This window comes from Pantoea sp. C8B4, assembly GCF_051336905.1.
GTDB classification, from domain to species: domain Bacteria; phylum Pseudomonadota; class Gammaproteobacteria; order Enterobacterales; family Enterobacteriaceae; genus Pantoea; species Pantoea rwandensis_B.
Window position 1 is genome coordinate 114565 of the sequence record NZ_JBGMNK010000009.1, and the last position, 96565, is coordinate 211129.

Genomic DNA, 96565 nt, shown 5'->3' on the forward strand with positions numbered 1-96565 from the left:
AGAAGAGATGGCGGTTTGCGCAAGGTTCTGTACTTCGATCGAGCGATAACGACGGAACCATTGCAGAGGAATGCGCGCCAGCAGCATGGCAAACAGCGCACCGATAATAGAGGTATTGGGTGTTACCCCAATGGTGGTAATAAGCTGAACCCCGATGATGGCACCTGCTACAGACAGCAGAACCAGCATTAAGCCCACGCCGATACTTTTTATTGGATTATGTTGACGCATATTATCCCCGTATTTTCACCCTGTAGAAAACGCGTAATACGTTTTATGCCCGACACGCGGGACATCAACGCTTTTAATAAATCGTTCCCTGATTTTTGAAATAGGCAGGTCCGAAGACCTGCTATTTCCCTGGTGTGGCGCGAATAAACGCCTTTAAATCGAAAATAAGGTTATGCGCCGTATTTCTCGGCCATCAATGCAGCCGTTGCGCGCAGTTCGCTGAGCAGCGCGTCCGGATAACCCGGGGCCGCTTCTTGCGAGAGAAACGAGAGACACAGTGCGGCACTTTCGCCGCGATGTTTATTGGTGACCGCCACCGCCAGTGAGCTGATGCCTGGCAACGTCTCATTGCGTGCCAGTGCCCAGCCCTGCTGGCGAATCACCGCTAATTCTTTACAGAGTGCATCAATGTTCAGCGGCGAGTTTGCGGATGCGGCTTGCCAGTCATCGGCAAAACGCGCACGCACTTCGTCATCACTCAACTGCGCCAGCAGCACGCGCCCGGTTGAAGTACCGGAAAGAGAAACGCGCGAACCTGGTGGCGTCACCAACTGGGTGAAAAAACGACCGTGATACATCCGCATCACCAGAACGTCCTGACCATCCAGTACTGAGATGTAGCCCATACAACCACTGCTGGCCGCCAACTGCGCCATGGGCGCGGAAGCGCTATCCACCAACGGCGTAGATAAGTAATGTCCGGCCACCGACAGCAGCACACGACCAATCTGGAAACAGCGACTATCGGGATCACGCTCAAGCAATCCTTCACTTTCCATGGTCGCCAGCAGGCGAGAAACGGTACTTTTCGGCAATCCCAACGCCTCAACCACCTCGGTGAATGTCAGGCCCGGATGGCCCTGCGTCACGCCAAAGCGCTGGAAAAGCTTAAGTACGGCAGCGGCGTTTTCGAGTGTGGTCATGGTGTTGGTTTCACTATGTGGAACTGAGTTCCTATATCAATACAGTGAAAGTAATTCGCTCTGCTGATCGGGTCAAGCGCAAATTTTGAACCGGCTATATTTGCGTCGATTTAACGCAGCATAAAATACGGCGCAAACTGAAAATAAAATGACGTTATCAGGCAAGATGGAATAAGAGCAGAAAAGGATGGCGGTTCTGGCGGGCATATTGGCCATTTTATGGCAGTTGAAAATATCTGGTTAACCACGGAAGGTAATGAATGAATTACAGGCGTCCCTGCCCGCGAGCATTACTCTTTATCCGCGTCTTCGTAGCGGGCTTTGGCATCCTGCGCTTCGGCTTCCGTTTTATGCTCGCTGATCAGTGAGTTGGGCTTCGGATGGTCAGCGCGTAACTCATACCATGTCACGGTATTACCTGCCGCGCCTTTCTCAACGGCAACGATGCGCGCTTCTCGCGGGTACGGTGGTTTAGTTGGCATAGATTTCCCTCTTATGTCTGGTTTCCACACAGACAGCGGCGATCCCCCTGTCTTAACCTGAGTATAGACAATGGCGGATCGCGAGAAAAAAGAGGGATAAATCTGAAGAGGTTAGCTGGCGCGGGCGAGCGAAAGGGATTGAAGAATTTGATCAACCACCTGTTCAGGCGCCTGCATGGCATTCACTTCGTGGTGTGCTGTCTGACGGTAAAGATGCGCGCGTTCACGCAGAATATCGCTCATCTCCTCGGCAATCGGACGACCGGTTAGCGTCGGGCGCTGTGCAGCTTCGGGCTGACGTTCAAGACGATCGGCCAGTACCGTTGACGGGGCATTCAACCAAATCACCTGCCCATGTTCGCGCATAAAGCGACGATTCACTTCAGCCAACACCATACCGCCGCCGGTGGCAATCACCGTTGCCGGCGCCGTGACCGCCCGCAGCGACTCGGTTTCGCGCGCACGGAAGCTGTCCCAGCCTTCAGCCGCGACGATTTCCGCCACGGTGCGTTGCGTCATGAGCTGCAGGTTATGATCGGTATCGCTAAAGGCATAACCAAGCGCCTGAGATAGGGCCTGGCCGATAGTGGTTTTACCGCAACCGCGTGCGCCGATCAGATAGATGGGTAATGACATCCGGGCTCATCCTCCGCCGTATTTATGCCGCACGGGCAAGGTCATCAGGTCAATATTGCGTCGCATGATACCTGGATTTTATTTTATCAGCCACCCGCGAAGCACGATTTACGCGTATTTACGACCCTAAATTCACTATCAACATGATTAATAACGATAAAATGATGCGCATTTCGTGCATCAACCTATTTGTAAGCACGGGCAACATTTCCTTACCAGGCCATTGATTTACTTTCTGTCACGTTGACCACATATAAGGAGGTACGAATCATTGGAGGTTCACACCATGCAGAATGAAGAACAACAGTTAATCGACAATCTCTTTAGCCGGCTGAAACAGGCTGAAACCCAGAGCGGCCCGCGTGATGCCGGTGCCGAACAGCTGATTAAACAGCACTTGCAGAACCAGCCTGGTGCGCCTTACTACATGTCACAGGCAATCCTGATTCAGGAAGCAGCGCTGAAAAAACTCAACGCTCAGGTGGCCGATCTGGAGAATCGCCTGGCACAGGCTCAGCAACAACAGCAAGCACCGCAGCAGAGCAGCGGCGGTTTCCTGTCGAGTCTGTTTGGCGGCGGTTCTCGCCAGTCTGCGCCGCAGCAGCAACAGCCAGTGTGGAGCAACGCGCCACAGCAGCCTCAGCAGCAATACGCGCAGCCTCAACAGCAATATGCGGCTCCGCCTGCGCGCGGCACGGGTTTCCTCGGTGGTGCATTACAGACAGCCGTAGGTGTGGCCGGGGGTGTGGTGATGGCCGATATGCTCACCAGCATGTTCCATCATTCTCAGCCGGAAGAGATTGTGAATATCATCAACGAACCGGCGCTGCCGCAGGTGGATAACAGCCTCGATACCTTTAACGGTAATGACAGCAACAATGCCTTCCTGAACGACAACGCCAGCTGGGATAACAACAGCTTTGCGGATAACAACGATTTCAGCGACTTTGGTGGCGGCGACTACGACGACGATGACAGCTTCGTCTGATTAGCGCTGGCGTAACCACTTATCCAATTCGTTAGCAAACAGCTGGCGGTCACGTTGGTTTAGCGCCGACGGGCCGCCACTTTGCACGCCACTCGCTCGCAGGGTTTCCATAAAGTCACGCATGGTCAGACGCTGACGAATGGTATCCGGCGAGTAGCGCTCGCCACGCGGATTCAACGCCGCAGCGCCCTTCTCCAGCACTTCTGCCGCTAAAGGAATATCCCCGGTGATCACCAGCTCGCCCGGCTGCACACGCTTCACGATCTCGTTGTCAGCGACATCAAACCCCGCCGCGACCTGCAGCGTTTTCAGCCACGGTGATGGCGGTACGCGCAGCGGCTGATTCGCCACGAAAGTCACGGTGATTTTGGCGCGTTCGGCGGCACGATACAGCACTTCTTTGATGACATTGGGGCAGGCATCGGCATCAACCCAAATCGACATGTGTTTTCCTTTTTCCTACAGAACTGCAGGCGATCTTGCCCGCTTGCGGCAGAATGGCAAATATTTTTACGCGGCTTGTTATTCAGCACAGCTGTCGTAAGCTAACTCGCACGAGAAAATGAACACTTAAAGGATAGAGCGATGCTGGAGAAGAAAATCGGGTTTATCGGCTGCGGCAATATGGCGAAAGCCATTATCAGCGGACTGGTCAACAGCGGGCTGATCGCCCCGGCCAACATCTGGGTCTGCGACCGCAAACCGGCCACCAATCAGGCGATGGCAGAGCAATATGGCGTGACGGCGGCAGAGAGCCCGGAAAGTCTGGCACGTGAAGTCGATATCCTGTTTGGTGCCGTGAAACCGAATGTGATTCTCAAGGTGCTGAAAGATCTCGCGGGCCAATTGAAGAAAGATTCGCTGGTGGTGTCGATTGCTGCAGGCGTTACCCTCGATTCGCTGGCCGCCGTGCTGGGGCACGACCGCAAAATCATCCGCGTCATGCCGAATACGCCGTCTCTGGTGAACGAAGGTATGACTTCAATCACGCCTAACGTGCTGGTGGAACCGCATGAAGTCGATGAAGTGGTCGGCATTTTCGAGAGCTTCGGCAAAGCCGCGGTGGTGAATGAATATCTGATTCATGCCGTGGTCGGCGTGAGCGGATCAGCACCAGCCTATGTGTTTATGTTTATCGAAGCGATGGCAGATGCTGCCGTGCTCGGCGGCATGCCACGTGCGCAGGCTTATCAATTTGCCGCACAGGCGGTCAAAGGCTCGGCGCAGATGGTGCTGGAAACCGGCAAACACCCAGGCGAATTAAAAGATATGGTGTGCTCACCGGGCGGCACCACCATCGAAGCGGTGAAAGTGCTGGAGGAGAAAGGCTTCCGCGCGGCGGTGATCAACGCGATGCAGCAGTGCATGGCCAAGTCCGAAGCATTAAGTAAACAGTAACCGTTGCGAATTAATCAGGTGCGCAGCCTGCGCACCTGATGCCAGCCAATGTGGCGCCCTGCTCGAACATGCGGGCACTTTGCCTGCAGCACCTGGACTCGCTCACCTTCGCGAATCCGCACCCTATCGATATCACCCACGGTGAATGTGGTCGGCTTACGCTACGCCAGTGATTTGATTTCCACGACAGATTGATAGCCCACGATCAGCTCCCTGCATTTTTATTGGATTCACGACATAAAATCCCTACAAACAGCAAACCTGGCAAAGCGAAGGAATTCGCTGGAGAAACAAAGCGTAACGGCGGATAAGCCATGACTTATCGCGCCGTTAGCGAGGAAATTAACATTGCGCTTCAGGCTGAAGCGGCTTGCCACACCTTTTTGCCCTGTTTGATGCACGCCACTAACGCCACGCTGTTATCTGGCTGAGGTTTCAGCACCAGCACATCCGCTGGCGCGCCGGGTGACAATCCATGCTGCTGAGGCAAAGCTAACTGCTGCGCCGGTCGAATCGATGCCATCTCAATCGCCTGCTGCAAAGAGGCTAATTTTTGCCGCAGCAGAAAATTGACGCCATCCAGCAGACCACGCGCCGACCCGGCCAGCAGCTGTGGTGCATCGGCCATACTTAGCCGCCCTTCTGCACTCAACTGTACGCGTCCGCCTATCGCCGAATCGTAGATGCCCGGCGGCTGCCCAGCGAAACAGGTCACATCACTGACCAGTAAAGCCTGCTCGCCTTTCGCCCGTAAAAAGACTTTCAACACCTCGGCGGGTAAATGGTCACCATCGGCAATCAGCGTGGCCGCCAGCGCATCTTCTGCGAGCTGCTGCCAGATGTAATTGGGATGGCGCGGCAGTTGCAGATGCGCGCCATTGCCCAGATGGGTAGAGAGCGAGGCACCTGCCAGCACCGCATCATGAATCTGCGCGGCAGAGGCTGAAGTGTGCCCTATCGCGACCCGCACCTGCTGTGTCACGCAATGCTGAATGAGCTCGCGGCTTTGCGGCCATTCCGGCGAGAGCGTCAGTAAACGAATGCCCTGCTGAGCGGCTCGTTGCCAGCAATCAAACAAGGCGATATCCGGCGCACAGATCGCCTCGCGTGGATGCGCACCACGCGGCCCATCTTCCGGTGACAAAAACGGCCCTTCCAGATGAAATCCTGGTACCGCCAGCGCAACGTCAGAATAGTGCTCACTGGCGCTAGCCAATCGCTGTAGCGCTTGCGTGATCTCATCTGCTTGTGCGGTGATCACCGTTGGCATAAAGCTGGTGACGCCTTGCTGCCACAAGGCGCGCGTGGCATGCAGCACATCCTGTTCGCTAAAAGGAAAGTGATTAAAATCTACCCCCTGATAGCCATTCACTTGCAGATCCACCAGACCCGGCGCCAGAATCAGATCGTTGTCGGGCTCTGACAGCGATCGCACCTCTGCCAACGTGCCTTCACGCAGATAAAGCTCTATCGGCTCCAGCGTGCGGTAATCAAGACCGCGTAACAGGGTTTCAGTCAAAGACCACCTCCGCGCAGGCATCCGCGTCGATATACAATGTGCAATTGGGATGCTGGCGCAATTGCGTTGCCGGGCAAGCCGTGGAAATCGCATCCTGCAGTGTGGCCTGCACTGCTGCGCGTTTGGTCGCGCCCGGCACCATGCAGAAAAGCCGGGTGCCACGCATCAATGCGGGAATCGTCAGGGTCACCGCGTGCGTTGGCACCTGCTCGAGTGTGGTGAAACAGCCGTCGTTGACCTGCTGCTGACGGCAGGCGAGATCCAGTTGCACTGTCTTGACGCTAAGCGGATCGCTGAAATCCGCCACCGGCGGATCGTTAAAGGCCAGATGGCCATTTTCACCAATGCCCAGACAGACCACATCGATCGCCGCCGCCTCCAGTTTGTGCGCATAGGCGCGACAAATTTCCGCCGGATCGCCACTCGAAGGGATGAGATGCACTTCGCCGGGTTGAACCTGGTCAAACAGATGCTCACGCAGAAAATGACTGAATCGCTGCGGCGCCCCCTCATTCAGCCCAATGTATTCATCCATGTGAAACGCGTGAATGCGCTGCCAGTCGAGATGGGGTGCGGCCGCCAGTGCAGCGAGAAACTCACGTTGTGAAGGCGCGGCAGCAAATACCATCCGCACCACCGCCTGCTGTTGCAGTAATTGCTGCAGATGTGCGATGCAATCCTGTGCCGCCGCGGCGCCTAATGCATCACGATGGGCGAAGCGTTTGACCCATAAGCGGTCGCGCTTTCCCTGTTGTAAAAGCGTCATTCCAATCCCTCCTGAGAAGCGTTGTGACTCTGCGGCCAGCGCGAACTGGCAGTCGTATTCTGATCCTGATTGAGTGCTGTGAGCAGCGCGTCAACTTCCGGACGGACCGGCGCACGACGCAGCCATCCCATCACCACAAACAGCACCAGTGATGACATGACGGGTGCGGCCACCTGAGTGGCGGTGCTGACATCGGTGAAGATAAACTTCACGCAGAAAAAGGTGCCCACGCCTACCGCCCAACTCACCAGCGCGGCGGCACTGCCGCTACGGCGAAATGCGGGCAGTAAGCCTAAAAGCATCGGAATCGAAATGGGCCCCACCAATCCGCCGAACCAGATAATCAGCAGAGACAGCACACCGCCGAAACGGCTGGCATTCATGGCGATAATCAACGTGGTGATGATGAAGAGAAAAGCCGTCAGACGCGCCACTAACAGCGAGCTTTTACCACGCTGAAAACGGCGCGGCAGCATGCCGGGAAGAATGTCACGCGTCACCACTGCCGTGATGGCATTGGCATCTGATGAGGTCATCGATAACGTGTGAGTGAACATTGCCACCAGCACTAATCCGATTAACCCATTCGGCAGCAGTTCCATGGCCATCACAGAGTAAGAACGTGAGGGATCGCTGAGATGAGGAAACAGCAGCGGTGCAGCCCACATCGGCCAGAACAGAATCAGCGGCCAGATCAGGTAGAGTGCGGCTGAGAGCAACGCGGCTTTACGTGCATCGCGGCCCGCCGGTGCGGCGATAAAGCGCTGTGCCAGATTCCAGGTACCACCGTTGTAGCTCAGGGTGTAAATCACAAAGTAAGCCAGAATAAAGCCGAGTGTGTACGGCTCCTGGACGATGTCGGTGTGCGTCGCGGGCAAGTGCTGCCAGATGGTAAACAGCTCGCCGAAACCACCAAGATGCATCGCCACAGCCACCACCATGACAATCGCGGCGACAAACTGCACCACAAACTGGCCGAAGTCATTACAGGCATCGGCCCATAAACCGCCCATCACCGTATAGAACAGGCTCAGCGCACCGGAGATGCAAATGCCTATCAACGGATCTAATCCGGTAAAGACGTTGATGATCACGGCGATGGCGGCCCATTTAGCGCCGACGTCGAAGGTTTTCAGCAGCACCCCACTCCACGCCAGCACCATCTGCGTTGGCAGGTTGTAACGCGTAGCGAGGTACTCCATCGGCGATTCGATATTCATATGAATCCGCAGCCGGGCCCAGCGTGGCGCAAAGAGGCGCGATCCGATTAATACCGCAATCGAGATGGGAAACGCCCACCAGAAATAGATGGTGATGCCCATGTTGTAAGCCACTGCGGCATAGGCCACGAACACGGCCGCACTGTAGCCGGACATATGATGCGAGACGCCGGATAGCCACCAGGGCATTTTTCCACCTGCCGCGAAGAAATCACGCGTGCTGCCTACTTTACGCATCGCCCAGAGCGTAATGGCCACTATCATCAACGCATAGAGCGCCATTACCGCATAATCAAGCACATTCATAAGAGTCTCCACAGGTCAAAGCTGCCCGACGAAGGAACCGGCCTCGAGGGGAAGAATAGGTTATTTTTTAATTAGTCCTTATTTAGGATTAATAAATCCTGCCACCTTTGCCGCACTTAAAATGTGATGACGCTCCGGCTATTACTTTTTCTTCTGATCAGAAAGAGAGGTGCAATAAAAAGGGCCCATACCAAGTATGAACCCTTAAATCAGGGGGTCATTCGATTAGGCTTTTTTCAGGCAGGAACTCATAAAGGTCTTACGCGCATCGCCGCTGAGTTTTTTATCAGCCGCGTCGGTATTACAGGTTTTCATCTTCATTTGCTGCGGCGTCATGCTGCCCATCTTGCTGTCTTTTTTTAGACAGTCGCTCATGAAGGATTTACGCGCGTCCCCTTTTAAATCCTGTGAGGAAGCGTGTTGGTTACACATGGTCATTTTATTTTGTTGGGCGGTTTTCTCTGCTGCCCCCGCACTGCCCGCCAACAGCAGGCCTGCTGCTATCATTGCCAAAAGACACGATTTCATTGCCGGAATCTCCATAGAATTATTGCCTCTTAATCATGGCAGGAAATAAGCAATGCAGAAAAAAATATATTCTCTCGTCCAGAGCTTGCTGCGAGCACGCTAACAGCAAAATCGGTTCTTCAGCGTGACGTGACGCTTACACGCGGGGATGATTCAGCAGCTTTTCAACGTAGTTACGCAGCAGAGTGGTATCAGGGGTTTCTGCCGCAGGGGCAAGTGGAGGCATCGCGGTGGCGATACCGGCCGCAATCTCGTTGAATTGTTCAGGTTCCAGTTTACGCAGCATGGCCGTCAGCACAATTTCTAATGCCTCAACCTGGACCACTAATTCTTTGGACTCTTCTTCTTTCTCAGCCAGTTTTAGCAGGAGTTCCGCAATCAGGTTTTTCATGCGACGGGCTCAATAAGAGATGGAAAACAGACGTTAGCACTGAGGGAGCGAAAACAACAGGGGTTTCTGGCAGTTTGCCCAAAATTTAGAATAAGCGCAGCGTTAAAAAAGAAACGGAATTTCAATATGTAACGGCGAAACGTTTCACTTCATAGATAGGGCTTTTTCGAAACGTTTCGCGCGTCGTCATGCATTACCGTCTGGCGCTAATTAATGGGGTCCCATAAAGCCACGACCTGGACCGCCACCGCCGCCAGGACCACCCCAACCGCCTCCGCCACCCGGCGGTGGGAAGATACAACCGCTCAACGCGGTCACCAATGCCACAACGGCAGCGAGTTTAATAATACGGACCATAATTACCTCAGAATGGTGAAATCGGGCTGAGTGTATGAGGCGGCAACGGGCGCGACAATACAGAATTCTCTGCAACCCGGCGCTATTCATCTCTGCTCACCATGCTTAACAAATTACTGGCACTACGCCCGCGAAAAAACCACAGAGGCATCATCATATTGACGAAAATTTCAACCATTGCGGGCGGTCGATCACTTTACACGCCGCGCGAAATGACGCAATGTGAGCGCATTACAATCAATGAGATCTTACCATGACCCTGCCCACTCATTCTCTCAGTGATATCCTGGCGCGTCGCGACTGGGAAAATCCGGTGATCACCAGCCTGAATCGTCTGGATGCTCATCCGCCGTTTTCCAGCTGGCGCGATGAAGTCAGTGCACGTGATGACGCCCCCTCGCCTTCGCGCCAGTTATTAAACGGTCAGTGGACTTTCAGCTATTTCCCTCAACCCGAAGCGGTGCCGCAAAGTTGGTTACTGCAGGATCTGCCTGGCGCGCACGCACTTCCCGTACCCGCTAACTGGCAACTGCATGGCTTCGATGCGCCAATCTACACCAATGTGCAGTATCCCATCCCCGTCAATCCGCCTTGGGTACCTAAAGAGAACCCCACCGGATGTTATTCGCTCACATTCAATGTTAATGACAGTTGGCTGACGCAAGGACAAACGCGCATTGTGTTTGATGGTGTCAACTCCGCCTTCTTCTTGTGGTGCAACGGGCAGTGGATAGGCTATTCCCAGGACAGCCGCCTGCCGGCCGAGTTTGATCTGAGTCAGTCATTGCAGCGCGGCCAGAACCGACTGGCAGTGATGGTGTTGCGCTGGAGCGATGGCAGCTATTTAGAAGATCAGGATATGTGGCGCATGAGCGGGATTTTCCGCGACGTCACCCTGCTCCATAAGCCATCAACTCAACTGGCTGACGTGCAAATCGAAACGGCGCTGAGCCCGGAATATATCCGTGGCGATCTGCGCGTGAGTGTCAAAATTAACGCTGGTGAACGGCCGCTAAATCAGTGCCGTCTGCGTGTGAGCCTGTGGCAAGACGAAACCTGCATCGGTAGCGAAGAACAAGCACCGGGCAGTGCGGTCATTGACGAGCGTGGACATTACCCAGAGCGTGCGCTGCTGGTGCTGCCGATAAAAAATCCGCTGCTGTGGAGCGCGGAAACGCCCCACCTTTATCGTGCCGTGGTGACACTGCTGGATGACAACGGCCAGGTGATTGAAGCGGAAGCGTACGATGTGGGCTTCCGGCGCGTCAGCATTGAAAACGGCCAGCTGTGCGTTAACGGTAAAGCGCTGCTGATTCGCGGTGTGAATCGTCATGAACACCATCCGGAAAATGGCCAGGTGGTGGATGAAGCCAGCATGCGGCGCGATATTGAATTGATGAAGCGTCACAACTTCAACGCCGTTCGCTGTGCGCATTATCCCAACCATCCGCTGTGGTATCGCCTGTGCGATGAATATGGCTTATATGTCGTCGATGAGGCCAATATTGAAACCCACGGCATGCAGCCAATGAACCGTTTATCGGCCGATCCACGCTGGTTCGCCGCTTACAGCGAACGTGTGACACGCATGGTACAGCGCGATCGCAACCACGCCTGCATCATCATCTGGTCACTGGGCAATGAGTCCGGCCACGGCAGTACGCACGATGCACTCTATCAGTGGGTGAAAAGCAGCGACCCGACGCGTCCGGTGCAATACGAAGGCGGAGGTGCCAATACCGCCGCCACCGACATTGTCTGCCCAATGTATGCGCGCGTCGATCAGGATCAGCCCTTCCCAGCCGTGCCGAAATGGTCGCTGAAAAAATGGATTGGCCTGCCGGGTGAAACGCGTCCGTTAATCTTGTGCGAGTATGCGCATGCCATGGGCAATAGCTTCGGAGGCTTCGCCAAATACTGGCAGGCTTTCCGCCAGTTCCCGCGCCTGCAGGGCGGCTTTGTCTGGGATTGGGTCGATCAAAGCCTGACGCGTTATGACGAGCAAGACCAGCCATGGCAAGCCTACGGCGGCGATTTTGGTGATACTCCTAACGACCGCCAGTTTTGCATGAACGGCCTGGTGTTTGCCGATCGCACGCCGCATCCTGCTCTGTTTGAAGCACAGCGTGCACAGCAGTTCTTCCAGTTCCAGCGCGATGCCAATAACGCCTGGCGTTTCACCCTCTCCAGCGAGTATCTGTTCCGCAGCAGCGATAATGAAGTGCTGCGCTGGTCGATCGAACAGGATGGCGTATCACTCGCGCGGGGCGAACTGCCGCTGCATCTTGCCGCGCAGGGCAGCCAGGTGATTGATATCCCTGCTGCTGAACATTTACAGGGTAATGCGTGGCTGAATCTGGCGGTGCATCAGATCGCGGCCACCGCATGGTCGGAAGCCGATGCCTGTGTGGCCTGGGATCAATGGCCGCTGCCCGCTGCGTTAATGCCACGGGTGATTGATGCCATGCCAACCGCGCCTGAACTGATTGCCAATCACGATCTGGTTGCTGTGCAATTGCCGCAACAGCGCTGGCACTTCTCGCGCCGCAGTGGGGAATTGGTGCAGTGGTTTGTTAACGATGAAGAGACGATGCTGACGCCATTGCAGGAGTGCTTCGTACGCGCGCCGATTGATAACGATATCGGCACCAGTGAAGCCGCCAATGTCGATCCCAATGCCTGGGTGGAACGCTGGAAACACGCGGGCTATAACCAGCTGGAAGCGGTGCTGCTGGATATGCAGGTCGATAGTCTGAAACACAGCGTGCTGATTGAAACCTGGCATCAGTGGCAGGCCAATGGGCAGGTGATCTTTACCAGCCACAAGCGTTATCAGATCGGTGGCAACGGTGAGTTGGGCATCAGTGTCGAGGTGCAACAGGCGCCGGGCTTGCCTGCTCCCGCGCGCATCGGGTTGCGTTGTCAGTTGAGGAACGCACCGCAGAACGTGTGCTGGCTCGGCCTGGGGCCGCACGAAAACTATCCGGATCGTCAACTGGCGGCGCAGTTTTCGCACTGGCAGCAGCCGCTGGCTGCGCTGAGTACCGCCTATGTGTTCCCGGGTGAGAACGGATTGCGCTGCGGCACGCGCCAGCTTGATACCGGCAGCTGGCAGGCGAGCGGCGATTTTGCTTTCTCGCTCAGCCGCTACAGCCTGGAACAGTTGCGGGATACTTCGCATCGCCATCTGTTACGGGAAGAGGAAGGCTGTTGGCTGCACCTTGATGGCTTCCATATGGGCGTGGGCGGTGACGACTCATGGAGCCCCAGCGTCAGCCCGGAGTTTTTGCTTTCTCAGCAGCAGTGGCACTACGCGCTGACGCTGCGCCAGTAGCATTCTTCGCCGCCTCACCTTGCTGGCTCAGCGGTGGAGTCAGCTCGGTTTTCGGGCGGCGATAGAAGCGGCGCAGAAGCAGGACATTCAACAGCACCACCACGGCGGTCGCGAAGAAGACCCAGCGATAGCCGGTCGCAGCAGACACCGCCGCACCCAATAGCGGGCCGGCCACATTGCCGAGATACATAAAGGATTGGTTGTAACCAAAGATGCGTCCGGTGACATTATCGCGCGAGTGGCGTACCAGCAGCGTTTGTACTGCGGGCATCATCGCGCCATCGGCAAAGCCCAGCAGGAAACGCAGCACGCCTAACTGGGTGGCGCTGGTAACGAATGACATCGCCATCAGCAACACCAGAGAAAACAACATGGTGCCCATCAGAATGCGCTGCGTGCCGATGCGATCGCCCAGCTTACCCAAACGAGGGGCGGAGATCAGCGCCGAAACGCCCGGCAGTGCAGCAATCACACCACTGAGGAAGGCCAGATTCTGCGCATCGGGTGCCAGCTCGCGCACGAACAGCGTCAGGATCGGGTTTACCGAGCCGTTACACATCTGGATCACCATGGTGGTGACGAACAGACACATCATCAGACGAGGATTGTCGAGGCTGCGGAACACGTCACGTCCGCTCATTTTGTCCTGCTTGCTCACTGGCGTGTAGCCGGTCTCTTTGATCAGGAACAACGTGACAAGGAAGCTCACCATCAACAGCACCGCCGTGACAATAAACACCATGCGCAGTCCCAGCCAGTCAGCCAGCAGCCCGCCGATCATCGGCCCCAGAATCACGCCGCCAATTTGCCCGGTGGAGACACAGCTCAATGCCCAGCCGCTGCGCTCACGCGGAACCTGAGCGGCCACCAGCGCCATCGCATTAGGAATATAACCGGATGTCAGGCCCATGAGCGCACGCAGCAGCAGCAGCTGCCATGCTTCGGTCACAAAAGCCTGCAGCAGAATCACCGCACCCATACCAAAAGATGCGCGTAACAGCATCAGCTTGCGCCCTTTACGGTCAGCCAGACTGCCCCACAGCGGCGCCACCGCAGCAGAGACGATGAAGGTGATACTGAAGGTGAGACCCGACCAGACGCTCAGTGCATTGGCGCCATGGATACCGAGTTCCTCAACGTAAAGCGGCAGGAAGGGAATAATCTGGCTGATGGCTAATCCAGTGAAAAAGCAGCCAAACCAGACCGATATCAGATTGACCTTCCAGGACTCGATGGAGCGTAGCATGGGCGTGTACATCAGAAAAAATGAAATGAGGGTTCAGTCTAACAACCTCATAACATCGCTGGACGGCAAAACATGGCATCGGGTTAAAAACGCAGTTTTCCGCTGCCGTGCGTGATTCTGCTCACAGCAAATAGTGTAAGGGGCACGATTTGTAGTGTCTTTATGTGCTGAAACAAACAACTCAGCAAGATAAGCGCATCGCGACAGAGAGCAAACGTGAAAAAATATGTCTATCCATTACTGACAATATTCGACGCCGCATCTATGTTTAAAAAATCACCGGCCATCGCTGGCGAGGCGCTGCCCGTTCTGGACAGTTCCCATGCTTAACCCATATTTCCCAATGCTGCCAATAAACGGCGGTGAGCATCGTTGTCTCTGCGGAGGTCAGCCATGAGAACACATCCTAACAGCGCCAGTCGGGCGATTACCGACTACTTCAACAGTCCTGCCTGGCATGCGCCGCACGAGAGCGATCTGCTGGCAGCGATCATGCGCGAATTGATGGATGATGGTCAGCCCGCGACCAGCAAAGCGATCATTGCGCGGGTGATTGCCAAACTGGAATTTGAAGGAGATGAGCAGCAGCTACAAAGCTACCGTAATTTGCTGGCGCAGCTGCTGGAAGACAGACAACAAAAGCCGTAATGTGCCGTCATTCAGCCACCTGCCAAATCACCTTATGTGCAGGCGGATCCTAAGACATCAGCGTTCAGTGACTTTCAGACGCACCGTTTGCGGTGGATCTTAAAGACATCTGTAGCGTTCAGCGGCTTCCAGACCCGCCGTTTGCAGGCGGGCTCTAAAGACATCTACAGCGCTCAACGACTTCCAGACGCGCCGTTTGCAGGCGGGCTCTAAAGACATCTACAGCGTTCAACGGCTTCCAGACCCGCCGTTTACAGGCGCGCCTCATCGCGTTTTACTTCACGACACGCAGATGATCGGCTTCGCTGACCACCGCCTTACCGCTCGCACGATGATACAGACACAGCTCATGCCCGAGCTGGTTTTTCATGTGCTTCTGTGGATAACGCCCTTCCAGCAGTACCGCATCGTAACCGACGCTATCGTCATACTGAATCGGTTTACCCACCACTTTCACCGCCTTCAGGCCGCTGGCTTTCAGACAAGCTTGCTGCCGGCTTTGCGTGTTTTGCTGCCAAGCGGCTTCGCTCGAGGCGTGCGCCAGTGGGCTTAATAACAGGGTGATTAGCAGGATTTTACCGGTGTGTCTCATCGTCGCTCCTCAATTAATCCAGTACGGATTAATAGATAAAAAAATTCCCGCCGAGGCGGGAAGAAACAAGACGAGCATTGCATATTCGAGAGTGACGAGGAAATCTCCGTAATGCGCAGCTATCCTCGCCCGGCGCCATGACAGCCCGATGACAATGCGATGTCCGTTTGAATTTACCCGCAGTAAACCCGCGAAATTTTACCGCTTTGGTCGGCGGTAAAGTTCAGGCGGCGCAGATTGAAGTCCATGGTGACGGCACCGTTCCACGGAATGGCGCGCACTGGCACCGCAAAGCGTTGGGTATCAAGGCTACTCAGTGGCTGGCCGATATAATTCTGATATTGCGATGCGCCACACTGATCGGCTTCGGGATCGTGGCTGACGGCAGCGGTGCTGTCCGGTTTGCTGGCGGACTGACAGGCGGTTAAGGCAAAAAAGGCCGTAGCCAGTAACGCTTTTCCATAATGGGTCACAAGTTTCTCCTCCTGGATAGTAAACGAACCGTTCCCGAGAGTAACAAAGCAAGCCCTTATTGTGAAAACAATGACAGAGGATTAGTCGAATAATTGTGTTCTAACGCGCGATCTTCCTCTCAATTTCCAGGATTAACCGCACGCACGGTCTAAAATTCACGCGCTGAGTCACTACAATTATCTAAGAATTATCTGAGGTGACGATGATGGAACTTGCCATTTTTATCGGCTTTGCCATCCTGATGACCGTGGTTGCGGTTCGGGTGCGTTAAGCCCTGATGAGACGGGCGGCTAAACCGCCGCCATAACCGAGAAGCCGCACTTACTGAGCGGCTTCTTTTTCATCCTGCAAGCGCACTTTAAACGCCGCAAGTGGCATTGGCTTGCCGAGAAAATAGCCCTGTCCCTCTTCACAAGAAAGCGCCTTAAGCTCATTGAGCTGCGCTTCGGTTTCAATCCCTTCTGCCGTGATGGTGAGTGCAAATGCCCGCGCCAATCCGACAATCCCTGCCACCACTGATTGTGCCTGCCTGGATTCCGGGAACTCTTTCATCCACGATCGATCGATTTTCAAACCATTGAACGGGAAGGTTTTGAGATAGCCTAAAGCAGCATAGCCAGTACCAAAATCATCCACCGTCAGCCGCACACCCAGCGCACGCAACCCCTGCATGATTTCCAGTGCACGATCGGGATGCTCGAAGGTCACGTTTTCAGTGATCTCCAGTTCCAGCCGTGTGGCCGGTAAACCGCTAACCGCCAGCGCGTGTGCGACACGATCCACCAGATCGCTATTACGGAATTCCACCGGAGAGATGTTCACGGATACGTAGCGCTGGTCGCCCCAATCGCTGGCATCATGGCAGGCGCGCATGAGCACCCAGTCACTGATGGCAGCGATCAGCCCATTCTCTTCCGCCAGCGGAATAAAGCGGTCAGGGGTAATCCATTGATCCTCAGCCACTTGCCAGCGAATCAGCGCTTCCGCGCCAGCCAGCTGTCCACTTTGCAGCTGGTAACGCGGCTGATAGTGCAGTGAAAACGTGTTGTTGCGCAGCGCCTCTTCAATCGCCTGCACCATATCGCGTTTCGATTGAATATGGTTGGCCATATCGTTGGAGTACCACACCCAGCGATCGCGTCCAGCCGTGCGTGCCTGACCGAGTGCAATGTCCGCCAGTCGCAGCAAGGCTTCCGGCTGGCTGGCATCCTGCGGTGCGCTGACAATACCCATGCTGGCGGTCAGGCTCAGTTGGTGCGAGCCGGTGATAATGGGCTGATGGACGGCGCGCTGCAGCGCACGGCAACGATACTCCAGACCGGCACGCGAGCTTTCGCGCAGCAGCAGAATAAACTCATCCCCGCCCAGCCGTGCCGCCAGCTCATCGGGACCGATCAGATTTTTCAGCCGCTGAGAGATCTCATTCAGCACCACATCGCCCACCGCGTGCCCCCAGGAATCGTTGATCGGTTTGAACTGATCCAGATCGAAGCTGATGACAAACAGCGGTGACGCTTGCGTGGCGTGTTCCAGATGCGTGGTCAGAAATTCCTGCAGTTGCATGCGGTTGGCGAGACCAGTGAGGAGATCGTGGCGCGACAGGAACTGGATGCGTGCTTCCGCATCTACTTCATGAGTGATATCAGACACTGCACCGCGAAAGCCGGTACGCAAGCCGTTGCGGCGAATGGTTTTCGCCATCAGTTCACCGATACGACGCTCACCATTGGCGGCCATAAACTGGCAGCGCAGCGGTACATGCTGCATTTCATCGCCCTGACGCAGCAGCCAGGCCACCAGCGAATGGCTAGGATGGCTAAGGAGCTGATCCAGCGGGCGTCCAATCCAGCTTTTGATATCGTGTCCGGTGACTGCCGCAAAGCGCGAGGAGAGATAGCAAAGACGGCCCTGATCGTCGACTTCCCAAATCCAGTCCGAGGCCGCTTCTGCCAGATCGCGAAAACGCTCTTCACTGTTGGCCAGCTCACGCTGGCTGATGGCCAGCATTTCAAAGCGACGATCAGAGATCACCGCATTGTGCAATGCATGGCGAACCACCCGGCGTGTGACGAGCGCGACCGCCAGCACCGTGAAGAAGAGCAGTGGCATCATCAGCCAGATCACGCCGAACCCGGGATTTTTAGCCTGCCAGCGCAACACCATCGGCTCGCCCTGAATCACCGGTTCGACCAGCCGCGGCTCATACAATGCATCGTTTAGGCCATTGGCAATGCGCGGAGCAACCACATTGAGCGACTTGCCAAGCGCCTGCAGTTTTTCCGGCGTCATGATGTTGATGAACACCATCACCGAAGCGGGGCCTGGGATAGTAGGGAGATCGGGCACTTTGCCTGGCGTGATCGGCGCAGCCACCACCAATGCCGGTTGTTGGTTGATTATCGCATTGCGCGTGATGCCATCATCAGGCTGGTGACGTGCGGCAGCCAGCAACAGTGCACTTTGCCCGCCTAACCAACTCTCCAGCGAAGCTTCTGACAATTTGCCATTCACCACCGCATAGCGCGTTTTGCCCGCACCATCGATCACAAACACGCCATCGTAGTGATACTCTTTGTACAGGCTTGGGCCAAAGTTCTCTTCGTCCCACGCCCAGACTTTGTTCACCGTCAGGTGCAAATTTTTCCAGCCTTCACCCCAGTTGGCATAATCACGCACATCAATGATCATCTTCTCCTGCTGCTGTAGCCAGGCCTGGCGCATCAGGTTGACATCCTGCTGGATGGAATCACTGTTTTGTCGGTGGGCTATCACCAGCACCATCACGACTGAAAGCAGCAGCACGCCAAACAGCAGCGACGTCAAGGTGCGCAAACTGCGTCGCGTCACCCGAACGGTGTGCGCTTCCATATTAGCCCTGGCAGGCAAGGTCGCGTGCCGGTGATACTCAGAATTCATGCAATATGCTCGCAAAACAGAGGCAGCAAAAGAGAAGACAGGGTGCGCGTTCAAGACGCCTCTGTCCTGTAATGGTTTTTTCGGTTATCGGCGCAGGCCGCCGCAGATTTAGTCCTCGCGGCGGAATTTTTGAGCAGTGCGATTCTGTGTGGGGCCATCTCGACAGCAATGATCGCCATTGCTACTATGCGTTTTCCTCTGCCCATTGAGCTGATTATGGACACCCAATCCGACAAAGTGACGCTGACGCTGTTCTATGCCGCGAGCTTTGTGGTGTATTACGTCGTGACCATGCTGATTACGCTGTTTCCCAACTACGGGGCGCTGCGTAATAACGGTTTACTGGTGCCTGTGCTCTGCTTGTTCGAATTCGCGGTCATTTATCCGCTGTATCGTTTTTACTGCCAACGCCGCACTGACATTCCGCTGGGATATCTCCGCCCTGGCCAGGCGTTGCTGTTTGTGGGTGCGCTGGTGGCACTGATGGTGGCGCAAACGCAATTCCTGCAACCGGAAGGCTGGTTGATTGCCCAGAGCCAACAGGGTCGCAGTTCGATGTTGATCCTGCTGCTGACCGCCGTGCTGCTGGCGCCAGTGTTTGAAGAGGTGTTGTTCCGCGGTTTTCTGTTACAGGGGTTTCTGTTGTGGGCGCCGAAGAGTCGCTTCGCCTGCATGCTGCTCACCTCGCTGCTGTTCGCCGCGATGCACACGCAGTACGTGCACTGGGAAACCATCGTGGCCCTGACGCTGTTTTCACTGTTGCTGTGTTACGCCCGTCTGCGCAGCAATAGCCTCGCGCTTCCCATCTTCCTGCATACGCTGAATAACCTGATCGCGATTCTGCCCGCCTGGTTCTACGCATAAAAAAAACAGCGCAATCTCTTGCGCTGTTTTCAGGATAAAAGCATCAGGAAATGGCCGAGTCTTTGTGTTTGTCCGCCTCAAAATGGGCTTTGAACTGCTCGTAGATAGAAATCATGTTTGAAGCATCGCCTTGCATTGGGCTGAGTTTGCCTGCACGCACCAGTTCAATCACCAGTTGCAGCGCGGCTTGTTTTGGGCTGCTGGCCGGATGGGCAATTTCGTTCAACATTGGTCACTCACTCATCATTCTTGTCAGGGCCGCACAGTTTAGCCCAGATTGTACTGCGGATGTGTGTCCGGCTGGTTATAATCTCACCGTTCGCACCACAAGGCCGCTCAAGGTGATCATTGACTCTGCTGCCGTTTGGCTATACTGGATTAAAAAAAGGAACGAACAGCCACTGCTTCCGTATCATCAGGAACGTGTTAAAGGAGTCCAATCATGCTGATTGGTTTTGTGTTGTTAGTGAGCGCGTGTGGACATGATGCCTGTGACGCCTTACCCGTGTCAGAACGTATCTACCCGACCAAAGTGGCCTGTGAGCAAATGGCCGACCGCATCCATAAAGTCCGTCCGAATGTGGTCCTGCTGTGCGGGGAAGTGCACCGTTAATTCGGTGCCATTTTATATTCATTGTACAAAAAATAAGCCAGACGGCATTGCAAGATCGGCGCGCAGCGTCCAAAATATAAGCTGCTTTACACTATTACCGTTGTGAATCCCATGAAGAATCATCGCCCCCGTCGTCCAAACGGACGCTGGGTTTATTACATTTTGTATGATGGCATTCTCTGGCCCTGCCCGGTACGCTGGGAGTGGGAGAGCAGCTTTGAAGGCTGGTTGCCATTCTACTACTCACCCACCTTTGAGTTTGTGGCGGGTGACCCACGCAAGGCCTATCGCATTGCGCGCAGCAGTGTGCGTAACGTTCGCCAGCCAGACAGCGAATACGCCTGAATCAACCGAGTTGCCACGGTAACCAGGAGGCGGTCAGCAGATAGTGCACCCCTTCCAGCACCAGAATCACCATCACTAGCACGCCGAGCTTATGGCGGCAGATCCAATCTTTCAGCCCCATATCATGGCAGCCCAACGAATCAGCATCAGCGCGCCGCAAATGCACAGCAGCACCACAATCATTTTCCAGTGTTTAGTTGCAGCCAGTTTTTTCCCCACGCATCCTCCAGACGGCAGAAAGCAACGATGCGCCCAAAGGCGCATCGCTATTCTACCGCTGGTAAACCGTAAGGGCGATTAATTATTCAGCGTATAGTCCAGGCTGATCTCGGCATTCAGCACCTGAGAGACCGGGCAGCCCGCTTTGGCTTTCTGAATAATCTCATCAAATTTGGCACTGTCGATGCCAGGTAACGCAATGGTGCTGGTCAGTGCGATTTTAGTAATGGCAAAACCTTCACCTTTTTTGTCCAGTGACACATCCGCTGTGGTGTCGATGCTTTTTGGCGGATGGCCAGCCTGACCCAGCATCAGCGACAACGCCATGGAGAAGCACGCCGCATGTGCAGCACCGATCAACTCTTCCGGATTGGTGCCCTTCTCACCCTCAAAACGGGTATTAAAACCGTAAGGCTGGTTGCTCAGCACGCCACTTTCGGTGCTCACGGTACCTTTGCCTTTGATGTCGCCTTCCCAATGGGCCGATCCTTTCTTATGAATGGTCATGTCATTCCTCCTGTTAGTCAGACAGGAGATCAGTATAGACAACCCCTCCCATTTTGCTTTTCGCGCTTCAGCTCACGGCACGCGGTCGAGCCGGATGTAAACCCGCTTCGCTCAGCAGCGCATTTGCCTGCACCAGCGAATCCTGGGTGATCTCAGCAATGCTTTTTGCCCCGGTCAGCGTCATCGCCACTTTCATCTCTTTCTCAATCAAATTCAGCAAATTCTCAACGCCACGCTGGCCATGGGTCGCCAGCGCATAGATAAAGGCACGGCCCAGCAGCACCGTATCTGCACCGAGCGCGATCATACGCACCACATCCAACCCGTTGCGGATACCACTGTCGGCCAGAATGGCAATATCGCCTTTCACGGCGTCTGCGATCGCGGGCAGTGCACGTGCCGATGACAGCACACCATCCAGCTGACGTCCGCCATGGTTAGAGACCACTATGCCGTCCGCGCCGAAGCGCACCGCATCACGCGCATCTTCAGGATCCAGAATGCCTTTGATCACCATAGGGCCATCCCAGAACTCACGAATCCACTCCAGGTCTTTCCATGAGATCGACGGGTCAAAGTTATTGGCCAGCCAGCCAATGTAATCTTCCAGACCGGTAGGTTTACCGAGATAAGCAGAGATATTACCGAGATCGTGCGGACGGCCATTCAGCCCCACATCCCACGCCCACTGCGGATGCGTCACCGCCTGCCAGTAGCGACGCATCGCCGCGTTTGGCCCGCTCATGCCCGAATGCGCATCGCGGTAGCGCGCGCCCGGCGTCGGCATATCCACGGTGAAGACCAGCGTCGAACAGCCCGCCGCTTTCGCGCGTTCCAGTGCGTTACGCATAAAGCCACGATCGCGCAGCACATACAGCTGGAACCACATCGGACGATTAATGGCAGGCGCCACCTCTTCAATCGGACACAACGATACGGTGGAGAGCGTGAACGGAATGCCTTTCAGTGCCGCTGCACGCGCGGCCTGCACTTCCCCGCGTCGCGCGTACATGCCGCACAAACCCACAGGCGCTAACGCGACCGGCATCGACAGCGTTTCGTTGAACAGTTTGGTTTCCAGACTGAGATCGGACATGTTCTTCAACACACGCTGACGCAGTGCCACGTCCGACAGATCGGACACATTGCGCTTCAGGGTGTGTTCGGCATACGCGCCGCCGTCAAGGTAGTGGAACAGGAACGGGGGCAGGATGCGTTGCGCCGCGGCGCGATAGTCACTGGCTGCAGAGATGATCATCAGTTTTTTTCCTTACGATTATCCAGGGACTCGCCTGGCAAGCGGGTAATCCGCGCCTGCCGGGCTTCATCTTCATGGAGCGATTTCAAGGTGGTATGCACAAAGCCGAGGTGATCCATCGCCGCCTGGCGTGCCGACTCGGCATCACCGGCCATCACCGCATCGAACATCGCCTGGTGCTGTTCATTCAGGCGATTAAAAATCACCGGCTGGGTGTACATGCGCTGGCGGCTGTGCAGTACCGAAGACTGCAGCAAATCGAAGAAACCGCGCATGGTTTGCAGTAGCACCACATTGTGCGAGGCCTCAGCAATGGCGAGATGGAAGCGCAGATCGGCCTGCGCCGCGATATCAGGATCGTCACAGTCGTGCATCTTCAGCAGCGCATCAAAGGCAAGACGCAGCTTCTCTTTATCCGCTTCCGTGGCACGCAAGGCGGCGTGCCAGGCGGTACTGGCTTCGATGGCGTGGCGCGCTTCCAGGATATCCCAGCGATAATCCGGGTCGTCCGCCAGCAGTTGGCGAATCGGCTCGACAATCCGCTGTTCCGACCAGGGTTCCTGCGGCTCACATAGCCAGGTACCCCCGCCGCGTTTACTGATTAACACGCCGCTACTGATCAGCTGCTGAATCGCCTCACGCAATGATGAGCGTGACACACCGAACTCAGCGGCCAACTGACGCTCGGCCGGTAAGCGCATACCCGGCTCCAGCTGATGTTTCTCAATCCAGGCGAGCAATCGCGCCCGTAGCGTTTCCGCTAATCGCGGCGTGTTTTCTGTCATGGAATCATCCAGGTTAAGACATAAGCTTGCAGCGTCGTGATCACCCCCACCATACAGGTGAAGATCAGACTGTGTTTAACGGTAAAGCGGAACAGATCCGACTCTTTACCCACCAGCCCCACAGCGGCGCAGGCGATGGCGATCGACTGAGGTGAAATCATCTTACCCGTCACGCCCCCCGTGGTGTTGGCGGCCACCAGCAGCACATCCGACACACCAATCTGCTGCGCGGTGGTGGCCTGCAACGCCGCGAACAGCGCATTAGAAGAGGTATCGGATCCTGTCAGAAACACACCCAGCCAGCCAAGGAACGGCGAGAAGAAAGTAAAGGCATTGCCGGTGTGCGCCAGCGCTAAGGCCAGTGTGGCAGACAATCCGGAGTAGTTGGAGATAAAGGCGAAGGCCAGCACCATACCGATTGAGTAGATGGGCAATGCCAACTCTTTCAGCGTCTCACCGAAGGTCTGGATCGCCGCAGCGGGCTTCATGCGCAGCCAAATCACTGACAGCACCGCCGCCACGATAATCGCTGTGCCGGTGGCTGACAGCACATCAAACTTGAAGATGGCCGCATAAGGCGTTGCCGCACTCACCACTGGTGGCATACGTGCCACCAGCTCATGCAGCAGCGGCACCGGAACGCTGAACACCCAGTCATACATCACGCCACCTTTAGCAAACAGCGCTTTGAACGGCGGAATGCTCCACAGGGTGACGGTAGCAGTGAGGAACAGGAATGGCATCCACGCACGCACAATCTGGCCCAACGTATAGCGCTGAGAGGTTTGCGTTGGGTCAACGGCGGTTTTCTCATCGAAACGGAAAATACGTACTGGCTTCCAGCGGCGCAGGAACAGCGTGAGGCAGATGAGAGAGGCCAGTGACGAGATAATGTCTGGCAATTCCGGGCCAAGGAAGTTGGAGCTGAGGAACTGCGCAATGGCGAACGATCCGCCCGCCACGATCACCGCTGGCCATGTTTCCTTGATACCGCGCCAGCCATCCATAATCGCCATGATCCAGAACAGCACAATGATGGTCAGGAACGGCAATTGACGCCCGGCCATTTGCCCGATCTGGAAGCTGTCGAGTCCGGTGACTTGCCCGGCGACAATAATCGGAATCCCCATCGCACCAAAGGCCACTGGCGCGGTGTTGACGATCAAGCATAAGCCAGCCGCGTACAGCGGATTAAAGCCTAATCCCACCAGCAGGGCTGCGGTGATCGCCACCGGTGCGCCAAAACCCGCCGCCCCTTCGAGAAACGCGCCGAAGGAGAAACCGACGATCAGCATCTGCAAGCGCTGATCGGGAGTAATCGAGAGGATCGAAGCGCGGATAATGTCGAATTGCCCGGTTTTCACCGAGATTTTATACACAAATACCGCCGCGACGATGATCCAGGCGATTGGCCACAGGCCGTACAGGAAGCCATACACCACGGAAGCCAGCGCCTGGCCCAACGGCATGCCATACAGAAACAGCGCCACCAGCAGTGCAATCACCACCGTGGCGGTGCCCGCCTGATAGCCTTTCAGCTTAAGCTTCAGCAGCGCGAAGAAGAAGAACACAATCGGAATCACCGCCACCAGGCTGGAGAGCCACAGATTGTTGAGAGGATCGTAGTTTTGTTGCCACACCGGCATGCCGTTATCTCCAGAGGTTACCAGATGAGTGCAGCGCAACGGCAATGCAGGTTTGCGCCGCAGGTCTTGCCCTTCTGCTCACTGAAATTGGTAGGACCAAAATGCAGTGCGGGGCTTTCTGGCTCCAGATAGTTAATGCATTGTTAACCTAAAGCAACGACGCTGGGGTGATTTTTCGTGTTATGTGACGATGTGGCAACATTTAAATCGTTTTGGTAGGACCAATACTCACTCTGTCTGACCAAAGGCCCGACGATAACTGTGGGGATGAAAGCGAAGATTCAGCACAATCAATCCCACCGTCACGGCGCCCTGCATCATCCACACGCTGGTAAAACTGTGCGTCAGCGCCTGCAACTGACCGGCGATAAACGGCATACATCCGGCGATGATGAAACCTGCGCCCTGCATAAACGCCACCAGCCGTGCACCCGCCTGCGGATGTGGCAGGTGATCGAGCGCCAGCACCATCGCCAGCGGGAACGCAGCCCCTAAACCAAATCCGGCAATCGCGGCCCACAACCATGGCGCCAACAGGGGGGCAAACAGGAAACCGCACATACCGACCAGCTGGCAAACCAGACTGATGATCAGCTGTGGACGGCGATCCGCCTTGCGCGCCAGCAAGGGCATCAACAACGCGCCTGCCACCTGGCAAAGGATCATCACGCCCAGCAATGAGCCGCCCGCCTGTGCTGACCAGCCAAGGTGGTGATAAGCATCCGGAAGCCAGGCGACGCAGGTCGCATAGCCGCCATTGACCAGGCCAAAACTGAGTGCCAGCGACCAGGCGCGCGGTTTGCGCCAGAGCGAGGGCATAGAGACCGACTCTGCGCTTTGCGTCACCGGCACACGCACGATCCACCACAGCACAATCGCCAGCAATACGGGCAGTGCCCAACCGGTGAGCGCCAGTGACCAGCCGAAATGCGCGCTGAGCCACGGCGAGAGTGCTGCCCCCAATCCGCCGCCGCCCATTAACGCGCCCGCCCACAACCCGGTAACCGGGGCGCTGCGCTGAGCAAAGCGCTGACGAATCAACCCTGGCATCGCCATCTGCACCACGCCAACCCCCAGCCCGGCAAAAAGCGCGCTGACCACCAGCCATTGCCCGTCGTGAATCACACCGCGTGCGGCCAGCGCCAGCAGCAGCAGGATCAGCCCGGCGATCAACAAACGTTGCAGCGGAACACGTTGCATCAGGGAGGCACTGAGTAGCGCCACCGCGCCCATCATCACCATCGGCACGGCGGGTAACAACGAAGCGGCAATCGAAGAGAGGTTCATGGCCTGGCGAAGTTCGCCCAGCAATGGGCTAACAGAGGTCAGTAACGGACGCATATTGAGCCCGGCCAGCACCAAAGCGGCGAGCGTCAATCCGTTGGAATGTCGGTTCATACACAATCCTGCAGTAGAAAGGTTGTCAGGGTCGCAGCAATGGTTACTATTTGGAAATGAAATAACACCATAGCGATCAGTGGAAAAATGAATCGTCAGCCGATGTTTACGCCGCAGCAGTTACTCAGTTTTGTCGCGGTATGTGAAACCGCCAGCTTCACACGCGCCGCTGAGCGCGTGCACCTCTCGCAATCCACCGTCAGCCAGCAGGTTCGCCGCCTGGAAGAGATGATTGGTAAAGCGCTGCTGGAACGCACCTCGCATCAGGTGGTGTTAACTGAGGAGGGAGAGAAATTACTTGGCTATGCCCGCCGGATCATTGCGCTCAACGGCGAAGCTCACGATGTACTGAGCGACAAGTGGCGCGATGGCGTCCTGCGCCTTGGCGTGCCAGAGGATTTTGCAGCCCCCACCGCAGCACTGCTGGCACAGTTTAGTCGCGAACATCCTCAGCTGCGCCTCGACGTGATGAGCGGCATGTATGTCGACTTGCATCGTGCGTGGCAGCGAGAAGAGCTGGATATCATGCTGATCAAGCACCCCGGCGGTGAACGTCCGCTGGCAGCGCGACCGGAACCCCTGCTGTGGCTGGACAGCGCCGAACACCCCTGCTTTGAGCAGACGCCAGTGCCGCTGGTGGTATTTCCCCAGCAGGGACTGTATCGCGAGGAGATGTGCCAGACGCTGGATGCGCTGGGCCGCAGCTGGCGCATCAGTTATAGCAGTGCCAGTCTGGTGGCGCTCGCCAGTGCCAGCGCGGCGGGTTTAGGCTTGACCTTGCTGCCTGCCAGCTGTCGTCTGCCGGGGCATCGCGTGCTGGATGAAACTTCTGGTTTACCGCCGATCAACCACTTCGAACTGGCGCTGTTTTGCCGTTCCCCACAGGACGATTTGCAGCAGGCGCTGTCCGAGGCGTTAGTCGAATTTTGCCAGTTGAAGTGGCAGTGATTTTTCCACTGCTCAGCAGTGGGAAATATCGCAGCGCCGCGACCCGGGTTTTGCCAGATTAACGTTTTCCTTGTTGACTGGAGCCTCTGATGCACCTCATTTCACCTAGCCGTCGCGATTTCATTAGCCAGGGCGTCCGCCTCACCGCCGCCGGAAGCCTGCTGGCAGCCGGCATGAGCGCCGCCGCTCCCTCGCCCTCTTCCGCCGCAGCGCCAATCTCTGCGCCGCCACCGCGCGTGGACCATTACCAATTGCTCAACGTACGCCTCGAAGAAGGCTTTGAGCGTGACGGCAACGACATCATCGCGACGCGGACAGCGCTTTACGATATCACTGTCAAAGACGGCAAATTTGCCGCCATCGAAGCCGCCGGTACAGCGCGCAATGCCGACATTCCGCAGTGGGATGCCCAAGGCTCGCTGCTGTTGCCGCGCACCCGTGACATGCACATCCACCTGGACAAAACATTTTACAGCGGCCCCTGGCAAGCCCCGCGTCCGCGCCAGGGCAAAACCATCATGGATATGATTGCTCGTGAGCAGGTACTGATCCCGCAGTTGCTCCCCACATCGCAGGCGCGTGCTGAAGCATTGATCGGCTTATTGCACAGTAAAGGCACCACAGAAGCACGCAGCCATTGCAACATCGATCCGGTGAGTGGCCTGAAAAGCCTGGAGCATCTGAAGCTGGCGCTGGCGAACCACCCCGAATTTCCCTGTGAAATTGTCGCCTTCCCGCAGCACGGTTTACTGCATTCAAAAGTGGATGGCCTGATGCGCGAAGCGATGCAGATGGGCGTGCAGTACGTGGGTGGACTGGATCCCACCAATGTGGATGGCGCTATGCAGGCCTCGCTGGATGCCATGTTCCAGATTGCGCTGGATTTTGATCGTGGTGTCGATATCCATCTGCACGAAACCGCGCCGTCTGGCGTGGCAGCCATTCAGTATATGGTGGACACCATCGCAAAGAACCCGCCGCTCAAAGGCAGAGTGACGCTGAGCCATGGTTTTGCGCTGGCCACGCTGGAAGGCAAAACGCTCGATAAGATGATTGCAGGCATGGCTGAACAACAGATGAGCGTGGCGTCCACTATCCCCATCGGCAAACTCACCATGCCGTTACCGCAATTGCAGGCCGCGGGCATCACGGTCATGACCGGCACCGACAGCGTGATCGATCACTGGTCACCGTTTGGCACCGGCAGCATGCTGGAGAAAGCCAACCTGTATGCGCAACTCTATCGCGGTTCGGATGAGTTTGGTTTGAGCCGGGCACTGCACATTGCCACCGGCGGCATCCTGCCGCTGTCGAACCAGGGCGAGCGCCAGTGGCCGAAAGTGCAGGATGATGCCAGCATGATGCTGGTTGAGGCGAGCTGCTCCGCCGAAGCGGTGGCACGAATTTCCCCGGTGCGTGCCACCTTCCAGCGTGGTACCGCGGTGTTCAGTGCCTGAGATCAAAAAAGCCTCCGTGAGGAGGCTTGATGAACGGTAAATGCAGGGGCGGCATGCGCCCACTGCAGATGGCTGGATTTACGATAACATCTGAATCGCCAGCGCATACAAACGCTGGTTTTCATCGTCGCTAACTGGCTCTTCTTCCGCGTAACAGGCAATCATGGAGCTGACTTTATCCGAAGATAAGGTCTCTCCGTGCAGATGCAGGGTTAACACGGCGCGGCCGACGATTTTCAGAATGTCTTCGTTTTGTCCCTGGACGTAAAGACTCAAAGTGGACCTCTGAATATATTATTGTTTGCCAAATGGCGCGCCAAATATAAAGCAAAACGGCAGGTTATTTTAATCGGAATTTTACCCATCTTAAGTGACACATAAGCGTAACATAGACAAAAACAGGTCTAAAAGACGCTATATAGTCCCTTTATCAACGCTAATTACACCTTTTCATTCAAGAAAGACGTTTCACACCATTTAAAGCAACCAGGCACGCAGACAAAAATGATTAGAATTTTACATCTATAAAAGGCGATTAATTAGCCAAACGATCACCACGCTAATTGATTTCGCCATGTTATCAATTGCGCGATTTGCATTGCCGATAGCAGCCCTTTCTGCGAGACTGACCGCCGCAATCCTGACCGCTATTTGAGACATTCCCGTGACCGCTTTTTCTACCCTGACGCAACTCCCTGCCAGCCAACTCGACAACCTGCGCGAGATGGGCTTCGACGCCATGACACCTATTCAGGCGGCTTCATTGCCCGCCATTCTTGAAGGGCGCGATGTGCGTGCGCAGGCGAAAACCGGCAGCGGTAAAACGGCAGCCTTTGGTATTGGCTTGCTGCAACGCATCGATATCAGCCGCTTCCAGACCCAGGCTTTGGTGTTATGCCCTACCCGCGAATTGGCGGATCAGGTGAGTAATGTGCTGCGCCAACTCGCGCGCTTCACGCGCAACATTAAAATTTTGACCTTGTGTGGCGGCCAGCCGATGAGCGCGCAGCGCGATTCGCTGGTGCATGCGCCACATATTGTGGTCGGCACGCCAGGCCGTATCCTTGATCATCTCAAGCGTGACAATCTCGACCTCAACGCACTGCAGACGCTGGTGTTAGATGAAGCCGATCGCATGCTGGAGATGGGGTTCCGCGACGACATGGAAGCCATCATCGGGTTCACGCCGGAAGCACGTCAGACACTGCTGTTTTCTGCCACCTGGCCAGACACCATTGCCAGCCTCAGCCAGCGTTTCCAGCGCGATGCTCTGGCCGTTGCCACAGAAGATAAAGCCGAATTACCCGCGATTGACCAGCAATTTATCGAAGCCAGCGCCAGTGAGCGCGGCAATCTGCTCAGTGCTCTGCTCAGCCAGCAGCAGCCTGCCTCTTGCGTGGTGTTCTGTAATACCAAACGTGAATGTGATGATATCGCCGCCGCGTTGAACGATCGTCAGATCAGCGCGTTGGCGCTGCATGGCGATCTGGAACAGCGCGACCGTGAGCGCGTCCTGATCCGATTCGCCAATGGCAGTATCCGCGTGTTGATTGCCACCGATGTGGCCGCGCGCGGGCTGGATATCAAATCGCTGGCGTTAGTGGTGAACTTCCAACTGGCCTGGGATCCTGAGGTGCATATCCACCGCATCGGCCGCACCGGTCGCGCGGGTGAGAAAGGGTTAGCCGTGAGTTTTGTCGCGCCCGATGAAATGGTGCGTGCTAATGCACTGGAAGAGTATCTGAGCCAGAAACTCAACTGGGTTTCCTCCGCCACCTTGAAGGGCAAAGCGGCGCAAGCTCTGCCTGCCACTAAAATGACGCTGTGCATTGATGGTGGTCGCAAAGCCAAAATCCGCCCGGGCGATATTCTCGGTGCTCTCACCGGTGAAGCCGGATTTAGCGGCGATCAGATCGGCAAGATCGACCTGACGCAGACACATGCTTATGTCGCGATCGATGCGGCACAGGCGAAGAAAGCGCTGATCAAGCTGAAAGAAGGCAAAATCAAAGGCAAAAGCGTCCGCGCCATCCTGCTGAAGTAATCCCCTTTCGCGCGAGGGCATCCGCTCTCGCGCTAAAATTTCTGCCCGCCCCTTCATTTTTTTCCCGCGCTGCCGATAAGTTAATCATTGCCCCTTTACCTGCCCAGATTCCGCTTGAGGCCATGATGGATAATTTTCAGAAAGAGATCGATGAACGCGCTAACCTTGCGCTTTCCAATAAATTCGAACTGCTGCTGTTCCGCCTGGGTTCCGATCAGCTGAAAGGCAAATCTGAGCTCTACGGCATCAACGTATTCAAACTGCGTGAAATCGTGCCAATGCCGACCATTACCCGTGCGGCGGGTATGCAATCACCACTGCTCGGTATGGCCAGTATTCGCGGTCAGTTTATCCCGGTCATCGACCTGCCCGCGGTGACCGGTTGCAAACCGGAAACCGGCCTCAATCTGCTGCTGGTCACCGAATATGCGCGCAGCACGCAGGCCTTTGCTGTGGAGTCGGTGGAAAATATTGTGCGCCTGGACTGGAATCAGGTGCACACCGCTGAAGCCGGCATTGGTAGCCGCAATATCACCAGTATCGCCTGCCTCGACACCGACGGTCAGAGTAACAACCTGGCGATGGTGCTGGACGTTGAGCAGATTCTGTATGACATCATCCCTTCCGTGCGCGGCGTTGAGCCGAGTGCTGAAACGGCAAAAGACTTCAACCTCAAGCCCGGCCAGGTGGCGATTGTCGCGGAAGACTCCAAAGTCGCGCGCCAGTTACTGGAGCAGGGTCTGAAAAGCATGGGCATTCCAGCCATCATGCATAACACCGGTCTGGAAGCCTGGATCAAAATTAACGAGATGCAGAAAGAAGCCGCCGCGGCAGGCGAGTCGATCCACGACAAAATCGCGCTGGTGCTGACCGATCTCGAAATGCCAGAGATGGATGGCTTTACACTCACGCGCAATATCAAACGCGACGACGCATTACGCCAGATTCCGGTGGTGATCCACTCCTCGCTCTCCGGCAGTGCCAACGAAGACCACGTGCGTAAAGTCGGCGCCGATGGCTACGTGGCAAAATTTGAGATTAACGAACTGTCGAGCGTCATTCATCGCGTACTGCAGAAGAAACGCTAATCCTTTTTATCTCCTCCCTTTTCCAATCAGGCGCGATTTTCGCGCCTTTTTTACGCCCTGCCTGCACCCACACACACCGATCCACTCATTAATCATGTTAACGATTTTGTGACGCACCTCTAAAAAATTAAAGTTAAAACATTAACAACCGATAACTGATAGCGCTTGAACCGGTGCTGCCATACCAGATTAATTACGCCCGGTAAGTATCTTTACCTTATAAAACATCAGCCTGATGCAGGCCAACTGCCTGCTTTTCCGTCTTGAAAACAACACTATTTAGCATTACGGGGAGAACCAATGTTGAGCTTAAAGAATATGAAAGTGGGCGCCCGTTTAGGGATAGCCTTCGCGCTTGTGGTGGCCCTACTGGGCGTAGTCGGTGTGACGTCGATTATGAAAATCAACAACATTAAAAACGGCATCACCTCTATTGTGGAAGACCGCTATGTCAAAGTCCGTTTGGGATTTGACGTGCGCGATGGCGTGAACGATCAGATCAAATACCTGCGCGGCATGGTGATTGACACGCTGCGCCCGGAAAACAACGCACAGCGTTTTAAGCAGTTGGATGAAGCGACCGATCGCACCAACACGGCAATGAAGAAGATCGAAGCGATTCAGACCACCGAAGTGGGTAAGAAGAAAATCGCTGGTCTGCTGGCCGCCAGCCAGCTGTTTGAAGCACAGAAGAACGAGGTATTGGACTTAGTGCGTGCTGGTAAACTGGATGAGGCCAGCACTTATGTACTGAAGAAAATTACCAGCACCCAGAATACCTTCCTCGATAGCGCGGTGGCTTTTGCCAACTCACAGTCAGATCAACTACGCAAAGAGGGCTCTGGCATTATTGATGACGGCTCTACCGCCATCGAAATTACGCTGATCTTCTCGGCGATCGCGATTGCCGCCTCCGTGCTGCTTGGCTTTATGCTGACGCGCTCAATTGTGCGTCCGCTGAATGAAGCGGTGTGCATTGCCGAGAAAGTCGCGGCGGGCGATCTTAGTTCACACATTGAAGTCAGCGGTAAAGACGAAACCGCCGTGCTGATGCAGGCACTGCAGGCGATGAACGATAACCTGCTGACGATTGTGTCGAACGTACGCGCCGGTTCTGACACCATTGCCGTCGCGTCAAATCAGATCTCCAGCGGTAACATCGATCTCTCATCCCGTACCGAGCAGCAGGCCAGCTCACTGGAAGAGACCGCCTCCGCCATGGAGCAAATGACCGCGACCGTGAAGCACAATGCGGATAACGCGCGTGAAGCCAATCAGCTGGTGGCCACCACCTCAACCGTCGCCAAAGAGGGTGGCGTGGTGATGGAACAGGTCATCGAGAAGATGGAAGCGATCACCCTCTCTTCTAAGAAGATCGTCGATATCATCAGCGTAATCGATTCCATTGCCTTCCAGACCAACATTCTCTCACTCAACGCTGCGGTTGAAGCCGCTCGCGCGGGAGAACAAGGCCGTGGATTTGCCGTGGTGGCGACAGAAGTGCGCAATCTGGCACAGCGCTCCGCCTCTGCCGCGAAAGAGATCAAAGTCCTGATTGAAGATTCAGTCTCGAAAGTGGATGAAGGCAGCCGTCTGGTGACACATGCGGGAACCACCATTGGTGAAGTGGTGAACAGCGTGAAGAGCGTGGCGGATATCATGAGTGAAATCACCATTGCCAGCAGCGAACAAAGCAGCGGTATCAGTGAGATCAATCTGGCCATTACCCAGATGGAAGCGGTCACTCAGCAGAATGCCGCGTTGGTGCAGGAAGCCTCTGCCGCTTCACAAGCGTTGCAGGAGCAGGCCGATCGACTGGCGCAGTCAATGAGCGTCTTCAAGACAGCGGCAGTGTAAGACAGAGCGGCGCGAGGAATCGCGCCGCCCTTTTGCATCAATTCATCAGCGAATACGCAATCGACGAAATCGCTAACAGGCCAACAATGACCACAAACACATTGCTGATTTTGCCACTGTACTGACGCATCGCCGGGACTTTCTGAATCGCGTACATCGGCATCAGGAACAGAATCATCGCAATGATCGGTCCGCCCAGGGTTTCAATCATCCCGAGAATGCTCGGATTCCAGGTGGCAACCAGCCAGGTGGTCAGCAGCATAAAGCCAGTTGTCACGCGGTTCAGACGCTGAGGCGATACGTTTTTTCCCCGGCTGCGCAGCGATTTCACCACAATTCCATTGAAGCCTTCACGCGCGCCCAGATAGTGGCCGAGGAACGATTTGGTGATGGCGACCATCGCCACAATCGGTCCCATCCAGGCAATCATCGGCACATTAAAGTGGTTCGCCAGATAGGAAAGAATGGTGATGTTTTGATCTTTCGCCGCCTGCAAATCCGCGGGTGACAGGCTCAGCACGCAGCTGAAGACGAAGAACATCACCGTCACCACCATCATCAGGTGTGCGCTGGCGAGAATGCGTGAGCATTTCTTTTCCGCGCCTGCGCCATATTCATTGCGCTTCGCCACCGCAAACGACGAGATAATCGGCGAGTGGTTGAAGGAGAACACCATCACCGGAATCGCCAGCCACAGCGTCATCCAGATGCTGCTATCGCCCGTACTCTGGCTGAATGACAGCGTTTCCAGGGCTGCGCCGTGCCAGTGTGGTACCAGATAAGCCGCCAGCAACATCAGCACCGCGACAAACGGGAACACCAGCACGCTCATCGCTTTCACGATCATCTGCTCGCCAAAGCGCACCACGGTCATCATGCCAATGATCAGGACCAATGACAGCACCACGCGCGGCGGCGACACCATACCGAGTTGGTGCACGATGAAGCTGTCGACGGTGTTGGTGATCGCCACGCTGTACATCAGCAGGATCGGGAAAATAGCGAAGAAATAGAGCAAGGTGATGATCTTGCCGGCGCCCACACCGAAATGCTCTTCCACCACTTCAGTAATATCTTCACCGGGATTTTTACCCGACAACACAAAGCGCGTCAGAGCACGGTGTGCATAGTAGGTCATGGGGAACGCGAGGATTGTCATAATAATCAGGGGGATTAGACCACCTGCACCTGCATTGATAGGCAGGAACAAAACGCCTGCGCCTATCGCTGTACCGTAGAGGCCCAGCATCCACACGGTATCACTCTTACGCCAGCCTGTTGAACGGGCCTCAACCGTGCCCTGCGCAACGGTTTGTGAGTTGTCCATCTGTCTCTCCAGAATTTAAAGCTTTTTAAACAATGCAGCCGAAATTACGGCGGCTAAACATGCCATTGGTGCGACGGGGCACATGCTACGCGTTTTTGACGGCTTAAGGTTGCCTGAACGCAAGACATGCATCACAAAGCCGTCATAAATGCGTAAATCGGTCATTAAACCAACAAAATTGCATGACTTACGCACGCAAACGTTTGCATGGGGCGCTATTTGACCTGAGAGCATGCTGGAGTGCAAGGATTTGTCGGGCTCGAATGGCAGACTGCCCAGGGTATTAGCAGGAGAATCATGCGCGAGACAGCGAGGAGTGAAAGGCGGGTCGTGCTGGCAGGGAAAATGTGGCAACGGCGAACCGTTGCCACAGGGACTGCAGTAGAGAAAGGTGAAACTCCCCCGGCAACTGCTCTCTGGCGAAGCCATCGTTCCACTCGGTATTCTGAGGAATATCCGCAGCAGACAATGACAGAGAATAATCCCGGGGGAATTTCAAATCAGAATGCGCGCATTCTGTAGAGTGCATAAAGGAAATAGTACGCTGTGATAGTATTCAAATTCATAATCATGTACTTCAGTTTTTCATTTTTATTCAGCAGAATGAAAATCCCTTTCGAGTATTTCCCCCGCTTTATTTCATTAATTTCCTGCGCAATATCCGCAGGTGAAAACGACGAATGATACATCGCTGTGACAATTTGCATGTCTAACGCCAGCACGCGTTTTGAAATGCCTTTTAACAGGTAATCGAGATTGCTTCCCTGATATTTCTCAACGATAGAATCATACAGTGTGGTCAGAAACTGTTTCCTGACTTTAAGCTCGCTGTAATGAACCTTTTGCTTGGATAATGAACCGGCAACATCTTCATAATGGTAGGGCGTTCCCTGAGTGACCAGAAAATTGCTAATACAGCTGAAGAATTTGAGGTTAAATAACAGGTCCTCACTCATTGAGATCCCCTCGATAAAGCGCAGATTCAGCTCACTCAGTATCTGGCGGCGATAACACTTGTTATGCAAATAACCGATGTTATCGCTCATCTCCAGCTCACCGAGCACATAAGGAATATCCTCATTGCTGAAGAAGCCAGCCCGAGAGACCTTGCCCACGCGACCGTCGTTGAGGTTGCCTACCATCAGATCTATCGACTCCGTTGGCCATGCCTCCAGATTCTGTTTGAAGATCATCAGGAAATCATCATCCACCCAATCATCTGCATCGAGGAATAGAACATATTCCCCACTGACCTGCTGCAACCCGCTATTGCGAGCCGCGCTGACACCGGCGTTCCTTTGGTTGATCACCGTGACCTGAGAATAACGTGAAAACTCCTCCAGTACGTTTAGGGTTGAATCAGTGCTACCATCATTGACCACCACAATTTCATAATTGCTGAATGTCTGATTAAGTACACTCAGCAATGTCCGCTTGATGGTTTTTTGTGAGTTATAGACGGGAATAATAATACTGAAAAGTGGTTTTTCATTCATGATAAACTCTCTTTACTGTCTGAGGTTTTGTAATTGACAAATAACTGCCATAGTTTCCTGGGGTTGAAAAAAATCTGATGAATACGCATCACCGGTTGCGCAGTGAAGAAATAATTAAGCAGCGAGAAAGAGAGGAATTCGGTTAATACCACGCTGAGGGCAGCGCCGGTTAAACCCAAAAGTGGCACCAATAAAATGGACGATGCCAGGCAGATAATTAATACCGCAAAGGTCTTTTTCACTAAAAAGCGATAACCGTTGTACTTAATAATAAAACGGTCCATTAAGCTGCTGAGCACACCGCACATCGCACCCACACTGAGCAACATCGTCGGCGCGATGGCATCGAGATACGCCTCGCCGTAAAAATCACGGATAAACCAGCCCGAGAGTTGCCATATCGCCATGATTACGATGGCAGATACTCCCAGCACCAGCAGATGCAGTTTTTGCGCTTTGATAATTGACTGCTCATCATCACGCTCGGCAAAGAACGCCGGAAAAAATGAGGCCAACAAGGCATTGGGTAAAAACACCCATGAGGTTGCCAGCGTCATGGCGACAGCAAATATCCCCGCCTCTTTTACGCCAAGGAAATACGAAACGCTGAGTTGGTTGACGCGGGTATAAATCGCGATGGCGATCACCGAGAACACCAGCGAAATGCCGGAAGCCACCATGTAGCGCGAATACTTTTTGATGTGGCGCAGCGCCGGGATCGGCCCCTGGCGATGATAGCGCCAGAAGATCGCCAGCTTGATGCTGAACGGCAGCAATGTGGCCAGCACAATGGGGATCGCCAGAAACTGAGGATCCAGTTGCAGATATGAAATAATGAAGCGCACTGACAGACTGATTGCGAGGCCAATCACGTTGGCGATCACATTGAGTCGGGCGTTGAGCATGGCCTCGTTGTAGATATTGACCAGATCAATCGACGAGAACAGACAGGCAATCGCCGCTGCGCAGATAAATACCAGCGCTTCACGGCTCCACGCCTCTCCCATGATCACCATGCCGCTGAGCGCTAAACCGCAGTAGATCAGCATCACCAGCAGAAAAGTCGCCATCATCAGGCGAATACCTGAATGACGATTTTGCGAAATACGCTTCAGCAAAATCACATCGCTGCCCATAACGGCAATCGACTGAATAAACTGAAACACCAGCATGGAGAGTGAGATAATGCCGAAGGTGGTCGGTCCAACATATTTCGCGACATAGGACGTCACGAAAATCAGACCAAACACCGCGATGAGTTTTTCAGCAATCATCCACATCGAATTTTTTAATTTATCTTTCACAGATCAACCTCAGTGAGATTCATGGCTAAGCCAAACTTCACGTCCCTTTCGTCCGGCTTAACATTAACTTTGATTTATTTAGGAGTTTCCTCAGGCAGGAATTACCGGCCTTTAAACGCTCATAAAACGGTGGGCTAAATAAGATTATCGCTAACTAAATCGTGCAATTTTATTATTCATTCATTTAACGAAAAGCGCAGGCTACCGCCCCTGGCTTACAGCTACCAGTGTACTGACTACCTGCTACGGGCTATTTTTGGCGCAAAGAAACCGCACTGCACTCAGACGAGTTCAGTTAAATATCATGCAGTTATATGAAATCTTATTTTGAAGACAAGATGACGCTTAGTGCAATCACCGTGACATCAATGAGAAACGCCAATTATCAACATGCCATTCAATATGATTAAAACGGGTGCAGCCTACTGAATTTTTTTGCACCACAAGAAATGCCGACCGGGATTGAAAAGGTGCATCTAAAGACGGCCCTCTCAACGAACGTGACGACATTAACGATTTTGCTGTATGCCCTGCCATTTTATTATCTCGATGCGTCTTTCGCCGTTCGATAATGGCAAGTGGCGTTAATTCAACATGACTCTCGCAGCCGTGTTGCAATGGGCTCAGGGCCCTAATTTTGCGATCTGATTCAAACTTTTAATCGCATTCTCACCAGACAAGGCGATGAGGTCAATGGCCTGGAGGCCAATACGGAATTTACTTAGCTGGAAATGAGATATCGTAGAAGGGAAAAGATTAGCGCGGATGAATCGGTTTTCAGAAAACTGATTAAGGCGGCAGTCAAATACTGTTAGGAATAATAAGATAGAAATGGACTTACAAGGCCATACTTCGCTAACACCTTGTTCTATAAGTTAACCTGCTAATTAACTGAGTAAATTAAACTGTAATGAATCTTGAGATAAGAACGGACCTGATAAATTGAGCCATCCATTACCTTGCTCCGTACTAAAAACCACACACCTGTCAAATTCACGTTTTTTGTGCGCATTAACGAAAATAAAAAGAGAGTTAACACCTTCCATATGAGCAAATCGCTATCCTGTGCGGCTGACAGGCTCGGGGTTTTTATTAAAAAGACAACGCAACTGAGATGCACAGCCTTTATTTTGGCCAAAAAAAAGGCGAGGCCGCAGCCTCGCCAGATAGATTGATCTCAGTCGTAGTAAGGCATTTTACGGTCAACTCCGTTGATATTGACCAATACAAAGCCCGTCGGCGTAGTCGCATTGGTTGGCGTTCCGGCAGCAGTAGCTACCGTCAGCACGCCCTTCTCATTAGCACCAATCCCCGCCAGCCCATTGTGCATGCCAAAGCGTGCGGCTGGCTTCAATGTGCCCATGGTGGTGGTATCGGTAACGACCGACAGATCAGACTGGAACAGCGAGCAGGAACCGCTATCGAATCGCGTCGGGCCGGTATTTTTCAGGTTCAGCATCGTGTCGCCACTGTTGGCTTTCAGCTTCACCCACACCACGGCATAAGTGGTGCCGACACGTCCGTAACGCATATCCAGGATGGCGGGCTGCCCCATATGAAAGGCATCTGCCCACACCGTATCCAGCCGTTGCAAATTGATCCAGGTTTTGCCGCTACTGGCCACGTTAACCGGGGTACCGGCGGTGCCGGTGGGCTGGGTGGCATCGGCTTTGCCAATAAACTCCATCACCCACTGCTGGTTCGCATTGGGGAAGAACAACTGCCCCAGGCGATACCAGTTGTCAGTTGAAGTGTTATTGGTGATCTTGTAGCCGCTATAATAGCCGGCACGTAGCGATCCGGTCAGGAAACTGCCGTAACTCTCGTCGCGGCGATAGCCATATTCAAAAGTGGAGAGCCATCTGCCGGCAACCAGATCATTCGACACTTTCGCGCCAGATTGCAGGTTGATTTGACGCATCAGCACGCGTGCATTATTGAGATTGAAAGGGTTACTGCAATCCTCAATATTGAGCGTATCAATGGTCCAGCCACCATCCGACAAGTCTCCTGGATTGCGCGTGTGCTCGATCCACACATTGCGCAAAATCCCCTGTGTACAGCGCGGCATATACAACGTGGCGTCACCATAACCCGTCTGGAAGTTACAGTTACAAATCTCAATCGCGGTTGAGTGATCCCATGCACCGTTGGGTGAATTTGACCAGCCCACATCGAAGACGCGCGCATAAGTGTAGAGGGTGTAAATCTGGTCAAATTTGGAGTCCAGCGTATCCAGCACTTTAATCACCGTGCCGCCGTTATTCTGTGCGCGGAAACAGTAGATGTTTACCGTGGTGCCTTCGATACAGGTATTTTCGAAGAACGGCTGGACGTTGCTGCACATATCGGCAGTGATGGTGCCTTTGTTGGTGGTGATATCGGCCGAGGCCTGACCATTCCAGGCAATGCCGCGAATCGAGGTGCGGCGCGCCTTCACCTTGAATACCGGGTTGGTACTCTTATCCGAGATAATCGTGGTACGCGGCAGTGAACCCAGCTCAACATCATCACCCTGCAAGCCAAAGAAGGCGTTATCGGTGCCGCTGATATCAATTGGACTGATCAAAAACTTCCCGCCGGGAAAACGAATCGGCAGGTCCTTAATATTACCGCTGTAATTCTGTGTCCAGGTTAGCATGCGATTAACCGCGTCCGTGTCATTGGCATAACCGTCTCCTTTGGCACCAAAGTGATAGACGTTCACGTCAGAAGGATCGTTAATCACGCGTTTCCAGTAGAAGCCATTACCGATAGCTAAGGTACCGCCATCGTCTGTCGCGGTGGTGGTGCCAATAAAACCGGTGAAGTCACCGCCTCCATGGAAGGTGGAGTCCGCGTTGTAGCGGCGCAAAAACGCCAGATCGCCATTTTTAGTCGGCGTGGTGGTGCGCAGTTCTGCGAATGAATTAACTTCGATCATCATAGCCTCCTCGGCCTTTTCAGGTTTGCAATGCAAGTGTGGGAACGGCGTTACTGCGCCAATTGGCCGCAGTGCTGATCCCAGAGATCGTTGTGGTTGTTGATGGCGCGCACGGTGCGTACATCCATGCGCTCGGCGTCATGGCCGTGGGTGTAAATCGGGGAAAAAAGCGTGCAAGCAGAGTCGATAACGACGGGAGATTTAGGGCTGGTTGTATTTCGAGTGCTGCAGCTTGTCGCGAGCAGCAGCGTCATCAAGGTTAAGATTGCTGGCTTCCACACGTTTAGCCTCCTCGCGCAACTGTTGTTGCTGCTGGTTAACCGCGACAGCCTGCACGGCCGCTTTGTTCGCGGATTCCACCTCTGATTTGGCTTGTTGCTGCACCTTGCCAATCTTTCTGCCACCGAAGTAGCTGGCAATCAGTGCCGCAACAATACCCGCCAGCGCAGCCAGCCAGTGCCAGCTGCCGCCAAGCAGTGAAGTGATAAGCGTCATGGTTTCTCCTCCAGCGTCTTGCGCTGTTCAATCAGGTTTTTCTGCCGGACAAACTGCGCCAGAACCCCCATCGCCACCATGAAGGCACCAATCAACCCGAGGTAGTTGTGGGGAAGAATGTCTTTGATGTCCTGAGGCAATGCATTCCAGGCATCCAGCGCGGATGAGGGGAAGGATTGCGCCCAGGCGCTGAGCATCGAACCCAATGAAGCCAGCCACACTGACCAGGTTTTGAACAATAATCGTGCGTGCTTGACGAACTCCAGCGTGGTAAAACGCTGGAGCAACAACAGCACAATCACTGCTGTCAGCACCGCGATGACAAACACCGTCCATCTCATGTTCATAACAGCCCCCGATAAATGTCGTAGCTGCCGCTCCGCATTACCTCTGCGTGACGCCGTGCGCGCCCGGGCGTTTGCCGTGCCCACAAGCTGTCGAGCATGGCATTGGCGGCGCCGTTAAAGTCCCCCTGCGTGATGGCGCTCAGCATGCCGCGAAACAGAGATAATCCATCGACGCCCAATTGATATGCCATGCTGATCAGCACATCACAGCGCGCCTCACTGCACTTGCTTAGCGCTTGCTGTACCAGAGCACGCTGGTTCATCTCCAGCACTTTGTTTTCCACAATGCACTGCTTCCACACATCCCCCACTCGTCGCGGGACCTGGAAGATGTAGTTGCTGAGTGAGGCTCCTTTTGGTCCGATGCGGATTCCGCCGGCCACGGTAGGAAACCCTTGCGTATCAAGGTAGGGCGCCTCGCGGTAGCCCTCTTCAAAATTCAAAATGGCAATAATCTGGCTCATAGCAATTCCTCTTTGACGGGCGCAACGATGTAAAAATGACTGCGCAAAGACTCCAAAACATAAATCTCACTGATCTATTCCCTGTTGATATGCCGCGCGTCATCCGCGCTACGCTCAAGCGAGGCTAAACAGTGAGCAATAACGAAACGTTCCGCTTAAAGCTGGGAAATACGACAAATATTTAGCGCACGGCGTACAAATGGACGTGGGGCAGACAACAGTTGTCGAAGCTGGCGCTTTCGGCCTGACATCGTGTGGGGGCCATTACCGCACAGTCGACTCGCGATTGCGTCTGGCGCTGGCAGATGCGTTCTGCGCTACGCAGGGTTGGGTTATCGGGCTCAAGGCCTAAAGCGCAGTCGATACTGCGCTTCAGGCGGCTAAGTGACTGGCGGCGTCGGTGACGACGGGTGCGCGCGTTACCGGTGAAGACTGACTTGCCATACTGGATAATCGCCATAACTCCTCCTGTGAATGAGTCTTTGGCGATGGGGTGGCAGGCGCGGCGTGTCGGCTGAAGCCGAAGCGTCCGTTATTCCACTGCAAGCACTCGACATCGACCCGCCCGGCTGCGTTCGCGGCCAGGGATAAGCAGAGGAGAGTGAAGTCAGAAGAGAGCTGACGACGCTGCATAATGCGCATCCACCCCATCCCAAAATTCACTGACTTTGGGTGGTGGGTATCGCGCTTGTGCAGCGCCTCAATTGTTTAAGAGCGGGCTCATCCGGGAGCAGTGATGTCGTCCTTCCATGGTCAAATTATTAACAGGTTCTAATGCATTGGCAAACACCGACAGTTAATTTTTTATTTACCATCAGTTAAATTTATGATTTCAGCCAGAATATTTTTTCCCCGTTCAACGCGTTTTGTGATCAACCTAAAATCTGGTAATCCCGGGCCTGGCTCATGATGACACGCGCCACCACCTGCAATGAGGCCGCCTCATCCAATGTCAGGTACCAGGTCTCATAGCGCTTGTTGTCAGAGATCACCGCGACCTTTCTGTGCTGCAGCTGCAGACGTTTGAGATAAAGTTGATCGTCCAGCGTGAACAGGTAAATCCCGTCGCCGTCAAAACGGTGCACGCTGATATCCACAAACAGCTGATCGCGTGGCGCAAAGGTGCCGGCCATGGAATCATTGTTCAGCGCGATGAGTCGGATGTTCTCTGCCGGACGACCGCTAAACAGCACGCGCGCCTCATCCAGCCCATACTCGATCGCCTGAATGGTTTCGACCAGATCATCACGCGCAGCAATGCCCTGAGCGCTACGCTGCCCAATATCCAGACTTTCAACGCGGAACAGATGTTGTGGGTCCATTAACGTCTGCTGGCCGATCGTGGCTGCGGGTTTTTCCATGCCAAACTGCAGCCATTCTACGCGCACGTCCAGTAACTGGCTGAGCGCCAGTAAATTGCTGTCATCTGGAATCGATTGCGCGTTGAACCATTTCCAGACCCCCGGTGTTGAGATCCTGCATCCCCTTTCCTGCAGTGCCTGTGCAACCTGTTTGTTCCGTCCATGTCCGACAATTCCCGCGCTGTCACACGCGGCAATCAGCCTGGCAGTAAAAGCTTGTCTGTTACTCTCTTTTTTAACCATCAGTTAATAATCTGCCATCAGTTAAAGACTGAATGTTATTTTCATTTTTGCTACCAGTTCATTTTATATTACCGTCAGTTTACTACCCAACAGCTTTTATCAATGAAGCTGGATGATCATTATCCCCTTCGGCGAGGTGGAAACCAGTAATGAATGCCCGACAGCTTGTTCTGACAGGGGTTTTCAGGATTGTTCTGTGACGCTGATACCAGCTGTTTAAGCCAAAAATGGGCGAAAAGGCGCGGCGGCGCCATAGATGACAGAAATAAATCAAAAAGCTCTGGGAATAATTGGATCGGAAGCAAAAAAAATGGGCACCCTTGCGGTGCCCATTGTGTTGCAGAAGTGAAAATTAGCCGCGCAGCGTATCGTCGCCCCAGCCAATCCACTTATAAGTGGTGAGTGCTTCCAGCCCCATTGGACCACGCGCATGCAGCTTCTGCGTACTGACCGCCACTTCCGCGCCCAGACCGAACTGCCCCCCATCGGTGAAGCGCGTGCTGGCATTCACATAGACGGCGGAGGAATCAACCTGATTCACAAAGCGATTGGCATTGCCAATGCTGCGCGTCAGGATGCCATCCGAGTGTTGGGTACCGTGCTCGCGAATATGGGCAACCGCATCGTCGAGATCCGCCACCAGCTTGACGTTGAGATCGTTGGATAACCACTCATCATCATACTGTTCGGCTTGCACTGCCACGACGCTGGCCGGACCGTTTTGCAGCAGCGGCAGGACATTTGCATCGCCGTGCAGCGGGATATTTTCCTGCGCCATCCGCTGTAAAAATGCAGGAATAAAGCGTTCAGCCTGATCGCGGTGAATCAGCAAGGTTTCCAATGAATTACAGGCACTCGGACGCTGTTTTTTCGCATTAACAATTACCTCCAGCGCGGGCTCAATATCCATGGTTTCATCGAGATAGAGATGACACACGCCAATACCGCCAGTGATCACCGGAATAGTCGAGTTTTCACGACACAGCTTGTGCAACCCTGCGCCGCCACGTGGAATCAACATATCGACATAGCGATCGAGTTTCAGCAGTTGGTTAACGAACTCGCGATCCGGGTTTTCAATCGCCTGCACAGCCCCTTTGGGCAGGCCATGCTCGCTCAGCGCGTTTTGGATCACGCGAACGGTGGCCGCGTTGGTGCGATAGGTCTCTTTACCGCCGCGCAGAATCGCCGCATTGCCGGTTTTCAGGCACAGCGAAGCCACATCCACGGTGACGTTAGGACGCGCTTCATAAATCACCCCAATCACGCCCAATGGCACGCGGCGACGTTCAATACGTAAACCGCTGTCCAGCACGCCGCCATCGATCAGCTGTCCGACCGGATCGGCCAAACGGCACACCTGACGCACATCGTCAGCGATACCTTTCAGACGCTGCGGATTGAGCGTCAGGCGATCCAGCAATGCCGCGCTCATGCCATTCTGTCGCGCATCGGCCAAATCCTGCTCGTTCGCCGCCAGAATGTCGGCGCTTTCCGCTTCCAGACGATCGGCAATCGTCAGTAGCACCTGATTTTTTTGTTCGGTGGAGAGTTCTGCCAGTTTGTACGAGGCTGCACGCGCCGCTTTACCCATTTCTTCTAACATCATCTGCTCCTTAACTGACGATCATGTCGTCACGATGCACCGCAACCGGGCCATATTCGTAACCGAGGATATCGCCAATTTCCTGACTGTGATGACCGGCAATCATGCGCATCGCATCGCTGTTGTAGCGCGTCACGCCATGGGCAATATCACGACCTTGCAGGTTGCGAATGCGGATCACTTCACCCCGAGAGAAGTTGCCCTGCACTTCACGTACGCCTTTCGGCAGCAGTGAACTGCCGCGCTCTAATACCGCAGCCAGTGCACCATCATCAATGGTGATTTCACCCGCAGGTGGGGCACCGAAGATCCAGCGCTTGCGGTTTTCCAGCGGTGATTGCTGTGCGTGGAAGCGGGTGCCGACCGGCTTGCCATACAGTACATCGCTGATCACATCCGGGCGGCTACCTGCCGCGATGATCACGTCGATACCGGCGCGGCAGGCCACATCAGCCGCCTGCAGTTTAGTCGCCATGCCGCCGGTGCCGAGGCCAGAAACACTGCCTCCGGCTAACGTGCGCAATGCGTCATCAATCTGGTGCACATCGCTGATCAACTCGGCTTCGGGATTGGTGCGCGGATCGGCGGTGAACAGGCCTTGTTGATCGGTCAGCAGCAGCAGTTTATCCGCACCGCCGAGCATCGCCGCCAGCGCAGACAGGTTATCGTTATCGCCCACTTTAATTTCAGCGGTAGCAACAGCATCGTTCTCGTTAATCACCGGCACGATATGGTTGTCGAGCAGCGCACGCAGCATGTCACGTGCGTAGAGGAAGCGTTCACGATCTTCCATATCCGCACGGGTCAGCAACATCTGCCCGATATGAATGCCGTAAATCGAGAACAGTTGCTCCCACAGCTGAATCAGACGGCTCTGCCCCACCGCAGCCAGCAGCTGCTTTGAGGCGATGGTAGGCGGCAGTTCGGGGTAACCCAGGTGTTCGCGTCCAGCGGCAATCGCGCCGGAAGTGACGATAACGATACGATGACCCGCCGCATGCAGTTGTGCACACTGACGAACCAACTCCACCATGTGCGCACGATTCAGCCGACGTGAACCGCCGGTGAGGACGCTGGTACCCAACTTGACCACAAGGGTCTGACTGCCACTCATGTTTTTCCTGCCATATAAGAAAAAAATTCTGCGAAGGGACGTTTTATCAGGAGTCAGCAAGGAAGCCAATAACAGCAAGGGGAAAAGCACAAAAAACCCCTGACAATGCGGTAGACCAAAAGTTCGCGATTAACAAGAAATCAGAAAAACTGTCATAAAACTTTCATCACCAGTCGGTAAAAAGTCCCCTGTTTTACAAACCCTTTCAAGGGTACAACAAATTTTACTCATTGGGATTGATAGCAAATGAAGAAGAGCACACTGGCATTAGTCGTATCAGCGCTGGCACTGGCTTCCACCGCCCAAGCCGCAGAAGTTTATAACAAAGACGGCAACAAACTGGATCTGTATGGTCGCGTTAAAGCGATGCACTACTTCAGTGACAACGACGGTTCAGACGGTGACAAAACTTACATCCGTCTGGGCTTCAAAGGTCAGACTCAGATCAACGACCTGATGACCGGCTACGGTCAGTGGGAATATCAATTCCAGGGTAACCGCACTGAAGGCAGCGATGCTAACAGTGGTAACAAAACCCGTCTGGGCTTTGCCGGTATCAAATTCGGTCAATATGGCTCAATCGACTATGGCCGTAACTACGGTGTTGTATACGACGTAATGGGCTGGACTGACGTTCTGCCAGAATTCGGCGGCGACAGCGATTACACCGATACTTATATGCTGGGCCGTACCTCTGGCGTGGCAACTTACCGCAATAATAACTTCTTTGGTCTGGTTGATGGCCTGCGCTTCGCGCTGCAATACCAGGGCAAAAACGATGCGACCAGCGCTAACAGCCGCTCAGATGCTTCTAAGCAGAATGGCGACGGTTACGGTGCATCACTGGGTTACACCATTGCTGATACCGGCATCAGCCTGATGGGTGCATTGTCTTCTGCGGATCGTACCAATACTCAGTCCTCTACGGGTCGTCTGGGCAGCGGTGACAAAGCAGAAGCATGGGCTGCAGGTATCAAATACGATGCTAACAGCATCTACCTGGCGACCACCTACTCTGAAAACCGCAACATGACCCCAATCACGGGTGGTGTGGCCAACAAAGCACAGAACTTCGAAGTGGTTGCACAGTACCAGTTCGACTTCGGTCTGCGTCCATCCCTGGGCTATGTACAGAGCAAGGGTAAAGACATCGAAGGTATCGGCGATGCTGATATCGTTAAATATGTTGACGTAGCAATGACTTACTACTTCAACAAAAACATGTCTGCCATGGTTGACTACAAAATCAACCAGCTGAACGACGACAACCCACTCGGCCTGAACACCGACGACGTGGTTGCTGTTGGTCTGACTTACCAGTTCTAAGTCGTCTGATTTACCCTCAATGTGTCTATAAAAAAAGAGCCGGCTCATCACCGGCTCTTTCTTCTTTATCTCTACCAGACTGGCTTAAAAGCCACGCTCTGGGAATGCAGGGTTAAGCGCTGAGCTTCACCGGCTCCTCTTTAAATCCCGATGCCGGTTTGAGATCCAGCTTGAGGTCATGCAGCACGGCTTTCAAACGCTCGTGGAAATTACGCAAGGTACTCTCCACTTTCTCGTTGTTCTCTTTGCCTTTGATCGTCGCCACACCCCAGTCACCGTCTTTATCAAACAAACCAAAGTGGTATTCATAGGTGAAATGGTCTTCGTGCGCTTCCAGCGTCATCCACCAGCCCCAAAACTCACGGAGTTCGGGTGCGGGTTTAACGTTGACACACGCCGCCAGGCAATCAAAGAAGAAACGCTGCTCTTCACATTTTCCTTCACGGATGTACGGCCCCAATTCGGTGAAGCGCTTCAGCAGGCGACTACGGGGATGACCACTCGGTAACGTCATGCTAATTCTCCCTCAAATAACCGTAAAATTGTTTCTCGTTACGCGAATCACGCGCGCAACGCAAAATATCCCGGATATAAGTAGTAGCAGAGCGTCGAATTTTTGCCAGTCATACACCCAATTGTTTTGCTAACCAGTCACAGATTTGATTTAACGCTTTCTCAAAACTGGAGAACACCGGCGTGGCGGGTATCGCCAATACTTTGCCCTGTGCGGAAGAGTTGGCAATCAATTGTGCCTCCTCTTCTGGGCTGAACAAATCGCCCGGCCAGTAAGCTGCCAGCATCGGCGTCGGCGTGCGACGCCCCAGCAGGCCCTGCACTTTCAATGAATAGCGATTAAGCTCAATGCGCAGGTTGCTGTCAGACGCGGAAGGCATTCCCAGACGACTGGCCAGCATATCCATGTACATGTCTGGCAGTTGTTGCTGGCGTTGCTCATCGACAAACACGTTATGCACCATCGCGCCCAGTGTCGCGACCGCACGCAGGCGCGGCACTTCCAGATAAGCCAGTCGCGTGGCGACATTGGCGCCAAAGCGATAGCCAAACAGCGCAACGCGCGTGTGATCAATCCACGGCACATTACTCAGCTCACGCAAAACCTGCTGGTGAAGCTGGCTGGTGTCCTGATTCAACGTCCATTTGCTGCTAAAGCCCACTGAAGGCATATCCAGCGTCAACATGGCGATACCACGCGGCGCCAGATAATCGTGGAACAGGCGATAATGATCGCTTTGCAGCGAATCCAGGCCACCGCACAGCAGCACGGTCGGGTATGGGGCTTTGGCCCCGGCAGGCATATGCAGGAAACCGGTGACCGGGCTGCCACCGCTGATTTGAAAAGTCAGCGCTTTCAGCTCACCGGGTAATCGCTGCGTCGCTTCTTCATACGCCCGATTCGCCAGTACCTGAGCCTGATCGGCCAAATCATCGCCTTTTATATACGGATAGGCAGCAATACTGTAGAGGTTCGATGCCCGCATCCATTGATGCCCGGCTTCTTCGTGATCTTCATTCTGCATCGCCCTCTGTTGCCACAAGGCGGCCTGCTTCGACCACTCATAGTTCCAGTTACCCCCGCGATAGCCAATCACCGTATCGAGTTGGGTGTCATCAGTATGCTCGTATTCACTGATGGCGATACGCGCCAGCACTTCGCTGATCTCCTGCGGAGACAGGCCGCGCCAGGTCCACAGCAGTTTGTTGAGCATGCGATACCAGCAAGGTTGGGTATCCCCTTCCAGGGTGTTGTGCACCTGTACCGGATGGTGATGCTGGCGATGCACCAGAGAGGAGGTTTCCGGGTGTTTAAAGCGGGGCTTAAAAAGCTCTTCGCTGAGGTTTTTATCCGACATCTTAGACGTTCTCCCGCGATAGTCGCATAGATGCCTAAGAGTGTACTGCACCCACATGTTGGGTGCGAGGCGTAGAATGCACAACGCCCGGCATAACCGGGCGTTGTTTGCGTTGCATCAATCAGCTTTTGACGATTGGCGGGATATAAACCACGCCCATGTCCCATGGCTGTTCGATCCAGGTGTTCTGCGGAATATCGACAATGTAGTCGTCCACCAGCGCACGGCCAGCTGGCTTAGCGAAGATGGTGCAGAAACGCGCTTTTGGATACATATCGCGGATCGCTTGTGCGGTACCACCGGTATCCACCAGGTCATCAATCACGATGAAACCTTCACCGTCGCCTTCCGCACGCTTCAGCACTTTCATTTCGCGCTGATGATCGTGGTCATAGCTTGAGATGCAGACGGTATCGACATAGCGAATACCCAATTCACGCGCCAGCAGCGATGCCGGAACCAGACCACCGCGGCTTACCGCAATGATACCTTTCCACTGTTCCACAGGAAGCAGGCGTTGGGCCAGTTTACGGGCATGGATCTGCAACATGTCCCAGGTGACGACGTATTTTTCGCTCATAAAAGAAATCCCGACCAACAATGTTGGTTTAAAAATAGGCAAGGGGGAAAAGGTTGCGCGAGATTATAAGGATCTGACGCGTTAAAAACCAGCATCTGTCGCATTGGATGCAGGATTTTAGCGCGCCTGAGTACGCACCCGGTGAAAAACAGTGATATTCTCAGCCACATCACGTCAGATGTGCTGACGGCGATCTTTCACTGGAACCCGGCGTGCGAGCGGTATGTCCGCCGCGCTGACACAGGAGATGCATTGTGTCTGAATTGTCGCAACTTTCCCCCCAACCGCTGTGGGATATTTTCGCTAAAATCTGCTCCATTCCGCACCCTTCTTACCATGAAGAAGCGCTGGCCGAACACGTGGTGAGCTGGGCCAAAGAGCAAGGCTTTTGGGTTGAGCGCGATCAGGTCGGCAATATCCTGATTCGTAAACCAGCCACTGCGGGCATGGAGAAACGTACCCCTGTCGCACTTCAGGCGCACCTCGATATGGTGCCGCAGAAGAACAACGATACGGTGCACGACTTCACTAAAGATCCGATTCAACCTTACGTTGATGGCGAGTGGGTTAAAGCACGTGGCACCACGTTGGGCGCTGACAACGGTATTGGCATGGCTTCTGCGCTGGCGGTGCTGGCTGATAACAGCCTGACACACGGCCCACTGGAAGTGCTGCTGACCATGACTGAAGAATCGGGCATGGATGGCGCATTTGGTCTCCAGCCAAACTGGCTGCAGGCCGATATCCTGATCAACACCGACTCCGAAGAAGAGGGTGAGATCTACATGGGTTGCGCAGGCGGTATTGATTTCATCACCACCCTGCCATTAAACCGTGAAGCCGTACCAGCGGGCTTTGAAACCCTGAAGCTCACGCTGAAAGGCCTCAAAGGCGGCCACTCCGGTGCCGATATTCATCATGGTCTGGGCAACGCCAACAAGCTGCTGGCGCGTTTCTTTGCGGTCTACGCACAGGAACTGGATGTGCGTCTGATTGAGTTCACTGGCGGCACGCTGCGTAATGCGATTCCACGTGAAGCTTTTGCCACGCTGGCGATCGACAGCCATAAAGTGGATGCACTGAAATCGGCTGCGGCTCATTTCCAGGCTACGCTGCTGAACGAGCTGGGCATTAAAGAGAAGAATATTGCGTTAACCACCGAGCCGCTGGCACATCAAGGCCAGGCGCTGACCACCGACAGCCGCGATCGCTTCATCAACCTGCTGAACAGCACCCCGAACGGCGTGATCCGCAACTCTGACGTGGCCAAAGGCGTGGTGGAAACCTCGCTGAACGTCGGCGTGGTGACCATGGATCAGGACAATGCCGAAATCATCTGCCTGATTCGTTCACTGATCGACACCGGCAAAGATTGGGTGGTTGAAACCCTGACTTCACTGGGTCAGTTGGCTGGCGCGAAAACTGCACCGAAAGGCGGTTATCCTGGCTGGCAGCCTGATGCCGATTCGCCAGTGATGGCGCTGACGCGTAAAACCTACGAAGCGCTGTTTGGCAAAACGCCAAACATTCAGGTGATTCACGCGGGTCTGGAGTGTGGTCTGTTCAAGAAGCCGTATCCGAACATGGATATGGTGTCGATTGGGCCAACCATTACCGGTCCACACTCACCAGATGAGCAGGTGCACATTGAGAGCGTCGGTCTGTACTGGAAACTGCTGACTGCGCTGCTAAACGTGGTGCCAGAGAAAGCGTAAGTCTTTGCGATGCTCAAGGAACCAGGCTAAGGCCTGGTTTTTTTATGCCTGCCATCCTGAAGTTAAGGATCCTCTTGCTAATAAAGTCGCAATATTTGCCGGATCCCCTTTTCAAACCGACTGCAAAGTGCAGCATATTTCACTATAAATCCTGCTTATCACCCCGGCATTCTATCACTCCACACTCCCTCACCAGTTTTAGACGCCGTTACGCCCAGATGTCTGGATGGCTAATAAGATTTCGTGCTAGCTTATGCGCTTTCATTTGTTGCCCAGCGTTATCGGTTCAGAAAAAATGCCACCCACTCTTTTAATGAAAGGCCTGACCCCATGAGTGCGATTAACCGCCTGGAGATGCGTAATATCTCCATCGCTTTTGGCGGTTTTGCCGCGCTGACCCAGGTCGACTTCCTTACCGAAGGCGGGTCGGTGCATGCGTTGACCGGGGCCAATGGCGCGGGAAAGTCTACATTGATGGCGGTGCTATCAGGCGCGCACCGTGATTACAGTGGCGAGATCCTGCTAGACGATGTGCCGGTCTCCATTCGTTCACCGCGCGATGCCAAAAAACTCGGTATTCATCTGGTGCAGCAGGAAGTGGATGTGGCGCTGGTGCCGCAGCTCAGCGTGGCGGAAAACATTCTGCTCGATCAGCTGGCAGAACCCGGCCATGTCTATAGCTGGCGTGAAATCCGTCGCCAGGCGCGTGCCCTGCTCAATCAGTTGGAAGTGAACATCGATGTTAATCGTCTGGTGGAACGCTGCTCGCTGGCTGAGAAGCAGCAAATCTTGCTGGCGCGCGCCCTCTCCCACCATTGCCGTTTTCTGATTCTGGATGAACCGACTGCGCCGTTGGATCAGCATGAAAGCGAGCGTCTGTTTACCGTGGTGCGTCGTTTACAAAATAACGGCATTGGCGTGGTGTTTATCTCCCATCGCATCCACGAACTCAAAGCGATTTGCGATCGCTTAACCGTGCTGCGTGATGGCCGCTTGATTGAGAGCTGCCCAATGGCGGCACTGAGCGGGGAGCAGATCGTTGAGAAGATGCTGGGGCACCAGTTGACCGATGTCTATCCACCACGACGCGAACGTAGCGAACAGCCGCTGCTGCTGTCGGTGAAGGGTTTGCACGATGACCAGTTGCTGGCAGATATTTCACTGCATCTGCGCAAAGGTGAAATTCTCGGCATCGCTGGCCTGGCGGGCGCGGGGAAAACCGAGCTGTGTAAGGCGCTGTTTGGCGCCAGCAAAAGCCGCGTCGAAAAAGGCGAACTGCACGGCAAACCGTGGCGGCCGCGTTCACCGCACGATTCGGTGGAAAACCGCATGGCGCTGGTGCCGGAAGAGCGTCGCAAGGAAGGTATTTTCATCGATGAACCGGTGAGCATGAACCTGAGCGTCAGCGCCGACAACAGTTTTTCCCGCTGGAGCTTGTTCGGCCATCGCCAGGCCTGGCGCTGGGCTGAAGAGGTGATTCAGCGTCTCAACGTGCGCACCACTGGCCCGGCGCAGATTCTGCGTCGTTTATCGGGCGGTAATCAGCAAAAAGTGGCAATTGGGAAATGGCTACGCAACAACGCCGACGTATTGATTTTTGATGAGCCGACCAAAGGCGTCGATATCAAAGCCAAGACCGACCTGTTCAGCCTGATTGATGGCCTGGCGCGGGAAGGCAAAGGCATTATTTACGCTTCGGGCGAGTTTTCCGAACTGGTCGGCTTATGTGATCGTATTTGTGTGCTCTGGGATGGGCGCATTGTGGCAGAGATGGAAGGTCGTGAGGCCACTGAAGAGATGCTATTGCTTTATTCCACCGGAGGAACCCCTGCGTGAGCAGCAAAGAACTATCCCTGAACCCGCAGCCTTCTCTGCGTCATAAATTATTCGATTTTCTCTATAAATGGGGCATGTTGCTGACCGTGGTGATCCTGATCGCCGGGTTTGGCCTGGCATCGGACAGCTTCCTCGAGCCCACCAACATCATCAACATCCTGCGTTCGATTGCTATCGTCACGGTGATTGCGATTGGCGTGTCGATTTCGCTGACCATCGGCGGCTTCGATTTGTCGGTGGGCTCAACGGCCTCACTGGCCAATGCGCTGGTGATTTCGCTGTTTGTCTGGCACGGCTTTGGCACCACCGAAGCGATCATCATTACGCTCCTGCTGTGCACCCTGGTGGGGCTGCTCAACAGCGTCCTGATCGTGATTCTGCGCATTCCCGACATGCTGGCTACGCTGGCAACCCTGTTTGTGATTCAGGGCGTGGCGATGACTTACAGCTTCGGCGGTTCGATTACCGAGAATATGGTGATGCCAAGCGGCGATATGGCGGAAGGCACCATCCCCGCAGCGTTCGGTCTGCTGGGTCAGGTGCCGACCATTGTCATCATCATGCTGGTGGTGACGATTGTGGCGCAATTGGCACTGTCGTTAACCAAACATGGCCGTCGCATGTACGCGCTGGGGGGCAATCCAGAAGCCGCACGACTTTCCGGTATTCGTACCACGCGCTATCGCGTTCTGGCCTATGTACTCGCATCCCTGCTGGCTGGGCTGGGCGGTATCTTGCTGGCATCACGTATTGGTTCTTCCCAGGTGAATGCCGGCAGCGGTTATTTGATGGATGCCGTTGCCGCGGCATGGATCGGCTTCTCGCTGGCCGGTTCCGGCAAACCTAACGCGCTCGGTACGCTGGTGGGCGCGGTGATTCTTGGTGTGTTGCAGAACGGGCTGGTGATGTTGTCCGTGCCTTATTACGCCATGGACATTATCAAAGGCCTGGTGCTGGCTCTGGCACTGGCAATTACCTACATTCAGCGCCGCTAAGGCGCGTTTACTGAGAAAGAGATTCTAATGAAAAAAATTACCCTTTCGCTGCTGGCATTAAGCCTGCTGAACGCCAGCGCTGCCTTTGCCGATACGGTTACCCCGGTCCCTGCTGCGATTGCGAATCACGAAGGTCCGGTTCGTATCGCCATCATCCGTAACCTGGGCTCAGACGATAACACCACACAGTTTATTGCCGGTGCCATTCAGCAAGGTCGTCAACTGGGCTTTAAAGTCAGTACTTTCCTGAGTAATGGCGATGATGCGCGTTTCCAGGACTTCGTTAATCAGGCGATCAGCCAGAAATACGATGGCATCATTCTCTCTCACGGCAAAGAACCCTACTCCACCGCGCTGGTGCAACACATTGTCGATGCAGGGATCAAACTGTCCGTCTTTGATACCCCGGTGAATACGCCGATCAATGGCGTGACCGTCACTGCGCAAGATGATGCCTCACTGGCGCAGGCGTCACTGGGTCAGCTGATCAGTGATTTCCATGGTAAAGCCAACATCATCAAACTGTGGGTCGCAGGCTTCCCGCCACAGGAACGTCGCCAGGTGGTGTATGAGAAACTACTGAAAGAGAATCCAGGCATTCATCAGCTGGAATCCATTGGCGCAGTTTCTACCGATGTACAGGGCGACACCGCCAACAAAGTGGGTGCGATCCTGGCAAAATATCCAAAAGGCAAAATAGATGCGATTTGGGCATCGTGGGACGCATTCAGTCAGGGTGCTTACAAAGCGCTGCAGGAGAATGGTCGTACTGAAATCAAAATCTACAGTATTGACGTATCCAACCAGGACTTGCAGTTGATGCATGAGAAGAACAGTCCATGGGTGCAGACGGTCGCGGTCGATCCAAAAACCATCGGTGCGGTCAATATGCGCTTAGTGGCCAATAAAATCGCGGGTGAAGCCACTCCGGCAAGCTACGAGTTTAAGGCGTCTTCCATTTCGCAGCAGTTGCTGAACAGCCAACAAGGGGCGATTAACGTGGCAACCCTGAACAAGATCATTCCAGGCTGGGGTGTGAACAACGATTTTGTTGCGCCGTGGTTTGCCACACTGGAAGCGAAGTACGCTAAGAAGTGATTTAGCGGCCGAATATGGCGGCGCTTAAGCCGCCATGCTGGTTAGCTAAGACCATACTCAAGGAGAGCTGCCATTTTAAATGGCAGCTTTTTTTATGGGTATCAGAAATGGCCTGTGCGGCGGTCGGGCTGACCTATCGCTGCTAACCAGCATCACGCTGATGAAATCGCCGTTTTTACCAACCCAACACCAACTGCCGCTCCAATTGCGGATCCACCAGCGTCACATGCAATCCCACTAACCGCACGCCGCGTCCGGCACGCCGTTCATCCCATGCCTGCCGCGCCACCGCGATCATGTCATCCTTGTTCAGCACCGGCCAAACATGCTCCTGCGTGGTCTGCTGGAAATCATTAAATTTGAGCTTCACGCCCTGACGCGCAATTTGCTTGTCGGGCCGGATATTTGTCAGGCGTCGCTCCAGCTCAGCATAGAGATAATCAATGATGGCCAGACACTGCTCCCAGCTGTGGATGTCTTCCATCAGCGTGCGTTCGACACCGAGCGATTTGCGTTCGCGCTCCACCACCACATCGCGCTCATCAATGCCGTTGCTGCGCTCCCAGAGCACGCGGCCGAATTTACCAAATCTCTTCAGCAGCAGGGCGAGATCGGCTCTCTGCACATCGGCGCAGGTGCGTAGTCCCATCTCTTCCAGTTTTTTGGTCGCCACTTTTCCTACGCCAGGAATTTTGCTCAACGGCAGCGTCAGTAAAAAGTCCGGCATCACTTGCGGTGTAATGACGTATTGCCCGTTGGGCTTATTCAAATCGGAGGCAATCTTGGCGAGGAATTTGATCGGCGCAATGCCCGCCGAGGCGGTTAAACCGGTTTCGCGCAGGATATCGGCACGTATCGCCTGCGCCATTAGCGTCGCTGAGCCCTGACAATGCTCGCTATCGGTGACATCAAGATACGCTTCATCCAGTGATAAGGGCTCAATCAATGGGGTGTAGCGTGCGAAAATATCGCGGATCTGGCGTGACGCCTCTTTGTAGGCTTCGAAGCGTCCAGGCAGTAATTTCAGATGCGGGCAGAGCTTGAGCGCCATTGCCGTCGGCATTGCGCTGCGCACGCCATATTTGCGCGCGGGATAGTTGGCGGTGCTGATAACGCCACGCTGCACCCGGCTGCCGCCAATGGCGATAGGAATATCCGTTAATGAAGGATCGTCGCGCATTTCAACGGCCGCGAAAAAGCAGTCCATATCGACATGAATGATTTTGCGCATACGCCCTCCGAACACTGGATAAGTATACAGCAGTAAAAAACTTCGGCAATATTTGTTGAGCGACGAATTAAAGTTTACAAAATTCTGGTCGTAATCCCTTTAGGATTGCACCATTTTCACGGAGACTGTCTTGATTAAACCTCAGACAATGTTAATGTTGCGCTGCGGTAGCGGATATTTCCGATAATGCAATACCAAGACGCTCAGCGTCATCGTCTCTCTTCACTTCAAGGTACACACAGAATGGGCAGAATCGCATTGTGGCTTGCGATGATTCTTATGCCAGTCCTTAGCTGGGCCATTTCGCCAGAGCCAACGCAACTGTCGGCACCGGTGAGCAAAGAGTTAAAGAAACAATTACTTGGCACCCCTGTTTTTATTCAGATCTTCAAGGAAGAGCGTACGCTGGAACTGTACGGCAAAATCGGTAATGAATATCGTCTGCTGGACAGCTATCGCATTTGTAATTTCTCTGGCGGTTTAGGGCCTAAGCGTCGTCAGGGCGATTTTAAAAGTCCGGAAGGGTTTTATAACGTTAAGCTGAACCAGTTAAAACCGGACAGCCGTTTCTACCGCGCGATTAATACCGGCTTCCCGAATCAATACGATCGTGATAAAGGCTATGACGGTAACTATTTGATGATTCACGGTGATTGCGTCTCAATTGGCTGCTACGCCATGACCAACGCATCAATGGATGAGATCTTTACCTACGTCAACGCTGCGCTGCGCAACGGTCAGCAGGATGTACAGATCAATATCTATCCGTTCCATATGACCGATAGCAACATGCAGCGTCATCGCTACTCAACGTACATCAACTTCTGGCGTGAACTGCAGCCGGGTTATGCGTACTTTGAGAAGTACCACATACCGCCAACGGTTAACGTGACGACGACGGGTCAATATGCGGTGAACAGCACGCCGGTGATTTCTACACCGGATGCTGCCTCGAAGTCATTCCTGGCGCTCACCCAGGCAAAATAATGCCCACTCGCCTGGCACTATCCGGTGCCAGGTTTCATTTCCTGTCAGCGGCTGTGTCGCAATCACTGTCACAACGTCCTTCGGCGTTGTTTGCTGCATAAAATCAATTTCTACATCCTGATCGAGCAACTTGGCTTTGCCAAAAGGCGCACGCCGAGTGATCCAATACAGATTGGTCGAGCAGAACGCCATCAGATAACGGCCGTCCGACAGCAGCATGTTAAACACGCCCTTCTCGCGCATGTCAGCCGCTAGCTCAGCAATGTAGCGAAATACCGCCGGCCAGTTGCCCGGAGTGCGCGGATAACGCTCAGACAGCTTATGCAGGATCCAGCAAAACGCTTTCTCACTGTCCGTTTCGCCAACGGGCCGGAAAGTCCCGGTCTCCAGCTGTTTGTAACCTTTCAACTGCCCGTTGTGCGCGTAGGTCCAGTTACGTCCCCAAAGCTCGCGGGTAAACGGATGGGTGTTTTCCAGCGACACTTCACCACGATTCGCCTGGCGGATATGAGCGACCACGGAATGTGATTTGATCGGGTATTCCTGCACCAGGCGGGCGATCGGTGAGTTAAAGCTGGGCTGAGGATCTTTAAATGTGCGGCACCCTTTTCCTTCATAGAAAGTGATGCCCCAGCCATCTTTATGTGGCCCGGTTCCGCCGCCACGCTGCACCAGACCGGTAAAACTGAAACAGATGTCCGTGGGGACATTGGCGCTCATCCCGAGCAATTCGCACATAGCAACCGCCTTAAGTCAGCACTCCCGCGTGAGCAGGAGTGACGCGTCATTACTTAACCATCTCTTTTTCGATCAGCAGCATCAGGATATGAATCACTTTAATGTGAATCTCCTGAATGCGGTCAGCGTAGCCAAAATGCGGTACGCGAATTTCGATATCCGCTGTGCCTGCCATTTTGCCGCCATCTTTACCGGTCAGGGTAATCACTTTCATCCCTTTGGCGCGTGCCGCTTCGACCGCTTTGATGATGTTCGCCGAGTTGCCTGAAGTGGACAGGCCCAGCAGCACATCACCTTCACGGCCTACGGCTTCGATATAGCGCGAGAATACATGGTCATAACCAAAATCGTTGCTGACGCAGGAAAGGTGGCTCACATCAGAGATGGCAATCGCCGGGTAGCCAGGACGATTTTCACGGTAGCGCCCCGTCAGCTCTTCAGCAAAGTGCATCGCATCACAGTGAGAACCACCGTTGCCACAGGAAAGCACTTTGCCCCCTGCTTTGAAGCTGTCTGCCAGCAAGACTGCCGCGCGCTGAATCGCGTGAATGTTCGCTTCGTCACTCAGGAACTTATTAAGCGTATCGGCTGCTTCATTAAGTTCTGAGCGAATAATGTCCTGATACATAGGGATGTCCTTTAGAGGAAAGATTTACCCTGCAAGTTTAACGGAATGGGACAAAGCCGCAAAGCGCCTGCATCGGGGAAAAATGCTCAGGCTTTGCCGTTCCTGCTCTGTTGGTGTCCAGAGAGTGCGATTTTGTGAGTTCCGTTGTAATTGCGATGTAAACAGATTGCTAAAAAGCAGCCACTGCTCTAAACCTTATCTTATAACAGGTCAGACCTCTTACAACTTACGGAGCGGTTCATTATGTTGCTTGCCTCGATTGTCGCGACGCTGATTGTCATTAGCGCCCTCTTCTACCATCAAGTTTCGCTGCGTCTCAGCAGCGCAGTCCTGTTGCTATGGACTGCCGGGCTGGCTGCTGCAGGCCTGTGGACGCCGTGGCTGCTGCTGCCACTGGCGATTATCCTGCTGCCCTTCAACCTGCCTGCCATGCGTCGCAGTATGTTCTCCAAACCTGCGCTGCACAGCTTCCAGAAAGTGATGCCGCCGATGTCGCGTACGGAAAAGGAAGCGATTGATGCCGGTACGACCTGGTGGGAAGGCGATCTGTTTCGTGGCAAGCCAGACTGGCAGAAACTGCACAACTATCCGCAGCCACGTCTGACGGAAGAGGAACAAGCCTTCCTCGAAGGGCCGGTCGAAGAAGCCTGTCGTATGGCGAATGATTTCCAGATCACTCACGAACTGGCCGATCTTCCGCCGGAACTGTGGGCGTATCTCAAGCAGCATCGCTTCTTCGCCATGATCATTAAGAAAGAGTATGGCGGCCTCGAATTCTCCGCCTATGCTCAGGCGCGCGTCTTGCAAAAACTGGCGGGTGTTTCCGGTATCCTGGCGATCACCGTGGGTGTACCTAATTCACTCGGCCCAGGCGAGCTGTTGCAGCATTACGGCACCGATGAGCAGAAAGATCACTATTTACCGCGTCTGGCACGCGGTGATGAAATTCCGTGTTTCGCGCTGACCAGCCCGGAAGCGGGTTCTGACGCGGGTGCCATTCCGGATACTGGCGTGGTGTGCATGGGCGAATGGCAAGGTCAGCAAGTGCTGGGCATGCGCCTGACATGGAACAAGCGTTACATTACGCTGGCACCGATTGCTACCGTGCTCGGCCTGGCCTTTAAACTCTCCGATCCCGATCATCTGCTGGGTGAGACTGAAGAGCTGGGCATTACCTGCGCCCTGATCCCGACGCAAACGCCGGGCGTAGAGATTGGCCATCGCCACTTCCCGCTTAACGTGCCGTTCCAGAACGGTCCAACACGCGGTAAAGATATTTTCGTGCCGATCGATTTCATCATCGGTGGCCCGTCGATGGCCGGTCAGGGCTGGCGTATGCTGGTTGAATGCCTGTCAGTCGGTCGCGGCATCACCTTGCCTTCCAACTCGACCGGTAGCCTGAAGAGCATTGCGCTGGCAACCGGTGCTTATGCGCATATCCGTCGTCAGTTCAAAGTCTCTATCGGTAAAATGGAAGGGATCGAAGAACCACTGGCACGCATTGCCGGTAACGCCTACGTGATGGATGCGGCGGCTACGCTTATCACCAGCGGCATTATGCTGGGTGAAAAACCGGCGGTGCTGTCCGCTATCGTGAAGTATCACTGCACCCACCGCGGCCAGCGCGCCATTATCGATGCGATGGATATCGCCGGCGGTAAAGGCATTATGCTGGGCGACAACAACTTCCTGGCGCGAGCTTACCAGGGCGCACCGATTGCGATTACCGTTGAAGGCGCCAATATCCTGACACGCAGCATGATCATCTTTGGCCAGGGCGCGATTCGCTGCCATCCATGGGTGCTGGAAGAGATGAACGCGGCGGCTAAAAACGATCTGGTGGCCTTTGACCGTGCCCTATTCAGCCATATTGGCCATGTCGGTAGCAACAAAGTGCGCAGTCTGTGGCTCGGTTTAACCGGCGGCCGCACCAGCGCGTCGCCAACCCGCGACGTGACGCGCCGCTACTATCAGCAGCTCAACCGCCTGAGCGCCAACCTGGCACTGCTGTCAGATGTGTCGATGGCGGTGTTAGGCGGCAGCCTGAAACGTCGTGAACGTATTTCAGCACGTCTGGGGGATGTGCTGAGCCAGATGTACCTCGCCTCTGCTACCCTGAAACGCTTTGACGATGAAGGCCGCAATGAAGCCGATCTGCCACTGGTGCACTGGGGCGTGCAGGATGCGCTGCATCAGGCTGAGGTGGCGATGGATGACCTGCTGCGTAACTTCCCTAATCGTCTGGTGGCAGGCGCGCTGCGCATGGTGATTTTCGCCGGTGGCAAACACTGCCCGGCACCGTCTGACAAACTGGATCATAAACTGGCGAAGCTGTTGCAACTGCCATCAGCCACCCGTACTCGTCTGGGCCGTGGCATGTACCTGACGCCAAGCGAACACAATCCAGCAGGCCAACTGGAGCAGGCACTGCAGGATGTGATGGCCGCAGAAGTGATTCATGAACGTCTTTGCCAGCAGCAGAAAAAACATCTGTCGTTTACCCGTCTGGATGCGCTGGCACAGCGTGCGTTGAAAGAGGGCTGGATCGATGAGAACGAAGCCAAAGTACTGACGCGCGCTGAAGCCAGCCGTCTCAAAGCCATCAACGTCGATGAGTTTGTGCCGGAGGCACTGGCCTCACCGAAGCCGCAGGATAAAGGCGCCACGCGCGCCAGTGAAGCCGCGTAACACGAAAAAGCCTCCTGACGGAGGCTTTTTTGATGGGGCCAGGCATAACTTATCCCGCATACACATAGCGGTTTCGCGGCCAAAGCGCGCAGTAAATGGCACGGTTATAAGATTGAAGCCTGACTTACCCCGCCTGACGAATGCGCGCAATCAGCGCGTCGACATCCGCAATATGATCTGCAGCGAGAATCAACGTACGGCCCAGCGTGATGCAACTGCGAATGCATTCTGTCCGCATGGTCTCATCGGCGATCTGTTTGAAGTCGGCCACGTGAGACATGCCCACAGTGCGACGAATCAGTTCCGTGCCGCAATAACCAATGGTGTCGCTCCATACTTTGCGCAGGAAGGCTTCCGCATATCCCGGATACGCCAGCGCCACATCAGAGGTTTTGGCGTGTGCCAGTTCAAGGAAGCGGCTGGAGAACTGCGTCCAGACTTCATGCGCATCGCTCAGACGACGTTCACGCCCTTCTGCCGCTTCACGCGGGGCCAGCAAGCCAGGCAGGCAGCAGTAGTTAATCAGCAGATTACCAATCGCGCTGCCGACATCAAAGCCAATCGGACCGAAATAGCCAAACTCCGCATCGATCACCTTCAGGCTACCATCGGCCACGAAAATTGAGCCGCTGTGCACATCGCCGTGCAGCAGCGCTTCGGCATCCGCAAAGAAGCGGTGCTTCAGCCCGGCCACCGCGATTTTCAGCGCATCGTCAGTGCGCAGGCTGACCACCAACGGCTCCAGTGCCGCCGGGTATTTATTACGCTCGTGATCGATAAAGGGATCGTTGAAGAACAGGTCTTCGGTGATTTCGCACATTTCCGGGTTGATGAAACGCGCGACTTCGGCCTTTTTCTTGTGCGGATGCAGGAAAAAATCAGAAGTATGGAACAGCGTCTGCGCCAGATATTCGCCCAGCTGACGCCCCGCTTCAGGGTAGTAAGCCCCTTTCACCAGCTCGCCGCGCCAGATGCGATGGCTGGAGAGATCTTCCATCACCATCACCGCCAGTTCGGCATCGTAATGGGTGACGTTAACCGTGTGCTCTGGGCAATGTTTATAGTGCTCAACCAGCGTCTGCGCTTCGAGGCGCGCGCGATCCAGCGTTAACGGCCAGGACTCACCCACGCAACGCACATAGGGCAGTGCCTGTTTCACCACCACGCGGCTCTGTCCTTGGTTATCGAAAATCTTGAACACCAGGTTGAGATTGCCATCGCCGATCTCTTCTGCGCTGACCAGCGCTGACGGATCGTCCACACCGCCAAATTTTTTAGCATATTCCACCGCATCAGCAGCGGTGAAGGTACGGTATTGCGACATTGCCTGTTCCTCGACATTCGATAGTAATAAGCCGTTTGGACGTCTATACATCCGTCACGCATGTTGGCACAATAGCCGCTATTAACGCAACAGGGATTTCACACCATGCAAACACTTCGTACCACCAGTCTTGAGGTCCGCGATAATCAACTGTGGATCCTCGACCAGCAAGCGCTGCCACAACAACAAAACTGGCTGCCTGCGCACACTGTGACGCAGTTGGTTGATCACATCCATGCGCTGCGCGTGCGCGGCGCCCCGCTGATTGGCCTTTCAGCCAGCTTGCTGCTGGCGCTGCTGGGCGAGCAAGGTGTCACCCGCGCGGCATTGGCGGAAGCGCTGGAGGTGTTGCGTGCATCGCGCCCAACTGCCGTCAACCTGATGAACAATCTGGATCGGATGAAGATTGCGCTGGCGGAGAGCGATCACATCAACGCCCTGAGCGCCGAAGCGCTGCGGCTGGTGGCAGAAGATAAGCAGCTGTGTGACAACATTGCCCGCGCCGGTAGCGCTCTGGTCAAGCCGGGCAGCCAGCTTCTGACGCACTGTAATACCGGCGGTCTCGCCACCGCAGGCGTGGGTACAGCACTGGGCGTGATTGCGCATGCCCATCAGCAAGGATTAGTGAAAAACGTCTGGGTGGATGAGACGCGACCACTGCTGCAGGGCGGTCGTTTAACCGCGTGGGAACTGGGCGAGCTGCACATTCCCTACCAGTTGATCACCGATTCGATGGCTGCAAGTTTAATGGCGCGCGGCGTGGTCGATGCGATTTGGGTCGGCGCAGACCGCATTGCCGCTAACGGCGACGTGGCGAACAAAATCGGCACCTACAGCCTGGCGGTACTGGCGCACTATCACGGCATTCCGTTCTATGTGGCGGCGCCGCACACCACGCTGGATCGTCAATGCCCGAACGGCGATGCCATCCCGATTGAGCAGCGTGCAGCCAGTGAAGTCACCGGCGTATCCGGCAGTTTTGGTAGTGTGCAGTGGGCACCGGATAACGCGGTGGTCTTCAATCCGGCATTTGATGTCACCCCAGCTGCACTGATCAGTGGTTGGGTGTTGGATACCGGCGTCGTGACGCCAGAGCAGGTTAAGGAAGGAATTTTTCAGCCTTAAGGGTGCGCCAGATGGCGCATCCTGTGTTTACGGTGCGCCAGAATTGAAAAGGTCGCCATCAATGGCGACCTTATGAGGACGAGCCCTATGTTGTCAGATGCACCCTGAAGAGTGACCTTTCAATGGCTTATTCCATTTTGTCGTGTGCGGGTTTACGCGCACAGCGCGTTATGCCAGACGAGGATAAGCATCCGCAATTTTGTCGCCGGTAAAGTTGGCGATCCAGCCTTCCTGATTATCGAAAATACGAATCGCAGTAAAGTGCGGTTCAGAGCCCATGTCAAACCAGTGTGCCGTGCCTTCAGGTACTGAAATCAGATCATTCTTCTCGCATAGAATCTGGTAAACCTCATTGCCAATATGCAGGCAAAACAGACCAGACCCTTCGACGAAGAAACGCACTTCATCTTCGCTGTGCGTGTGTTCATTCAGGAACTTCTCGCGCAACACCTGCTTGTTAGGATTGTCAGCACGCATGCTCAACACATCCCAACTCTGATAGCCTTTCTCTGCCACCAGACGATCGATCGCGTGCTGATAGGCTTTAATCACCGTTTCAGCGTCAGGGTCGTTACCCAGATCGCGATCCGCTTCCCAACGCTCAAACCGAACGTTTTTGGCGTTCAGGCGCTCGCGAATCGCCTCGGCATCGGTACTGTGCCACAGTGGCTGGCTGGATTCGGTATCGCTAAAAATTGTCAGTGCACTCATGTTAAATCGACTCCGGATTAATCTGCGAAAAATCGTTTACCTGGTGATGGCGACTGGCGTTATCGGCCTCACCACGAATTAACTGCAATGTGTGCCAGCCTGCTTGTGCCGCGGCATCCAGTTCCTGATGGATATCTGACAGGAACAGCAACGAAGAGGGTGCCAGGCCAATGTGTTCGGCGATGTTGTGATACGACTGGGTTTCACGCTTGGCGCCCACCGCGGTATCAAAATAGCCGCTAAACAGCGAGGTTAAATCACCTTCATCGCTGTAGCCAAATAACAGTTTCTGCGCAGGCACCGATCCCGAGGAATAAACATACAGAGCAATCCCCTGTTGCTGCCAGCGTTCAAAAGCAGGCAGCACATCGGGATAAAGATGGCCGGTGAACTGACCTTCAACGTAACCCGCACGCCAGATCATCCCCTGCAGCGCTTTTAAACCGGGCGATTTGCGATCTTCATCGATAAAACCGATCAGCGTGGCGATGAGGTCATCCAGCGATGCTTGTGGCGCCGCTGACTCTTCACGCACTGCGTTTAGCGCCGCAACCACCTTCTCATCCGTTTGGTTATCCCGCACGAAGGCTGCCAGATGCTGACGTGCATAAGGAAACAGGACATTGTGCACAAACTGAATATCACTGGTGGTGCCTTCAATATCAGTAACAATCGCGCGAATCATTGGGTCTCCAGCAGTCGACGTTGCAGTTCACATTCAAACAGGAATTCCAGCCCTTCCAGGTGGCGGCGCGCTTCGTTGACGTCTTTGCCCCAGCAGGTTAAGCCATGGCCACGTAGCAGGAAGCCATGCTGCAACGGCGTCTCGGCAGCAAACGCTTCAATGCGCTGCGCCAGTGCATCAATATCCTGGTCGTTATCAAACAGGGGAATCGCAACGGTATTGAGATGCGTCTCCTGGCCCGCGAGGGTTTTCTGCATCTCATAACCGCTCAGCAGTAATGCGCTTCCACGCTCCACGCGCGACAACACAGTGGAGTTCACCGTATGAGTATGCAGCACGGCACCCGCTTGCGGAAACAGACGATAAATTAAGGTATGCAGCCCGGTTTCCGCCGACGGTTTGCGCCCGGAAGGCACGCTGTTGGTGGCGATCTCAACCTGAATGAAGTCATCACGTGTCAGGCTACCTTTATCTTTACCCGATGCGCTGAGCAGGCAGTATTCCGCGTTCTGACGCACCGACATGTTACCGCCGGTAGCGGGTGCCCAGCCTTTTGCGCCAATCCAGTGGCAGGCGGCCACTAAATGTTCCAGTGGGAGAAAATCCGTCATAGTGAAGGTGAGGCTCCGCTGATAGGTTTAGACGTCTAAGCGTCTCGATTGCCAAATATTAGCATCCTGTGTAGAGTGGCAGCAACACAGGGTTTCTCCGCATCGACATTCGCGCTTAAGGCCACTAAATAATGACGCAGCTCAACCTGACTCCCGAGAGCAAATTACCGGCACTCGGCACCACGATTTTCACGCAAATGAGCGCCCTTGCCGCGCAGTTCAACGCCATCAATTTATCACAGGGTTTTCCGGATTTTGACGGCCCGCAATATTTACAGGATCGTCTGGCCTATCATGTGAGCCAGGGCGCAAACCAATATGCGCCGATGATCGGTGTGTTACCCCTGCGTGAAGCGATTGCCGATAAAACCGCTGAGCTTTACGGTCACACGCCCGATGTTAACAACGATATCACCGTGACCGCGGGCGCGACCGAAGCGCTGTATGCCGCCATTACGGCGCTGGTGCGTCCGGGCGATGAAGTGATCTGCTTCGATCCCAGCTACGACAGTTACGCGCCTGCTGTTCAACTGGCCGGCGGCGTGCTGAAACGTATTGCATTGCAGCCACCGGAATTCCGCGTGGACTGGAGCGAATTCCGCAGCCTGCTGAGCGCGAAAACCCGTTTAGTGATTCTGAATACGCCGCACAACCCTTCTGCGACCGTGTGGCGTAAAAGCGATTATGCCGAGTTATGGCAGGCGATCGCTGAGCAGGAAATCTATGTGCTAAGCGATGAAGTCTACGAACACATCTGTTTTGATGCAGAGGGCCACGCCAGCGTGTTAGCGCATGCCGAGTTACGCCAGCGTGCCATTGCCGTCTCTTCGTTTGGCAAAACCTTCCATATGACCGGATGGAAAGTGGGCTACTGTGTTGCACCAGCAGCGATCAGCGCCGAAATCCGTAAAGTACATCAGTATCTGACTTTTTCGGTCAATACCCCGGCGCAGCTGGCGATTGCCGACATGCTGCGTCAGGAGCCAGAACACTATCGTGACCTGCCCGCCTTCTATCGCGAACGCCGCGATTGCCTGGTTGATGCATTGTCGGGTAGCCGCTTCAGGGTGTTGCCGTGCGAAGGCACTTACTTTGTGCTGCTGGATTACAGCGCCATTTCCGATCTGGATGACGTCAGTTTCTGCCAGTGGCTAACCAAAGAAGTTGGCGTGGCAGCCATTCCGCTGTCGGTATTCTGTGCCGATCCGTTCCCGCACAAGCTGATTCGCCTGTGCTTTGCCAAACAACCCGCGACACTTATCGCCGCAGCGGAGCGCTTATGTCAGCTTTAAAAATTACCGTTCTGCAGGAAACCCTGAGCTGGATGGATGGCGAAGCCAACCTGCATCACTTCGATGGCGTATTGAAAGGCATTGAAGGTCGCGATCTGATTCTGCTGCCTGAAATGTTCACCACGGGTTTTGCCATGGAAGCAGCGGAGAGTTCGCTGCCACAGCAACAGGTCATTGAATGGCTGCACGGCCATGCGAAAACCAGCAATGCGCTGGTCGGTGGCAGCGCAGCCATCCAGACCGAAAAAGGCGCCGTGAACCGTTTTCTGCTGGTTGAGCCGAATGGCACCGTGCATCAATACGACAAACGCCATCTGTTCCGCATGGCGAATGAGCATGAGCACTATGTTGCGGGCGATACACGAGAAGTGTTCACCTGGCGAGGCTGGCGTATTCTGCCGCAGATTTGTTACGACCTGCGTTTCCCGGTGTTCTCACGCAATCACAATGATTACGATCTGGCGCTCTATGTTGCCAACTGGCCAGCACCACGTGCACTGCACTGGCAGTCTTTGCTGATGGCCCGTGCGATTGAAAATCAGGCGTATGTCGCTGGTTGTAACCGTGTCGGCAGCGACGGCAATAGCCATCAATACAGTGGAGACAGCCGGATTATTTCACCGCTCGGTGAGATACTCGCCGCTGGCGAACCTTTTGCCCGCGCCCGGCTGGATGCGGAGCTGTCACTGGACGATCTGCAAGCCTACCGCGATCGCTTCCCAGCGTGGCGCGATGCCGATGGGTATACGTTGAAGTAAATGTCTTGCCGCGTCTCTCTGACGCGGCTTTATCACTCTTTTTTTATTTTGTTTCCACATTGGAAACACGACAATCTTCGACTACAATGTTTCCATGTTGGAACATGTCGAGGGAATGATGCACGTTATTTCAAGGAAGATGTTTGCTGAAGCGGCATTACGCTTCCCCAATGATGCAGCAGCACTGGATGCCACTTATCGGACTCTACATGGCAGAGATTTTTCCGACCCTGAAGCACTTAAGCACTTTTTTCCAAGCCTGGATCGAATGAAGTATCGGGTGAAATGGTGGGTGATCAATATTGGTGGCAACAATCTTAGGTTGATGTTTTTTGCCGACTTCATCGCTGGACGTATTTTCATTAAGCACATCAGTACTCATGCTGAATACGATAAATGGGTTAAGTTCTATCGGGAGAACAAAGAATGATCGCCGAAGCTATTCAGGCCTCAGATAACCTCATCAAAGCCGTCCCCCTGCTTGGCGGTAGTCAATCGAAAGCAGATTATGAGCAAGCGTTAGAGCTGGTTGAGTATTTGGTTGAGCATCAGCCTTCTCATCCATTGATTGATATGCTGGCAGATAAAGTCGCGAAATATGAAGAGCATGCGCCGGAGTTTGCAGCCTTCAATGCACGCGTTAAAACCCTGCCGGGCGGAATCGCGCTGCTGCGTGTATTGATGGATCAACACGATTTAAACCAATCATCATTCATTCAGGAAATTGGTCAGCGTTCTTATGTTAGCCGTATTTTGAGAGGTGAGCGTAAGCTAACGGATAAGCATAAAGCGGCGCTGGCAAAACGTTTTAAACTACCCTTCGAAGCCTTTCGCGAAGATTAAACAGAAAAAGCCGCAACGTGTGAACGCTGCGGCTTGAGTTTGATTACAGCTCGAAGCGATCCAGATTCATCACCTTGGTCCAGGCTGCCACGAAGTCATTGACGAACTTCTGTTTGGCATCGCTGCTGGCATAGACTTCGGCCAGTGCACGTAGGATGGCGTTGGAACCAAACACCAGGTCGGCGCGCGTGGCGCTGTATTTCACTGCACCACTGGCACGATCGCGGCCTTCGAACAGTTCGGCGCTCTCATCGGTAGCGCGCCATGCGGTGCGCATATCCAGCAGATTGACGAAGAAGTCATTGCTCAGTACGCCGACACGATCGGTGAACACACCGTGCTGACTACCATCGAAGTTGGTGCCCAGCACGCGCAGACCACCCAGCAGCACGGTTAATTCCGGTGCGCTCAGCGTCAGTTGTTGTGCTTTATCCAGCAACAAGGTTTCGGTGGATGAGCCACCTGCGATACGACGATAGTTACGGAAACCATCAGCCAGCGGTTGCAGCACATCGAATGACTCAACCTCAGTTTGGTCCTGACGCGCATCGACACGGCCTGGCGTAAAGGGCACTTGCACCGCCACACCCGCCGCTGCGGCAGCCATTTCAATACCCACGCTGCCGGCCAGAACGATCACATCCGCCAGCGACGCTTTACCAGACTCCTGCTGAATTTTTTGCAGGGTTGGCAGCACATCGTGAATCACGCTGGCATTCACTGCCCAACCGTTTTGCGGTGCCAGTGCCAGACGTGCACCGTTGGCGCCGCCACGTTTGTCACCGCCACGGAAAGTGGAAGCAGATGCCCAGGCAGCAGAGACCAGTTGGCTAGCACTTAAACCTGAAGCCGCAATTTTTGCTTTCAGATCAGTGATGTCATCAGCGCCTGGTTTATGTGTTGCCGCTGGCAACGGATCCTGCCAAATCAAATCTTCCTTCGGCACTTCAGGGCCGATGTAACGCGCTTTTGGCCCCATATCGCGGTGGGTCAGTTTGAACCAGGCGCGGGCAAAGGCTTCATTGAACGCCTGCGGATCGTTGAGGAAGCGGCGAGAGATCTTGCCGAACTCTTCGTCAAAACGCAGCGTCAGATCGGTCACCAGCATGGTGGGCTTGCGCTTTTTCTCGGGATCGAACGGGTCTGGAATGATCGCTTCCGCATCCACCGCTTCGAACTGGATCGCGCCTGCTGGGCTGTGTGTCTGTACCCATTCGTATTTGAAAAGGTTCTCGAAGAAGTAGTTGCTCCACTGAGTCGGCGTCTGCGTCCACACCACTTCCAGGCCGGAGGTGATCGCATCCGCACCGGCACCGCTGCCGTAGCTGCTGCTCCAGCCGAGGCCCTGCGCTTCCAGTGGCGAGGCTTCTGGATCAACACCCACATGGCTGGCGGCAGCCGCACCGTGCGTTTTACCCAATGTATGACCACCGGCAATCAGCGCGACGATCTCTTCATCGTTCATGCCCATATTGCCAAAGGTGGCACGAATCGCTGGCGCAGCTGATTTTGGATCGCCACTGGCTTCCGGGCCTTCCGGGTTGACGTAAATCAGGCCCATTTCGGTGGCACCCACCGGCGCATTGGCAAGACTTTCAGGGTGGCGATGCGCCAGCCATTCAGTTTCGTTACCCCAATCCACATCCAGATCCGGTTCCCACACGTCTTCACGCCCGGCACCAAAACCAAAGGTGCGGAAGCCGGCATTTTCCAGCGAGACGTTACCCGCCAGGATATAGAGGTCGGCCCAGGAAATTTTCTGACCGTATTTCTGTTTTACCGGCCACAGCAGGCGACGTGCTTTATCGAGGCTCACGTTGTCTGGCCAGGAGTTAAGGGGCGCGAAACGCTGCTGCCCACGGCCGGAACCGCCACGACCATCCACGGTGCGGTAAGTACCGGCACTGTGCCACGCCATGCGAATGAACAGCCCAATATAGCTGCCCCAGTCGGCTGGCCACCAGGATTGAGAGTCGGTCAGAATAGCGCGGATATCCGCTTTTAACGCCGGGTAATCCAGCTTGCTGAACTCGTCGCGGTAGTTGAAGTTTTCACTGAGGGGATTGGAACGGTTGGAGTGCTGATTTAACAGGTCGACACGTAACATATTTGGCCACCAGTCGCGGTTGGTTGTTCCGCTCCCCGCGCCACGTGCCAGTACGCTTTTTTCTTCAGACGCCCCGTGATGAAAGGGGCACTTACCTGACGCTGCTGCATTATCGTTATTGTCGTGCGTGCTCATTTTTCGGCTCCGTTTGCTTCACATTGTCCGGTAAAGATAACCGTACCTTGTGAAAGAATATATTTGGATGAACCGAAGGTTTTGATAGTTACTGTCTTTCAAGCGCAGCGTGTGACATGGCGCACAAAAAGTAGGGGCACATCGCCAATTGCGCATAATTTCGTCACTAAGACAGGTGTCATTCGCGGCCGGCTACGCATAAATGCGTCATTAAAACAGGTGTCGTTTACAGCCAGGTGTGCATGAATGAGTCATCAAAACAGGTATCGTTTGCAGCCAGGTGTGCATGAATGCGTCATTAAACAGGTAACGTTTGCAGCCAAGTGTGCATGAATGAGTCATCAAAACAGGTGTTGTTTGCAGCCAGGTGTACCGAAATGCGCGCCCTGCAGTCATTGGAGTCTTGCAGGGCCGCCATTTAGGGTGGCCGTGACTAAATTAGCTGCCGCGATAGGTTGACCACGACCACGGTGAGATCAGGAACGGCAGATGATAATGGCTGCCTGCCGAACCGATCACAAAATCAATCTGTGCACTGACGTACAGCGCATCGCGTCCGTCAGCAGCGAAATAGTCACCGATCTCTGCGGTCAATCGATAATGGCCTGGCGCCAACGGCTCAGGCGTTAAATCCTTGATACGGCCATCGCTATCGGTTTCACCCTCCGCGATCGGCAACCAACCTTCCGGGCTGTTCTGCTCCAGGGATATGGCCACGCCGATGGCGGGTTTACCCAGCGCGGTATCCAGAATGTGAGTGGTAATGGTGCTCATACAATGCTCTCCTTAAGCCGTAACAGGGTGATTTCACGCAGTTGCGTCAGCGCTTCCTGCTGCTCTGTCTCTGCATCATTGTTGAGCCTGCGCTGCAATTCCGCCAGCATCTCCTCGCCACTGCGTCCCTTGGCGCGAATCAAAAACACCCGGCTGAAGCGCTGTTCATAGGATTGATTGCCCGCCAGCATGGCAAATTGCAGCGCGCCATCGGCCTGCTGCATCGCCGACTGCTCATTGCGTGACAATACTGCCTCTTTGCCCGCGCCCGCGGCTTTTTCACCAATACGTGGGTGCGCGCGTAATGCCTGTTCCAGTTCGGCACCTTGCCAGCGCTTTGCCAGCGTTTCAGCGGTCTTATAGAGCGCTGAAACATCGGCGAAAGGCCGTGCGGCCACCAGCGCCTGCTGCCAGTCAGGAATCGCCACGCAGTGGGCTATCGCTGTGTGTGCCTCATTGGGCGTGGCATCGTTAAACACCGCTAACTCCATGCAACGGCTCCTTAAGCCTGTGCCAGATCGTTGATCGCTTGCAGATAAGCCTGCACGCCCAGCGCCACATCCGCTACCTGCACGGACTCGGCTGGATGATGGCTAATACCGCGATGGTTGCGCACGAACAACATACCCACAGGCCAGCGATCGGCGATCGCAATCGCGTCGTGCCCTGCGCCGCTTGGCAAAGAAACGCTGCGGCCCTGCACCGTTTCCACCGCGTGGCTCAGCGCCTGTTGCAAACGTGCATCACAGGCGGTTGCCGCAATACGGTAATACTCGCTGGCGGTAAAAGTCAGTCCACGCCGCAAGGCAATCGCTTCGGCTTGTGTCAGCAGCACGGACAACAGGCGCTCCAGCGGCTCATCCTGCGGCCCACGCACATCCAGTGAAAACTGCACTTCACCGGGGATAACATTCACTGCGCCCGGCAAACAGCTCAGGGTGCCGACCGTGGCCACCAGTTGTGGATCTTGCTCGGCGGTGGTGTGTTCAACAAACCCCATCCACTCTGCGGCGGCGGCCAGTGCGTCTTTACGATGGGTCATCGGCACCGTGCCAGCGTGGCCCGCTTCACCGATAAAGCTGCAATTCAAACGACGCGCGCCGTTAATCGCGGTCACCACGCCAAGCGCCAGATCTTCCTGTTCCAGACACGGCCCTTGTTCAATGTGCAGCTCGAGGTAAGCCGCAATGTCGTTGACATCGCGTGCCGCCTGCAAAATGTTGGCAGCGTCCAGACCGAGATCCTGCATCGCTTCCGCCACAGTTATACCGTTTCCATCCGGATGCGTTACCCAACTCTCGGGCCATGTGCCGGTAATACCCCGGCTGCCCAACAGCGTGATGCCAAAGCGTGTGCCCTCTTCATCGCCGAACCCGACAATCTCAATCGCCAGCGGTAAGCGCAGCTGACGATCGTGCAGCCACTGTACGGTTTCAATGGCACTCAGCACACCCAACATGCCGTCATAGCGCCCGGCATTGCGCACCGTGTCCAGATGAGAGCCCAGCAGCAGCGCCTGTGCGCCGGGTTCAGCAGACTCATAACGACCGCAGATATTGCCCACAGCATCTTGCCAGGTGGTCATGCCGGCCGCCTGCATCCATTCTGCCACCCGGGCGTTGGCGCGGACCTGTTCAGACGAGAGATAGACACGCGTCAGGCCATCCTCACTTTCACTGATTTCAGCCAGGGCATCGCAGCGTGCCATGACGCGGGCAGCGGCGGACTGCGCCTCGCTGGCGGTCATCAGGCTGTTGCTCATGCGTGGCTCCCGTAATGATCCCACGCCGCCTGCATGGCCGCGCCTTGTGTCGAACGGTAACCCACATGGTTCAATACCGCTTCCAGCGCGCTCAGGGTTTGCATCACGCAATCTTTGCGCGCGTTGTAGCCCATAGTGCCGATGCGCCACACTTTGCCGTGCAGCGGGCCAAACGAGGTGCCGATCTCAATACCAAAATCTTCCAGCACCAATTTACGCACCTGATCGCCATTCACGCCCTGCGGGATCACCACACCGAGGACGTTGTTCATCTTGTGCTTCAGGTCACCAAAGGTTTCGAGGCCCATGCCCTGAATACCTTTCAGCATCGCCTCGCCATGCAACTTATGACGTGCAATGCCTTTATCCAGCCCTTCCTGCATCATCAAACGCGCGCACTCACGCGCACCAAACAGCGCGGTGGTGGCTTCGGTATGGTGGTTCAGACGCTCCGGCCCCCAGTAATCCATGATCATGCCGAGATCGAAATAGTTGGAGTAGATCATCTCCTCATCGCCATCCTGATGATCCGCGGTACGGATGCCCTCTTCCACACACTTACGTTTGCGGATCACCGCTTCCATCTGCGGGCTGAGGGTAATCGGCGAAGTGCCCGACGGACCGCCAAGGCACTTCTGCATACCGGCAGAGACCGCATCCAGCCCCCAGGCATCGGTTTCCAGCACGTTACCGCCCAGTGAAGCGGTGGCATCGGTGTAGAACAGCACGCCATATTTCTGGCAGATGGCACCGAGTTGTTCCAGCGGCTGCAGCATGGTGGTGGAGGTATCGCCCTGCACCGTCAGCAGCAGGCGTGGCTGCACTTTTTTGATCGCGTCTTCAATTTGGTCAGGGGTGAATACTTCGCCCCACGGCACTTCAATAGTGTGCACTTCGGCGCGGCAGCGGCGGGCAATCTCACACAGCAGATGACCAAAGCGGCCAAACACCGGCACCAGCACTTTGTCGCCCGGACGGATAGCCGAGAGCAGAATCGCTTCGATACCGGCGCGCGAGGTGCCGTCAATCAACATGGTCCAGCGGTTTTCGGTACGAAATACACCACGATACAGCGCCATCACTTCATTCATGTAGTGCGTCATCGCCGGATCGTATTGCCCCAGCAGCTGGCTCGACATGGCGCGCAGGACACGCGGATCGGCGTTGATAGGACCAGGCCCCATCAGCAGGCGTTGTGGTGGATTAATTTGCGAAAACTGACTGATATCCATGTGCTATTCCTTTTGAAGACTTAAAGACGGACGGTGGAGATAAACTGTTTAAGCTCGGCGGTCTGCGGATTGGCAAACAGCGTTTTGCTGTCGCCCTGCTCCCAGACGCGCCCCTGATGCATAAACACCACGCGATCGCCCACATCACGGGCGAAGTTCATTTCATGGGTAACGAGGATCAAGGTCATGCCTTCGGCAGCCAGCTGTTCCAGCACCTTCAGCACTTCGCCCACCAGTTCAGGATCGAGCGCCGAGGTGATCTCGTCACAGAGTAATACTTTCGGCTGCATCGCCAGCGCACGGGCAATCGCCACGCGCTGTTGTTGTCCACCGGATAAATTGGCCGGGTAGTAGTTAATGCGTTCGCCAAGGCCGACCTTTTCCAGCATCTGCGTCGCCAGTTCGCGGCATTCAGTTTCGCTTTTCTTCAGTACCCGACGCGGCGCCAGCATCACGTTTTCCAGCGCGGTCATGTGCGGGAACAGGTTGAAGTTCTGGAACACCATGCCCACCGAGCGGCTGATTTCACGCGCCTGTGATTCACGGTCGGTGATCGTCATACCGCCGAGTTTGATGCTGCCTTCCTGGTAGCCTTCCAATCCGTTCATGCAGCGCAGCAAGGTACTTTTGCCCGAGCCGCTGCGGCCGATGATCGAAATCACCTCGCCGTTGTCGATATCCAGATCGACACCTTTCAGAACGTGGTTGTCGCCGTAGTACTTCTGGACCTGATTAATGGTGATGAGCGGCATTGAATTTTTTCTCCAGGTACTGGCTGTAACGCGACAGCGGATAACACATCAGGAAGTAACCCAGCGCCACCAGGCCAAATACCTTAAAGGGCTGATACGTCACATTGTTCAAAATAGTGCCGGCTTTAGTCAGCTCGACGAAACCGATAATCGATGCCAGCGCGGTGCCTTTAATCACCTGAACGGCAAAGCCCACGGTCGGCGCGATGGCGATGCGAATCGCCTGTGGTGCCACGACGCGAAACAGCGTTTGACCAAAAGTCAGGCCGAGGCAGCGAGAGGCTTCCCACTGGCCTTTCGGCAGCGCACGAATACTGCCGTGCCAGATATCCACCAAAAATGCGCTGGTGTAGAAGGTTAATGCCAGCGAAGCGGCGGTCCAGGGCGCCACATCAATGCCAAACAGTCCGACGCCAAAGAAGGCAAGGAACAGCTGCATCAGCAGTGGCGTGCCCTGAAACAGCTCGGTGTAACAGCGAATCAAACGCGTCAGCCATGGGCGTTTCAGCAGACGCAAAAACAGCAATGGCAAGGTCACCAGCGTGCCGCCGAAAAAGGCCACCAGCGACAGTAAAATCGTCCAGCGCGCCGCCAGCAGCAGGTTGCGCAGGATGTCCCAGTCAGTAAAGGTTGTCATGCGGGCTGCGCTCCAAACCATTTACGCCCCAGCGCCAGCAGCAGCTGTCGCATGGCAATCGACAACGCCAGGTAGATCAACGTGGTCACCAGATAGACTTCAAAACTCAAGAAAGTACGTGACTGAATCAGGTTGGCGGCGAAGGTCAGCTCTTCGTACGACACCTGCGACACCACCGATGAACCCAGCATCACAATGATGCACTGGCTGACCAGCGCCGGATAAATACGTTGCAGCGACGGCGGCAGTACCACGCGGATAAAGGTCTGCGTGCGGGTCAACCCCAGCACACGGCCCGCTTCCCATTGCCCTTTCGGCGTCACCTGAATGCCGGCACGAATAATTTCGGTGCTGTAAGCGCCGAGGTTAATCAACATCGCCAGCAGCGCTGCTTCGCCCGCCGTCAGTTTCAGACCAAGATTGGGCAAACCAAAGACGATAAAAAACAGCTGTACCACAAATGGCGTATTACGGATCAGTTCGACATAAACGCCCCAGATGCGACTCGCCCAGCTCGGTTTACCACTGCGCAGTGCCGCGCCGAGAATCCCCAGACTCACCCCGCCCACCGTGGCGAGAACCGTTATCTGAATCGTGACCCACAGCCCTGCCAGCAACTCTGGCCAGTGCGGCCAGAGATCTGCAAAATTGAGTTGCCCAATCATTGCGTTATGCGCCGAGGTTGGCTGGCAGTGGGGCTTTCAGCCACTCTTCTGACAACTTGTTCAGCGTACCGTCTTTGATGCCTTGCTCAATCAACGCATTCACTTTGTCTTTCAGCGCTGGTTCATCTTTCTTCAGACCGATAAAGCACGGTGAATCTTTCAGCATGAACTGCGGCACCGGTGCTTTTTCTGCGTTCTGGCGCGCAATGGCCGCTACCACGAGGTTACCGGTTGCGACATATTGCACCTGGCCTGACAGGTAAGCAGACAGCGTGGTGTTGTTATCTTCATAACGCTTCACCTGCGCATCTTTTGGCGCCACATCGCTCAACACCATGTCTTCCACTGCACCGCGCGTCACGCCGATGGATTTACCGCTTAACGCGGCCGCATCTTTCAATGGCTCGCCTTTTGGACCAAATACGCCAAGGAAGAACGGTGCATAGGCGCGAGTGAAATCGATCACTTTTTCACGCTCAGCGTTTTTGCCCATGCTGGAGATCACCAGATCCACTTTATCGGTTTGCAGATACGGCACGCGGTTGGCGCTGGAAACAGGGACCAGCTGCAACTTCAGTTTCATCTCCTTTGCCAGGTACTTGGCCATGTCGATGTCATAGCCCTGCGGCTGCAAATCCGTGCCAACTGAACCAAACGGCGGGAAGTCCTGCGGCACCGCAATGCGGATGACGCCACGCTTCTGAATGTCTTGTAGCTGATCGGCCATCGCACTGCCGACCTGAGCCATCAGCAATGCTGCGCCTGCGACTGCCAGTAAAACTTTTTTCATTATGCACCCCGGTGAGTTTATCGTGAAACAAAAGATTCTTGATAAAACGATTTGCAACTAATGTGCCAACCGCAGGGTGCGAGGAGTAAAGGGAAGAAAAACGAATAAACACGGAGTTTGGGGCGATAAAAACGGGCATTAAGCCCGCGTAAAAACCCGATCCAAAAAGGTGCAAAGCACCAAAGTGGTGCCCTCTATCGGTGTTCCAGTTCATCCAGATGCTGATAAAGATCGGCAATTTGATGAATACGCTGACGACCTTGCGACAGCATTTCATGCAGCAGTGCATTCGCCAGCAAGTTGATCAGACTCATCGCCGAGGCATAGCTATCAAAGGCCGAAACGCTGTCGAGCGGCGCGCACAGCTGCCAGTGTGCCAGGGTGATAATGCCCTGCGCCTGCGGCTCGCACAGCGCCAGCACCGGGATGTTGCTCTGCTGTAGCTGCTGCATCAGGGGGCGGATGATGCGTGGACGGCGACGGAAGGCCATCACCACCACGATATCTTCGGATGTGATATCCACCAGCTCCTCGCCCAGCGTCTGGCCGGGTTGCGGTAGCACATGTACCTGCGGACGCGCCTGCATCAGCTGCTGACGCAGGTGCAATGCCACCGGATAGGCGTTACGCATGCCGATAATAAACACCCGCTTTGCGGCACCCAGTGCCTGAATCACTTCGCCAAACTGCTGCGGGTCGATGCTGTTCACCCACTGCGTCAGGTTGGCCATCTCCTGCTTGTAATGACGCGACAGTAAGGTATTGCCCTGCACCGCATCGCGATTGTCGGTGAGGGGCATGCCGCTCTGACGCAACGTACGCAGCTCATCACGCATGTCCTTGTATTTCTCATAGCCCAGACGTTTAAACAGGCGGCTGACTGTCGCCTTCGATACCCCGCTCAGCCGCGCCAGCTCTGCGCTGTTGTAGCTGATCAGGTCATCAAAATGGTCAAACACAAAATCAGCAATACGCTGCTCCTGCGGCGACAGTTGCGGATAGTGACTGCGAAGGCGTTCATCAAGCTGTTTCATCATGGGTCCTGTAACTTTCGTTTCATCACAAGCTAGCACAAATCGATCCACATTGATGTCCGACCAAAACTGGAACAGCTCTTGCTTAGATCACCTCACGGATTTGTAGGGGCTTCCATTACGGCGACCACTAACCCAATCCTCCCTACAAAAGAATCAATGATGAAGAGTTCACTATGATACAGAGCAACATGGCTCCGCTCGGCATGGCCGTCACCCCACATCATCTCGCCAGTGAAAGCGCACTGGCGGTTTTACGCGAAGGCGGCAACGCGATTGAAGCGATGGTAGCGGCAGCGGCCACTATCGCGGTTGTCTATCCGCACATGAACGGCTTGGGCGGCGATGGCTTTTGGTTGGTCGTGCCGCCCAATGGCGATCCTATCGCTATCGATGCCAGTGGCGCAGCAGGCTCGCTGGCCCACCTCGACTTCTATCACGGTGAAAGCCACATTCCGCATCGCGGTCCTAAAGCCGCGCTAACCGTAGCGGGCACGGTGAGTGGCTGGCAGGAGGCGTTAACGCTGGCTGAAGAGCTAGGTTCTGCGCCGTTGCCGTTAGCCCGTTTACTGCGTGACGCCATTCGCTATGCTGCCGATGGCATTCCTGTTACCGCATCGCAGGCTGCGGCCACTGCCGCAAAGCAACATGAATTGCTTGATCAGCCTGGCTTCGCTGCGACCTTCTTGCCTGACGGCACCGTACCTGGCGCCGGGAGCCGTTTTACCCAGCCCGCGCTTGCCAATACGCTTAGCGTGTTGAGTGAACAGGGTCTGGAGAGTTTCTATCGTGGCGAGCTGGCCCACCATCTGGCACGTGAGATGACCGCGCTGGGTATGCCGATCACCCTGGAAGATCTTCAGAAACAGCACGCGCGCCGCTGCACGCCGTTACATCTGGCACACAGCGAGGGCGACATCTGGAATATGACGCCACCGACGCAAGGTTTGGTATCGCTGGCAATTCTGGGCATCACCGACCGGTTGAACATGGCAGAGGCGGATGAGGCACAAACCGTGCACCGCATTGTTGAGGCCACCAAAAAAGCCTTTGCATTGCGCGACAAACACATCACCGATCCACGTCACATCGACTTCAATGTGCAAGAACTGCTCGATGCCGATCACCTTGCCACACTGGCGGCGCAAATTAACCACCAGCAAGCCGTACCGTGGGGAACTGGACGAGGTCCCGGCGATACCGTGTGGATGGGCGTGATGGACAGCAGCGGCTTAGCCGTCTCCTTTATCCAAAGTATCTATCACGAATTTGGCAGCGGCGTCGTACTGCCGGGCACAGGCATTACCTGGCAAAACCGTGGTGCCGCCTTTAGCCTGCAACCGGGCCATCTGCTGGCGCTGGAACCCGGTAAACAACCGTTCCATACCTTAAATCCAGCGGCTGCGCGCCTGAAAGATGGCCGCACGATGGTTTACGGATCAATGGGGGGCGATGGCCAACCACAAACGCAGGCGGCGATTTTTACCCGCCACGTCATTCAGGGACAGCCACTGCAACAGGCGGTCAGTGCACCGCGCTGGTTGCTGGGGCGAACCTGGGGACAATCCTCTGACTCTCTCAAACTCGAAGCGCGCATGTCAGCAGAAACGGTGCAGCAGTTGCGCGAACTCGGCCATGACGTTGAGCTGTTGCCTGATTTCAGCGAAGTCGTCGGCCACGCTGGCGCCATCGTCAGACACAATAACGGCATGCTGGAAGGTGCCTTCGATCCACGTAGCAACGGCAGCGCAGCCGGCTTTTAAAGGAAACCATCATGCATTCGCAACCGGACTGGGCGGCTTATATCGCTCAAATGGAACAGATTCTGGCTCTGGAGCTGGACGAAGCACGTCGCGCTGAATTGCTGGTGCAGTTCAATCGCATCGCCGCCATGGCTGAACCGCTCATGGCTTTCCCGCTGGATGACCGGCTGGAAGTGGCAGGAGTGTTCCATCCATGAAACTAGCATCGTTATCCATCAAAGCGCTCAATCATGCGCTGAATCAAGGTGATATTAGCGCCCGTGAAGTGGCGCAACAGACGTTGAACGCCATAGAACAGCACAATCCAGCGCTCAATGCGTGGACCGAAATCACCGGTCAGCGTATGTTGCGCGAGGCGGATCAGGTCGATTTACAACGCCAGCGCGGTCAAGTATTGCCTGTGCTGGCGGGTATTCCTTATGCGGTTAAAAACCTGTTTGATGTTGCCGGTCACAGCACCCTTGCGGGTGCCAGCTTGTTCAGTGAACGCGCAGCGGCCTGCGAAGATGCGTGGGCGGTGAGTCAACTGCGTCAGTCCGGTGCACTGCTCTCCGGCATGCTGAATATGGATGCCTATGCTTACGGCTTTACCACCGAAAACACCCATTATGGCCCGACCCATAATCCGCGGGATTTGAGCCGCGTGGCCGGTGGTTCCTCGGGTGGCTCGGCGGCGGCCGTCGCGTCAGGCCTGGTGCACTTCTCACTGGGCACCGATACCAATGGTTCGATCCGCGTGCCAGCCTCGTTGTGCGGTATCTATGGACTCAAACCGACCTTTGGTCGCTTATCGCGCAGTGGCAGCCATCCTTTTGTTGCCAGCCTCGATCATATCGGTCCGTTTGCTCGCTCGGTGGAAGATTTGAGTCTGGTGTACGATGCGCTGCAAGGTCACGATGCCAGCGATGCTTTCCAGGCTGCGCAGGCGAAGGACCCGGCCAGTGACGGATTAGTAAAAGGCACAGAAGGCATACGTAGCGCAGTGTTGGGCGGTTTCTTTTCGACCTGGTGCAGCGAGGAAGCGCGCGCCGCCGTGCAAATGGTGGCACAAGCGCTGGATGCCAGCGAAGAAGTCACGTTAGCCAACGCGGAAATTGCCCGCTCAGCAGCCTTTATCCTCACCGCCTCAGAAGGCGGCAATCACTATCTGCCCGCTTTGCGCAATATGCCCGAGCAATTCGAACCAAACTCTCGCGAGCGTCTGCTGGCCGGTGCGATGCTGCCTTCCGCGTGGTATGTGCAGGCGCAGCGCTTCCGCCGTCATTTCCAACAGCAGGTGTTACCCCTGTTTGAACAATTCGATGTCCTGATTGCACCGGCGACCCCTTGCACCGCCACCACCATTGGGCAAGAGACGATTCACATTAACGGCCAGGATTTGCCGACGCGCGCCAGTATGGGCATGCTAACGCAGCCGATTTCCTTCCTCGGCTTGCCGGTCTGTACCGTGCCTTTGCAAACCGCCAGCGGATTACCGATTGGCTTACAGTTAATCGCTGCACCGTTTAAAGAACATCTTGCACTGCGCGCCGCCTGGGCACTGCAGCAGCAAGGGTTGACCCTGCCACAAACCACCCTGATGGATGCGTAACCATGACACCTGAACATATTGATCGTCCTGCTGTGCTGGCTGAGGTGACTGCAGCGTTTTATCGCTATGAAGAAGCGCTGGTTAGCAACAATGTTGATGTGCTGGATGAGTTGTTCTGGCACGACGATCGCACCGTGCGTTTGGGCGCAGGGGAAAATCTGTATGGCATTGATGAGATCCGTGCATTTCGCGCTGCCCGTCCATCGAAGGGATTGGATCGCACGCTACGTAATACGGTGATCACCACCTTTGGAGATGACTACGCGGTGTGCAGCACTGAGTTCACGCGTGAAGGCGTGGAGAAGGTTGGTCGCCAGCAACAAACATGGGTGCGCATGCCTTACGGCTGGCGGATTGTCGCGGCGCAGGTGAGTTTAATGAGCTAGCGTGATAAACCGATGCTCGTCAGTATGACTTAACTGGCGTGGTCAGGGCCGGTACGACAGTTCATGTCTTACCGGCCCAATGTGTCGGCGCGGAGTATTGCAGGTCGCTAAACAGCAGGAGCCGGGTGCGTCTCCATCCAGTGTTCAGCGATTTGCTGGCGCGTACAAATCCACACATTCTCATGCTGCTGGATATGGTCGAGGAAACGCTGCAAGGCGCGGAATTTGCCCGGGCGGCCCAGCAGTCGACAGTGCATGCCAATCGACATCATCTTCGGCGCGGTGTCACCCTCTTCATACAACACATCAAAGGTGTCACGCAGATAGACAAAGAACTGCTCGGCGGTATTAAAACCCTGCGGCGAGGCGAAGCGCATATCGTTACATTCCAGCGTGTAAGGAATGATCAGATGGGGTTTCACCGTGCCATCCTGGCACGTCACCTGCGTCCAGAACGGAAGATCGTCGCCGTAATAATCGCTGTCATAACTGAAGCCACCGTTCTCCACCACTAAGCGGCGGGTGTTGGGGCTGTCGCGACCGGTATACCAACCGGTGGGCGCTTTACCAAACAGATCGCGCAGTACATCCACCGCCTGCTGCATGTGCTGACGTTCGGTTTTGGCATCCATCGACTGATAATGGATCCAGCGCCAGCCATGACTGACTACGTCGTAATCCGCGGTTTTGATTGCGTCCACAATCTCCGGATGACGCGCCAGCGCCATCGCCACGCCGAAAACCGTTAATGGCAATCCGCGCTTCTGGAACTCGTTGTGAATGCGCCAAAAGCCTGCACGCGAACCGTATTCATAGAGAGAATCCATCGACATATGGCGGTCGGCGTAGCTGGCGGCGCCAATGATATCGGACAGGAATTGTTCAGAACCTGCATCGCCGTGCAGCACGTTGTTTTCTGCCCCCTCTTCATAGTTGAGGACAAACTGCACCGCCACTTTCGCGTTGCCCGGCCACTGTGCGTGCGGCGGATGGTTAGCATAGCCAATCAGGTCACGCGGGTAGTTTTTGTTGAAGCTGTACTCTTTCTTTTCAGATACATCACTCATTCTGTAAATTCCTTAGTCAGTCCCCAACCAGCCCTTAGTTTAGGTGCTGAAATGCCCCGCTGAGCGCTTTTTCAATCGGGTAATCTAAATCCCCGTGTTTGCTGGTACCAAAGCCGAGCGCCACCAGCGATTCCACCATTTTTACTGCAGCGCTGACACCATCTATTACCGGCAGGCCCAACTCTTTCGTCAGCTCTTGCGCCAGTGAGGCCATACCGCCACAGCCCAGTACTATCGCGCCGCTGCCATCTTCTCGCTTCGCCTGGATGCAACGCTGGCGCACTTTTTCCTGTGCCACACCGCTGCCATCTTCCAGCGCCAGCACCGGGAGATCGATAGCGTGCAACGCCGCACAATGATGGGTAAAGCCATATTGCTGCAGCAGATGGCGGGCAATCACCAGGGTGCGCGGTAGCGTGGTGACGATTGAAAAGCGTGTCGCCACCAGCGTTGCCGTGTGCATCGCGGCTTCCGCAATACCGATCACCGGACCGCTGGCCAGTTCACGCGCGGCCAGCAACCCCGGATCGCCGAAGCAGGCAATAATGTGGCCACTCACGCCCTGTGCTTTGCCGCGCTTAACTTGTTCCAGTACGCCGATTGCCGCAATGGCTTCATCGAAATGCCCTTCAATCGAAGGCACTCCCTCGCTCGGGCACACGGCCAGGATTTCAGTACCTGGTGCCGCTACCGCTCGCGCGGCTGCACCGATGGTTTCTGTCATCGCCTGGCTGGTATTGGGGTTGATCACCTGAATCAGGCTCATGATGCAGTTCCATTGTGACCGGAAAATAACCGGGTGAAATCGGGTAACGTTTCGCCGCTGCGCTCAAAATGCAGGCTCGCCACGATATGTTCGAAATGATGCTGTAAGGCTGCGGTGAGCTCGGGAAGATCTTTCTGTCGCAGTAGATCCACCAGCCGATCATGATGATCGCAACGACACCCGCGCTGCCAGGGCGCACCATAGGCGGCAATCACTAATGATGAGCGCTGTGTCAGGCGCGTCACCATATCCGTCAGCACCTGATTACCGGAAATCGCCTGTAGCTGAATATGAAAAGCCGCAGAGAGCCTAATTGCCGCTGCGCCATCGTGCTGTTCGTGTGCCTGCTGCTCTTCCTCAATGAGTGTGCTCAGGGCAGCAAGGTGCGGTGGCTGCACGTGAGCCAGCACTGCGGGCAAATTGGCGCACTCGAGTAAGCTGCGTGTGGCAAAGATATCGCGCGCCTCATCAACGCCCGGCGTGGCCACTTGTGCACCACGCCTGGGCGACAGGGTGATCATTTGCACCGCGGCGAGGCGCTGCAGCACCTTGCGAATGCCGGTTCGGCTCACACCAAACACTTCTGATAGTGCCTCTTCTGGCAATTTACTACCCGGTGGCAGCTGATGTTCCACAATGGCGGTGAGTAACGCCTGATAGATGGGTTCGTCGCGATCATTCAGATCGGCCGCCGTTTTCTGGCCTGTTTCGCTCTTCATTACCTGCTCCGGTCAGTGACTGTGCACAGCACATCGTATACGTGAAATTAATTTTTTGTATACAAGAAATCATTTCTGGCCTGGATCCTGCAATACCGTTTCACGTTGTGATTAATTTTCCCATGTTGTGAGAGGAGCAGGTTTCATGCCAAATCATTCTGAAGTGACCTCCGGGGTGGCCTCTGGAGCCAACGCCCACTACAGTCCACGCCTGTGTAACGAGGATCTGGCGCCAACGCGCGACCAGAATTGGTCGTGGTATAACATTTTCTCTTTCTGGATGTCGGATGTGCACAGCATGGGCGGCTATGTGGTCGCCGCCAGCTTCTTTACCCTGGGACTGGCGAGCTGGCAGGTACTGCTTTGTCTTTTAGTGGGTATCTGCATCGTGCAGCTGTGTGCCAATCTCGTCGCCAAACCGAGTCAGATGGCAGGCGTACCTTACGCGGTGATTTCACGGCAGGCATTCGGCGTGTTTGGTGCCAATATCCCCGCGGTGATTCGCGGCCTGATCGCCTTCGCCTGGTATGGCATTCAAACCTACTTAGCCGCCAACGCACTAATGCTGGTGCTGCTGAAGTTCTTCCCTTCACTGAGTGGCATGACGCAAAGCAGCTGGCTGGGATTATCTCAACTGGGCTGGTGCTGTTTCGGTGTGATGTGGTTCCTGCAGGCCATGGTGTTCTGGCACGGCATGAGCGCGATTAAACGCTTTATCGATGTGGCGGGTCCGGCTGTCTACGTGGTGATGGTGGCGCTAGCGGGCTGGATTGTATACAAAACCGGCTTTGATGGTATCTCCTTTACGCTGGCCAGCAAGCAGTTGAGCACTGGTGAGCAAACATGGCAGATGATCACCGCCACCGCATTAGTGGTCTCCTATTTCTCCGGTCCACTGCTCAACTTTGGTGACTTCTCTCGCTACGGCAAAAGCATGGGGGAAATCCGCCGGGGTAACCGCTGGGGCCTGCCGTTTAACTTCCTGCTGTTCTCGATTGTCACCGTGGTGATCGTGTCGGGTACGCAGTCGCTGTTCGGCCGCATGATTACCGATCCGATTGAGACCGTGAGCATGGTTGGCAATGATGTCGCCGTCGCGATTGGTTTACTCACCATGATTATCGCCACTATCGGCATCAACATCGTGGCGAACTTTGTATCCCCGGCGTTCGACTTCTCAAACTGCTCACCGCAGAAAATCAGCTTCCGTACCGGCGGAATGATTGCCGCAGTGGGTTCTGTACTGCTGACGCCATGGAATCTGTTCCAGTCACCGGAGTTGATTCATTACACGCTGGATGTGCTGGGCTCCTTTATCGGCCCACTGTTTGGCATTTTGGTGGCCGATTTCTATCTGATTAAGCGCAGCAAGGTTTACGTGGACGACCTGTTTGATGACACGCCAAAGGGACGCTACTGGTATCGCGGTGGCTTTAACCCGAAAGCGATTGCTGCACTGCTGCCGTCGGTAGGTATTTGCCTGGTGATTAGCTTTATTCCGTCACTGCATGCTGTGGCAAACTTCAGCTGGTTTATTGGTGTGGCATTAGGTGCGGGTTGCTATCGCTGGCTGGCACGCGCCGATCGTGAAGTCTCTGTGGGTACTTACCGTCAGGAAGTGGCGGTGCAGAAGGATTGATCTGATGATCAGGTTGGCGCCGATGCCAGCCTGAAAAAGCAAAAAGCCGATGCATTTCTGCATCGGCTTCTTTAATGATTGGCGGAACGGACGGGGCTCGAACCCGCGACCCCCTGCGTGACAGGCAGGTATTCTAACCAACTGAACTACCGCTCCGCGCTTTGTTCCCCGTCGAGAACGAGGCGAATATTAATGGCAGCCTTATGAACCGTCAATGCTTTTTCTGAGGGAATGAATCGTTTGCCGATTTTTTCGACTTAACGTTGCTTTTCCACGCAAATTCAACCCATTCAGGCACGCCACAGGCAGCTTCCGCCCTTCTTCAGCACCAAATCCAGACGACTTTCATGTGCGATGATCTCATCATCGCTGGCGTTGACCACGCGTAATCCTGAACTCGGACGCACAATGCGCTGGATGTTATCGCCGGTATTTTGGCTGTTCTGATCGACATCCGCGGAAAAGGCCAGCGAAGTTTGGCCGCCCGTCATCATCAGGAACACTTCCGCCAGGATTTCGGCATCGAGCAATGCGCCGTGCAGCGTTCGTTTGCTGTTGTCGATTTCGTAGCGATTACAGAGCGCATCAAGGCTGTTGCGCTTGCCTGGATACATTTTACGCGCCATCGCCAGGCTATCCGTCACCTGACAGAAGGTGTCGGTTTTGCCGATGTCGCGCTTCAGCATGCCAAACTCATAGTCCATAAAGCCGATATCGAACGATGCGTTGTGGATCACCAACTCCGCACCACGGATGTATTCCAGGAATTCATCGGCGATGTCTGCAAACATGGGCTTATCGGCAAGAAACTCATCGGCAATACCGTGTACACCAAAGGCTTCCGGATCCACCAGCCGATCGGGCTTGAGATACATATGGAAGTTGTTGCCGGTCAGGCGACGGTTAATGACCTCAACCGCACCGATTTCAATGATGCGATGTCCTTCATAGTGCACACCGATCATATTCATGCCGGTGGTTTCGGTATCGAGGACGATCTGGCGGTTATTTGCAGTGCTCATAGGGCTCGTTTTATGTCAGACTTGGCTTTTTGTCAGAAGGAAGTCTACCAGAGATGCGCAAACAGGTAGAGATATTCACCGATGGATCCTGCCTGGGCAATCCCGGCCCCGGCGGTTACGGCGCCATTTTACGTTATGGCCCGCATGAAAAAGAGTTCAGCGCCGGTTATCGACTCACCACCAACAACCGCATGGAAATGATGGCGGCGATTGTGGCGTTAGAAGCGTTAACGCAGCCCTGCGAAGTGGTGCTCAGCACCGACAGTCAATATGTGCGTCAGGGCATCACCAGCTGGATTCATAACTGGAAAAAGCGCGGCTGGAAAACGGCCGATAAAAAGCCGGTGAAAAATGTCGATCTCTGGAAGCGACTCGATCTTGCGCTCAGCCACCATGAAATCAAGTGGGAATGGGTAAAAGGCCACGCCGGTCACCCGGAAAATGAACGCTGCGACGAACTGGCGCGCAGCGCGGCCGGTCATCCCACCCAGGATGATGTTGGCTATCAGGTCGAGTCCTGATCCTTTACTTCACGAAACTGGCGCGTGGCATTTACCGTTTGCCTGACCTGCGCTTTGTTTAAGCTCTTCTTCGCTTTGGTGGGCGTTAATGGGAATGTTCGTTTGCGTGCCACCACAATGTTCAGACATCCCAGCGCGGGCAGGTGCGCACTGATCACTTTGCCGCCCTGCCGATGCCACGGCACCACTTGAAAACGGGTGCGATAAACCACTTCATAGTTGAGCAGGCTGAGCCAGTCGAGCAAGCGTACCTGGCTGAACATGCGTCCGCTCCATGGCGCGCGCGCGTGCAAACCCGGGATACCTTTGCTGATACCGAGCAGGCTGAACGGGTTGAACCCGCTGATAATCATCCAACCATCGTCAATCAGGACGCGATCCACTTCTCGTAGCACGCGATGGGGATCCTGACTCCACGCCAGGGTATGCGCCATCAGGCAGGCATCAATCGATTTCGCTTCAAAAGGTAATTGCGTGGTATTGGCGATCACCTGCAAGTCATCGCCCTCAATGCCCACATTCACCTGATGCGATATGGCACACTGACTGGTATTGATTTCTGCGCTTAGGCTGCCAAGTTTAAGCATATGAAAGCCATACAGCTTTCCAAGGTAAGGCTGCAACTGCTGCGTGAGTGCATCGCGAAAATAATCGCCCCATGGCATATCGCGCCAGGAGCGCGGCGCAGTCAGAATTTGGCGTGTTTTCGCTGGCTTCATGCTCTACCATCATCCTTTTTCTACGACCTGAGAGGTGTTTATGAATCTTACCAGTATTCCCGCGTTGCAGGATAACTACATCTGGACACTGACGGACGATGATAAAAACTGCCTGATTGTCGATCCCGGCGAGGCTCAACCGGTGCTGGATAAAATCAGAGTCAACAAGTGGCAACCGGTGGCCATTTTGCTCACGCATCATCATCACGACCACGTCGACGGTGTCGCCGAGTTACTGCAACACTATCCCGATATGGCGGTTTACGGACCAGAGGAAACGGCGGTTAAGGGGGCAAAACATATCGTCGCCGAGAATGATGAATTTACCCTGCTTGGGCTAAATTTCCGTGTCATCGCAACACCCGGACACACTTTAGGACATATCTCATATTTCAGTTCACCTTATCTTTTCTGTGGTGACACGATGTTTTCTGGCGGTTGCGGAAGATTATTTGAAGGCACAGCAGAACAAATGTATGAGTCATTTCAAAAGCTTAATAAACTTCCTGCAGACACCCTGATTTGTTGCGCTCATGAGTACACTTTATCCAATATGAAGTTTGCTGCGGCTATTCTGCCTCATGACCCCAAAATTTTGGCAAGGTATCAGCAAATTAAGGACTTACGCGCAGAAAACCGCATCACTTTGCCAACAAAATTGGCAATAGAGCGGGAAATAAATTTATTTCTCCGAACGCAAGATGCTGATTTACAAAAGGCTTTAGGGACTAATGTTACTTCCTCTCCGTTATGGCAAACTTTCGCTGATCTACGCGGGAAGAAAGACCGTTTTTGATATTTAAGGTTGTGTTGTGTGTACCCCTAACGTATAGTTGCTCGTCTTTTAAGCGAACTATTGACACACACATGAAGGCTAAAGCGATCTTACTCGCCTCGGTCTTGCTGGTAGGATGTCAGGCATCAAGGAATGACGCCAATATCCCCGTACAGCATGCACAGAGCCTGTCTTCAGCTGGTCAAGGTGAAAATGGAAAGTACGGAGATCAATTATTATCGCAGCGCTGGCAGGATGATGGAACAAGCCTCGCAGAAGATACCGATCTCTGGAATCACATTAGTGACGAGTTGAAGATGGGGATTCCGGAAAACCCCCGGATCCGCGAACAAAAAACAAAGTTTTTAAAAAATAAGAGCTATCTCCACGATGTAACATTACGGGCAGAGCCGTACATGTACTGGATTGTCGAGCAGATACAGAAACGTAAAATGCCGATGGAACTGGTACTGCTACCCATAGTGGAGAGCGCTTTTGACCCACATGCAACATCTTCTGCGAATGCCGCTGGCATCTGGCAGATTGTTGCACAAACGGGCAAAAACTATGGTTTGAAACAAAACCAATGGTATGACGGACGCCGCGATGTGGTGGCCTCGACCAAAGTTGCGCTGGATATGATGCAGCGTCTGAACGGTATGTTTGACGGTGACTGGTTGTTAACAGTGGCCGCCTATAACAGCGGTGAAGGACGAGTGTTGAAAGCGATAAAACAGAATAAAGCGCGCGGCAAGCCGACTGATTTCTGGCACTTATCGTTACCACGCGAAACTACGGTCTATGTACCTAAGATGTTGGCCTTGAGTGAAATCCTCAAGAACAACAAGCAGTACGGTATCAAGTTGCCGACTCCAAACGAAAGCCGTGCTTTAGCACGTGTTGAAGTGGGGCAGCAAATTGAACTGACGCAGGCCGCAGATATGGCCGGTATGTCGCTCAACAAGTTGAAGAGCTTCAACGCCGGTTATAAAAATGGCACCACTGCGCCAAACGGACCGCACTATATTATGGTGCCTAAGTCCAACGTTGCTAAGCTGCGCAATTCACTGGCATCCGGTGACATTGCATCCGTGCAGCCTGTTGAAATGGCGAAAGTCAGTGCAGCAGGAAACAACTATACGGTACGCAAAGGCGACACCTTGTCGGCAATTGCTAACAAGCTTGGCGTTAGCGTCAGTGCACTGAAACAGCAGAACAACCTGCGCAGCGCTTCAGTTCGCATCGGTCAGAAGTTGACTGTTGGCGGCAAAGCAACGCAGTTGGCTGATAACGGCAACAGCATCACCTACCGTGTACGTAAGGGTGATTCTTTTGCCAGTATTGCAAAACGTCATGGTGTGAACACCCAGGATGTTATGCGCTGGAACAGTGACGCTAAAGACATTCAGCCGGGCGATAAGCTCACGCTGTTTGTGAAGAATAGCGCAACACCTGATACCTAATGCGTCGAAAAGGCTGACTTTTGTCAGCCTTTTTCATTTTCTGCCGTCCACAACCCTTCTAGCCGACACCCTTCAGCTCATTCTTTAGTCAGTTGTCAGACAGTATGCGTATGTTAACGCCCGATGGGATACGTTGAATTGAACTCAACCAGCAGTGGATTGTGATCTGAAGCGCGCGTGACCAGCACAGAAGCCTCGCTGACTTTCATATCCCGGTAGAAGACAAAATCTAAAGGACGACCAAACGCTTTACGGCGATGGTCATCCGTGAAATTCACTTCCTGCAATGTCATCTCTTCAGCAAAGCGATAAAGCGCGTTCATGCGCTGGCGGCTCCAGGCGTTGAAATCGCCGGCCATGATCACCGGTCCGCGGTGGTGTTGAATCTGTTCGCCAATCGGCCCGAGTTGCTTGCTGTAGACATCCACGCCAAGGCTGAAATTCACCGCGTGGATGTTGACCACCATCAGCATCTCGCCGGTCGGCAGTGGATAGGCCGTCACCAGCGCCGACTTAGCCAGGCGTAACAAAGGTTCGCGTTCACGCAATGGACAGCAATACACAGGATGCGCAGAAGCCAGTGTCATCACGCCCGAAGGGTGCTGAGGTAAGACGAAGGCAGGTACCTGATCGGCCGCCAGATAGTTACTGGTGGCGAATTTGACCAGTTCAGGGGTGGTTTGTGCTTCCTGGAGTAAAACCAGGTGAGCATCTTTGCCGAAACCTTGCAGCACGGACATCCAGTCTGCCCGCTGCTGCTTGAAGATATTCCACACTAAAACCCGCAAGGCAGGATCCGCAGGTAACGGTGCACCAGGCGGCAGCGCCTGCCCCAGATGCAACATCGCCCCAGGCGGGAATATCCGCTCTGCAGGCTGACCCGCTGTATAACGCATTGCATAAGTTTTCTTTCGCACTTTCCCGCCTGGCTGATTTACGACTACAACTTCACCTGACAGTTATAGGGATTTTAGGGCAGGGTTTCAATTGGCGTTGTTGATTGTCGGAATTAGCTTCACAGCAAAGTGAAGCTAATTCCCCTACTTGCTGGATATCCCACTTTCGGGGTTCACTTCATCTGGCGATTTTTAGTGGCTCTACTCCGTCGCTAATTCTGCACGCGACTTGTCAAGTTGACCGCTCAAACGTACCAGTAATAGCGCGAAAAACACGATTATTGCACCGACCCAAGGCGTTTGAGCCAACCCGTAGTGCTCAACGATATGCCCTCCTACTAATGAGCCCAGCGCGATACCAATGTTAAACGCCGCAATATTCAGACCTGAAGCCACGTCCACTGCACCAGGCGCGTAGGATTCTGCTTTTTGCACCACATAAACCTGTAACCCCGGCACGTTAGCAAACGCAAAGATTCCCATCACCAACACTGTCACCAACGCCATATAGTGCGAACTGGCGGTAAACTGAAACAGCAGCAACAATACGGCCAATGCAGCAAATATCAGCGTTAATGCAGACACTGCGCCATGACGGTCGGCCAGTTTGCCGCCCCAAATATTACCGATAGCCACGGAAATACCGTATCCCAGCAAAATGACACTCACTGCGGAAGGTGAGAACCCAGCCAGCGACTGCATCATCGGCGCCAGAAAAGTGAATGCCGTGAATACGCCACCATAGCCCAGCGCCGTGATGGTATAAATGAGCAGCAGGCGTGGATTGACCATCACACGAGCTTGTTGTGCCAGCGTGGTAACAGGGGGTTGTGCAATATTACGCGGCACCAGAATCATACTGCTGACCAATGCAATGACACCCAACAGCGAAACCGCAAGGAAACTTTCACGCCAGCCAAAGTGCTGACCAATCAAGGTGCCCAGAGGTACGCCCGTGACCAGTGCTACGGTTAAACCACCGAACATAATGGCGATGGCACTCGCCGCTTTTTCTTTGCTGACCAGGCTCGTAGCAATTGTCGACCCAACAGAAAAGAAGACGCCATGTGCCAGCCCCGTTAACAAACGCGCAATCACCAGCGTCTCATAGTTGGGAGCCAACCATGCCACCAGATTACCTGCTGTGAAGAGCACCATGAGACCCATGAGCAACTGCTTACGCGGCAGCTTTCCAGTTAACGCGGTGAGTACAGGTGCGCCGATCGCGACACCCAGCGCATAGATAGAAACCAGCATTCCTGCTGAAGGCAGTGTGATGCTGAGCTGTTCTGCAATTGTAGGGATCAGACCCACGATAACAAATTCGGTGGTTCCGATAGCGAAGGCGCTGATGGTCAGCGCCCAGAGTGCAAGTGGCATGATTAACTCCCAGGAATGTTTTGATGGGCGTGATTATCGACTCATGCTTTAATGACAAAAAGGTGCAAAGTAACAATAGACTTTTGCTGTGGAGAGCATAATGAAAGCGTCATCAGATGAGTTAAAAGTCTTTATTGCCGTGGTCGAAAGCGGCAGTTTTAGCCGAGCCGCCGAGCAATTACAGATGGCCAATTCAGCCGTTAGCCGCACAGTAAAAAAGCTTGAGAATAAATTGGGTGTGGCATTGCTGACGCGCACAACGCGCCAACTCGCACTGACACACGAAGGTGAGCACTACTTCCGACGCGTGCAAAAACTGATGCAGGAGATGTCTACTGCCGAGAATGAGTTGACGGAGCGTCAGCAAGCACCAAAAGGGGCCCTGCGCATCGATGCCGCTACACCGGTTATCCTGCATTTGATTCTTCCCATGATTAAACCCTTTCGTGAGCGCTATCCTGACGTTAGCCTGTCGCTGATTTCATCTGAGAGTTTTATCAATCTGATTGAACGTAAGGTCGACGTGGCCATTCGCGCAGGTAATCTGACAGACTCAACTTTACGGGCGCGCTTATTGTTTATTAGTTATCGCAAACTGGTAGCGACCCCGGCATATTTAGCGAAATATGGCGTTCCTACTTCCACAACCGATCTTGCTCACCATGAATGCCTTGGTTTTGTTGAACCATTGCGTTTAAACCGCTGGCCAATTTCAGATAATGGCCGCGATCTCTATGACATTGAGCCGGGAATGTCCTCGAATAGTGGTGAAACTATCAAACAACTGTGCCTTGATGATCAGGGCATCGCTTGCCTGTCCGATTACATGGTCGATAGCGAAATTGCAGATGGAACCTTCATTGAGATATTGGCAGAACAGCGCGTGCCCGTTGAAATGCCTTTTAATGCGGTTTATTACAGCGACCTAGGAGTGAGTCAGCGCGTACGCGCCTTTATCGACTTTCTCAGTGAATGGGTTAATCATCAGCCCTGGCGAATGCAGGGCTGATAAAAATCTGACTTAATCCCAGCCTGGTGCAAGACCTTCAGGACTCACCAGTCTCTGTTGGCGATCCAGGGCCGCGATTTGCGCCATATCTTCCGCATCAAGCTCAACGCGAGCAGCCTCCATGTTACTGGCCAGGTTTTCACGCTTGGTTGATGAAGGAATAACGGCATAGCCTGATTGCATCGCCCAAGTCAGAACAACTTGTGCAGGCGTTGCCTGATGCTTTTGTGCAATAGCCTGAATCGTGCCATCCTTCAATGCTTCACCGTAAGCCAGCGTCATATAAGACGTGATATGCATCCCCTGCTGTTTTGCAAACTCGACGACTTCTCGGTTCTGTAGGAAAGGATGCAGCTCAATTTGGTTGGTTGCGATATTTTCGATACCCACCGCTTCAATCGCCTCTTTCATTAGCGCAATTGGGAAGTTTGAGATTCCAATTTGTCGTGTCAGCCCCATCTCTTTAGCGGCCATTAATGCCTGCATGCTCTCCTTCACTGAGACCGCAGCACCGGGAGATGGCCAGTGAATCAAAGTAAGATCGACATAGTCAGAACGTAGTTTTGAGAGGCTCTGCTGCAAACTCGGTATCAGTTTTTCAGCTGAGAGGTTTTCGATCCAAATCTTGGTGGTAATAAACAGTTGATCACGCGCTATGCCACTTTCAGCGATGGCCTGGCCAACAGCAGCCTCATTTTCATAGATTTGCGCGGTGTCGATGGCACGATAACCCAGTTCCAGTGCGGTTTTTACGGAATGAATTACAACATCGTCTTGCAGGCGGAAGGTACCTAAACCAAAGGCAGGGATTGTCATGTTTTCCTCATCGTTTTGTGAATGATTTCGATGGGGAGCATTGTGGCAGCATTATTATTGCTGAAAAATCCGCTTATAAGCAGAAGAATATTGCGTTTAAATCAACAATTGAGCTCGAGTTTCAGACATGAAAAAGCCCTGACTTATCAAGTCAGGGCTTATCAATTAAGTGGCGGAACGGACGGGGCTCGAACCCGCGACCCCCTGCGTGACAGGCAGGTATTCTAACCAACTGAACTACCGCTCCACCGATTCTGTACCAAAATCAGAAAATCGTTCTGAATTCGGGTGTTTCGCCCTTTCAGCGTCACTTGAAAGGTCACGACTCATAAATGAGTCTTAAATTGATGCCTGGCAGTTCCCTACTCTCGCATGGGGAGACCCCACACTACCATCGGCGCTACGGCGTTTCACTTCTGAGTTCGGCATGGGGTCTGAG

General features: G+C 54.4%; 95 protein-coding genes, 2 tRNA genes and 1 rRNA gene (1 of these 98 cut by a window edge). 33 read left to right on the forward strand and 65 right to left on the reverse strand.

Annotated elements, in window-relative coordinates; translation table 11 throughout:
* From ACCW76_RS13120 to aroL, 4 genes are all read right to left on the reverse strand, one after another.
* On the reverse strand, positions 1-231 hold the 5' portion of the coding sequence (locus ACCW76_RS13120; protein ID WP_038648662.1) for an OPT/YSL family transporter. It extends 1329 nt beyond the left edge of the window; only the first 231 of its 1560 coding nucleotides appear in the window; its start codon is at positions 229-231; the stop codon falls past the left edge of the window.
* A 170-nt stretch (positions 232-401) separates the two neighbouring features.
* Positions 402-1154 (reverse strand): IclR family transcriptional regulator, encoded by a 753-nt coding sequence (locus ACCW76_RS13125; RefSeq protein ID WP_038648664.1) that lies wholly within the window; start codon positions 1152-1154, stop codon positions 402-404.
* 290 nt (positions 1155-1444) lie between these two features.
* Positions 1445-1636 carry a YaiA family protein gene (locus ACCW76_RS13130; RefSeq protein WP_436338731.1) on the reverse strand — a complete coding sequence of 64 codons (192 nt, stop codon included), beginning with the start codon at positions 1634-1636 and terminating at the stop codon, positions 1445-1447.
* A gap of 111 nt (positions 1637-1747) precedes the next feature.
* The gene (aroL, locus tag ACCW76_RS13135) at positions 1748-2272 is read right to left on the reverse strand and encodes a shikimate kinase AroL (RefSeq protein WP_436338732.1); all 525 of its coding nucleotides are present in this window, start codon (positions 2270-2272) and stop codon (positions 1748-1750) included.
* A gap of 286 nt (positions 2273-2558) precedes the next feature.
* On the opposite strand from aroL, the gene ACCW76_RS13140 reads away from it, so the two are divergent.
* Positions 2559-3260 carry a DUF2076 domain-containing protein gene (locus ACCW76_RS13140; protein WP_436338733.1) on the forward strand — a complete coding sequence of 234 codons (702 nt, stop codon included), beginning with the start codon at positions 2559-2561 and terminating at the stop codon, positions 3258-3260.
* Here the strand turns inward: ACCW76_RS13140 and ACCW76_RS13145 are convergent, their stop codons facing one another.
* Positions 3261-3704 (reverse strand): YaiI/YqxD family protein, encoded by a 444-nt coding sequence (locus ACCW76_RS13145; RefSeq protein WP_038648672.1) that lies wholly within the window; start codon positions 3702-3704, stop codon positions 3261-3263.
* 141 nt (positions 3705-3845) lie between these two features.
* Here ACCW76_RS13145 and proC point away from each other — a divergent pair, with 141 nt between their 5' ends.
* The gene (gene proC / locus ACCW76_RS13150; RefSeq protein ID WP_034830503.1) at positions 3846-4658 is read left to right on the forward strand and encodes a pyrroline-5-carboxylate reductase; all 813 of its coding nucleotides are present in this window, start codon (positions 3846-3848) and stop codon (positions 4656-4658) included.
* A gap of 355 nt (positions 4659-5013) precedes the next feature.
* Here the strand turns inward: proC and ACCW76_RS13155 are convergent, their stop codons facing one another.
* The 6 genes from ACCW76_RS13155 to ACCW76_RS13180 form a co-directional block, all read right to left on the reverse strand.
* Positions 5014-6177, reverse strand: a complete 1164-nt coding sequence (locus ACCW76_RS13155; RefSeq protein WP_436338734.1) for an N-acetylglucosamine-6-phosphate deacetylase — start codon at positions 6175-6177, stop codon at positions 5014-5016.
* Positions 6170-6943 (reverse strand): 6-phosphogluconolactonase, encoded by a 774-nt coding sequence (locus ACCW76_RS13160; protein WP_436338735.1) that lies wholly within the window; start codon positions 6941-6943, stop codon positions 6170-6172. Before ACCW76_RS13160 ends, ACCW76_RS13155 begins: the two co-directional genes overlap by 8 nt.
* Positions 6940-8469, reverse strand: a complete 1530-nt coding sequence (locus tag ACCW76_RS13165; RefSeq protein ID WP_436338736.1) for a sodium:solute symporter family protein — start codon at positions 8467-8469, stop codon at positions 6940-6942. The genes ACCW76_RS13160 and ACCW76_RS13165 overlap by 4 nt, the downstream gene beginning before the upstream one ends.
* Positions 8470-8694: 225 nt before the next feature.
* The gene (locus ACCW76_RS13170) at positions 8695-8997 is read right to left on the reverse strand and encodes a PsiF family protein (RefSeq protein ID WP_038650257.1); all 303 of its coding nucleotides are present in this window, start codon (positions 8995-8997) and stop codon (positions 8695-8697) included.
* A 136-nt stretch (positions 8998-9133) separates the two neighbouring features.
* Entirely contained in the window at positions 9134-9388 is a 255-nt protein-coding gene (gene iraP / locus ACCW76_RS13175) for an anti-adapter protein IraP (protein ID WP_038648694.1), read from the reverse strand.
* A 210-nt stretch (positions 9389-9598) separates the two neighbouring features.
* A complete protein-coding gene (locus ACCW76_RS13180) occupies positions 9599-9745 on the reverse strand; it encodes a hypothetical protein (protein ID WP_166933682.1) in 147 nt (48 codons plus the stop codon).
* Positions 9746-9998: 253 nt separating this feature from the next.
* Here ACCW76_RS13180 and ACCW76_RS13185 point away from each other — a divergent pair, with 253 nt between their 5' ends.
* Entirely contained in the window at positions 9999-13079 is a 3081-nt protein-coding gene (locus tag ACCW76_RS13185; RefSeq protein WP_436338737.1) for a beta-galactosidase, read from the forward strand.
* On the opposite strand, the gene ACCW76_RS13190 is transcribed toward ACCW76_RS13185, so the two are convergent.
* Positions 13018-14325: a multidrug efflux MFS transporter gene (locus ACCW76_RS13190; protein ID WP_436338738.1), complete on the reverse strand. Its 1308-nt coding sequence runs from the start codon at positions 14323-14325 to the stop codon at positions 13018-13020. The genes ACCW76_RS13185 and ACCW76_RS13190 overlap by 62 nt on opposite strands.
* A 393-nt stretch (positions 14326-14718) precedes the next feature.
* Here ACCW76_RS13190 and ACCW76_RS13195 point away from each other — a divergent pair, with 393 nt between their 5' ends.
* On the forward strand, positions 14719-14973 hold the full coding sequence (locus ACCW76_RS13195; RefSeq protein WP_038648702.1) for a biofilm development regulator YmgB/AriR family protein: 255 nt from the start codon (positions 14719-14721) through the stop codon (positions 14971-14973).
* 274 nt (positions 14974-15247) lie between these two features.
* Here the strand turns inward: ACCW76_RS13195 and ACCW76_RS13200 are convergent, their stop codons facing one another.
* The 3 genes from ACCW76_RS13200 to ACCW76_RS13210 form a co-directional block, all read right to left on the reverse strand.
* Positions 15248-15565, reverse strand: a complete 318-nt coding sequence (locus ACCW76_RS13200; RefSeq protein ID WP_436338739.1) for a hypothetical protein — start codon at positions 15563-15565, stop codon at positions 15248-15250.
* Positions 15566-15738: 173 nt separating this feature from the next.
* Positions 15739-16038 (reverse strand): I78 family peptidase inhibitor, encoded by a 300-nt coding sequence (locus ACCW76_RS13205; RefSeq protein WP_436338740.1) that lies wholly within the window; start codon positions 16036-16038, stop codon positions 15739-15741.
* 322 nt (positions 16039-16360) lie between these two features.
* Positions 16361-18955: a bifunctional diguanylate cyclase/phosphodiesterase gene (locus tag ACCW76_RS13210; protein ID WP_436338741.1), complete on the reverse strand. Its 2595-nt coding sequence runs from the start codon at positions 18953-18955 to the stop codon at positions 16361-16363.
* Between the two features lie 216 nt (positions 18956-19171).
* Here ACCW76_RS13210 and ACCW76_RS13215 point away from each other — a divergent pair, with 216 nt between their 5' ends.
* Entirely contained in the window at positions 19172-19819 is a 648-nt protein-coding gene (locus tag ACCW76_RS13215) for a CPBP family intramembrane glutamic endopeptidase (RefSeq protein WP_034830547.1), read from the forward strand.
* A gap of 43 nt (positions 19820-19862) precedes the next feature.
* On the opposite strand, the gene ACCW76_RS13220 is transcribed toward ACCW76_RS13215, so the two are convergent.
* A complete protein-coding gene (locus ACCW76_RS13220; RefSeq protein ID WP_034830477.1) occupies positions 19863-20048 on the reverse strand; it encodes a hypothetical protein in 186 nt (61 codons plus the stop codon).
* 213 nt (positions 20049-20261) lie between these two features.
* On the opposite strand from ACCW76_RS13220, the gene ACCW76_RS13225 reads away from it, so the two are divergent.
* On the forward strand, positions 20262-20432 hold the full coding sequence (locus tag ACCW76_RS13225) for a hypothetical protein (RefSeq protein WP_007887091.1): 171 nt from the start codon (positions 20262-20264) through the stop codon (positions 20430-20432).
* A gap of 111 nt (positions 20433-20543) precedes the next feature.
* Positions 20544-20777: a hypothetical protein gene (locus ACCW76_RS13230; protein WP_038648712.1), complete on the forward strand. Its 234-nt coding sequence runs from the start codon at positions 20544-20546 to the stop codon at positions 20775-20777.
* Positions 20778-20888: 111 nt separating this feature from the next.
* On the opposite strand, the gene yniD is transcribed toward ACCW76_RS13230, so the two are convergent.
* The 6 genes from yniD to ACCW76_RS13260 all read right to left on the reverse strand — a co-directional run bounded on the left by yniD (position 20889) and on the right by ACCW76_RS13260 (position 26590).
* Positions 20889-20996 (reverse strand): small membrane protein YniD, encoded by a 108-nt coding sequence (gene yniD / locus ACCW76_RS13235; RefSeq protein ID WP_097117533.1) that lies wholly within the window; start codon positions 20994-20996, stop codon positions 20889-20891.
* 78 nt (positions 20997-21074) lie between these two features.
* Positions 21075-21503: an OsmC family protein gene (locus ACCW76_RS13240; protein ID WP_034830472.1), complete on the reverse strand. Its 429-nt coding sequence runs from the start codon at positions 21501-21503 to the stop codon at positions 21075-21077.
* Between the two features lie 67 nt (positions 21504-21570).
* Entirely contained in the window at positions 21571-22761 is a 1191-nt protein-coding gene (gene lldD / locus ACCW76_RS13245; RefSeq protein ID WP_045833890.1) for an FMN-dependent L-lactate dehydrogenase LldD, read from the reverse strand.
* Positions 22761-23546, reverse strand: a complete 786-nt coding sequence (lldR, locus tag ACCW76_RS13250; RefSeq protein ID WP_436338742.1) for a transcriptional regulator LldR — start codon at positions 23544-23546, stop codon at positions 22761-22763. Before lldR ends, lldD begins: the two co-directional genes overlap by 1 nt.
* A complete protein-coding gene (lldP, locus tag ACCW76_RS13255; RefSeq protein WP_034830465.1) occupies positions 23543-25192 on the reverse strand; it encodes an L-lactate permease in 1650 nt (549 codons plus the stop codon). The genes lldR and lldP overlap by 4 nt, the downstream gene beginning before the upstream one ends.
* 228 nt (positions 25193-25420) lie before the next feature.
* Complete coding sequence (locus ACCW76_RS13260) at positions 25421-26590, reverse strand: cyanate transporter (RefSeq protein WP_436338743.1); 1170 nt, start codon at positions 26588-26590, stop codon at positions 25421-25423.
* An 87-nt stretch (positions 26591-26677) separates the two neighbouring features.
* Here ACCW76_RS13260 and ACCW76_RS13265 point away from each other — a divergent pair, with 87 nt between their 5' ends.
* Positions 26678-27538 (forward strand): LysR family transcriptional regulator, encoded by an 861-nt coding sequence (locus ACCW76_RS13265; RefSeq protein ID WP_436338744.1) that lies wholly within the window; start codon positions 26678-26680, stop codon positions 27536-27538.
* Positions 27539-27627: 89 nt separating this feature from the next.
* Positions 27628-28995, forward strand: a complete 1368-nt coding sequence (locus ACCW76_RS13270; protein WP_436338745.1) for an amidohydrolase family protein — start codon at positions 27628-27630, stop codon at positions 28993-28995.
* A gap of 78 nt (positions 28996-29073) precedes the next feature.
* On the opposite strand, the gene ACCW76_RS13275 is transcribed toward ACCW76_RS13270, so the two are convergent.
* Positions 29074-29271, reverse strand: coding sequence for a hypothetical protein (locus ACCW76_RS13275; protein WP_038648725.1), 198 nt, complete (start codon positions 29269-29271; stop codon positions 29074-29076).
* A 388-nt stretch (positions 29272-29659) separates the two neighbouring features.
* Here ACCW76_RS13275 and dbpA point away from each other — a divergent pair, with 388 nt between their 5' ends.
* From dbpA to ACCW76_RS13290, 3 genes are all read left to right on the forward strand, one after another.
* Positions 29660-31039, forward strand: a complete 1380-nt coding sequence (gene dbpA / locus ACCW76_RS13280) for an ATP-dependent RNA helicase DbpA (RefSeq protein ID WP_045813735.1) — start codon at positions 29660-29662, stop codon at positions 31037-31039.
* Between the two features lie 125 nt (positions 31040-31164).
* Entirely contained in the window at positions 31165-32127 is a 963-nt protein-coding gene (locus tag ACCW76_RS13285; protein ID WP_045813734.1) for a chemotaxis protein, read from the forward strand.
* Positions 32128-32427: 300 nt separating this feature from the next.
* Positions 32428-33984 carry a methyl-accepting chemotaxis protein gene (locus tag ACCW76_RS13290; RefSeq protein ID WP_436338746.1) on the forward strand — a complete coding sequence of 519 codons (1557 nt, stop codon included), beginning with the start codon at positions 32428-32430 and terminating at the stop codon, positions 33982-33984.
* A 37-nt stretch (positions 33985-34021) separates the two neighbouring features.
* Here ACCW76_RS13290 and ACCW76_RS13295 read toward each other — a convergent pair whose 3' ends face one another.
* The 11 genes from ACCW76_RS13295 to proB all read right to left on the reverse strand — a co-directional run bounded on the left by ACCW76_RS13295 (position 34022) and on the right by proB (position 46664).
* Positions 34022-35311, reverse strand: a complete 1290-nt coding sequence (locus ACCW76_RS13295) for an HAAAP family serine/threonine permease (RefSeq protein WP_436338747.1) — start codon at positions 35309-35311, stop codon at positions 34022-34024.
* Positions 35312-35811: 500 nt separating this feature from the next.
* Positions 35812-36807 (reverse strand): glycosyltransferase family 2 protein, encoded by a 996-nt coding sequence (locus ACCW76_RS13300; RefSeq protein WP_436338748.1) that lies wholly within the window; start codon positions 36805-36807, stop codon positions 35812-35814.
* Positions 36804-38111 carry an oligosaccharide flippase family protein gene (locus ACCW76_RS13305; RefSeq protein ID WP_436338749.1) on the reverse strand — a complete coding sequence of 436 codons (1308 nt, stop codon included), beginning with the start codon at positions 38109-38111 and terminating at the stop codon, positions 36804-36806. Before ACCW76_RS13305 ends, ACCW76_RS13300 begins: the two co-directional genes overlap by 4 nt.
* Before the next feature lie 1177 nt (positions 38112-39288).
* Positions 39289-41034, reverse strand: a complete 1746-nt coding sequence (locus ACCW76_RS13310) for an amylovoran biosynthesis protein AmsF (RefSeq protein ID WP_436338773.1) — start codon at positions 41032-41034, stop codon at positions 39289-39291.
* A 201-nt stretch (positions 41035-41235) separates the two neighbouring features.
* Positions 41236-41529: a hypothetical protein gene (locus ACCW76_RS13315; protein ID WP_038648740.1), complete on the reverse strand. Its 294-nt coding sequence runs from the start codon at positions 41527-41529 to the stop codon at positions 41236-41238.
* Positions 41526-41870: a hypothetical protein gene (locus tag ACCW76_RS13320; RefSeq protein ID WP_197079554.1), complete on the reverse strand. Its 345-nt coding sequence runs from the start codon at positions 41868-41870 to the stop codon at positions 41526-41528. Before ACCW76_RS13320 ends, ACCW76_RS13315 begins: the two co-directional genes overlap by 4 nt.
* Positions 41871-41872: 2 nt before the next feature.
* Positions 41873-42340, reverse strand: a complete 468-nt coding sequence (locus ACCW76_RS13325) for a glycoside hydrolase family protein (protein ID WP_034825324.1) — start codon at positions 42338-42340, stop codon at positions 41873-41875.
* 181 nt (positions 42341-42521) lie between these two features.
* A complete protein-coding gene (locus tag ACCW76_RS13330) occupies positions 42522-42800 on the reverse strand; it encodes a hypothetical protein (RefSeq protein WP_436338750.1) in 279 nt (92 codons plus the stop codon).
* Between the two features lie 412 nt (positions 42801-43212).
* A complete protein-coding gene (locus ACCW76_RS13335) occupies positions 43213-43944 on the reverse strand; it encodes a S24 family peptidase (protein ID WP_038648747.1) in 732 nt (243 codons plus the stop codon).
* A 352-nt stretch (positions 43945-44296) separates the two neighbouring features.
* A complete protein-coding gene (proA, locus tag ACCW76_RS13340; protein WP_436338774.1) occupies positions 44297-45550 on the reverse strand; it encodes a glutamate-5-semialdehyde dehydrogenase in 1254 nt (417 codons plus the stop codon).
* A gap of 10 nt (positions 45551-45560) precedes the next feature.
* Positions 45561-46664 (reverse strand): glutamate 5-kinase, encoded by a 1104-nt coding sequence (gene proB / locus ACCW76_RS13345; protein ID WP_038648752.1) that lies wholly within the window; start codon positions 46662-46664, stop codon positions 45561-45563.
* Positions 46665-46910: 246 nt separating this feature from the next.
* Here proB and ompC point away from each other — a divergent pair, with 246 nt between their 5' ends.
* Positions 46911-47990 carry a porin OmpC gene (gene ompC, locus ACCW76_RS13350; RefSeq protein ID WP_436338751.1) on the forward strand — a complete coding sequence of 360 codons (1080 nt, stop codon included), beginning with the start codon at positions 46911-46913 and terminating at the stop codon, positions 47988-47990.
* Positions 47991-48102: 112 nt separating this feature from the next.
* Here ompC and crl read toward each other — a convergent pair whose 3' ends face one another.
* From crl to gpt, 3 genes are all read right to left on the reverse strand, one after another.
* Positions 48103-48504, reverse strand: a complete 402-nt coding sequence (gene crl / locus ACCW76_RS13355) for a sigma factor-binding protein Crl (RefSeq protein ID WP_038648758.1) — start codon at positions 48502-48504, stop codon at positions 48103-48105.
* A 109-nt stretch (positions 48505-48613) separates the two neighbouring features.
* Complete coding sequence (gene frsA, locus ACCW76_RS13360; protein WP_038648760.1) at positions 48614-49861, reverse strand: esterase FrsA; 1248 nt, start codon at positions 49859-49861, stop codon at positions 48614-48616.
* Positions 49862-49982: 121 nt separating this feature from the next.
* Complete coding sequence (gene gpt, locus ACCW76_RS13365) at positions 49983-50441, reverse strand: xanthine phosphoribosyltransferase (RefSeq protein WP_007887137.1); 459 nt, start codon at positions 50439-50441, stop codon at positions 49983-49985.
* A 254-nt stretch (positions 50442-50695) separates the two neighbouring features.
* On the opposite strand from gpt, the gene pepD reads away from it, so the two are divergent.
* The 4 genes from pepD (at position 50696) to ACCW76_RS13385 (ending at position 56085) form a co-directional block, all read left to right on the forward strand.
* Entirely contained in the window at positions 50696-52156 is a 1461-nt protein-coding gene (pepD, locus tag ACCW76_RS13370; protein WP_045813724.1) for a beta-Ala-His dipeptidase, read from the forward strand.
* A 330-nt stretch (positions 52157-52486) separates the two neighbouring features.
* The gene (locus ACCW76_RS13375; RefSeq protein ID WP_436338752.1) at positions 52487-53992 is read left to right on the forward strand and encodes a sugar ABC transporter ATP-binding protein; all 1506 of its coding nucleotides are present in this window, start codon (positions 52487-52489) and stop codon (positions 53990-53992) included.
* Entirely contained in the window at positions 53989-54987 is a 999-nt protein-coding gene (locus tag ACCW76_RS13380) for an ABC transporter permease (RefSeq protein WP_436338753.1), read from the forward strand. Before ACCW76_RS13375 ends, ACCW76_RS13380 begins: the two co-directional genes overlap by 4 nt.
* A gap of 27 nt (positions 54988-55014) precedes the next feature.
* Complete coding sequence (locus ACCW76_RS13385; protein ID WP_436338754.1) at positions 55015-56085, forward strand: sugar ABC transporter substrate-binding protein; 1071 nt, start codon at positions 55015-55017, stop codon at positions 56083-56085.
* Between the two features lie 175 nt (positions 56086-56260).
* On the opposite strand, the gene dinB is transcribed toward ACCW76_RS13385, so the two are convergent.
* On the reverse strand, positions 56261-57316 hold the full coding sequence (dinB, locus tag ACCW76_RS13390) for a DNA polymerase IV (protein WP_436338755.1): 1056 nt from the start codon (positions 57314-57316) through the stop codon (positions 56261-56263).
* A 243-nt stretch (positions 57317-57559) separates the two neighbouring features.
* Between dinB and dpaA the strand changes: the two genes are divergently transcribed.
* On the forward strand, positions 57560-58303 hold the full coding sequence (dpaA, locus tag ACCW76_RS13395; RefSeq protein ID WP_058961547.1) for a peptidoglycan meso-diaminopimelic acid protein amidase: 744 nt from the start codon (positions 57560-57562) through the stop codon (positions 58301-58303).
* On the opposite strand, the gene ACCW76_RS13400 is transcribed toward dpaA, so the two are convergent.
* Both ACCW76_RS13400 and lpcA read right to left on the reverse strand, forming a co-directional pair.
* A complete protein-coding gene (locus ACCW76_RS13400; protein WP_038648781.1) occupies positions 58274-59041 on the reverse strand; it encodes a class II glutamine amidotransferase in 768 nt (255 codons plus the stop codon). The genes dpaA and ACCW76_RS13400 overlap by 30 nt on opposite strands.
* Before the next feature lie 49 nt (positions 59042-59090).
* A complete protein-coding gene (gene lpcA / locus ACCW76_RS13405) occupies positions 59091-59669 on the reverse strand; it encodes a D-sedoheptulose 7-phosphate isomerase (RefSeq protein ID WP_034825351.1) in 579 nt (192 codons plus the stop codon).
* A gap of 243 nt (positions 59670-59912) precedes the next feature.
* Here lpcA and fadE point away from each other — a divergent pair, with 243 nt between their 5' ends.
* Positions 59913-62357, forward strand: coding sequence for an acyl-CoA dehydrogenase FadE (gene fadE, locus ACCW76_RS13410; protein ID WP_436338756.1), 2445 nt, complete (start codon positions 59913-59915; stop codon positions 62355-62357).
* A gap of 124 nt (positions 62358-62481) precedes the next feature.
* Here fadE and mtnK read toward each other — a convergent pair whose 3' ends face one another.
* Complete coding sequence (gene mtnK, locus ACCW76_RS13415) at positions 62482-63681, reverse strand: S-methyl-5-thioribose kinase (protein WP_045833873.1); 1200 nt, start codon at positions 63679-63681, stop codon at positions 62482-62484.
* Between the two features lie 105 nt (positions 63682-63786).
* Here mtnK and mtnA point away from each other — a divergent pair, with 105 nt between their 5' ends.
* Positions 63787-64806, forward strand: coding sequence for an S-methyl-5-thioribose-1-phosphate isomerase (mtnA, locus tag ACCW76_RS13420; protein WP_436338757.1), 1020 nt, complete (start codon positions 63787-63789; stop codon positions 64804-64806).
* A 168-nt stretch (positions 64807-64974) separates the two neighbouring features.
* Here the strand turns inward: mtnA and ACCW76_RS13425 are convergent, their stop codons facing one another.
* The 3 genes from ACCW76_RS13425 to ACCW76_RS13435 are packed head-to-tail and all read right to left on the reverse strand — an operon-like array spanning position 64975 to position 66813.
* Complete coding sequence (locus ACCW76_RS13425; RefSeq protein ID WP_038648791.1) at positions 64975-65517, reverse strand: 1,2-dihydroxy-3-keto-5-methylthiopentene dioxygenase; 543 nt, start codon at positions 65515-65517, stop codon at positions 64975-64977.
* Between the two features lies 1 nt (position 65518).
* A complete protein-coding gene (mtnC, locus tag ACCW76_RS13430) occupies positions 65519-66202 on the reverse strand; it encodes an acireductone synthase (RefSeq protein WP_034825368.1) in 684 nt (227 codons plus the stop codon).
* Positions 66199-66813, reverse strand: coding sequence for a methylthioribulose 1-phosphate dehydratase (locus tag ACCW76_RS13435; protein ID WP_436338758.1), 615 nt, complete (start codon positions 66811-66813; stop codon positions 66199-66201). Before ACCW76_RS13435 ends, mtnC begins: the two co-directional genes overlap by 4 nt.
* Before the next feature lie 131 nt (positions 66814-66944).
* On the opposite strand from ACCW76_RS13435, the gene ACCW76_RS13440 reads away from it, so the two are divergent.
* The 4 genes from ACCW76_RS13440 to ACCW76_RS13455 all read left to right on the forward strand — a co-directional run bounded on the left by ACCW76_RS13440 (position 66945) and on the right by ACCW76_RS13455 (position 69706).
* The gene (locus tag ACCW76_RS13440) at positions 66945-68105 is read left to right on the forward strand and encodes a pyridoxal phosphate-dependent aminotransferase (RefSeq protein WP_436338759.1); all 1161 of its coding nucleotides are present in this window, start codon (positions 66945-66947) and stop codon (positions 68103-68105) included.
* Positions 68093-68863 carry an amidohydrolase gene (locus tag ACCW76_RS13445; RefSeq protein ID WP_038648801.1) on the forward strand — a complete coding sequence of 257 codons (771 nt, stop codon included), beginning with the start codon at positions 68093-68095 and terminating at the stop codon, positions 68861-68863. Before ACCW76_RS13440 ends, ACCW76_RS13445 begins: the two co-directional genes overlap by 13 nt.
* A 118-nt stretch (positions 68864-68981) precedes the next feature.
* Positions 68982-69293, forward strand: a complete 312-nt coding sequence (locus ACCW76_RS13450; protein WP_436338775.1) for a type II toxin-antitoxin system HigB family toxin — start codon at positions 68982-68984, stop codon at positions 69291-69293.
* Entirely contained in the window at positions 69290-69706 is a 417-nt protein-coding gene (locus tag ACCW76_RS13455; RefSeq protein WP_045833868.1) for a helix-turn-helix domain-containing protein, read from the forward strand. The genes ACCW76_RS13450 and ACCW76_RS13455 overlap by 4 nt, the downstream gene beginning before the upstream one ends.
* Positions 69707-69749: 43 nt before the next feature.
* On the opposite strand, the gene katG is transcribed toward ACCW76_RS13455, so the two are convergent.
* The 10 genes from katG to hpxU all read right to left on the reverse strand — a co-directional run bounded on the left by katG (position 69750) and on the right by hpxU (position 79594).
* A complete protein-coding gene (gene katG, locus ACCW76_RS13460) occupies positions 69750-71948 on the reverse strand; it encodes a catalase/peroxidase HPI (protein ID WP_436338760.1) in 2199 nt (732 codons plus the stop codon).
* A gap of 438 nt (positions 71949-72386) precedes the next feature.
* The gene (gene uraH, locus ACCW76_RS13465) at positions 72387-72722 is read right to left on the reverse strand and encodes a hydroxyisourate hydrolase (protein ID WP_097117562.1); all 336 of its coding nucleotides are present in this window, start codon (positions 72720-72722) and stop codon (positions 72387-72389) included.
* Positions 72719-73213 (reverse strand): 2-oxo-4-hydroxy-4-carboxy-5-ureidoimidazoline decarboxylase, encoded by a 495-nt coding sequence (gene uraD / locus ACCW76_RS13470; protein WP_038648810.1) that lies wholly within the window; start codon positions 73211-73213, stop codon positions 72719-72721. Before uraD ends, uraH begins: the two co-directional genes overlap by 4 nt.
* Positions 73214-73224: 11 nt before the next feature.
* The gene (hpxK, locus tag ACCW76_RS13475; RefSeq protein WP_436338761.1) at positions 73225-74484 is read right to left on the reverse strand and encodes an allantoate amidohydrolase; all 1260 of its coding nucleotides are present in this window, start codon (positions 74482-74484) and stop codon (positions 73225-73227) included.
* The gene (locus ACCW76_RS13480) at positions 74481-75716 is read right to left on the reverse strand and encodes a pyridoxal-phosphate-dependent aminotransferase family protein (protein WP_436338762.1); all 1236 of its coding nucleotides are present in this window, start codon (positions 75714-75716) and stop codon (positions 74481-74483) included. Before ACCW76_RS13480 ends, hpxK begins: the two co-directional genes overlap by 4 nt.
* A 20-nt stretch (positions 75717-75736) precedes the next feature.
* On the reverse strand, positions 75737-76468 hold the full coding sequence (locus ACCW76_RS13485) for an amino acid ABC transporter ATP-binding protein (protein WP_038648820.1): 732 nt from the start codon (positions 76466-76468) through the stop codon (positions 75737-75739).
* Positions 76449-77105 carry an amino acid ABC transporter permease gene (locus tag ACCW76_RS13490; protein ID WP_058961561.1) on the reverse strand — a complete coding sequence of 219 codons (657 nt, stop codon included), beginning with the start codon at positions 77103-77105 and terminating at the stop codon, positions 76449-76451. Before ACCW76_RS13490 ends, ACCW76_RS13485 begins: the two co-directional genes overlap by 20 nt.
* Complete coding sequence (locus tag ACCW76_RS13495) at positions 77102-77770, reverse strand: amino acid ABC transporter permease (RefSeq protein ID WP_038648825.1); 669 nt, start codon at positions 77768-77770, stop codon at positions 77102-77104. The genes ACCW76_RS13490 and ACCW76_RS13495 overlap by 4 nt, the downstream gene beginning before the upstream one ends.
* Positions 77771-77774: 4 nt before the next feature.
* Positions 77775-78560 carry a transporter substrate-binding domain-containing protein gene (locus ACCW76_RS13500; protein WP_436338763.1) on the reverse strand — a complete coding sequence of 262 codons (786 nt, stop codon included), beginning with the start codon at positions 78558-78560 and terminating at the stop codon, positions 77775-77777.
* A 194-nt stretch (positions 78561-78754) separates the two neighbouring features.
* Positions 78755-79594: a MurR/RpiR family transcriptional regulator HpxU gene (hpxU, locus tag ACCW76_RS13505; RefSeq protein ID WP_045813710.1), complete on the reverse strand. Its 840-nt coding sequence runs from the start codon at positions 79592-79594 to the stop codon at positions 78755-78757.
* Positions 79595-79770: 176 nt separating this feature from the next.
* Between hpxU and ACCW76_RS13510 the strand changes: the two genes are divergently transcribed.
* Genes ACCW76_RS13510 through hpxZ form a run of 4 tightly spaced genes read left to right on the forward strand, consistent with a single transcriptional unit; the run spans position 79771 to position 83334 of the window.
* Entirely contained in the window at positions 79771-81357 is a 1587-nt protein-coding gene (locus tag ACCW76_RS13510) for a gamma-glutamyltransferase family protein (protein WP_436338764.1), read from the forward strand.
* A gap of 11 nt (positions 81358-81368) precedes the next feature.
* Positions 81369-81554 carry an oxalurate catabolism protein HpxX gene (gene hpxX / locus ACCW76_RS13515; protein WP_034825399.1) on the forward strand — a complete coding sequence of 62 codons (186 nt, stop codon included), beginning with the start codon at positions 81369-81371 and terminating at the stop codon, positions 81552-81554.
* Positions 81551-82948, forward strand: coding sequence for an AtzE family amidohydrolase (locus ACCW76_RS13520; protein WP_436338765.1), 1398 nt, complete (start codon positions 81551-81553; stop codon positions 82946-82948). The genes hpxX and ACCW76_RS13520 overlap by 4 nt, the downstream gene beginning before the upstream one ends.
* A gap of 2 nt (positions 82949-82950) precedes the next feature.
* Positions 82951-83334 (forward strand): oxalurate catabolism protein HpxZ, encoded by a 384-nt coding sequence (hpxZ, locus tag ACCW76_RS13525; RefSeq protein ID WP_436338766.1) that lies wholly within the window; start codon positions 82951-82953, stop codon positions 83332-83334.
* A gap of 107 nt (positions 83335-83441) precedes the next feature.
* Here hpxZ and puuE read toward each other — a convergent pair whose 3' ends face one another.
* Genes puuE through ACCW76_RS13540 form a run of 3 tightly spaced genes read right to left on the reverse strand, consistent with a single transcriptional unit; the run spans position 83442 to position 85886 of the window.
* A complete protein-coding gene (gene puuE, locus ACCW76_RS13530) occupies positions 83442-84401 on the reverse strand; it encodes an allantoinase PuuE (RefSeq protein ID WP_045813706.1) in 960 nt (319 codons plus the stop codon).
* Between the two features lie 34 nt (positions 84402-84435).
* A complete protein-coding gene (hpxA, locus tag ACCW76_RS13535; protein WP_436338767.1) occupies positions 84436-85167 on the reverse strand; it encodes an allantoin racemase in 732 nt (243 codons plus the stop codon).
* Entirely contained in the window at positions 85164-85886 is a 723-nt protein-coding gene (locus tag ACCW76_RS13540; RefSeq protein WP_436338768.1) for a GntR family transcriptional regulator, read from the reverse strand. The genes hpxA and ACCW76_RS13540 overlap by 4 nt, the downstream gene beginning before the upstream one ends.
* 145 nt (positions 85887-86031) lie before the next feature.
* On the opposite strand from ACCW76_RS13540, the gene ACCW76_RS13545 reads away from it, so the two are divergent.
* The gene (locus ACCW76_RS13545) at positions 86032-87525 is read left to right on the forward strand and encodes an NCS1 family nucleobase:cation symporter-1 (protein ID WP_034825407.1); all 1494 of its coding nucleotides are present in this window, start codon (positions 86032-86034) and stop codon (positions 87523-87525) included.
* Between the two features lie 79 nt (positions 87526-87604).
* On the opposite strand, the gene ACCW76_RS13550 is transcribed toward ACCW76_RS13545, so the two are convergent.
* Together ACCW76_RS13550 and dnaQ are read right to left on the reverse strand one after the other, a co-directional pair.
* Positions 87605-87681, reverse strand: a tRNA-Asp gene (locus ACCW76_RS13550).
* Between the two features lie 134 nt (positions 87682-87815).
* The gene (gene dnaQ, locus ACCW76_RS13555) at positions 87816-88547 is read right to left on the reverse strand and encodes a DNA polymerase III subunit epsilon (protein ID WP_038648850.1); all 732 of its coding nucleotides are present in this window, start codon (positions 88545-88547) and stop codon (positions 87816-87818) included.
* 53 nt (positions 88548-88600) lie between these two features.
* On the opposite strand from dnaQ, the gene rnhA reads away from it, so the two are divergent.
* The gene (gene rnhA / locus ACCW76_RS13560) at positions 88601-89068 is read left to right on the forward strand and encodes a ribonuclease HI (protein WP_034825410.1); all 468 of its coding nucleotides are present in this window, start codon (positions 88601-88603) and stop codon (positions 89066-89068) included.
* On the opposite strand, the gene ACCW76_RS13565 is transcribed toward rnhA, so the two are convergent.
* A complete protein-coding gene (locus ACCW76_RS13565; protein ID WP_038648855.1) occupies positions 89053-89787 on the reverse strand; it encodes a class I SAM-dependent methyltransferase in 735 nt (244 codons plus the stop codon). The two genes, rnhA and ACCW76_RS13565, sit on opposite strands and share 16 nt — an antisense overlap.
* A gap of 40 nt (positions 89788-89827) precedes the next feature.
* Here ACCW76_RS13565 and gloB point away from each other — a divergent pair, with 40 nt between their 5' ends.
* Together gloB and mltD are read left to right on the forward strand one after the other, a co-directional pair.
* A complete protein-coding gene (gloB, locus tag ACCW76_RS13570; protein WP_436338769.1) occupies positions 89828-90583 on the forward strand; it encodes a hydroxyacylglutathione hydrolase in 756 nt (251 codons plus the stop codon).
* A gap of 71 nt (positions 90584-90654) precedes the next feature.
* Entirely contained in the window at positions 90655-92025 is a 1371-nt protein-coding gene (gene mltD, locus ACCW76_RS13575) for a murein transglycosylase D (RefSeq protein ID WP_034825415.1), read from the forward strand.
* Between the two features lie 113 nt (positions 92026-92138).
* Here the strand turns inward: mltD and ACCW76_RS13580 are convergent, their stop codons facing one another.
* Both ACCW76_RS13580 and ACCW76_RS13585 read right to left on the reverse strand, forming a co-directional pair.
* Positions 92139-92942, reverse strand: coding sequence for an endonuclease/exonuclease/phosphatase family protein (locus tag ACCW76_RS13580; RefSeq protein WP_038648861.1), 804 nt, complete (start codon positions 92940-92942; stop codon positions 92139-92141).
* Positions 92943-93122: 180 nt separating this feature from the next.
* The gene (locus tag ACCW76_RS13585) at positions 93123-94301 is read right to left on the reverse strand and encodes an MFS transporter (RefSeq protein WP_436338770.1); all 1179 of its coding nucleotides are present in this window, start codon (positions 94299-94301) and stop codon (positions 93123-93125) included.
* 100 nt (positions 94302-94401) lie between these two features.
* Between ACCW76_RS13585 and yafC the strand changes: the two genes are divergently transcribed.
* Positions 94402-95310 carry a DNA-binding transcriptional regulator YafC gene (gene yafC / locus ACCW76_RS13590; RefSeq protein ID WP_436338771.1) on the forward strand — a complete coding sequence of 303 codons (909 nt, stop codon included), beginning with the start codon at positions 94402-94404 and terminating at the stop codon, positions 95308-95310.
* 12 nt (positions 95311-95322) lie between these two features.
* Here yafC and dkgB read toward each other — a convergent pair whose 3' ends face one another.
* The 3 genes from dkgB to rrf all read right to left on the reverse strand — a co-directional run.
* Positions 95323-96126: a 2,5-didehydrogluconate reductase DkgB gene (gene dkgB, locus ACCW76_RS13595; protein ID WP_436338772.1), complete on the reverse strand. Its 804-nt coding sequence runs from the start codon at positions 96124-96126 to the stop codon at positions 95323-95325.
* Positions 96127-96296: 170 nt separating this feature from the next.
* Positions 96297-96373: transfer RNA gene (locus ACCW76_RS13600), tRNA-Asp, on the reverse strand.
* Positions 96374-96475: 102 nt separating this feature from the next.
* Positions 96476-96565 (reverse strand): 5S ribosomal RNA (gene rrf, locus ACCW76_RS13605); the annotation flags it as partial.

What these genes read in the sequence shown, in the direction of transcription:
- ACCW76_RS13125 (WP_038648664.1), bottom strand. Translation starts at nt 1,154, where the DNA reads ATGACCACACTCGAAAACGCCGCTGCCGTACTTAAGCTTTTCCAGCGC.
- ACCW76_RS13130 (WP_436338731.1), bottom strand. Translation starts at nt 1,636, where the DNA reads ATGCCAACTAAACCACCGTACCCGCGAGAAGCGCGCATCGTTGCCGTT.
- aroL (WP_436338732.1), bottom strand. Translation starts at nt 2,272, where the DNA reads ATGTCATTACCCATCTATCTGATCGGCGCACGCGGTTGCGGTAAAACC.
- ACCW76_RS13140 (WP_436338733.1), top strand. Translation starts at nt 2,559, where the DNA reads ATGCAGAATGAAGAACAACAGTTAATCGACAATCTCTTTAGCCGGCTG.
- ACCW76_RS13145 (WP_038648672.1), bottom strand. Translation starts at nt 3,704, where the DNA reads ATGTCGATTTGGGTTGATGCCGATGCCTGCCCCAATGTCATCAAAGAA.
- proC (WP_034830503.1), top strand. Translation starts at nt 3,846, where the DNA reads ATGCTGGAGAAGAAAATCGGGTTTATCGGCTGCGGCAATATGGCGAAA.
- ACCW76_RS13160 (WP_436338735.1), bottom strand. Translation starts at nt 6,943, where the DNA reads ATGACGCTTTTACAACAGGGAAAGCGCGACCGCTTATGGGTCAAACGC.
- ACCW76_RS13165 (WP_436338736.1), bottom strand. Translation starts at nt 8,469, where the DNA reads ATGAATGTGCTTGATTATGCGGTAATGGCGCTCTATGCGTTGATGATA.
- ACCW76_RS13170 (WP_038650257.1), bottom strand. Translation starts at nt 8,997, where the DNA reads ATGAAATCGTGTCTTTTGGCAATGATAGCAGCAGGCCTGCTGTTGGCG.
- iraP (WP_038648694.1), bottom strand. Translation starts at nt 9,388, where the DNA reads ATGAAAAACCTGATTGCGGAACTCCTGCTAAAACTGGCTGAGAAAGAA.
- ACCW76_RS13180 (WP_166933682.1), bottom strand. Translation starts at nt 9,745, where the DNA reads ATGGTCCGTATTATTAAACTCGCTGCCGTTGTGGCATTGGTGACCGCG.
- ACCW76_RS13185 (WP_436338737.1), top strand. Translation starts at nt 9,999, where the DNA reads ATGACCCTGCCCACTCATTCTCTCAGTGATATCCTGGCGCGTCGCGAC.
- ACCW76_RS13190 (WP_436338738.1), bottom strand. Translation starts at nt 14,325, where the DNA reads ATGCTACGCTCCATCGAGTCCTGGAAGGTCAATCTGATATCGGTCTGG.
- ACCW76_RS13195 (WP_038648702.1), top strand. Translation starts at nt 14,719, where the DNA reads ATGAGAACACATCCTAACAGCGCCAGTCGGGCGATTACCGACTACTTC.
- ACCW76_RS13200 (WP_436338739.1), bottom strand. Translation starts at nt 15,565, where the DNA reads ATGAGACACACCGGTAAAATCCTGCTAATCACCCTGTTATTAAGCCCA.
- ACCW76_RS13210 (WP_436338741.1), bottom strand. Translation starts at nt 18,955, where the DNA reads ATGAATTCTGAGTATCACCGGCACGCGACCTTGCCTGCCAGGGCTAAT.
- ACCW76_RS13215 (WP_034830547.1), top strand. Translation starts at nt 19,172, where the DNA reads ATGGACACCCAATCCGACAAAGTGACGCTGACGCTGTTCTATGCCGCG.
- ACCW76_RS13220 (WP_034830477.1), bottom strand. Translation starts at nt 20,048, where the DNA reads ATGTTGAACGAAATTGCCCATCCGGCCAGCAGCCCAAAACAAGCCGCG.
- ACCW76_RS13225 (WP_007887091.1), top strand. Translation starts at nt 20,262, where the DNA reads ATGCTGATTGGTTTTGTGTTGTTAGTGAGCGCGTGTGGACATGATGCC.
- ACCW76_RS13230 (WP_038648712.1), top strand. Translation starts at nt 20,544, where the DNA reads ATGAAGAATCATCGCCCCCGTCGTCCAAACGGACGCTGGGTTTATTAC.
- ACCW76_RS13240 (WP_034830472.1), bottom strand. Translation starts at nt 21,503, where the DNA reads ATGACCATTCATAAGAAAGGATCGGCCCATTGGGAAGGCGACATCAAA.
- lldD (WP_045833890.1), bottom strand. Translation starts at nt 22,761, where the DNA reads ATGATCATCTCTGCAGCCAGTGACTATCGCGCCGCGGCGCAACGCATC.
- lldR (WP_436338742.1), bottom strand. Translation starts at nt 23,546, where the DNA reads ATGACAGAAAACACGCCGCGATTAGCGGAAACGCTACGGGCGCGATTG.
- lldP (WP_034830465.1), bottom strand. Translation starts at nt 25,192, where the DNA reads ATGCCGGTGTGGCAACAAAACTACGATCCTCTCAACAATCTGTGGCTC.
- ACCW76_RS13260 (WP_436338743.1), bottom strand. Translation starts at nt 26,590, where the DNA reads ATGAACCGACATTCCAACGGATTGACGCTCGCCGCTTTGGTGCTGGCC.
- ACCW76_RS13265 (WP_436338744.1), top strand. Translation starts at nt 26,678, where the DNA reads ATGAATCGTCAGCCGATGTTTACGCCGCAGCAGTTACTCAGTTTTGTC.
- ACCW76_RS13270 (WP_436338745.1), top strand. Translation starts at nt 27,628, where the DNA reads ATGCACCTCATTTCACCTAGCCGTCGCGATTTCATTAGCCAGGGCGTC.
- ACCW76_RS13285 (WP_045813734.1), top strand. Translation starts at nt 31,165, where the DNA reads ATGGATAATTTTCAGAAAGAGATCGATGAACGCGCTAACCTTGCGCTT.
- ACCW76_RS13290 (WP_436338746.1), top strand. Translation starts at nt 32,428, where the DNA reads ATGTTGAGCTTAAAGAATATGAAAGTGGGCGCCCGTTTAGGGATAGCC.
- ACCW76_RS13295 (WP_436338747.1), bottom strand. Translation starts at nt 35,311, where the DNA reads ATGGACAACTCACAAACCGTTGCGCAGGGCACGGTTGAGGCCCGTTCA.
- ACCW76_RS13300 (WP_436338748.1), bottom strand. Translation starts at nt 36,807, where the DNA reads ATGAATGAAAAACCACTTTTCAGTATTATTATTCCCGTCTATAACTCA.
- ACCW76_RS13310 (WP_436338773.1), bottom strand. Translation starts at nt 41,034, where the DNA reads ATGATCGAAGTTAATTCATTCGCAGAACTGCGCACCACCACGCCGACT.
- ACCW76_RS13315 (WP_038648740.1), bottom strand. Translation starts at nt 41,529, where the DNA reads ATGACGCTTATCACTTCACTGCTTGGCGGCAGCTGGCACTGGCTGGCT.
- ACCW76_RS13320 (WP_197079554.1), bottom strand. Translation starts at nt 41,870, where the DNA reads ATGAGATGGACGGTGTTTGTCATCGCGGTGCTGACAGCAGTGATTGTG.
- ACCW76_RS13325 (WP_034825324.1), bottom strand. Translation starts at nt 42,340, where the DNA reads ATGAGCCAGATTATTGCCATTTTGAATTTTGAAGAGGGCTACCGCGAG.
- ACCW76_RS13330 (WP_436338750.1), bottom strand. Translation starts at nt 42,800, where the DNA reads ATGGCGATTATCCAGTATGGCAAGTCAGTCTTCACCGGTAACGCGCGC.
- ACCW76_RS13335 (WP_038648747.1), bottom strand. Translation starts at nt 43,944, where the DNA reads ATGGTTAAAAAAGAGAGTAACAGACAAGCTTTTACTGCCAGGCTGATT.
- proA (WP_436338774.1), bottom strand. Translation starts at nt 45,550, where the DNA reads ATGTTAGAAGAAATGGGTAAAGCGGCGCGTGCAGCCTCGTACAAACTG.
- proB (WP_038648752.1), bottom strand. Translation starts at nt 46,664, where the DNA reads ATGAGTGGCAGTCAGACCCTTGTGGTCAAGTTGGGTACCAGCGTCCTC.
- ompC (WP_436338751.1), top strand. Translation starts at nt 46,911, where the DNA reads ATGAAGAAGAGCACACTGGCATTAGTCGTATCAGCGCTGGCACTGGCT.
- crl (WP_038648758.1), bottom strand. Translation starts at nt 48,504, where the DNA reads ATGACGTTACCGAGTGGTCATCCCCGTAGTCGCCTGCTGAAGCGCTTC.
- frsA (WP_038648760.1), bottom strand. Translation starts at nt 49,861, where the DNA reads ATGTCGGATAAAAACCTCAGCGAAGAGCTTTTTAAGCCCCGCTTTAAA.
- gpt (WP_007887137.1), bottom strand. Translation starts at nt 50,441, where the DNA reads ATGAGCGAAAAATACGTCGTCACCTGGGACATGTTGCAGATCCATGCC.
- ACCW76_RS13375 (WP_436338752.1), top strand. Translation starts at nt 52,487, where the DNA reads ATGAGTGCGATTAACCGCCTGGAGATGCGTAATATCTCCATCGCTTTT.
- ACCW76_RS13385 (WP_436338754.1), top strand. Translation starts at nt 55,015, where the DNA reads ATGAAAAAAATTACCCTTTCGCTGCTGGCATTAAGCCTGCTGAACGCC.
- dinB (WP_436338755.1), bottom strand. Translation starts at nt 57,316, where the DNA reads ATGCGCAAAATCATTCATGTCGATATGGACTGCTTTTTCGCGGCCGTT.
- dpaA (WP_058961547.1), top strand. Translation starts at nt 57,560, where the DNA reads ATGGGCAGAATCGCATTGTGGCTTGCGATGATTCTTATGCCAGTCCTT.
- ACCW76_RS13400 (WP_038648781.1), bottom strand. Translation starts at nt 59,041, where the DNA reads ATGTGCGAATTGCTCGGGATGAGCGCCAATGTCCCCACGGACATCTGT.
- lpcA (WP_034825351.1), bottom strand. Translation starts at nt 59,669, where the DNA reads ATGTATCAGGACATTATTCGCTCAGAACTTAATGAAGCAGCCGATACG.
- fadE (WP_436338756.1), top strand. Translation starts at nt 59,913, where the DNA reads ATGTTGCTTGCCTCGATTGTCGCGACGCTGATTGTCATTAGCGCCCTC.
- mtnK (WP_045833873.1), bottom strand. Translation starts at nt 63,681, where the DNA reads ATGTCGCAATACCGTACCTTCACCGCTGCTGATGCGGTGGAATATGCT.
- mtnA (WP_436338757.1), top strand. Translation starts at nt 63,787, where the DNA reads ATGCAAACACTTCGTACCACCAGTCTTGAGGTCCGCGATAATCAACTG.
- ACCW76_RS13425 (WP_038648791.1), bottom strand. Translation starts at nt 65,517, where the DNA reads ATGAGTGCACTGACAATTTTTAGCGATACCGAATCCAGCCAGCCACTG.
- mtnC (WP_034825368.1), bottom strand. Translation starts at nt 66,202, where the DNA reads ATGATTCGCGCGATTGTTACTGATATTGAAGGCACCACCAGTGATATT.
- ACCW76_RS13435 (WP_436338758.1), bottom strand. Translation starts at nt 66,813, where the DNA reads ATGACGGATTTTCTCCCACTGGAACATTTAGTGGCCGCCTGCCACTGG.
- ACCW76_RS13440 (WP_436338759.1), top strand. Translation starts at nt 66,945, where the DNA reads ATGACGCAGCTCAACCTGACTCCCGAGAGCAAATTACCGGCACTCGGC.
- ACCW76_RS13445 (WP_038648801.1), top strand. Translation starts at nt 68,093, where the DNA reads ATGTCAGCTTTAAAAATTACCGTTCTGCAGGAAACCCTGAGCTGGATG.
- ACCW76_RS13450 (WP_436338775.1), top strand. Translation starts at nt 68,982, where the DNA reads ATGCACGTTATTTCAAGGAAGATGTTTGCTGAAGCGGCATTACGCTTC.
- ACCW76_RS13455 (WP_045833868.1), top strand. Translation starts at nt 69,290, where the DNA reads ATGATCGCCGAAGCTATTCAGGCCTCAGATAACCTCATCAAAGCCGTC.
- katG (WP_436338760.1), bottom strand. Translation starts at nt 71,948, where the DNA reads ATGAGCACGCACGACAATAACGATAATGCAGCAGCGTCAGGTAAGTGC.
- uraH (WP_097117562.1), bottom strand. Translation starts at nt 72,722, where the DNA reads ATGAGCACCATTACCACTCACATTCTGGATACCGCGCTGGGTAAACCC.
- uraD (WP_038648810.1), bottom strand. Translation starts at nt 73,213, where the DNA reads ATGGAGTTAGCGGTGTTTAACGATGCCACGCCCAATGAGGCACACACA.
- hpxK (WP_436338761.1), bottom strand. Translation starts at nt 74,484, where the DNA reads ATGAGCAACAGCCTGATGACCGCCAGCGAGGCGCAGTCCGCCGCTGCC.
- ACCW76_RS13480 (WP_436338762.1), bottom strand. Translation starts at nt 75,716, where the DNA reads ATGGATATCAGTCAGTTTTCGCAAATTAATCCACCACAACGCCTGCTG.
- ACCW76_RS13485 (WP_038648820.1), bottom strand. Translation starts at nt 76,468, where the DNA reads ATGCCGCTCATCACCATTAATCAGGTCCAGAAGTACTACGGCGACAAC.
- ACCW76_RS13490 (WP_058961561.1), bottom strand. Translation starts at nt 77,105, where the DNA reads ATGACAACCTTTACTGACTGGGACATCCTGCGCAACCTGCTGCTGGCG.
- ACCW76_RS13495 (WP_038648825.1), bottom strand. Translation starts at nt 77,770, where the DNA reads ATGATTGGGCAACTCAATTTTGCAGATCTCTGGCCGCACTGGCCAGAG.
- ACCW76_RS13500 (WP_436338763.1), bottom strand. Translation starts at nt 78,560, where the DNA reads ATGAAAAAAGTTTTACTGGCAGTCGCAGGCGCAGCATTGCTGATGGCT.
- hpxU (WP_045813710.1), bottom strand. Translation starts at nt 79,594, where the DNA reads ATGAAACAGCTTGATGAACGCCTTCGCAGTCACTATCCGCAACTGTCG.
- ACCW76_RS13510 (WP_436338764.1), top strand. Translation starts at nt 79,771, where the DNA reads ATGATACAGAGCAACATGGCTCCGCTCGGCATGGCCGTCACCCCACAT.
- hpxX (WP_034825399.1), top strand. Translation starts at nt 81,369, where the DNA reads ATGCATTCGCAACCGGACTGGGCGGCTTATATCGCTCAAATGGAACAG.
- ACCW76_RS13520 (WP_436338765.1), top strand. Translation starts at nt 81,551, where the DNA reads ATGAAACTAGCATCGTTATCCATCAAAGCGCTCAATCATGCGCTGAAT.
- hpxZ (WP_436338766.1), top strand. Translation starts at nt 82,951, where the DNA reads ATGACACCTGAACATATTGATCGTCCTGCTGTGCTGGCTGAGGTGACT.
- puuE (WP_045813706.1), bottom strand. Translation starts at nt 84,401, where the DNA reads ATGAGTGATGTATCTGAAAAGAAAGAGTACAGCTTCAACAAAAACTAC.
- hpxA (WP_436338767.1), bottom strand. Translation starts at nt 85,167, where the DNA reads ATGAGCCTGATTCAGGTGATCAACCCCAATACCAGCCAGGCGATGACA.
- ACCW76_RS13540 (WP_436338768.1), bottom strand. Translation starts at nt 85,886, where the DNA reads ATGAAGAGCGAAACAGGCCAGAAAACGGCGGCCGATCTGAATGATCGC.
- ACCW76_RS13545 (WP_034825407.1), top strand. Translation starts at nt 86,032, where the DNA reads ATGCCAAATCATTCTGAAGTGACCTCCGGGGTGGCCTCTGGAGCCAAC.
- dnaQ (WP_038648850.1), bottom strand. Translation starts at nt 88,547, where the DNA reads ATGAGCACTGCAAATAACCGCCAGATCGTCCTCGATACCGAAACCACC.
- rnhA (WP_034825410.1), top strand. Translation starts at nt 88,601, where the DNA reads ATGCGCAAACAGGTAGAGATATTCACCGATGGATCCTGCCTGGGCAAT.
- ACCW76_RS13565 (WP_038648855.1), bottom strand. Translation starts at nt 89,787, where the DNA reads ATGAAGCCAGCGAAAACACGCCAAATTCTGACTGCGCCGCGCTCCTGG.
- gloB (WP_436338769.1), top strand. Translation starts at nt 89,828, where the DNA reads ATGAATCTTACCAGTATTCCCGCGTTGCAGGATAACTACATCTGGACA.
- mltD (WP_034825415.1), top strand. Translation starts at nt 90,655, where the DNA reads ATGAAGGCTAAAGCGATCTTACTCGCCTCGGTCTTGCTGGTAGGATGT.
- ACCW76_RS13585 (WP_436338770.1), bottom strand. Translation starts at nt 94,301, where the DNA reads ATGCCACTTGCACTCTGGGCGCTGACCATCAGCGCCTTCGCTATCGGA.
- yafC (WP_436338771.1), top strand. Translation starts at nt 94,402, where the DNA reads ATGAAAGCGTCATCAGATGAGTTAAAAGTCTTTATTGCCGTGGTCGAA.
- dkgB (WP_436338772.1), bottom strand. Translation starts at nt 96,126, where the DNA reads ATGACAATCCCTGCCTTTGGTTTAGGTACCTTCCGCCTGCAAGACGAT.